General features: G+C 57.9%; 88 protein-coding genes (1 of these 88 running past the window's edge). 41 read left to right on the forward strand and 47 right to left on the reverse strand.

Translation table 11 applies throughout. The features are described from left to right. From emrB to hypA, 13 genes are all read right to left on the reverse strand, one after another. Positions 1–822: the 5' portion of a multidrug efflux MFS transporter permease subunit EmrB gene (emrB, locus tag WFO70_RS15670; protein WP_337017324.1), read on the reverse strand. 726 nt of this gene lie to the left of the window's left edge; only the first 822 of its 1,548 coding nucleotides appear in the window; the start codon lies at positions 820–822; its stop codon lies beyond the left edge, outside the window. A 16-nt stretch (positions 823–838) separates the two neighbouring features. Then, a complete protein-coding gene (gene emrA, locus WFO70_RS15675; protein ID WP_337017326.1) occupies positions 839–2,014 on the reverse strand; it encodes a multidrug efflux MFS transporter periplasmic adaptor subunit EmrA in 1,176 nt (391 codons plus the stop codon). 126 nt (positions 2,015–2,140) lie between these two features. Beyond that, on the reverse strand, positions 2,141–2,671 hold the full coding sequence (gene mprA / locus WFO70_RS15680) for a transcriptional repressor MprA (protein ID WP_032613564.1): 531 nt from the start codon (positions 2,669–2,671) through the stop codon (positions 2,141–2,143). Positions 2,672–2,982: 311 nt separating this feature from the next. Then, positions 2,983–4,167: an MFS transporter gene (locus WFO70_RS15685; RefSeq protein ID WP_337017328.1), complete on the reverse strand. Its 1,185-nt coding sequence runs from the start codon at positions 4,165–4,167 to the stop codon at positions 2,983–2,985. Positions 4,168–4,307: 140 nt separating this feature from the next. Further along, a complete protein-coding gene (gene proX, locus WFO70_RS15690) occupies positions 4,308–5,303 on the reverse strand; it encodes a glycine betaine/L-proline ABC transporter substrate-binding protein ProX (protein ID WP_337017330.1) in 996 nt (331 codons plus the stop codon). A 9-nt stretch (positions 5,304–5,312) separates the two neighbouring features. Continuing rightward, positions 5,313–6,386 carry a glycine betaine/L-proline ABC transporter permease ProW gene (gene proW, locus WFO70_RS15695; protein ID WP_337017332.1) on the reverse strand — a complete coding sequence of 358 codons (1,074 nt, stop codon included), beginning with the start codon at positions 6,384–6,386 and terminating at the stop codon, positions 5,313–5,315. Beyond that, positions 6,379–7,581, reverse strand: coding sequence for a glycine betaine/L-proline ABC transporter ATP-binding protein ProV (proV, locus tag WFO70_RS15700; protein ID WP_337017334.1), 1,203 nt, complete (start codon positions 7,579–7,581; stop codon positions 6,379–6,381). Before proV ends, proW begins: the two co-directional genes overlap by 8 nt. 317 nt (positions 7,582–7,898) lie before the next feature. Next, the gene (gene flhA / locus WFO70_RS15705; RefSeq protein ID WP_337017336.1) at positions 7,899–9,986 is read right to left on the reverse strand and encodes a formate hydrogenlyase transcriptional activator FlhA; all 2,088 of its coding nucleotides are present in this window, start codon (positions 9,984–9,986) and stop codon (positions 7,899–7,901) included. A gap of 30 nt (positions 9,987–10,016) precedes the next feature. Then, positions 10,017–11,027 (reverse strand): hydrogenase expression/formation protein HypE, encoded by a 1,011-nt coding sequence (hypE, locus tag WFO70_RS15710; protein WP_337017338.1) that lies wholly within the window; start codon positions 11,025–11,027, stop codon positions 10,017–10,019. Beyond that, complete coding sequence (gene hypD / locus WFO70_RS15715; RefSeq protein ID WP_337017340.1) at positions 11,024–12,145, reverse strand: hydrogenase formation protein HypD; 1,122 nt, start codon at positions 12,143–12,145, stop codon at positions 11,024–11,026. Before hypD ends, hypE begins: the two co-directional genes overlap by 4 nt. Next, complete coding sequence (locus WFO70_RS15720) at positions 12,145–12,423, reverse strand: HypC/HybG/HupF family hydrogenase formation chaperone (protein WP_337017342.1); 279 nt, start codon at positions 12,421–12,423, stop codon at positions 12,145–12,147. The genes hypD and WFO70_RS15720 overlap by 1 nt, the downstream gene beginning before the upstream one ends. After that, positions 12,414–13,286, reverse strand: a complete 873-nt coding sequence (hypB, locus tag WFO70_RS15725) for a hydrogenase nickel incorporation protein HypB (RefSeq protein WP_337017344.1) — start codon at positions 13,284–13,286, stop codon at positions 12,414–12,416. Before hypB ends, WFO70_RS15720 begins: the two co-directional genes overlap by 10 nt. A 3-nt stretch (positions 13,287–13,289) precedes the next feature. Continuing rightward, a complete protein-coding gene (gene hypA / locus WFO70_RS15730) occupies positions 13,290–13,640 on the reverse strand; it encodes a hydrogenase maturation nickel metallochaperone HypA (RefSeq protein WP_337017345.1) in 351 nt (116 codons plus the stop codon). A 234-nt stretch (positions 13,641–13,874) separates the two neighbouring features. Between hypA and WFO70_RS15735 the strand changes: the two genes are divergently transcribed. The 12 genes from WFO70_RS15735 to WFO70_RS15790 all read left to right on the forward strand — a co-directional run bounded on the left by WFO70_RS15735 (position 13,875) and on the right by WFO70_RS15790 (position 24,668). Beyond that, positions 13,875–14,333: a transcriptional regulator gene (locus tag WFO70_RS15735; protein ID WP_337017347.1), complete on the forward strand. Its 459-nt coding sequence runs from the start codon at positions 13,875–13,877 to the stop codon at positions 14,331–14,333. A gap of 76 nt (positions 14,334–14,409) precedes the next feature. Further along, positions 14,410–15,015, forward strand: a complete 606-nt coding sequence (locus WFO70_RS15740) for a 4Fe-4S dicluster domain-containing protein (protein WP_337017349.1) — start codon at positions 14,410–14,412, stop codon at positions 15,013–15,015. Further along, on the forward strand, positions 15,015–16,838 hold the full coding sequence (gene hycC / locus WFO70_RS15745) for a formate hydrogenlyase subunit 3 (protein WP_337017351.1): 1,824 nt from the start codon (positions 15,015–15,017) through the stop codon (positions 16,836–16,838). Before WFO70_RS15740 ends, hycC begins: the two co-directional genes overlap by 1 nt. 2 nt (positions 16,839–16,840) lie before the next feature. Then, positions 16,841–17,764: a respiratory chain complex I subunit 1 family protein gene (locus WFO70_RS15750; RefSeq protein WP_337017353.1), complete on the forward strand. Its 924-nt coding sequence runs from the start codon at positions 16,841–16,843 to the stop codon at positions 17,762–17,764. 15 nt (positions 17,765–17,779) lie between these two features. Beyond that, positions 17,780–19,489, forward strand: coding sequence for a formate hydrogenlyase subunit HycE (gene hycE / locus WFO70_RS15755; RefSeq protein WP_337017355.1), 1,710 nt, complete (start codon positions 17,780–17,782; stop codon positions 19,487–19,489). Between the two features lie 12 nt (positions 19,490–19,501). Next, positions 19,502–20,047 (forward strand): formate hydrogenlyase complex iron-sulfur subunit, encoded by a 546-nt coding sequence (locus WFO70_RS15760; protein ID WP_337017357.1) that lies wholly within the window; start codon positions 19,502–19,504, stop codon positions 20,045–20,047. Continuing rightward, the gene (gene nuoB, locus WFO70_RS15765; RefSeq protein ID WP_337017359.1) at positions 20,044–20,808 is read left to right on the forward strand and encodes an NADH-quinone oxidoreductase subunit B family protein; all 765 of its coding nucleotides are present in this window, start codon (positions 20,044–20,046) and stop codon (positions 20,806–20,808) included. The genes WFO70_RS15760 and nuoB overlap by 4 nt, the downstream gene beginning before the upstream one ends. Next, entirely contained in the window at positions 20,808–21,218 is a 411-nt protein-coding gene (locus WFO70_RS15770; protein WP_337017361.1) for a formate hydrogenlyase maturation HycH family protein, read from the forward strand. Before nuoB ends, WFO70_RS15770 begins: the two co-directional genes overlap by 1 nt. Further along, the gene (hycI, locus tag WFO70_RS15775) at positions 21,211–21,666 is read left to right on the forward strand and encodes a hydrogenase maturation peptidase HycI (protein WP_337017363.1); all 456 of its coding nucleotides are present in this window, start codon (positions 21,211–21,213) and stop codon (positions 21,664–21,666) included. Before WFO70_RS15770 ends, hycI begins: the two co-directional genes overlap by 8 nt. A 339-nt stretch (positions 21,667–22,005) precedes the next feature. Continuing rightward, positions 22,006–22,380, forward strand: a complete 375-nt coding sequence (locus WFO70_RS15780) for a cell envelope integrity TolA C-terminal domain-containing protein (protein ID WP_337017365.1) — start codon at positions 22,006–22,008, stop codon at positions 22,378–22,380. A gap of 348 nt (positions 22,381–22,728) precedes the next feature. Beyond that, the gene (locus WFO70_RS15785; protein ID WP_337017367.1) at positions 22,729–23,733 is read left to right on the forward strand and encodes a nucleotidyltransferase; all 1,005 of its coding nucleotides are present in this window, start codon (positions 22,729–22,731) and stop codon (positions 23,731–23,733) included. After that, positions 23,733–24,668 (forward strand): S-4TM family putative pore-forming effector, encoded by a 936-nt coding sequence (locus tag WFO70_RS15790; protein ID WP_337017369.1) that lies wholly within the window; start codon positions 23,733–23,735, stop codon positions 24,666–24,668. The genes WFO70_RS15785 and WFO70_RS15790 overlap by 1 nt, the downstream gene beginning before the upstream one ends. 391 nt (positions 24,669–25,059) lie before the next feature. Here WFO70_RS15790 and WFO70_RS15795 read toward each other — a convergent pair whose 3' ends face one another. Continuing rightward, on the reverse strand, positions 25,060–25,515 hold the full coding sequence (locus WFO70_RS15795) for a hypothetical protein (RefSeq protein ID WP_337017481.1): 456 nt from the start codon (positions 25,513–25,515) through the stop codon (positions 25,060–25,062). Positions 25,516–26,016: 501 nt separating this feature from the next. Between WFO70_RS15795 and hydN the strand changes: the two genes are divergently transcribed. The 6 genes from hydN to cspE all read left to right on the forward strand — a co-directional run bounded on the left by hydN (position 26,017) and on the right by cspE (position 34,993). Continuing rightward, positions 26,017–26,562, forward strand: a complete 546-nt coding sequence (gene hydN, locus WFO70_RS15800) for an electron transport protein HydN (protein ID WP_337017371.1) — start codon at positions 26,017–26,019, stop codon at positions 26,560–26,562. Between the two features lie 40 nt (positions 26,563–26,602). Further along, a complete protein-coding gene (gene fdhF / locus WFO70_RS15805) occupies positions 26,603–28,753 on the forward strand; it encodes a formate dehydrogenase subunit alpha (RefSeq protein ID WP_337017373.1) in 2,151 nt (716 codons plus the stop codon). A 3-nt stretch (positions 28,754–28,756) separates the two neighbouring features. After that, a complete protein-coding gene (hypF, locus tag WFO70_RS15810) occupies positions 28,757–30,994 on the forward strand; it encodes a carbamoyltransferase HypF (protein ID WP_337017375.1) in 2,238 nt (745 codons plus the stop codon). Positions 30,995–30,996: 2 nt separating this feature from the next. Then, positions 30,997–32,016, forward strand: a complete 1,020-nt coding sequence (locus WFO70_RS15815) for a HoxN/HupN/NixA family nickel/cobalt transporter (protein ID WP_337017377.1) — start codon at positions 30,997–30,999, stop codon at positions 32,014–32,016. Between the two features lie 161 nt (positions 32,017–32,177). Further along, the gene (gene fdhF / locus WFO70_RS15820) at positions 32,178–34,325 is read left to right on the forward strand and encodes a formate dehydrogenase subunit alpha (RefSeq protein ID WP_337017379.1); all 2,148 of its coding nucleotides are present in this window, start codon (positions 32,178–32,180) and stop codon (positions 34,323–34,325) included. Between the two features lie 455 nt (positions 34,326–34,780). Further along, on the forward strand, positions 34,781–34,993 hold the full coding sequence (gene cspE / locus WFO70_RS15825; protein WP_106994905.1) for a transcription antiterminator/RNA stability regulator CspE: 213 nt from the start codon (positions 34,781–34,783) through the stop codon (positions 34,991–34,993). A gap of 109 nt (positions 34,994–35,102) precedes the next feature. Here cspE and WFO70_RS15830 read toward each other — a convergent pair whose 3' ends face one another. From WFO70_RS15830 to WFO70_RS15860, 7 genes are all read right to left on the reverse strand, one after another. After that, entirely contained in the window at positions 35,103–36,569 is a 1,467-nt protein-coding gene (locus WFO70_RS15830) for a GGDEF domain-containing protein (RefSeq protein WP_337017382.1), read from the reverse strand. A 6-nt stretch (positions 36,570–36,575) separates the two neighbouring features. Then, positions 36,576–38,741 (reverse strand): sensor domain-containing phosphodiesterase, encoded by a 2,166-nt coding sequence (locus WFO70_RS15835; RefSeq protein WP_337017384.1) that lies wholly within the window; start codon positions 38,739–38,741, stop codon positions 36,576–36,578. 308 nt (positions 38,742–39,049) lie between these two features. Beyond that, positions 39,050–40,009 (reverse strand): class 1b ribonucleoside-diphosphate reductase subunit beta, encoded by a 960-nt coding sequence (gene nrdF, locus WFO70_RS15840; RefSeq protein ID WP_337017386.1) that lies wholly within the window; start codon positions 40,007–40,009, stop codon positions 39,050–39,052. A 9-nt stretch (positions 40,010–40,018) separates the two neighbouring features. Next, on the reverse strand, positions 40,019–42,163 hold the full coding sequence (gene nrdE, locus WFO70_RS15845; RefSeq protein WP_337017387.1) for a class 1b ribonucleoside-diphosphate reductase subunit alpha: 2,145 nt from the start codon (positions 42,161–42,163) through the stop codon (positions 40,019–40,021). Beyond that, positions 42,136–42,546 (reverse strand): class Ib ribonucleoside-diphosphate reductase assembly flavoprotein NrdI, encoded by a 411-nt coding sequence (gene nrdI / locus WFO70_RS15850; protein WP_337017389.1) that lies wholly within the window; start codon positions 42,544–42,546, stop codon positions 42,136–42,138. The genes nrdE and nrdI overlap by 28 nt, the downstream gene beginning before the upstream one ends. Then, positions 42,543–42,803 (reverse strand): glutaredoxin-like protein NrdH, encoded by a 261-nt coding sequence (nrdH, locus tag WFO70_RS15855; RefSeq protein ID WP_337017391.1) that lies wholly within the window; start codon positions 42,801–42,803, stop codon positions 42,543–42,545. Before nrdH ends, nrdI begins: the two co-directional genes overlap by 4 nt. Positions 42,804–43,029: 226 nt before the next feature. Beyond that, positions 43,030–43,356, reverse strand: a complete 327-nt coding sequence (locus WFO70_RS15860) for a DUF883 family protein (RefSeq protein ID WP_337017393.1) — start codon at positions 43,354–43,356, stop codon at positions 43,030–43,032. Between the two features lie 161 nt (positions 43,357–43,517). On the opposite strand from WFO70_RS15860, the gene WFO70_RS15865 reads away from it, so the two are divergent. Beyond that, positions 43,518–43,862: a DUF2002 family protein gene (locus WFO70_RS15865; RefSeq protein WP_337017395.1), complete on the forward strand. Its 345-nt coding sequence runs from the start codon at positions 43,518–43,520 to the stop codon at positions 43,860–43,862. Between the two features lie 32 nt (positions 43,863–43,894). Here the strand turns inward: WFO70_RS15865 and alaE are convergent, their stop codons facing one another. Further along, a complete protein-coding gene (gene alaE, locus WFO70_RS15870) occupies positions 43,895–44,344 on the reverse strand; it encodes an L-alanine exporter AlaE (RefSeq protein ID WP_337017397.1) in 450 nt (149 codons plus the stop codon). Positions 44,345–44,955: 611 nt separating this feature from the next. On the opposite strand from alaE, the gene stpA reads away from it, so the two are divergent. Next, positions 44,956–45,360 carry a DNA-binding protein StpA gene (gene stpA / locus WFO70_RS15875; protein WP_337017398.1) on the forward strand — a complete coding sequence of 135 codons (405 nt, stop codon included), beginning with the start codon at positions 44,956–44,958 and terminating at the stop codon, positions 45,358–45,360. A 43-nt stretch (positions 45,361–45,403) separates the two neighbouring features. Here stpA and WFO70_RS15880 read toward each other — a convergent pair whose 3' ends face one another. After that, a complete protein-coding gene (locus WFO70_RS15880; RefSeq protein WP_337017400.1) occupies positions 45,404–45,583 on the reverse strand; it encodes a hypothetical protein in 180 nt (59 codons plus the stop codon). 222 nt (positions 45,584–45,805) lie between these two features. Between WFO70_RS15880 and WFO70_RS15885 the strand changes: the two genes are divergently transcribed. Beyond that, positions 45,806–45,964 (forward strand): YqaE/Pmp3 family membrane protein, encoded by a 159-nt coding sequence (locus WFO70_RS15885; RefSeq protein ID WP_333855073.1) that lies wholly within the window; start codon positions 45,806–45,808, stop codon positions 45,962–45,964. Here WFO70_RS15885 and WFO70_RS15890 read toward each other — a convergent pair. Next, positions 45,961–46,890, reverse strand: coding sequence for a LysR substrate-binding domain-containing protein (locus WFO70_RS15890; protein WP_337017404.1), 930 nt, complete (start codon positions 46,888–46,890; stop codon positions 45,961–45,963). The genes WFO70_RS15885 and WFO70_RS15890 overlap by 4 nt on opposite strands. A 319-nt stretch (positions 46,891–47,209) precedes the next feature. Here WFO70_RS15890 and WFO70_RS15895 point away from each other — a divergent pair, with 319 nt between their 5' ends. The 6 genes from WFO70_RS15895 to WFO70_RS15920 all read left to right on the forward strand — a co-directional run bounded on the left by WFO70_RS15895 (position 47,210) and on the right by WFO70_RS15920 (position 54,822). Further along, the gene (locus tag WFO70_RS15895; RefSeq protein ID WP_337017406.1) at positions 47,210–47,815 is read left to right on the forward strand and encodes an ankyrin repeat domain-containing protein; all 606 of its coding nucleotides are present in this window, start codon (positions 47,210–47,212) and stop codon (positions 47,813–47,815) included. A gap of 105 nt (positions 47,816–47,920) precedes the next feature. Beyond that, positions 47,921–49,462 (forward strand): acyl-CoA synthetase FdrA, encoded by a 1,542-nt coding sequence (fdrA, locus tag WFO70_RS15900; RefSeq protein WP_337017408.1) that lies wholly within the window; start codon positions 47,921–47,923, stop codon positions 49,460–49,462. Then, on the forward strand, positions 49,462–50,877 hold the full coding sequence (locus WFO70_RS15905; protein ID WP_337017410.1) for a DUF1116 domain-containing protein: 1,416 nt from the start codon (positions 49,462–49,464) through the stop codon (positions 50,875–50,877). The genes fdrA and WFO70_RS15905 overlap by 1 nt, the downstream gene beginning before the upstream one ends. Before the next feature lie 11 nt (positions 50,878–50,888). After that, positions 50,889–52,442, forward strand: coding sequence for a xanthine permease (locus tag WFO70_RS15910; protein WP_337017412.1), 1,554 nt, complete (start codon positions 50,889–50,891; stop codon positions 52,440–52,442). Then, entirely contained in the window at positions 52,439–53,386 is a 948-nt protein-coding gene (locus WFO70_RS15915) for a carbamate kinase family protein (RefSeq protein WP_337017414.1), read from the forward strand. The genes WFO70_RS15910 and WFO70_RS15915 overlap by 4 nt, the downstream gene beginning before the upstream one ends. A gap of 47 nt (positions 53,387–53,433) precedes the next feature. Then, positions 53,434–54,822, forward strand: coding sequence for an amidohydrolase family protein (locus WFO70_RS15920; protein WP_337017416.1), 1,389 nt, complete (start codon positions 53,434–53,436; stop codon positions 54,820–54,822). 83 nt (positions 54,823–54,905) lie between these two features. Here the strand turns inward: WFO70_RS15920 and WFO70_RS15925 are convergent, their stop codons facing one another. Further along, complete coding sequence (locus WFO70_RS15925; protein ID WP_337017418.1) at positions 54,906–55,826, reverse strand: LysR substrate-binding domain-containing protein; 921 nt, start codon at positions 55,824–55,826, stop codon at positions 54,906–54,908. A gap of 282 nt (positions 55,827–56,108) precedes the next feature. Between WFO70_RS15925 and WFO70_RS15930 the strand changes: the two genes are divergently transcribed. Genes WFO70_RS15930 through WFO70_RS15945 form a run of 4 tightly spaced genes read left to right on the forward strand, consistent with a single transcriptional unit; the run spans position 56,109 to position 60,082 of the window. Then, entirely contained in the window at positions 56,109–57,440 is a 1,332-nt protein-coding gene (locus tag WFO70_RS15930; RefSeq protein ID WP_337017419.1) for an MFS transporter, read from the forward strand. A 36-nt stretch (positions 57,441–57,476) separates the two neighbouring features. Continuing rightward, entirely contained in the window at positions 57,477–58,226 is a 750-nt protein-coding gene (locus WFO70_RS15935) for an SDR family NAD(P)-dependent oxidoreductase (protein ID WP_337017421.1), read from the forward strand. 12 nt (positions 58,227–58,238) lie between these two features. Further along, complete coding sequence (locus WFO70_RS15940; protein ID WP_337017423.1) at positions 58,239–59,084, forward strand: transketolase; 846 nt, start codon at positions 58,239–58,241, stop codon at positions 59,082–59,084. Beyond that, positions 59,084–60,082: a transketolase family protein gene (locus WFO70_RS15945; protein ID WP_114385895.1), complete on the forward strand. Its 999-nt coding sequence runs from the start codon at positions 59,084–59,086 to the stop codon at positions 60,080–60,082. The genes WFO70_RS15940 and WFO70_RS15945 overlap by 1 nt, the downstream gene beginning before the upstream one ends. A gap of 37 nt (positions 60,083–60,119) precedes the next feature. Here WFO70_RS15945 and WFO70_RS15950 read toward each other — a convergent pair whose 3' ends face one another. Continuing rightward, the gene (locus WFO70_RS15950; protein ID WP_337017425.1) at positions 60,120–60,722 is read right to left on the reverse strand and encodes a short chain dehydrogenase; all 603 of its coding nucleotides are present in this window, start codon (positions 60,720–60,722) and stop codon (positions 60,120–60,122) included. Positions 60,723–60,820: 98 nt separating this feature from the next. Between WFO70_RS15950 and WFO70_RS15955 the strand changes: the two genes are divergently transcribed. Beyond that, on the forward strand, positions 60,821–61,702 hold the full coding sequence (locus WFO70_RS15955) for a LysR family transcriptional regulator (RefSeq protein ID WP_337017426.1): 882 nt from the start codon (positions 60,821–60,823) through the stop codon (positions 61,700–61,702). A 97-nt stretch (positions 61,703–61,799) separates the two neighbouring features. On the opposite strand, the gene WFO70_RS15960 is transcribed toward WFO70_RS15955, so the two are convergent. The 10 genes from WFO70_RS15960 to WFO70_RS16005 all read right to left on the reverse strand — a co-directional run bounded on the left by WFO70_RS15960 (position 61,800) and on the right by WFO70_RS16005 (position 76,172). After that, entirely contained in the window at positions 61,800–62,360 is a 561-nt protein-coding gene (locus WFO70_RS15960) for an Ail/Lom family outer membrane beta-barrel protein (protein WP_337017427.1), read from the reverse strand. 189 nt (positions 62,361–62,549) lie between these two features. Beyond that, entirely contained in the window at positions 62,550–62,885 is a 336-nt protein-coding gene (locus WFO70_RS15965; RefSeq protein WP_337017429.1) for a hypothetical protein, read from the reverse strand. Positions 62,886–63,040: 155 nt separating this feature from the next. Next, positions 63,041–63,682 (reverse strand): SMI1/KNR4 family protein, encoded by a 642-nt coding sequence (locus WFO70_RS15970; protein WP_337017431.1) that lies wholly within the window; start codon positions 63,680–63,682, stop codon positions 63,041–63,043. 2 nt (positions 63,683–63,684) lie between these two features. Next, complete coding sequence (locus tag WFO70_RS15975; RefSeq protein ID WP_337017432.1) at positions 63,685–64,017, reverse strand: immunity protein YezG family protein; 333 nt, start codon at positions 64,015–64,017, stop codon at positions 63,685–63,687. Positions 64,018–64,216: 199 nt separating this feature from the next. After that, complete coding sequence (locus WFO70_RS15980) at positions 64,217–64,447, reverse strand: hypothetical protein (protein WP_337017433.1); 231 nt, start codon at positions 64,445–64,447, stop codon at positions 64,217–64,219. 73 nt (positions 64,448–64,520) lie between these two features. Then, complete coding sequence (locus WFO70_RS15985) at positions 64,521–64,745, reverse strand: hypothetical protein (protein ID WP_032613411.1); 225 nt, start codon at positions 64,743–64,745, stop codon at positions 64,521–64,523. Continuing rightward, entirely contained in the window at positions 64,729–73,338 is an 8,610-nt protein-coding gene (locus WFO70_RS15990) for a two-partner secretion domain-containing protein (RefSeq protein ID WP_337017434.1), read from the reverse strand. The genes WFO70_RS15985 and WFO70_RS15990 overlap by 17 nt, the downstream gene beginning before the upstream one ends. Next, positions 73,331–73,879, reverse strand: a complete 549-nt coding sequence (locus WFO70_RS15995; RefSeq protein WP_337017436.1) for a toxin-activating lysine-acyltransferase — start codon at positions 73,877–73,879, stop codon at positions 73,331–73,333. Before WFO70_RS15995 ends, WFO70_RS15990 begins: the two co-directional genes overlap by 8 nt. After that, on the reverse strand, positions 73,879–75,501 hold the full coding sequence (locus WFO70_RS16000; protein WP_337017482.1) for a ShlB/FhaC/HecB family hemolysin secretion/activation protein: 1,623 nt from the start codon (positions 75,499–75,501) through the stop codon (positions 73,879–73,881). The genes WFO70_RS15995 and WFO70_RS16000 overlap by 1 nt, the downstream gene beginning before the upstream one ends. 278 nt (positions 75,502–75,779) lie before the next feature. Continuing rightward, on the reverse strand, positions 75,780–76,172 hold the full coding sequence (locus WFO70_RS16005) for a YdeI family stress tolerance OB fold protein (protein ID WP_337017438.1): 393 nt from the start codon (positions 76,170–76,172) through the stop codon (positions 75,780–75,782). A gap of 142 nt (positions 76,173–76,314) precedes the next feature. Between WFO70_RS16005 and WFO70_RS16010 the strand changes: the two genes are divergently transcribed. From WFO70_RS16010 to WFO70_RS16025, 4 genes are read left to right on the forward strand one after another with little or no spacing between them, the layout of a single operon-like run. Beyond that, positions 76,315–76,827 (forward strand): hypothetical protein, encoded by a 513-nt coding sequence (locus tag WFO70_RS16010; protein WP_337017440.1) that lies wholly within the window; start codon positions 76,315–76,317, stop codon positions 76,825–76,827. 9 nt (positions 76,828–76,836) lie between these two features. Then, a complete protein-coding gene (locus WFO70_RS16015; RefSeq protein ID WP_337017442.1) occupies positions 76,837–77,289 on the forward strand; it encodes a DUF421 domain-containing protein in 453 nt (150 codons plus the stop codon). Beyond that, positions 77,286–77,810 carry a 2-oxo-tetronate isomerase gene (locus WFO70_RS16020; RefSeq protein ID WP_337017444.1) on the forward strand — a complete coding sequence of 175 codons (525 nt, stop codon included), beginning with the start codon at positions 77,286–77,288 and terminating at the stop codon, positions 77,808–77,810. The genes WFO70_RS16015 and WFO70_RS16020 overlap by 4 nt, the downstream gene beginning before the upstream one ends. Before the next feature lie 9 nt (positions 77,811–77,819). Beyond that, complete coding sequence (locus WFO70_RS16025; protein ID WP_337017446.1) at positions 77,820–78,806, forward strand: SDR family oxidoreductase; 987 nt, start codon at positions 77,820–77,822, stop codon at positions 78,804–78,806. Positions 78,807–79,497: 691 nt separating this feature from the next. On the opposite strand, the gene cydB is transcribed toward WFO70_RS16025, so the two are convergent. The 6 genes from cydB to WFO70_RS16055 form a co-directional block, all read right to left on the reverse strand. Next, entirely contained in the window at positions 79,498–80,508 is a 1,011-nt protein-coding gene (gene cydB, locus WFO70_RS16030) for a cytochrome d ubiquinol oxidase subunit II (protein ID WP_337017448.1), read from the reverse strand. Next, the gene (locus WFO70_RS16035; RefSeq protein ID WP_337017450.1) at positions 80,508–81,911 is read right to left on the reverse strand and encodes a cytochrome ubiquinol oxidase subunit I; all 1,404 of its coding nucleotides are present in this window, start codon (positions 81,909–81,911) and stop codon (positions 80,508–80,510) included. Before WFO70_RS16035 ends, cydB begins: the two co-directional genes overlap by 1 nt. Before the next feature lie 75 nt (positions 81,912–81,986). Beyond that, positions 81,987–82,859 (reverse strand): manganese catalase family protein, encoded by an 873-nt coding sequence (locus WFO70_RS16040; RefSeq protein ID WP_337017452.1) that lies wholly within the window; start codon positions 82,857–82,859, stop codon positions 81,987–81,989. Positions 82,860–82,874: 15 nt separating this feature from the next. Next, on the reverse strand, positions 82,875–83,381 hold the full coding sequence (locus WFO70_RS16045) for a ferritin-like domain-containing protein (RefSeq protein WP_337017454.1): 507 nt from the start codon (positions 83,379–83,381) through the stop codon (positions 82,875–82,877). 31 nt (positions 83,382–83,412) lie between these two features. Then, a complete protein-coding gene (locus WFO70_RS16050) occupies positions 83,413–83,907 on the reverse strand; it encodes a YciE/YciF ferroxidase family protein (protein ID WP_337017456.1) in 495 nt (164 codons plus the stop codon). A 92-nt stretch (positions 83,908–83,999) separates the two neighbouring features. Further along, positions 84,000–84,185, reverse strand: a complete 186-nt coding sequence (locus tag WFO70_RS16055) for a general stress protein (RefSeq protein ID WP_103180815.1) — start codon at positions 84,183–84,185, stop codon at positions 84,000–84,002. 502 nt (positions 84,186–84,687) lie between these two features. Between WFO70_RS16055 and WFO70_RS16060 the strand changes: the two genes are divergently transcribed. After that, positions 84,688–84,873 (forward strand): hypothetical protein, encoded by a 186-nt coding sequence (locus tag WFO70_RS16060; RefSeq protein ID WP_337017458.1) that lies wholly within the window; start codon positions 84,688–84,690, stop codon positions 84,871–84,873. A 117-nt stretch (positions 84,874–84,990) separates the two neighbouring features. On the opposite strand, the gene WFO70_RS16065 is transcribed toward WFO70_RS16060, so the two are convergent. Continuing rightward, complete coding sequence (locus WFO70_RS16065; protein ID WP_337017459.1) at positions 84,991–85,884, reverse strand: PhzF family phenazine biosynthesis protein; 894 nt, start codon at positions 85,882–85,884, stop codon at positions 84,991–84,993. A 125-nt stretch (positions 85,885–86,009) separates the two neighbouring features. Here WFO70_RS16065 and WFO70_RS16070 point away from each other — a divergent pair, with 125 nt between their 5' ends. Beyond that, positions 86,010–86,396, forward strand: a complete 387-nt coding sequence (locus tag WFO70_RS16070; RefSeq protein WP_337017461.1) for a VOC family protein — start codon at positions 86,010–86,012, stop codon at positions 86,394–86,396. A gap of 39 nt (positions 86,397–86,435) precedes the next feature. On the opposite strand, the gene WFO70_RS16075 is transcribed toward WFO70_RS16070, so the two are convergent. The 4 genes from WFO70_RS16075 to WFO70_RS16090 all read right to left on the reverse strand — a co-directional run bounded on the left by WFO70_RS16075 (position 86,436) and on the right by WFO70_RS16090 (position 88,909). Then, entirely contained in the window at positions 86,436–87,059 is a 624-nt protein-coding gene (locus WFO70_RS16075; protein WP_337017463.1) for an NUDIX hydrolase, read from the reverse strand. Between the two features lie 75 nt (positions 87,060–87,134). Next, a complete protein-coding gene (locus WFO70_RS16080) occupies positions 87,135–87,821 on the reverse strand; it encodes an RluA family pseudouridine synthase (RefSeq protein ID WP_337017465.1) in 687 nt (228 codons plus the stop codon). Positions 87,822–87,984: 163 nt separating this feature from the next. Then, positions 87,985–88,470 carry a DMT family transporter gene (locus WFO70_RS16085; RefSeq protein WP_337017467.1) on the reverse strand — a complete coding sequence of 162 codons (486 nt, stop codon included), beginning with the start codon at positions 88,468–88,470 and terminating at the stop codon, positions 87,985–87,987. Between the two features lie 4 nt (positions 88,471–88,474). Further along, positions 88,475–88,909 (reverse strand): DMT family transporter, encoded by a 435-nt coding sequence (locus WFO70_RS16090; RefSeq protein ID WP_337017469.1) that lies wholly within the window; start codon positions 88,907–88,909, stop codon positions 88,475–88,477. 100 nt (positions 88,910–89,009) lie between these two features. On the opposite strand from WFO70_RS16090, the gene WFO70_RS16095 reads away from it, so the two are divergent. From WFO70_RS16095 to WFO70_RS16105, 3 genes are read left to right on the forward strand one after another with little or no spacing between them, the layout of a single operon-like run. Beyond that, positions 89,010–89,966: a LysR family transcriptional regulator gene (locus WFO70_RS16095; RefSeq protein ID WP_337017471.1), complete on the forward strand. Its 957-nt coding sequence runs from the start codon at positions 89,010–89,012 to the stop codon at positions 89,964–89,966. Between the two features lie 3 nt (positions 89,967–89,969). Continuing rightward, positions 89,970–90,758: a phosphotransferase gene (locus tag WFO70_RS16100; RefSeq protein WP_337017472.1), complete on the forward strand. Its 789-nt coding sequence runs from the start codon at positions 89,970–89,972 to the stop codon at positions 90,756–90,758. Between the two features lie 21 nt (positions 90,759–90,779). After that, entirely contained in the window at positions 90,780–91,364 is a 585-nt protein-coding gene (locus WFO70_RS16105) for a hypothetical protein (RefSeq protein WP_337017474.1), read from the forward strand. The last annotated feature ends 141 nt before the right edge of the window (positions 91,365–91,505 follow it).

Below are 91,505 nucleotides of genomic sequence, written 5' to 3' on the forward strand. Positions count from 1 at the left end.
GGTGAAGTTGCGCGACTTAAACAGCGACAGATCGACTATCGGGTTGTCATCCGTCAGCTCCCAGACAATCAGGAAGCTCAACGCCACTACCGCCACCACCGTCAGCACGATGATCTCCTGCGAGGCGAACCAGTCCAGCTCCTTACCGCGGTCGAGCATGATCTGCAGACTGCCGATGCCCAGCACCAGCAGCGCCAGCCCCACGCCATCAATACGCCGTTGTTCGGTGCGGGTTTCACGACCGCGCAGCGACTGCAGGGTCAGCAAAACCACCAGCGCGCCAATCGGCACGTTGATAAAGAAGATCCAGCCCCAGTGATAGTTATCGCTGATATAGCCGCCCAGAATCGGGCCGCAGATCGGCGCGACGATCACCGTCATCGACCACAGCGCCAGCGCGACAGAGCGTTTGGCGGGTGGGTAGTTGTTGAGGAGCAGACTCTGCGACAGCGGGATCAGCGGCCCGGCGACAATCCCCTGGATCACGCGGAAGAAGATCAGCATGGTCAGGCTGTTTGACATCCCACACGCCCAGGAGGCAATCACAAAGGCGATGGTGGACCAGAGGAAGAGTTTCACTTCCCCGACGCGCTTTGCCAGCCAGCCGGTGATCGGGATGGAGATGGCATTCGCCACCCCGAACGAGGTGATGACCCATGTCCCCTGGCTCAGGGATGAGCCAAGGTTCCCGGCGATGGTCGGGATCGCCACGTTCGCGATGGTGGAGTCCAGCACCTGCATGAATGTCGCCAGCGACAGCGCAATGGTCATGATGACCAGCTGCGCGCCTTCCAACGGTTTTTGCGGTTTTTGCTGCTGCATAACGCTCACCTTCGGATTAACCGGCGTTCGCCTTCACGATCTCATCGATCAGCTTATTCACGGGCTCAAGGCTGATCTCACGGGCATTACTTTCGTAGGCCGGGTTAGAACGCGCCTGGTTCGCCAGCATCTGACCGTCGCGGTTGGCGGTATCGACCGTCACCAGCGTGGAAAGGCCAATACGCAACGGATGATCCACCAGCTGTTTCTCATCCAGTTCGATACGCACCGGCAGACGCTGAACCACTTTGATCCAGTTCCCGGTGGCGTTCTGGGCAGGCAGCAGGGAGAAGGCACTACCGGTACCCATATCCAGGCCGACAACTTTCCCGGTGTATTTCACTTCATCACCGTAGATATCGCTGACCACCGTGGCGCTCTGGCCGATACGCATATGCGCCAGCTGCGTCTCTTTGAAGTTAGCATCCACCCACAGGTTGGTTGCTGGCACTACCGCCATCAGCGGGGTAGAGGAGCTGATCTGCGCACCAGGCTGCACCGAACGACGGGACACATAGCCGGTCATCGGGCTGACAATCTTGGTTCGCTCAAGGGCCAGCCAGGCGTTGCGCACTTCCGTCGCCGCCTGTTTCACCGCTGGTTGTTGATCGAGAGTCGTGTCCAGCACCATCGCCTGGTTGGCGTTGTACTGCTGGATGGCAACATCGAGCTGGGCCTGCGCGCTGGCGACCGCATCACGGGCGTGTTGCAGCTCTTCACGGCCAATCAGGTTGGCGGTGCCGAGCGGAACACGGCGGTTAAAATCGCTCTGCGCCTGGGCGAGGGCGGTTTTCTGCACGGTGATGTTGGCCTGCAGTTGCTTGCTGTTGATCATCTGCTGACGGGTCTGACGCACGCTCGAGGCCAGCTCGGTCTGTGCTTTTTCAAACGCCTGCTGGGCGTCGGTGGGATCCAGCGTCACCAGCACGTCGCCTTTTTGCACAAAGTCGGTATTGTCAGCCCAGACTTTCGTCACGCTGCCCGACACCTGCGCCATAATCTGAACCTGGTTCCCTGCCACGTACGCGTCATCCGTCTCTTCACTATGACGCAGTACTAAAAACCAATAGATCCCATATGCCACGGCAATAATAATAAAGAGCAAGGTCAGCAGCAGAAGGGCGCGCTTGCGTTTGCCTTTCTTCTTGTTGACCGGTTGCTGCGGGGTTGTGTTCTCCGCATTTGCGCTCATGATTTTCTCCACGATCTTATTATTTCACATCGGCTGCGCCGACCTGTTATCAGAAAGGCCAGCAGTATGCGTGCTGGCCTGTTCGGTTTTCTTATGAATCTGGATTTTCTGGAGCGTGTCGTCGCGTTAGCGCAGCGCCTCGAGAACGGCGCCGTCTTCATCCATCTGATCCAGACGGGTGAGAAGCTTACGGGTGATATGCTCGAGCTGCTCTTTCTCGGTACCACTTAAAGACGACCAGAGTTGATGCAGGCAGTTGTGCTGAGGTGGAAGCACCTCACGCAGGAATTCGTGACCTTTCTCGGTCAGTTGCAGGTGCAGACAGCGACGGTCGTTGTCGCTTTCACGGCGTTCAATCCAGCCGCGCTTTTCCAGCTCATCGGCAATACGGGTTGCATTGGTACGAGACGAACCCAGGGCGCAGCTCAGCTCAGACGGCTGAATGCTGTGGTTTTCCTGAGACTCCAGCGTAATCAACGCCATAAATAACGTCTCGTTAATCCCTTGAGCTTTCAGCATCTTATTGCGATTTTCCAGCAGCTTGCCCTGCATGTGCATGCAGAGACGGGTCAGCAGGATCTCCTGATACGGGAAATCTGCATAGCGACTGGCGCGAAATTTAAGCATTTGTTCAATGGGCGTAAACGAACTATCCATTTGGGCATAACCTCATTAATTACAGCCGATATAGTAACGACAGTGACAAATAATGTAAATGAATTATTTGTGCGGCTAAAATCCATCAGACAAATTTCACCGTCATCAAGAGCCGGGTAGATCCGTGACCCGGTAAGCACAGAAAAGAGGGGATTGCACTGGCAAAACGGGGATGGGTCTTCGGGCGTAAGCTATTCATGCGGTATTCTAATATCCTACCCACATAAAAATTTCCGGAATAAATGATTACGTCACCATAACAGACTGAGGGGCTCCTTAACACCCTGAGGAGCCCCAAACTTATGTAACCCTTATTGAATGGCATCCTGACGATGGTAGCCGCGCCACCAGACCAGCAGGTTAACCAGCGCCATGACCGTCCCGGCCGCACACACGCCCGTCCAGCCGCCATGTTGCCAGGCGTATGCCGAGATGAGTGACCCGGCGGCACCGCCGATAAAGTAGCTGGTCATGTACCCGGCCGTCAGGCGGTTACGCGCATCCGGCTTGACGCGGTAGATCACGGTCTGGTTGGTGATATGCACTCCCTGCACGGTGAGGTCGAGCACCAGGATGCCGACAATCAGCGCCAGCACTGAGACATGTCCGTACCAGATCGCCGCCCAGGAGAGCAGGAGCATTACCAGCCCGACGCTGGTGGTAAGATGCGATTTGCCCTTATCCGCCAGACCGCCCGCAGGACGCGCACCCAGCGCACCGGCCGCGCCCGCCAGGCCAAACAGGCCGATCATCCCTTCGGAATAGTTAAACGGCGGAGAGGCCAGCAGGAAGGCCATCGAGGTCCAGAGAATGCTGAAGTTAGCGAAGGTGAAACAGCCCAGCAGTGCCCGGGTACGCAGCAGTTTATCGCGCGTGAACAGGCTAAAGACCGAGCCCAGCAGCTGAGGGTAGTTGAGATGGGTTTCTGACTTCACCTTTGGCAGGCCGCGCCACAGGGCGAGGGCCATCACCACCATCAGCACCGACGCCACCCAGTAGACGGTGCGCCAGCCGCCGATACCCGCCAGCAGACCGGCGACGGTACGCGCCAGCAAAATCCCCAGCAGCAGGCCGCTCATAATGGTCCCGACCACCTTACCGCGTTTTTCCGGCGAGGCGAGGGTTGCCGCCAGCGGGACCAGGATCTGCGCCACCACCGAGAACAGGCCGGTCAGGGCGGTGCCGAGGATCATCATCGCCAGCGACTGACTGGAGGCGGTGATCAACATCCCCCCGGCGGCCAGCAGGGTCATGGAGACAATCATCGCCCGGCGTTCGAACATATCCCCCAGCGGCACGAGGAATAGCAGGCCCACGGCGTACCCCAGCTGAGCGGCGGTCACGATAAAGCCAGCCGAGCTTGCCGAGAGCGAAAAGTTGCGGGCGATGGTCTCCAGCAGCGGCTGGGCGTAGTAGTTACTGGCGACCGCCAGACCGGTTGCCACTGACATCAGCAGGATAAGTGCGGGGCTAAGCCCTTGATTAGTTTTTGTCATCAGGTTTTTGAAATCATTAGTTGAGTGATTATTTTTTCAGAAACCATAATAACGGATGACGAAGGGAGGCGGGGAGATGTTAAGTGCTGGATTGTGCGGTCTGAACCCTCTCCCAAAGGGAGAGGGAAGTCAGCGAGTACTTACTTCTGCGCGGCCAGCGCCTCATTCACCCACGCATCGAACTGCTGCTGGTGGGCTTTGATCCAGCCGTCCACGTGACCCTGGACATCGGCTTCAGAAGATTTGCCCGCGTGCATCATCGCGTTCTGGGCGTTGATATCCGCCAGCGGGAGCTTCATTACCGAGAACAGCTTCGCCGCCGCCGGGTTTTTCTCCGCCCAGGCTTTGTTGGCAACGATGTGCATGGTGTTCACCGGGAAGCCGTAGTTCATGCCGTTCGGCAGTTTGGTGTCGATGTCTTTCTGCTCGCCCGGCAGGGAGGAGAACGGCACCTGCAGCCAGACCACATCTTTACCCGGCTTCAGCACATCGCTCACCCAGTACGGCGTCCAGGTGTAATAGATCACCGGCTTGCCTTCCTTAAAGCGGGCGATGGTGTCGGCCATCATCGCCGAGTAGTTGCCGTGGCTGACGTCTACGGTTTTCGCCAGGTCGAAGGCTTTGTTCTGGTGGTTAATCACCGCTTCACAGCCCCAGCCCGGGGAGCAGCCCATCATGTCGGCTTTGCCATCCCCGTTGGTATCGAACAGTTTGGCGATCTTCGGATCCTTCAGCTGCTCGATGTTGGTGATGTGATACTGGTCGGCGGTTTTCTTGTCGATCAGATACCCCTGCGCCGCGCCGGTCACGAAGGTGCCTTCGCGGTAGAACTTCTTGTCGCCCCCGGCGGCGGCATACATGTCGTCATGCAGCGGCTGCCAGTTCACGGCGGTAAAAGTGGCATCGCCGGAGGCAATAGAGGTATAGCCCACGTTGTAATCCACTTCGCTGGGCTTGCTGACGGTATAGCCCAGCTTCTCCAGCGCCCGGCTGACCAGCCCGGTCTGGAACGACTCTTCGGAGATGGTGCTCTGTACCGGTTGCACGGTAATGCCTTTGCCCGGCAGATCGGCAGCAAATACGCTGGTGGAGGCAAGGGTGGCAAACGCTGTGGCAAAAATTACGCTATGTCGCATCGTTGTTCCTTATTTTACGAATGGGCGGGTGATTAACCCGACAGGGCCGGTGGTATACCAGCGACGGTTGCCGCGACTGCGTGAATCACGACCGACGGCCTGGGTCAGGCGGTCAAGAATAATGGCGAGGATCACGATCCCGACGCCGCCGACGGTGGCCAGCCCCATATCGAGACGACCAATGCCGCGCAGCACCATCTGGCCCAGACCACCCACGGCGATCATCGAGGCGATCACCACCATCGACAGGGCCAGCATCAGGGTCTGGTTCACGCCCGCCATAATGGTCGGCATCGCCAGCGGCAGCTGGACTTTGAACAGCATCTGGCGCGGGCTGGCACCAAACGAGCGCGAGGCTTCGATCAGGTCAGCAGGCACCTGGTTAATGCCCAGAATGGTCAGACGCACAATCGGCGGCAGGGCGAAGATAATGGTCACCACCACGCCCGGCACGTTGCCGATGCCGAACAGCATTACGATTGGCACCAGGTAGACAAACGCCGGGGTAGTCTGCATCGCATCCAGCAGCGGGCGGATAATTTTGGCCGCCCGCGGACTGCGCGCCAGCCAGATCCCCATCGGCAGGCCAATCACCACGCAGAAGAGCAGGGCGGTCAGCACCAGCGCCAGGGTGATCATCGCCTGCGACCAGGCTCCGATCGCGCCGATCAGGATCAGCGAGACAAGCGTCGCTACGCCCATCCCGGCGCTACCAAACTGCCACGCAATCAGCGAGAACAGCACGATAGCCATCGGGGCCGGCATCCCCAGCATCAGCTGCTGGAAGCCGTTGAGGATATAGTCCACCGGCACGCGAATGCCCTGGAACACCGGGCGGAAGTGCGTCACCACCCAGTCGATCCCTTCGGTGACCCAGCTGTCGAGCGGGATCAGGGTTTTATGGAACGGATCCATAATGTTGAAGTGTTCTGGCGCAGGCGCCGGGGCGCTGGTCAGCCAGTCTGCCGCGCCGCTGTCGGTTGGCGCGGGTGCTGCCGTTGTGGAAGAGCCCCACGCGTCAGCGGATTGTGCCGCGCTGTCGGCGGCCTCGGTGGTGCCCCACGGGTTAGATTGATCAGCCATTGTTTGCCCCCTCGCGATCTAAAGCCTGCAGCAACATGCGTTTTGAGATGATGCCGACGTACTGTTGTTCCTCTCCAACCACCGGCACCGCACAGGGTGCCTGGCCAACGTGGGAGAGCAACTCGCTGAGCGGCGTTTCGGCGTCCACGGCAAGCGGAGCGTCGATTAACGCCGCATCGATACCCAGATTTTCGCCAAGGGCGGTTTTCAGGGAGTCGATGGAAACAACGCCGACAAATTTATTGCCGCGTTCAACCAGATAACCGTATTCCCGGTCTTCGTCCTGCAACAGCTTCAGCGCCGAGCGCGGGCCGAAACCTGGCGTTTTACGGATAATGCCGTTCGGGGATCGGCGGGCAATATCTTTGGCGCTGAACACCTGGCTAATATCCACGCCGCGGAAGAAGGTGCGCACATAATCGTTGGCCGGATTATTGAGAATTTCATCCGGCGTCCCTACCTGCACCACTTCGCCATTTTGCATAATGGCAATACGATCGCCAATTCGCATGGCTTCATCAAGGTCATGGGAAATAAAGACAATAGTGCGCTGATGCCGCGACTGCAGTTTTACCAGCTCATCCTGCATCTCGGTACGAATTAAGGGATCGAGCGCCGAGAAGGCTTCGTCCATTAATAATATATCGGGGTTGATCGCTAATGCGCGGGCTAATCCGACGCGCTGACGCATCCCGCCGGAAAGTTCATCCGGGTACGCATGGGCGTAATTTTCCAGCCCCACCTGACGCAGCGCATCCAGCGCTTTTTCCTGGCGCTCACTGGCCGGTACGCCCGCTAATTCCATGCCAAACGCGGTATTGTCCAATACCGTCATGTGCGGCATCAGGGCGAACGACTGAAACACCATCGCGATCTTTTTTCTGCGCACCTCGCGGAGTTCGGCGTCCGATATTCTGGCGATATCCACACCGTCAATCAGCACCTGCCCGCGGGTGGGTTCAATCAGGCGATTGAGAAGGCGAACCATAGTGGATTTACCCGAACCGGATAACCCCATGATGACAAAAATCTCGCCTTCTTCAATGGCCAGACTGGCGTCTTTAACGCCAAGCGACAGCCCGGTTTTTTCCAGAATTTGTTCTTTTGACAGACCTTTTTCAATATATTTGAATGCGCGCTGCGGGTGCTCGCCAAATACCTTATAAAGATTCTTAACTTCTAATTTAATTGCCATGCAATAAAGAATGTCCCGTTATTTATTTATGTCGATATCATTACCAGTGAATATAATTAACCGGCCATACCCTAACATACTCAGAATCTGAGACAACCCTGTATTGGCTTGTGGCATGATTTTTGCCGCGCGCGAAACGGCGCAATTTCCCATGAGATAAGGGCTGAGCGCCGTCTGAATTTTTCTTGAGAAATGTCTTAATGTGGCGAAATTTGCGGAGGGAAAACAAAAATGGCGGCGAATATGACAGGGAAATAGCACCCCAAAATCCTGAGCATTATATTCCGCTCATCCGGGTGATATTTCCCTCCTGCATCTTACAAAATGGCGTTCTTATCGATCCCCAGGCGCTTCATGCGCGACAGGAGCGTGGTGCGCTTCAGCCCCAGTCGTTTGGCTGCCCCTTTTGGCCCGGCGATCACCCCGTTGGTCTCTTTCAGCACCCGCATAATGTGTTGATATTCCTCCTCGCCTTCGCGGATCGGACTGACTGCCGCCTCCGGTGCCGCGGCGCTGACAAAGCGCGGGTAGTCGATATCCGGCAGCGACAGTTGCAGGACGTTGCCGCGGGTGAGGAGCACCGCGCGCTCAATCACGTTTTCCAGCTCGCGCACGTTGCCCGGCCACTCCATCTTGCTGAGCTGACGCAGCGTATCTGCCGGGATGCTGTCGATATTGCGCCCCAGACGGTGGGCGATCTTGAAGGTGAACGACTTCACCAGCAGGGGGATATCTTCCGGACGTTCCCGCAGCGGTGGCAGGAAGATCGGGAACACGTTGAGCCGGTAGTAAAGGTCGCTGCGAAACTCACGATCGGCGACCATTTGCGTTAAGTCGCGGTTAGTGGCGGCAATAAGACGCACGTCGGTGTGAATGGTGCGGTTGCTGCCGAGACGCTCAAACTCCTGCTCCTGGAGCACGCGCAGCAGCTTCGGCTGCAGCTCAATGGGCATGTCGCCCACTTCATCGAGGAACAGCGTGCTTTTGTCCGCCAGTTCAAAGCGGCCAATATGCTGGGCGCTGGCGCCGGTAAAGGCTCCGCGCTCGTGACCGAAGAGATCGCTTTCCAGCAGCCCGGCGGGCATTGCCGCACAGTTCATCTTCACCATCCGGCGCTCGCTGCGGCCGCTCAGGTTATGAATGGCGCGGGCAATCAGCTCTTTACCGGTGCCGGTCTCCCCCAGGATCAGCACCGTGCTGTTGCTGTGGGCCACCATCTCCACCTGCTTCATCACCGTCATCATCGGCGAGCTGCGGCCAATGATTTCGCCAAAATCGGTGGCGACGTTGTTGATCTGCTCGGTCAGGGCGAGGTTCTCGTCGATCAGCCGCTCCTTGAGGTGGCTGATCTCGCGGTAGGAGAGGGCGTTATCCACGGCAATGGCGATACGTTCGGCGATCTGGTTCAGCAGCTCCAGGTTTGAAGGGGTAAAGACCTGGGCCTTGCACTGGGCCAGCTTCAGGGTGCCGAGGATCCGATCGCGGAAAATTAAGGGGAACAGGCACAGGGTCTGATCCTGTTCACCCCACATATCAAACAGCATACGTTCGTAGGGGGCGTGCTGATCGCGGCTGTGCAGGTTCAGCATCAGCATCTTTTTGCTATGCATCACTTTTTCAGACAGCGTGCCTTTCTCGTCCACCTCGCTCTGATCGTACAGCGGCGCGTTTTTATCCAGGTAGTGGGTGGAGTAGACGAGGAGTTTGCCCTTGCGCTCGCTGCGCAACACCATGCTGATGGAGTCGATGCTGAAGTTGCGATGGATCTCCCGGGAGACCTCCGTCACCAGCTCATCGAGGTCGAGCTTAGACAGCACCGCGTTAGTGATGGCGACCAGCAGGCGAAAGTCGTTACGTTCCCGGCACAGCACCTCATAGCTGTCGCTGTTATTCTGCCGAGCCATGATCTGCTCCACCGCCAGACCGGCCGCCTGGGTCAGGGTTTGCACTTGGGTAAAGTCGCTGTCGCTCCAGGGGCGATCGCTGTCGCGCAGAAACTCGCAGCCACCGAAGATCCGTCCGTCGGCCGCCAGCGGCGTCAGGCAGTAGTGGGCAAAAGAGGGATAGAGATCCAGCCCGGCCAGCGCGGGCCAGGTCTCTTTAAAGGTCTCCGCCGGACAGTGCAGCACGTCCGGACGCGACAGCATACGGCGGAAAGGTCCGTTCGCCAGCAGCGGCTCATCTTCACAGCGGATATCCCGATCCTGCGTGTCGGTGCCGTACAGACAGACACGACGCTGCTCTGACTGCCAGAGCAGAATAGTGGCGCGATCGGCCAGATTCATCTGCCGGGCATGCCAGGTCAGCGACCGCGCCAGGGCGCAGAGATCGGGCTGTTGCAGCAGGGTGCGGGTAATATCGAACAGTCCTTGATCGAGGGGATCGTTCGTGGGTGTATACGACATGCGTGATATCCAGAAAATGAGAGTCTGCTGTCAGCAAATACGCGGCAGCGGTTCGGCATGCGGCAGGTTAAGGGTGCGCTTCACGCCGTAAAGTCCGGTGAGTCGGACGCCTTTACGCTCGACCACTTCACCGATGATGGCGGCATCCTGGCCCAGAGGATGTTGACGTACTAAGCCTAGCACGCGCTCCGCTTCCTGGCGGCTAACGACAATAACCAGCTTGCCTTCGTTGGCAAAGTTGAGCGGATCCAGCCCCAGCAGCTCGCAGGCACCGCGCACGGCGGGCTTCACGGGGAGCGCCCCCTCCTGTAATTCAATGCCAAAGCCGCTGCTGGCGGCAAATTCATGGGCGACGGCATTGACGCCGCCGCGGGTGGCATCGCGCAGGGCTTTGATGCCTGGCTCCGCCCGCAGGGCCTGAATCAGCGGCGTCAGGACGGCGCAGTCGCTCTGCAGATCGCCATCAAGGCCTAAACCTTCGCGCAGGTTGAGGATGGTCGCACCGTGATCGCCCAGGGTGCCGCTGACCAGCAGCACATCGCCGACCGCAATCTGGCGCATGCCCCAGTTTACCCCCTCGGGAATCGAACCGATACCGGCGGTGTTGATAAACACCTTATCCGCCGCGCCGCGCGGCACCACTTTGGTATCGCCGGTGACGATGCTAATACCCGCCGCCGCGGCCATGGCGGCCATGCTGGTCACGATGCGTTCCAGCGTTGCCATCTCCAGCCCCTCCTCAAGGATAAAGCCGCAGGAGAGCCAGCGCGGGATCGCCCCGCTGACCGCCACGTCGTTAGCCGTGCCGCAGATCGCCAGCTTGCCGATATCGCCCCCGGGGAAGAACAGCGGGTCAATCACGTAGCTGTCGGTGGAAAAGGCCAGCCTGTCGCCCTGGGCGGTGAGTTCGTGCAGGGGAATGCGGGCCTGATCTTCCTGCTCGTTCAGCAGCGGATTGGCGAAGGCGCGCATAAAAAGCGCGCCGATCAGCTGCTGCATGGCCTGGCCGCCGCTCCCGTGGGCGAGGGTTATCTGTTTCAACTTTCACACTCCTGAGAACGGTACTGATACCAGGCGCTACACGCCCCTTCCGATGACACCATCAGAGCGCCAAAGGCGCTTTGCGGCGTGCACTTGTTACCAAACAGCGGACACTGGGCCGGTTTACAGCGCCCGGTCAGAACCGCGCCGCAGCGTGCCTCAGGATCGTCGCAGATGTCTTGCGCACGGGTGCTGAAGTGGCGCTCGGCGTCAAACTGGCGATAGGCCCCGGTAAGATGCACCCCGGAGTGGTCGATGACCCCCAGCCCGCGCCATTCGCTTTCACCTTCGATGCTAAACACCTCGGCCATGGCGGCCTGCGCCACGGGATTACCCGCTTCCGGCACGATGCGACGGTACTGATTTTCCACCTGGCTGACGCCAGCGATTTTCTGCTCCACCAGCATCAACACCCCCTGCAGCAGATCCACCGGTTCAAAACCGGCCACCGCCAGCGGGCGCTGATGCTCACCGGCAATAAAATCGTAGGCGTGGGTGCCAATCACCATGCTGACGTGCCCCGGCGCGAGAAAGGCGTCGATGCCGTTTTCCGGCTGTTCGAGCAGGCTTTTCAGCACCGGGATCAGGGTGATGTGCTGGCAGAAAAAGAAGAAGTTCTCCACGTTAGCGGCCTTCGCCTGGCGCAGGGTCAGGGCGGTGGCGGGCATGGTGGTTTCGAACCCCAGGCCGAAGAAGACCACTTTACGGTCCGGGTTGTGCTGCGCCAGCTTCAGCGCGTCGGCGGGGGAGTAGATAATCCGCACATCCGCGCCGCGCATCCGGGCATCCAGCAGGGAGCCGTTTTTACCCGGCACCCGCATCGCATCCCCGAAGGTACAGAAGATCACCTCCGGGTGGCTGGCGATCTCAATGCAGGTGTCGATCCGCCCCATCGGCAGGACGCACACCGGGCAGCCGGGGCCGTGAATAAACTCGATGTTCTCCGGCAGAAGCTGGTCGAGGCCGAACTTAAAGATGGCATGGGTGTGTCCGCCGCAGACCTCCATAATCCGCAGCGGGCGCTGGGGGGTATAAGGTAAGGCTGCGGCGCGGGTTTTCAGCGTCTCGATCAGCTGCATCACCTTCTGCGGGTCGCGGTATTCGTCAACAAAGCGCATCAGCGGGACTCCTCGCCAAACAGCAGCGGGCCCACGTCCGGCTCAACGTCAAACATATTCTGTAGCGCGGCGAGGGTGTCCAGGGCCTCCTCTTCATTAATCACGCTCATGGCGAAGCCGACATGGACTAACACCCACTGGCCGAGACGGCTGTTGCCGTTTTCGTCGTGGGCACCAACCAGGGTCAGATCCACATCGCGCAGCACGCCGCAGACCTCAACTTTGGCCTGCATCCCCTCCACGATGGCACTGATTTTACCGGGAACGCCTATGCACATCGCTGCGCCTCCAGCCAGTCAAGCCAGGCGTCCATTCCGTCGCCGCGCGTGGCGGAGACCAGCAGGATCGCGATATCCGGGTTCACTTCCCGGGCGGCGGCGAGGCATTTCTCCACGTCAAAATTCAGGTACGGCAGCAGATCGACCTTGTTGAGCAGCATGAGGGAGGCCGCGGCGAACATATGCGGATATTTCAGCGGTTTGTCTTCGCCCTCGGTGACGGAGAGCACCGCCACCTTGTGACGTTCGCCGAGATCGAAGCTCGCCGGGCAGACCAGGTTGCCAACGTTCTCGATAAACATGATCCCGCCCTCACTCAGCGGCAGGCGCTGCATCGCGTCATGGATCATCTGCGCGTCCAGATGACAGCCTTTACCGGTATTGACCTGGATCGCCGGGGTGCCGGTGGCGCGGATCCGCTCGGCGTCATTCACGGTCTGCTGATCGCCCTCGATCACCGCGCAGGCGACGCGCTGCTGTAAGCGCTTTAAGGTCTCGGTCAGCAGGGTGGTTTTACCGGAGCCGGGGCTGGAGACCAGATTCAGCGCCAGCTGGTTCCGGGCGCTGAACCGCTGGCGGTTACGTTCGGCGAGCTGATTATTTTTGCTCAGCACGTCGAGCTCAATCTCGACCATTTTGCGCTGGCTCATTCCCGGCGCGTGCGTGCCTGCGGCCCCCTGGCCGTAATCAAGCTGGCCCGGCTGCTGTTCGGTGGGCGCAAACTCCCTGCCGCCAATGCGCGTGACCTGAAACGTCTGGCGCGGAGCCGGAGAGAAAGGGGCGCTGCGAAAAGCGGAATGGGCATTCCGCTCGTCACCTTCTATATAGAGGTTGCCGTGGGCGCAACCGCAGGTGGTACACATGATTTACTCCTGTTCAATTTCCAGACGCGTGATGTGCAGTCCGTCGTCGGCGACGATATTCAGACTCGCGCCGCCGCACTGTGGGCAGCGGCGAACGCGGTGGGTGAGCAGCTGGACATACTGCTGGCAGTCCTGACACCAGCATTCCGCCTGCTGCTCTTCGAGATGCAGCCCGCAGCCTTCCGCCAGGGTGCCGCGGCACACCAGCTCAAAGCAAAATTCCAGCGCGCTGCTTTCCACGCAGGAAAAAGCGCCGACGCGCAGCCAGACATCCGTCACCCGCTTCGCGTGATGCTGATGGGCCTGTTGTTCGATCAATTCCAGCGCCTGCTGGCAGAGGGTGATTTCGTGCATTGTGCTATTCCCGGTGAATTCATGTGGGTTAAAGCAATATTGATGCCAGCTTTTAGCGAGGAGCAGGGGCGGGGTAACACGCAACCCTGACAAAGATGACGAAATGACATGTCATTTTTTGTGATCTGGCAGGCGTTAAAAAATAATGCTGTACAAAATCAACTAGTTAAAAAATGGCATGAAATGTGCTTAGTGATGCCAACTCTTTACATATGACGCATCAGGTACATCACCATGACACTTAACGAATTGAGCGAAAAAGCCAATTTTATTGCCGGGCAGCAGCGTGTGCTCCGTTCCCACTGGAACCACTACGGCAATTCCCTGGTTCAGGCCATCACCCTCTCTAAAGCCAGTCTGCACCTGAGCGTGGGCTGCAACAACGACAGCGGGCTCGGCTTCTGGCTGTTCGACCACTTCCTGATCCGCGTGACACCTGAGCAGGCGTTCAACGGGCATATTTTCAATTACACCATTGAAGCGCGGGACGACGAGGCGAGCGTGTTGATTGGTCGCGCCCGTCTGGGGGATGACGGAATGCTGGACGGCACCATCCACATCGACCAGCGCGAGGCGGTGTTCAACCATTTCCTCGGCAAAATCAACGGCGTGTATAACGCGCTGTATGAAGCCACCGAACGTGGCGAATCGCTGACCCTGGCGACGCTCGCGCAGAATCACGCTGCCGTCTGAATTCGATGTCGTCAGGTGTCGAAAATGACACTTCCGCCATTTTTCGTCAAAAATGACTATCACCAGAGGAAACCAGGTGAATCGTTTTGTAATTGCTGATCCCACGCTCTGTATCGGGTGCCATACCTGTGAGGCCGCCTGCTCAGAAAACCATCGCCTGCATGGCCTGCAAAGCCAGCCGCGACTGAAAGTGATGCGCAACAGCCAGGACTCTGCGCCGCAGCTGTGCCATCACTGCGAAGATGCCCCCTGCGCCCAGGTGTGCCCGGTCAATGCCATTACCCGCATTGACGGCGCTATCCAGCTCAATGAAAGCCTGTGCGTCAGCTGCAAGCTGTGCGGGATTGCCTGCCCGTTTGGGGCCGTTGAGTTTGCCGGCAGCCGCCCGCGGGCCATTCCTGCCAACTGTAATACCAGCAAGGCCCCGATGGCCGCCCCGGCACCCGCCCGCGTCAGCCCGTTCCTCGACTGGGTACCCGGCGTCCGCGCCATCGCGGTGAAGTGCGATCTCTGCGCCTTCGACCCGGACGGCCCGGCGTGCGTGCGCACCTGTCCGACCAAATCCCTGCGTCTGATTAATAACGCCGACATCGCACGCGCCAGCCGGAACAAGCGCGAACTCACCCTGCATACGGATCTGGGCGATCTGTCGCTGTTCCAGTCGCAACAAGGAGAGCTTTGATGAACGCCTTATCGTTAATTAACCAGGGGCTGGCGTGGTATGTCATCAGCGCGGTGCTGGCCCTTATTTTTTGCGCCCACCGGCCCCTCAGCGGCGCAATCGCCGGGATTGGCGGGGCGATAGCCAGCGCCATGACGGTGGGGGCAGGGGCGATGGCGCTGCTCTCCCCGCAACCCCTGCACGCGGAGATGGCCTGGCTGCACCTCGGCATGCAGATGACCGGTATCCGGGCGATTTGGCTGATCGCCATCGGCCTGCCCGCCTGCCTGATCAGCCTGTTTAACATCGCCTGGCACCGCCACCCGCAGGCGAAAGCCAACGGCCTGCTGACCAACCTGCTGATGGCCGCCGCCGTGGCCGCCATCATGGCCGATAACCTCGGCTGGCTGGTGGTGATGGCCGAAGTGATGGCCCTCTGCGCCGCGTTTCTCACCGGCTGCGCCCAGTCCGGCAAGCTGTGGTTTGTGCTGGGGCGTCTGGGGACCCTCCTGCTGGCTATCGCCTGCTGGCAGGCGTGGAGCTTCTACGGCACCCTCAACTTCGGGGCGATGAGCGCCCTGGCGACCGCCCAGGCGCCGGGGGCCAGCGTCTGGCTGCCGGGGCTGGCGGGCTTTGGCCTGCTGGCCGGGGTGATCCCGCTGCACGGCTGGGCTCCGCAGGCCCATGCTAATGCCAGCGCCCCCGCGGCGGCGCTGTTCTCCACGGTGGTGATGAAGGTCGGTCTCTACGGCATGCTCACCGTTGCGCTGAGCGGAGCGTTACCGCCCCTGTGGCTCGGAGTGCTGCTGCTGGTGATGGGGATGCTCACCGCCTTTATCGGCGGGCTGTACGCCCTGATGGAGCACAACATCCAGCGCCTGCTGGCGTACCACACCCTGGAAAACATCGGCATCATCCTGCTCGGCCTCGGGGCGGGCGTCACCGGTATTGCGCTGCACAGCAACCTGCTGATTGCGCTTGGCTTTACCGGCGGCCTCTACCACCTGATCAGCCACGGGCTGTTTAAAACCACGCTGTTCCTCGGCGCGGGCGCGGTGTGGTATCGCACCGGCCATCGCGACATCGAGAAGCTCGGCGGCATCGGCAAAAAAATGCCGCTGATCTCGCTGGCCATGCTGGTGGGGCTGATGGCGATGGCAGCCCTGCCGCCGCTGAACGGCTTTGCCGGAGAGTGGGTGATCTATCAGTCCTTCTTTAACCTCGGCACCCACGACGCCTTCGTTGCCCGTCTGCTGGGGCCGCTGCTGGCTACCGGCCTGGCGATCACCGGCGCGCTGGCGGTGATGTGTATGGCGAAAGTCTATGGCGTCACCTTCCTTGGCGCACCGCGCACGAAGGAGGCGGAAAACGCCTGCTGCGCGCCCTGGCTGATGAGCGCCAGCACCGTGCTGGCGGCGCTTTGCTGCGTGGCGGGCGGCGTGGCGGCCCCATGGTTACTGCCGATTGTCAGCGGTCTGTTCCCGGTCAGCGGCGGCGAGATGTCCACCGTGTCGCAACCGATGATCACCCTGCTGTTGATCGCCGGTCTGCTGCTGCCGTTCATCCTGATGGTGCTGCTCAAAGGCGACCGCCTGGCGAACCGCTCCCGCGGCTTTGCCTGGGTCTGCGGCTACGATCACGAAGCCGCGATGGTCATCACCGCTCACGGCTTTGCGATGCCGGTAAAAGAGTCCTTTGCCCCGGTGCTGAAGCTGCGTAAGTGGCTCAACCCGGTGCGCTTTATCCCCGGCTGGCAGTGCGACTGCACCGCCGTGTTGTTCCACCGTATCGCCCTGATTGAGCTGGCGGTGCTGGTGGTTGTTGTTATCTCCCGAGGAGCCTGAGCATGACCCTCATCTTTGCTGTGATTCAGGCGCTGGTGCTGTTTGCCGTTGCGCCGCTGCTGGCGGGCATTACCCGCGTGGCGCGTGCCCGCCTGCATACCCGTCGCGGGCCGGATATCTTCCAGGAGTACCGGGATCTGATCAAACTCCTGGGCCGTCAGAGCGTGGCCCCGGCGGCCTCCGGCTGGGTCTTCCGCCTGATGCCCTTTGTGATGGTGGCGGTGATGTTCGCCATTGCCACCGCGCTGCCGGTGATCACCGTGGCCTCGCCGCTGCCTGCGCTGGGAGATCTGATCACCCTGATCTACCTCTTCGCTATCGCCCGCTTCTTCTTCGCCATTGCCGGGCTTGATACCGGCAGCCCGTTCACCGGGATTGGCGCAAGCCGTGAAGCGATGCTCGGCGTGCTGGTGGAGCCGATCCTGCTGCTGGGGCTGTGGGTTGCCGCCCAGGTGGCAGGCAACACCCACATCAGCGCCGTGACCGCGACCATCTACCACTGGCCGGTGGCGCACTCCCTGACGCTGGTACTGGCGCTGTGCGCCTGCGCCTTCGCCACCTTTATTGAGATGGGCAAGCTGCCGTTTGACCTCGCCGAAGCCGAGCAGGAGCTGCAGGAAGGCCCGCTGTCGGAGTACAGCGGCGCGGGCTTCGCGCTCCTCAAGTGGGGCATCAGCCTGAAACAGCTGGTGGTGCTGCAGATGTTCGTCGGGGTGTTTATCCCCTGGGGACAGATGACGCAGTTCTCCGCCGGCGGCCTGCTGCTGGCGATCGTCATTGCGGTGGTGAAGCTGGTGGTGGGTGTGCTGGTGATCGCCCTGTTTGAGAACAGCATGGCGCGCCTGCGCTTTAACGCCACCTCACGGATTACCTGGACCGGTTTCGGTCTGGCATTTTTAGCTTTCGTCTCCTTGCTGGCGGCGTGACTGTAGAGAATAACCATGTCTGAAGAAAAAGTTGGTCAACACTATCTCGCCGCACTGCACCAGGCCTTCCCGGGCGTGGTGCTGGATGAAGCCTGGCAGACCAAAGATCAAATCACCGTGACGGTGAAAATTAACTACCTGCCGGAAGTGGTCGAGTTCCTGTACTACAAGCAGGGCGGCTGGCTGTCGGTGCTGTTTGGCAACGACGAACGCCAGCTCTGCGGCAGCTACGCCGTCTACTACGTGCTGTCGATGGAGCAGGGCACCCGCTGCTGGCTCACCGTGCGCGTGGAGGTCGATGCCGACAAGCCGGAGTTCCCGTCCGTCACCCCGCGCGTGCCCGCGGCAGTATGGGGCGAGCGCGAAGTGCGCGACATGTACGGCCTGATCCCGGTTGGCCTGCCGGACGAGCGTCGTCTGGTGCTGCCGGACGACTGGCCGGACGAACTCTATCCGCTGCGTAAAGACAGCATGGATTACCGCCAGCGCCCGGCCCCGACCACCGATAAAGAGACCTACGAGTTCATTAACGAACTCGGGGACAAGAAGAACAACGTGGTGCCGATTGGCCCGCTGCACGTCACCTCCGATGAACCGGGCCACTTCCGCCTGTTCGTTGACGGCGAGAACATCATCGACGCCGACTACCGCCTGTTCTACGTCCATCGCGGCATGGAGAAGCTGGCCGAAACCCGCATGGGCTACAACGAAGTGACCTTCCTGTCGGATCGCGTCTGCGGCATCTGCGGCTTTGCCCACAGCACGGCCTACACCACCTCGGTGGAGAACGCGATGGGGATCGTGGTGCCGGAACGCGCCCAGATGATCCGCGCCATCCTGCTGGAGGTGGAACGCCTGCACTCGCACCTGCTGAACCTCGGCCTGGCCTGCCACTTCGTTGGCTTCGACTCCGGTTTTATGCAGTTCTTCCGCGTGCGTGAGACCTCCATGAAGATGGCGGAGATCCTCACCGGGGCGCGTAAAACCTACGGCCTGAACCTGATCGGCGGCATCCGCCGCGACCTGCTGAAAGAGGACATGATCGCCACCCGCCTGCTGGCCCAGCAGATGCGCCGCGAGGTGCAGGATCTGGTGGACATCCTGCTGAGCACGCCGAACATCGACCAGCGCACCGTGGGCGTGGGGCGTCTCGACCCGCAGATCGCCCGCGACTTCAGCAATGTCGGCCCGATGGTGCGCGCCAGCGGCCACGCCCGCGACACCCGCGCCGATCACCCGTTTGTCGGTTACGGCCTGCTGCCAATGGAGGTCCACACCGAGCAGGGCTGCGACGTGATTTCCCGTCTGAAAGTGCGCATTAACGAGGTCTACACCGCCCTGAACATGATCGACTTCGGCCTCGACAACCTGCCGGGCGGCGAGCTGATGGTGGAAGGCTTTACCTATATCCCGAACCGCTTTGCGCTGGGCTTCAGCGAAGCGCCGCGCGGGGATGATATCCACTGGAGCATGACCGGCGACAACCAGAAGCTGTGGCGCTGGCGCTGCCGGGCGGCCACCTACGCCAACTGGCCGACCCTGCGCTACATGCTGCGCGGCAACACCGTCTCCGACGCGCCTTTGATTATCGGCAGCCTCGATCCGTGCTACTCCTGCACCGACCGCATGACGGTGGTGGATGTGCGCAAGAAGAAGAGCAAGGTGGTGCCGTACAAAGAGCTGGAACGCTACAGCATTGAACGCAAGAACTCGCCGCTGAAATAACCCGGAGCACCCATGTTTACCTTTATCAAAAAAGTGATCAAAACCGGCACGGTGACGGAGTCCTATCCTCTCCAGCCGATTGCGGTCGACAAAAATATGCGCGGCAAGCCGGAGCACGATCCTAAGCAGTGTATCGGCTGCGCGGCCTGCGTGAACGCCTGCCCGTCGAATGCCCTGACGGTGGAGACCGATCTGAAAAACGGCGAGCTGTTCTGGCAGTTCAACCTGGGGCGCTGCATTTTCTGCGGCCGCTGCGAAGAGGTCTGCCCGACCACCGCCATCAAGCTCTCCCAGGAGTATGAGCTGGCGGTGTGGAGCAAGGCCGATTTCCTCCAGCAGTCGCGCTTTGACATCTGCCACTGCCGGGTGTGCGAGCGCCCGTACGCGGTGCAGAAAGAGATCGACTACGTGATCGAACTGCTGCGCCACAACGGCGATAAACGCGCGGAGTCTCACCGGGAGAGTTTTGAGACCTGCCCGGACTGCAAGCGCCTGCAAGGGCTGACCCCTTCGGACAAAATCCATCTGACCCGTGAGATGAAGGAAGCGACACGATGAGCGAACTGTTAGGGCCACGTAACGAACAGGGGATCCCGGTCCCGGTGACGGTGGATGAGTCCATCGCCAGCATGAAGGCCTCGCTGCTGAAAAAAATCAAACGCTCGGCCTACGTCTACCGCGTCGACTGCGGCGGCTGCAACGGCTGCGAGATTGAGATCTTCGCTACCCTGTCGCCGATTTTTGATACCGAGCGCTTCGGCATCAAGGTGGTGCCATCCCCGCGCCACGCCGACATTCTGCTGTTTACCGGGGCAGTCACCCGCGCGATGCGCTCCCCGGCGCTGCGCGCGTGGGAATCCGCCCCGGATCCGAAAATCTGTATCTCCTACGGCGCGTGCGGTAACTCCGGCGGCATCTTCCACGACCTGTACTGCGTCTGGGGCGGCACCGACAAAATCGTCCCGGTGGATGTCTATATCCCCGGCTGCCCGCCGTCGCCTGCAGCCACCCTGTACGGCTTTGCCATGGCGCTGGGGCTGCTGGAGCAGAAGATCCACGCCCGCGAGCCGGGGACGCTGGACAACCAGCCCGCGGAACTGCTGCACCCGGAGATGGTTCAGCCCCTGCGGGTGCGCATCGACCGCGCCGCACGCCGTCTGGCGGGTTACCGCTATGGCCGCCAGATCGCCGACGACTTTATGCGTCATCTGCTGGAAGGCGACAAAAGCGTGGCGGCCTGGCTGGCGCGGGAGAACGACCCGCGTCTGAACGAGATCGTCGGCAACCTCCTTGAGGTGGTCGGGCAGGAGCGCATCTGATGAGCGAAACCGTGGTCTTCAGCCAGCTCAGCCGCAAGTTCATTGACGAGAATGACAACACCCCCGATGACGCCCAGCAGGTGATCTACTACGGGCTGGCCATCGGCCACCATCTGGGGGTTATCGACTGCCTGGAGGCGGCGTTGACCTGTCCGTGGGAGGCGTATCTGGACTGGATCGCCACCCTGGAAACCGGCAGCGAGGCGCGGCGCAAAATGGAGGGCGTGCCGCGCTACGGGGAGATCGTCATCGACGCGAATCATATTGTGATGTTGGCCAGCGCCTTTGATGCCGCGATGGCGCGGCAGACAGCGCAGCAGCAGACGTGGAGCCGGGCGATGCTCGGCATGCTCCACGCCATTCACCAGGAAAACGCCATCTATCTGATGGTTCGGAGGCAACGTGACTGATGTATTACTCTGCGTCGGCAACAGCATGATGGGCGACGACGGTGCCGGTCCGCTGCTGGCCGAGATGTGCCGCGAAGCGCCGCGCGGCGACTGGGTGGTGTTCGACGGCGGCAGCGCCCCGGAAAATGACGTAGTGGCGATCCGTGAGCTGCGCCCGGCGCGTCTGCTGATTGTTGATGCGACGGATATGGGGCTCAACCCCGGCGAAATCCGCCGCATCGACCCGGACGACATCGCCGAGATGTTTATGATGACGACGCACAATATGCCGCTGAACTACCTGGTGGATCAGCTGAAGGGGGATGTGGGGGAGGTGGTTTTCCTTGGCATCCAGCCGGATATTGTGGGGTTTTATTATCCGATGACGGAGAAGGTGAAAGCTGCCGTCGAGAGGGTTTATGAAAGTCTGCCAGACCGGGATGGGGTGCTGGTCTTTGGGGAGTTGTAGCGCGTAACCACGAAGTTACCTCTCTGGAAATGCCCGGTGGCGGCTAGCGCCTTACCGGGCCTACGAAATATGCGTCATTTGTTGATATCCTGGGTTTTGTAGGCCGTGCAAGGCATCAGCCGCCGCCCGGCAAATGCGAGCACAATATTTAAACCAGGTTGCTGATTGCGTGTATCTCTCTGGAATTGCCCGGTGGCGGCTTACGTCTTACCGGGCCTGTACCTGTGTTTTTTATTCGTTCTGATTTTCGTAAAGTGATAAACCGAAATTAATTTTAACGGGTATATGAGCACAGGAGTTTAAGGCGTGAGAACGCATGAAAGAGTAGGGAAGATGTTGATGCTTGCCGTTGTGGTCAGCCTGGCGGCAGGTTGTGCGCCGTTACAGCCTTCGGGATGCCATAAAACCACCGCTATGGGTAGTTGCAGTTCTGGCCGCTGGGACGATCAGGATGAATGGGGAGCGCAGGCGCGGGGGATTAAGGCGGCTATAGACGATCAAATTGCTGAGCCACAGCGCTGGAAGGGCAAAAAATGTCGGCTGCATATGGAATTTGCGCAGGATGGTAGGGCGTTGAAGGTATCAACCAGCAAGGGCAACAAAGAGTATTGTGAGGCGGTGAAAGTTGCGGCCCAAAAAGCGAAGTTCCCGGCGTTTAGTAATCCGGAGGTGTATCGGGATTTTGAAAAGTCCAGGTTTGATATGGAGGGGTAGGTGGGTAATTCTTGTTGGGCTACTTTGAGCCAGTAGCGGATATTGTTAAGTCCGCACTACATTAATTAGAGGGGAGAAGGTCAATGCTCATAGCTTGGTGAGTATGATTTTTAACGCATTATTAAGAATGTAAAATTTACAATCACTCTAATCCCGCACCATTCCTGCTTTCACATTTATACCTTGTCCTAAATCAATAGAAATGGAAACTTGGTTAATGAAAAGCACAACATAGTGCGTATAAAATGCATGACAGGCACCATATGTAGTGATTTGGGTTTTTTTGTACGCATTCCCTCCATATGATTTACTTTTATTTTACGTAGTACCAGAACAAGGAAAGAACACATGCCTTATCAGGTTAGTACTGCTTTCAATAGCCTCATGAACAACTTTGTCAATCTAGACGCAGATGAAACACGCAACGGAAGAAGAAGCCGTGATTGGTTAGTCGATGAGCAACTGACCAATTTTCCAGATAAAGATGATACATTCCCACTGTTAAGCAGTACGCCTAAAATGTGGTTTGGTTCATTCTCCAGAAGAACAAAAATTCGTGAACTTGATGACATCGATATGATGATTGTCATGCATGCTGAAGGCAGTACATACACTCAGAGCGGTAAAACCTTCTATATATCTCCGGGGACAAATTCCCGTTTCCAAAACTACCTGAACGAAACCGGTGAGTGGGTAAATTCACGCAGAATCGTCAACAAATTCGTTTCATCGCTAAAATCTGTCCCTCAATACTCAGCTGCTGAAAGTAAACGTCAAGGAGAGGCAGCCACTCTCAATCTGAAATCCTATACATGGAATTTTGATATTGTTCCAGCCTTCATCACAACACCAGACAGCTATGGAAACACTTTTTACCTGATCCCAGACGGCAGCGGTAACTGGAAGCAGACCGACCCGCGTATTGATAAAGACCGTGCGACTAGAGTGAACCAAAAGCATAGTGGTAAGGTGCTGAACGTAATTCGTTTAGTTAAATATTGGAAGCGTAAGCGCGGCGTACCTGCAATCGGTTCATATTTACTCGAAACTATTATGCTAAACCACTATGACGAACTTAATAAAGATTCAATGTCACAATATCTCGATGTCGAATTTGCAGATGCTTTGCAAGTATTAGCTACTGCAATCGTCGGTTATGTTGGCGATCAAAAAAACTTCCAAGGTGATATAAATCATTTAAGTTCAGAAGAGCAGAACAAAGTGCAAGAAATGGCACTTGAAGATGCCAACAATGCAAAAGAGGCTCTATCGATAGAATTTACTGATCCAGAAAAATCTGGAAAAATATGGCAGAAAGTGTTAGGTAAAGATTTCCCAGTAGGAAACGCATAATGAACGATTTCTATGAAAAGCAAAATGAGCCTCATATGCTCAAACTTCTTGCTGCGCAGCGCCAGATCTATTCTGATGTAAAAGCTGTTCTAATGAAGGCTTTTTTCGCGGGGGTTGTTGTACCATCAATACTATCATTAACTTTCTTTGTAATGAGTTTTTATCCAGGTTATACGGGACCTTGGATAAAAACACTTCTTACTATCTATGGATTAGTGTTTTTCATTATTAACCACTTCATAATGGAGCATGTAAGTAACTGTAAGAAAAAAGCAGCGCGTATTCAGGAGGAGTATGATACCAGTTTGTTTAAAATGGAATGGAATGAAATCGTTGCTGGTAAAAAAACACCTATTTCTGAAAGTATAGAGTATGCTCAGAAACACTTATCTACTGAAGGCGATCGTCGCCTCCGTAACTGGTACCTTAATGCTCCCGTGAGCGTTTCTGCTCCCTTAATGGTAATGCTTTGTCAAAGTAAGAATATGGGGTGGGATGCGGGTCTAAAAAAGAAAACCTCAACATTCCTGAGTATTATTTTAGCGCTGAACATAATTATGTTTGCGATAACATTTATTTTCACTAATCCAACATATCTACAATTTATTGCATTTGTGGCAATATTGCTTCCGACTTATCAATTTTATCATCGGTACGTTAGTGAGAATAAGAAATCTGTCGCCCGCGCAGACGAACTTCGCATATTTGTTGAGAGTACGCTAAGGCAAGTAGTAAACGAACGCGCTTACGACAAAAAAGCGCTAAATAGGCAGTCGCGTTTAGTTCAGGACCAAATTTTTAACTACAGGGCAACAGGGAATCCGGTACCTGATTTTATGCATAAACGAAATCGGACCAAAGACGAAGAACGATACGATCGGATTTTCGAAGAATATTCTTCACTATTAGAAGGCATTGCACCGCAATCTAAGTAGTTCTTTAACCAATTATTTATATTTTGATGGTTATAAAGTGTAGGAACATAGTTTTGAAACCTATCGTCAGAAAAGTGCTGGCTCAGGGCTGAAAACCCGGAAATTTCAAAAGTAGGTGAAACTAATATCGGTGTGTTTATACTTCCTATTGGTCTACTCACCGTGATTTGAAAAATACTTAATCAGTGGTGAGAGTGACTTTGAAAGTCCGCTCATCACTCTTAACAGACATTCGTTGTTTCTTATACGCAACACGCGATGTTTTCAGTTGATAAAAAATGGAATATCAGAACCTTCCATCCCTAACTCCTTCCCCAAACACATTCAGGGGCCCACCACAGCCCCTTATCAAACCTGAAATCAGTCAGCCTTCACCACATTCCAGCCGCACTCAATGCACCGTAATATACGGCTCCTTCACAAACTCGTTCAGCAGCCAGACCAAATCATGCAGCAGCCCCGCCAGTTCTTTCTCGACACTTGCGGGCAAGGTTCCACCCAGAATCGCCTGCACTAAAGCCAGCGCATAATCCACCTGGGGCGCAGTTTCCTGCCAGCAGTCCGGCATACAGGAGGTGAGTGTTTCCCCCTGGATTAGCTGGACGATAAGGTGCGGCGGGAGTTCGGCATCACAGCGTTCACGCAGCTGACGCAGCGCGTGCAGCAGACCTTCGCAGAGCGCAGTGCGGGATGCGCTGTCGTCAGTTTCGATCAGTACGCTCACCAGCGCGGCGCAGCGATCGGCGACCTCGAAGAGATCCGCAGCAGCAGAAAGCGGCGTAGTCAGGGAAGCGGGAATAACTTGTTCGTCAGATTGCGGGTAAGTCAGGGTTGGGATAGTAGTCATCATGACATCCTCTACGTGTAGTCCATTTAACCACCCAGTGAGTTCCTACGCTCGGGGGGTAGCGCTGACGGAGGTAGGAATACCGCCCACATAGAAAACGGCCAGCCTTTCGGCTGCTCCGCCAGCGCCACCGCGATTTTAACGGGATACGCACTGCCGCGACATATAAATATCGCTATGTAGAATACGGGTTCCTACACCCGATTGCGGATGTGCCGCAACGCAGTCACTTTACGAGCCTGATAACGGGAATAAAAGCCTTAACCCTGAATTACATAAGGTTACTTTGAAGTTTGCGAGGAGCTTTCCAGAAAGGCCATGCCGGGGGCGCTTCGCTTGCCCGGCCTGGAATGCTGACGGCATTCAGACGTGTCATTGTCATCGTCACTTATGACGATGACAGCTACATCTCCAAACAAAACCCTTTAATTTCATAATCTTAATATCTGGCCCAATTTATGCATACCTCCGGCAAGCTAATCATCATTCCCGGAGATAAGAATGAACCGTTTCATCATTGCCGATGCCAGCAAATGCATCGGCTGTCGTACCTGTGAAGTGGCCTGCGTGGTGTCGCACCACGACACCCAGGACTGCGCCTCGCTGACCCCGCAGAACTTCCTGCCGCGCATTCACGTCATTAAAGGCGTCAACGTCTCCACGGCCACCATGTGCCGCCAGTGTGAAGACGCCCCTTGCGCCACCGTCTGCCCGAACGGGGCCATCACCCGCGATAACGATTTTGTGCACGTTCACCAGGAACGCTGCATCGGCTGCAAAACCTGCGTGGTCGCCTGCCCGTATGGCGCGATGGAAGTGGTGCTGCGTCCGGTTGTGCGCAGCATCGGGGCCGGGCTGAAGGTTCAGTCGGAGAAAGCCGAGGCCAACAAGTGCGACCTCTGCTACCACCAGCCGGACGGCCCGGCCTGCATTCAGGCCTGTCCGACCAATGCCATCGTCTGCATCGACAGGCAGAAGCTTGAGCAGCTGAGTATGGAAAAACGCCGCCGCGCGGCGCTCGATAACATGTCTTCGCTGGCGCTGTAAGCGTCGGCTTTTCTTTTCACTTTTAGCAGGTCTGTTACTGATGAAAAAAATCACCAGCGTCTGCCCGTACTGTGGTGCGGGCTGTAAATTAAAACTCGTCGTCGACAACAATAAAATCGTGCGTGCGGAAGGGGCTCAGGGCGTCACCAACCAGAATCAGCTGTGCCTGAAGGGCTACTACGGCTGGGATTTTCTCAACGATACCCGGCTGCTGACGCCGCGCCTGACCCAGCCGATGATCCGCTATCAGAAGGGCGGCAAGTTTGTGCCGGTCTCCTGGGAGGAGGCCATCCGCTACACCGCCCGCCGCCTGAGTGACATCAAGGCTAACTACGGGCCGCGCGCCATCATGACCACCGGTTCATCTCGTGGAACGGGGAATGAAACCAACTACGTAATGCAGAAGTTTGCCCGTGGGGTGCTCAACACCAACAACGTCGACTGCTGCGCCCGGGTCTGTCACGGGCCGAGCGTGGCCGGGCTACAGGAGACGCTGGGCAACGGGGCGATGAGCAACTCCATCAGCGATATCGAAAACTCAAAATGCCTGCTGATCTTCGGCTACAACTGCGCCGACTCGCACCCGATCGTCGCCCGCCGGGTGATCAAAGCCAAACAGAACGGCGCAAGGGTGATCGTCTGCGATCCGCGCAAAATTGAGACCGCACGCATTGCCGACCGGCATTTGCAGATCAACAACGGCTGCAACATGGCGCTGGTGAACGCCTTTATTTACACCCTGCTGGACGAGAGCCTCTACAACGCCGACTACGTGGCCCGCTACACCGAAGGGCTGGACGCGCTGCGCGAAACGGTCAGCGGCTACGCCCCGGAAAACGTCGAGGGGATCACCGGGGTCAGCGCCCGACAGATCCGCGAGGCGATGCGCATCTACGCCGCCGCCCCGTCCGCCACCGTGATGTGGGGGATGGGCGTCACCCAGTTCGGCCAGGCGGTGGACGTGGTGAAAGGGCTCTCCACCCTGGCGCTGCTCACCGGCAACCTCGGGCGCGAACACTGCGGCGTCGGCCCGGTGCGCGGGCAGAACAACGTTCAGGGCGCGTGCGACATGGGGGTGATCCCCAACCAGTTCCCCGGCTATCAGGACGTGACCGATCCGCAGGTGCGCGAGAAGTTCGCCCGGGCGTGGGGCGTCGATCCTGCCCTGATGGATGACCAGGTCGGCGTGCGGATCACCGAAGTGCCGCACCTCGCGCTGGAGGGCAAGGTCAAAGCCTATTACATCATGGGGGAAGATCCGCTCCAGACTGAAGCCGATCTGGGCCTGGTGCGCAAAGGGTTTGAGGCCCTCGACTTCGTGGTGGTGCAGGACATCTTTATGACCAAAACCGCCGAGGCGGCGGACGTGCTGCTGCCCGCCACCTCCTGGGGCGAACACGGCGGGGTCTTTACCTGCGCCGACCGGGGTTTCCAGCGCTTTGAAAAAGCCGTTGAGCCGAAGGGCAACGTCAAGCGCGACTGGGAGATCATCAGCCTGATCGCCACCGCCATGGGCTATCCGATGGCCTACCGCGACAACCAGCAGATCTGGGACGAAATACGCGCGCTCTGTCCGCTGTTCTACGGTGTGACTTACGAAAAAATGGGCGAGATGGGGCATATCCAGTGGCCGTGCCCGACTCTCGATCATCCGGGCACCCCGTGGCTGTACGAGGGCAACCGCTTCGACACCCCGAGCGGCAAAGGCCAGCTCTTTGCCGCCCCGTGGCGCAAACCGGCGGAGATGCCGGACGCCGATTATCCGCTGGTGCTCTGTACCGTGCGCGAGGTGGGGCACTACTCCTGCCGCTCGATGACCGGCAACTGCGCGGCGCTGCAAACCCTGGCGGACGAGCCGGGCTTTGTACAGATCAACCCGCAGGATGCAGAGAAGCTCGGCATTCGCGACCGTCAACTGGTGTGGGTCAGCTCCCGCCGTGGGAAGGTGATCAGCCGCGCCGACGTGAACGACCGCATCAACCAGGGGGCGGTATACATGACCTATCAGTGGTGGATTGGAGCCTGCAACGAGCTGACCCAGGACAACCTCGACCCGGTCTCGAAAACACCGGAAACCAAATACTGCGCGGTGAAGATCGACACCATTGCCGATCAATCCTGGGCGGAAAATTATGCCCAGACCACCTACAGCGCGATGAAACAACGCCTGCGTGAGGCAGTAGAGAGTTAATTCATGAGTACAAACGGCACGCTGCTGCGCATCCGCGGCAAAGTCCAGGGGGTGGGGTTTCGCCCCTGGGTCTGGCAACTGGCCCGGCAGCTGGGGTTGAAGGGCGACGTCTGCAACGACGGGGCCGGGGTGGTGGTGCGCCTGGCCGGTGAGTCGCAGGCGTTCATTACCCGGCTGGCAGCCGGTGGCCCGCCGCTGGCGCACATTGACGACATCAGCGAGCAGCCGTGGCACTGGGCACCGCTGCCGGTGGATTTCACCATTCTGCCAAGCCGGCAGGGGGGGATGACCACCCAGGTGGTGCCGGATGCCGCCACCTGCCCGGCGTGTCTGGCCGAAATGAACGATCCGCAGGAGCGTCGCTACCGCTATCCCTTTATCAACTGCACCCACTGCGGGCCGCGCTTCACCATTATCCGGGCGATGCCTTACGACCGCCCGGCCACCACCATGGCGGAGTTTGCCCTGTGTCCGGCCTGCGAAGCGGAGTACCGCAACCCGGCCGACCGGCGCTTTCACGCCCAGCCGGTGGCCTGTCCGGAGTGCGGGCCGCAGCTGAGCTGGGTGTGCGGCGAAGCGCGCGCAGAGAAAGACCACGCCCTGCGGGCCGCGGAGGCGCTACTGAAGCAGGGCGGGATCGTGGCGATAAAGGGGCTCGGCGGCTTTCATCTGGCCTGCGATGCCGGTAATCAGCAGGCGGTTACCCGGCTGCGTGAGCGCAAGGGGCGTCCGGCGAAACCGCTGGCGGTGATGATCCCGTCACGATTAGCCGGGGCACTCCCCTTAGAGGCTCAGACGCTGCTGCGTTCCACGGCAGCGCCGATTGTGCTGGTGGATAAACGGTTGCTGACCTGCTGCGAAGCCATCGCCCCGGGGTTGAACGAGGTGGGAGTGATGCAGGCGGCGAACCCGCTCCAGCACCTGCTGATGCAGGATCTGGACTGCCCCCTGGTGATGACCTCCGGCAACCTGAACGGCTGCCCGCCTGCGCTGACCAACGACCAGGCTATGCGGGATCTGGACGGTATCGCCGACGGCTGGCTGCTGCATAACCGCGACATCGTCCAGCGTATGGACGACTCGGTGCTGCGCGCCAGCGGGGAGATGCTGCGCCGCTCCCGGGGCTATGTCCCGGATGCGCTGCCGCTGCCGCCCGGTTTTGACAACGTGCCTTCGCTGCTGTGTCTTGGCGCGGATCTGAAAAACACCTTCTGCCTGGTGCGCGGCGGGGAGGCGATCCTCAGTCAGCACCTGGGCGATCTCGGGGATGACGACGCGCTGGCCCAGTGGCAGCAGGCGCTCAATGCCCTTCAGGAACTCTGGCAGTTCAGCCCCGAGGGCGTGGTGACGGATGCCCATCCCGGCTATCAATCAACTCGCCTGGGGGAACAGATGCCCTGGCCGCACCATCGTGTTCTGCATCACCACGCCCACGCCGCGGCCTGTCTGGCGGAACACGGCTGGCCACGGGACGGCGGAGATGTTATCGCCCTGGTACTTGACGGTATCGGTCAGGGGGAAAACGGCGCGCTGTGGGGCGGGGAGTGCCTGAGGGTCAACTACCGCAGCTGCGACCGGCTCGGCGGCCTGCCCGCGGTGGCGCTGCCCGGCGGTGACCTGGCGGCGCGTCAGCCGTGGCGCAACCTGCTGGCCCAGTTCCAGGCCTTTGTGCCTGAGTGGCAGACCTTGCCTGAGGCCAGAGTACTGCTGGATCAACCCTGGCCGCCGCTGGCCCAGGCGATTGCCCGCGGGGTGAATTCTCCGCTGGCCTCGTCCGCCGGACGGCTGTTTGACGCGGTGGCCGCCGCAACCGGTTGTGCTCCGGCGCAGCTCAGTTATGAAGGGGAGGCCGCCTGTCGGCTGGAGGCTCTGGCGCTGCGCGGCGGGCCGGTCAGCCATCCGGTCACCGTGCAGGTCATCAACGGCGAGCTGGATATGGCCACCTTCTGGCAACAGTGGCTGGGCTGGCAGGCCTCTGCTGAGGCACGCGCCTGGGCGTTCCACGACGCGCTGGCCCAGGGTCTGGCGACGCTGGCGGCGCTGCACGCCAGGATGCGCAACCTCGACACCATCCTGTGCAGCGGCGGGGTGATGCATAACCGGCTCCTGCGGGAACGCCTGCAGTTCTGGCTGGGCGATTTTACCGTGCTGTTTCCCGGGCGACTGCCCGCCGGAGACGGCGCGATTGCATTTGGACAGGCAGTGATTGCTGCCGCGTCTCTTTCTTCAATCGGGATATAACGATGTTTATCAAATACTTCAACAACCACCCCAAAGCCATGGCGCTGATGCTGGCCCTGATCGCCACCAATATTCTTGCCTGGGGCACCGCGTTTTACCTCTTTCACAACACCCCGTCGCTGATGGCGGCCAGCCTGCTGGCCTGGTGCTACGGCCTGCGCCACGCGGTGGATGCCGACCACATCGCCGCCATTGATAACGTCACCCGCAAGATGATGCAGCAGGGCAAACGCCCGTGCGGGGTGGGGGCCTGGTTCTCGCTGGGCCACTCCTCCATTGTAGTGCTGGCCTCGATTGCCATCGCCGCCACCGCCACCGCGTTCAGCCGCAACATGGAGTGGTTCCACGAGACCGGCGGCACCATCGGCACGGCAGTGTCGGCCTTTTTCCTGCTGGCGATGGCGCTGGTCAACCTGGCGATCCTGCGCGACGTCTGGGGCAGCTTTAACAAAATGAAGCGCGGCGAGAAGGTGCCGGAAGAGGTCTCCTTTGCCCGCGGCGGGGTGATGAACTGGCTGTTCCGCTCGGCGTTCCGCCTGGTAACCCGCAGCTGGCATATGTATCTGGTGGGCTTCCTGTTTGGCCTCGGCTTTGATACCGCCACCGAGATCGGGGTGCTGGGGATCTCCGCGGCCGGGGCTTCCAGCGGCATGTCGGTATGGGCGATCATGGTCTTCCCGCTGCTGTTCACCAGCGGCATGGCGCTGATCGACACCCTCGACAACCTGATTATGGTGGGTGCCTACGGCTGGGCCTTCAACAAGCCGCAGCGCAAGCTCTACTACAACATGACCATCACCGGCACCTCGGTGGTGGTGGCGCTGTTTATCGGCGGGCTGGAAGCGCTGGGCCTGCTGGCGAATAAATTTAATCTGACCGGCGGGTTGTGGAACGGCGTGGCGGCCCTGAATGACAACCTCGGCAACGCCGGGTTTATCGTGGTCGGGCTGTTTATCCTCTGCTGGATCGCCTCCCTGATTAACTACCGCTTTAAAGGCTACGACGCGCTGGTGGTGCGCTAGCGTCATCCCTGTCCGTTCGTCATGACATTTATGACGAACGGCGGCCTCCCCGCAAAATCCCTCCCATATTTTCCCAGTAATTCAGATACTTAATTTCTGACTTCATGCTGGCACACTTAATGCATACCGCTGAGGACATATTACTAACGGAGTAACTACCGATGAAGAAAGTCGTCACGGTTTGCCCCTATTGCGCATCGGGTTGCAAAATCAACCTGGTGGTCGATAACGGCAAAGTCGTCAAGGCTGAAGCGGCACAGGGTAAGACCAATCAGGGCGATCTCTGCCTGAAAGGCTACTACGGCTGGGATTTTATCAATGACACGCAGATCCTGACCCCGCGCCTGAAATCCCCGATGATCCGTCGCGAGCGCGGCGGCAAGCTGGAGGCCGTCTCCTGGGACGAAGCGCTGGATTACGTTGCCACTAAACTCAACGCCATCAAAGCCGCTCACGGGCCGGATGCGATCATGACCACCGGGTCATCGCGCGGCACCGGGAATGAAACTAACTATGTGATGCAAAAATTTGCCCGCGCGGCAGTCGGTACCAACAATATCGACTGCTGCGCGCGCGTCTGACACGGCCCATCGGTTGCAGGTCTGCACCAGTCGGTCGGTAACGGCGCAATGAGTAACTCCATTGTTGGCATCGAGAATGCCGATATGGTGTTTATTTTCGGCTACAACCCGGCGGATTCGCACCCTATCGTGGCGAATCGCGTCATCAAAGCAAAACGCAATGGGGCGAAGATTATCGTCTGCGATCCGCGCAAAATCGAAACCGCGCGCATTGCCGATATGCACATCGCCCTGAAAAACGGCTCCAACATCGCGCTGCTGAATGCGATGGGGCACGTGATTATCGAAGAGCAGCTGTACGACCGCGCCTTTGTGGCGGCACGTACCGAGGGCTTCGAAGAGTATCGCAAAATTGTCGAAGGCTACACGCCGGAATCCGTTGAAGAGATCACCGGGGTGAGCGCCCAGGAGATCCGTCAGGCGGCAAGGATGTACGCCGCAGCGGAAAATGCGGCCATTCTCTGGGGCATGGGCGTGACCCAGTTCTACCAGGGGGTGGAAACCGTACGTTCCCTGACCAGCCTGGCGCTGCTGACCGGCAACCTCGGCAAACCGTACGCGGGGGTTAACCCGGTGCGCGGTCAGAACAACGTGCAGGGCGCGTGCGACATGGGTGCGCTGCCGGATACCTATCCGGGTTATCAGTACATCAACAACCCGGACAACCGGGCCAAGTTCGCCAAAGCCTGGGGCGTGGAATCTCTGCCTGCCCATACCGGCTACCGCATCAGCGAGCTGCCTCACCGGGCGGCCCACGGCGAAGTGCGTGCTGCGTATATCATGGGGGAAGATCCCCTCCAGACCGACGCCGAGCTGTCTGCGGTGCGTAAGGCCTTTGAGGAGCTGGAGCTGGTCATTGTGCAGGATATCTTTATGACCAAAACCGCGGCCGCCGCCGATGTGATCCTGCCGTCCACCTCCTGGGGTGAGCACGAAGGGGTCTACACCGCTGCCGACCGCGGATTCCAGCGCTTCTTTAAAGCCGTTGAGCCGAAGTGGGACCTGAAAACGGACTGGCAGATCATCAGTGAAATCGCCACCCGGATGGGCTATCCGATGCACTATGACAACACCCAGCAGATCTGGGATGAACTGCGTCATCTGTGCCCGGATTTCTACGGTGCCACCTACGAGAAGATGGGCGAGCTGGGCTATATCCAGTGGCCGTGCCGCGACGAGTCAGAGGCCGATCAGGGGATGGATTACCTGTTCGAGAAAGAGTTCTCCACCCCGAACGGGCTGGGGCAGCTCTATACCTGCGACTGGGTTGCGCCAATCGACAAGCTCACCGAAGAGTACCCGCTGGTGCTGTCGACGGTGCGTGAAGTCGGCCACTACTCGTGCCGCTCGATGACCGGTAACTGTGCGGCGCTGGCCGCGCTGGCGGATGAACCGGGCTATGCCCAGATCAACACCGCCGACGCGAAGCGTCTCGGTATCGAGGACGAAGCCCTGATCTGGGTTACCTCGCGCAAAGGCAAAGTCATTACCCGTGCGCAGGTCAGCGATCGCCCGAATATCGGTGCGGTGTACATGACCTACCAGTGGTGGATTGGGGCCTGTAACGAGCTGGTGACGGAGAACCTGAGCCCGATTACCAAAACGCCGGAGTATAAGTATTGCGCCGTGCGCGTGGAGCCGATTGTCGACCAACAGAGGGCGGAACAGTATGTGATTGATGAGTATCACAAGCTGAAAAAGCACCTGAAGGAGATGGCAAAAGGGTAACACCAGCCAGGCGTTTTGTAGTTTTGTAGGCCGGATAAGCGCAGCGCCACCCGGCATAAAAACGAGCACAGCAGCCCCCCTGGGGCTGCTTTTTTTTGTAGCACATTAAATTAAAAACCAGAGCCATCTTATTCTTTAATCGGGAATATATTCCCTCGTTCCGTAAAGCTGAAATATAAAGGGCAGAAGACCTGTCAGCCATTCAGCCATCCGGGTGTTTAAACGGGTAAAATAAATAATATAAACATTGCGCCGCTAATTTTTCTATGTCTTAATAGCGCCATCGGTTTGGAAAACAGACCTTACGAAAGCAGTTTTAGTAAAGCAGTCCTCAGTTCAAGTGTTATCCAAAGATACCCTTCTTCATGAGTCTCCTCCTAAGTGCCAGGTAAGTAACTCTCGCAATACAGGCCATCATCGCCGCGGTTAAGTGGCTCATCATTAAGGAATTATCTATGTCTAATAAAATGACTGGTTTAGTAAAATGGTTTAACGCAGATAAAGGTTTCGGCTTTATCACCCCTGATGACGGCAGCAAAGATGTCTTCGTACATTTCTCTGCTATCCAGAGCGACAGCTTTAAAACGCTGGAAGAAGGCCAGAAGGTCTCCTTCACCATTGAAAATGGCGCTAAAGGTCCTGCTGCCGGAAACGTCACCGTTCTGTAATCTGCGTTAATTATCAGTAGTTATTACGATAGCGATGAAGGTAATAGCCTGAGCAGTTAATCTCTGCTGATAATAAAATAAACCCGCCTTGAGCGGGTTTTTTATTTTCTTATTTCGCGGGCGACGGTGCCTGCTGTTTTTTCATTTTGTACATCTCCTTATCGGCCAGCAGAATGCTGGTTTTGAGGTCCCGGCTAAACTTGCTGATCCCATAAGAAATAGTACTGGTTATCGCTTCGCCATTCACCCCGATTGGCCGTCGGGCAATCTCTTCAGCAATCCTTTGCATTACACGCTGCGCAACGCTTTTGTGTTCAGTTTTGAGAATGATCAGAAACTCGTCACCGCCGTAACGAATAGCGATATCTTCTCTGCGGATCGTATGTTTAATCACGTCAGCGACCCTCTGGAGCACCTTGTCGCCCACCGCATGACCATACCTGTCGTTAACGATCTTAAATTTATTACAATCCACCAGGGCAAAAAAACTGCTTTCAAGCGTGGCGTGCTTGAGTTCAGATTCGATTTTTCGGCTGTACAGGCCCGTTAAGTGGTCAATTAACGTGTGCCGTGCAACACGCGTCAGATAGCGTGATGTCAGTTTCACGACCAGCACAAACAGCAGCAACGTGAAGGGCAGCAGCAGTTTGAACATCATGCTGTGATAAATACATTCGATAATGTTGATATGGGTTATCACTTTAAACTGCGATGACAGCGGGGATTCAACGTTGGTCTGGAAGTGGTCGTTGATATCGCAGCCATAAATGCACAGTTTGTTCGGGCTGTCCGTCTCATGCAGGGTTATCTTCACCCATTTATTATGGCGGGCTAAGGTATTCGCCAGGCCATGCAGCTCTTCAAGATTGTGATCGTAGAGCAGGTAAGCGACCGGCACATTGCTGCTGTTCAGGTCATAAATAAAGCTCACCACGCTGTAGGCGCTGTTTCGGGTGATCAAATCATGATAGATGGGTGTGGCGACTGTCCCTTTTTGCGTCAGTTTGTGGGTCAGTTTGCGCTTGTAGTAATCCGGCATGCTCGGAATATAAAATTGCAGATTATTGAACATCGTCGAATCTTCAATTGCAAAGCTGTCGGAATGGATGCTGCTGAAAAAGTAGAACATTTTCTGCCGCATGGAGATGATATAGCGAAAACCCTCTTTAGTGGAAAGATCGCTTTTCGCAATGTAGTTCCGCACAAACATGGCCGACGAGAGCAGACATCGCTCATTCAAACCAGGCGGCGTGTTCAGAAACAGACTGCCGTAATCCCCGGCGGCGAGGGCCGATTTCTGCCAGTGCCACTGACCATTATCATTTGCCAGCGCCGGGATTTCACACCCGCCGTTTTGCAGGGAGGTGGTATATTTGGTCGTAATGGCATCGGCTATATTTTCATTCTCATCAAAAATAGTCAGCAGCTTAGCCCGCACCTCATTTGTCAGCCTGATGGCTTCATTTTTCTGATGCAGGAAAATAAATGCCATCATGATGGTCAGAAACAGTGCGCAGACGGCGGCGGAGATCGCATAAACTTTGCTGGCGATTTTCTTTCTGGAAAAGAGATACATAACGTTTTATCCCCCGTAAACTTCGCTGGAATCTGCTTTGTCTTTCATAATGCATTCCAGCGGCAGCGGCTTCGCTATGTAATAGCCCTGCAGATAGTCCACGCCAAGCTGCAATAACAGCGCCTGGTGTGCCTCTGTCTCGACATACTCCGCAACGATGGACATGCCTTTTGCCCGGGCAATATCAATGATCGACTTTACAATCAGCTGATCCACTTTGTTACTGATGATCTCTTTAACGAACATGCCGTCAATTTTGACGATGTCGGCATCAAGGTTTTTTAGCCTTTCATAGTTCGCATAACCGGTGCCAAAGTCATCAATAGCAATTTCAAAGCCATGGTTACGTAAGGATTTAATATTGTTGAGGACATTTCTCTCATTTAAGAACAACTGCTCTTCCGTGACCTCAAAGACAATGTTGTCGGGCTTTTTATTCTTTTTCTCAAACATGAAAATAATGCGTTCCGCCGTATGTTCATCTGCCAGGGTTTCCGGCGTGATATTAAGGGAGAAACGAATCCCCTGGCATGTGGCCAGATTGTCATGATAAAAATCGATAAAGCTCTCCAGCACCTTGAAGTCGAGCAATCCGCACAGACCAAATTCCGTAATCGTCGGGATAAATTTATCCGGCGTCACGATTTTACCGTCGAGCTTCATCCGGCAGAGAATTTCATAATATTGTTTGTCGCTGTGACTATGCTCTATTTTTTGTGCATAGAGCACGATCTCATTACGGAGCAAGGCCTGCTTAAGCTGTTGCACCAACGCGATATCCAGGGTCATGTGTTGCTCGATGAAATCCTGGTTTTTATCAAGCGCACTAATGTGATCCGCGCCTTTGGTGGTCGCCAGATAATCAAGCTCGGAGACAGATTTACTTAAATCAGCGCTCGCGTTGTATGTCACCCACGCCAGGCCGAACGCAACCTCCACGTCACTCACCCGGGCATAGGTTTTGGCCTGATTCAGCTTCTTCAGCAGCTCCTGCAGGACGCTTCTGCCGCCTTTCTCCGGCAGAACAACCAGCAAATCGCCATAAGGAACGGAATAGACACCGCATTTTGCCGGGAGAAACTTTTTCAGTAGATAATAGACGGCGACTTTGGCATTCACCCGGAAGGTAAAGCCAAGATGCTTATCCAGGTTATCGGCAGAAAATATTTTGACGTAACAAAGCATCGCCGGGTAGGTCAGCTGCTGAAGATCTTTGTTCATCAGCAGCAGGTTCGGCAGCATGGTCAGCGGCTCCCGGAAGGCGGCGTTGGTTATTTTAACGTTGGCCTGCTTCAGGTTTCTCTTCATGGTGGCGAGGTAGGCATTGGCGATGGTGAAGACGATAAAAAAGGCGGAGAACGAGGTTAAAAGCTGACCTTTTTCGACAATCTTTATAAACTGCGGGTTGCCGGTAATGAGGATAAAGATGGCAAACGGCCAGGTCAGCGAGATAAACGCCGCACTAAAATTAATCACCCCATACACGAAGGCCAGAAACACCAGCGGAATGGCGTAGCTGGAGATCACCGGGTACTGGCTCACGTTGGTATAGATCAATATCAGCCCGGCAGTAATTATCATCCAGACAATTAAGCGGGCTCGGTTACGTATCTCGAGGATATTCTTTATGCAGAACTTGCGGACATAATTCCATGAGGTGAGGAAGCGTAATAAATAGTACAGGCCAGAGCTAAAGACCACGGCGGGCATCATCAGGCTTTGCAAATTCAGGATCAACAGGCGAATTTCACTGGCCGAAAAGTAATATTGAAAATCATCGGGAATGAAGGTTAGCGCGCCGACAATATACATTGCCGTCTGGGCGAGCAGGGGATAAATAAAGCCAAAACACCACAGCCGGACAAAGATACCTGTACTTTTGGTGATATCAATTCTGGCATAGCGTCCGAGCCTGTTATGTAAAATACACTGCACAATCGCCAGGGGGATCATCAAACTGAGCGTCACCGCCCAGGTTTGGCTGACGTTGAGATTCAGTTCGTGCTGGAAGGAGATATAGGTTGCCAGGGTTAACGCGGGTAATACGCTGGCACCATAAATGCCGACCAGGGCGATAAAAAGGCTGATGGGCAAATAGGCCACATAAATAGTCGTGTGGTCAATCGCCACGCGCGGAGAAAGCTCTCGCAGGAGCGGCAGAAACAGAAGCACGGTAATAAATGTGATCGCCGTGTGAAGTATTTTGCTGCTTTTATGTAAATTATAATGCGTTTTTATAGAATGAAGAGTGATCATCAAATGCTCGCCACAGAGTAAAGTTACCATCAAACAATGTGCAGGCATCCTTTCCAGCTTGATAACATGTATAAAATATGCACATTAATCTTAACGTAAATTTTTCTGTGTGATCATGATCACACGCAATTTTTGGCTTTTAGCGATCACATAAGGCAGTAGCCAATATAAAAAGAGTGGCTACTGCCTTAAAAAATATTAAAAATTCCTGGGTTGCCCAATCCTCAGAAATTCCAGTCCTCGTCCTCGGTCTCGACCGCTTTACCCATCACATACGACGACCCGGATCCCGAGAAGAAGTCGTGGTTTTCGTCGGCGTTCGGCGACAGCGCGGCGAGGATCGCCGGGTTGACCTCCGCCATTTCCGGCGGGAACAGCGCTTCGTAGCCGAGGTTCATCAGCGCCTTGTTGGCGTTGTAGCAGAGGAAGGCTTTCACATCCTCCTCCCAGCCGGTCCCTGCGTACAGCTCGTCGGTATAGGCCAGCTCGTTGTCATACAGATCCATCAGCAGATCCAGCGCAAAGCCTTGCAATGCCTCGCGCTCCGCGGCGCTCACTTTCTCCAGCCCTTTCTGAAACTTATAGCCGATGTAGTAGCCGTGCACCGCCTCGTCGCGGATGATCAGCCGGATCAGATCCGCAGTGTTGGTCAGCTTGCCCCGGCTCGACCAGTACATCGGCAGCCAGAAGCCGGAGTAGAACAGGAACGACTCCAGAAACACGCTGGCGATCTTCTTCTTCAGCGGCTCGTCGGCGCGATAGTGTTCCAGCACCCGCTGGGCTTTGCGCTGCAACGGGATGCTCTCTTCGCTCCAGCGGTAGGCCGCATCCACGTCTTTGGTCTGACAAAGCGTGGAGAAGATCGAGCTGTAGGAGCGGGCATGCACCGCCTCCATAAAGCTGATGTTCGACATCACCGCCTCCTCGTGCGGGGTCAGCGCATCGGCGATCAGCCCGGGGGCACCCACCGTGTTCTGCACCGTGTCGAGCAGCGTCAGGCCGGTGAAGACGCGAATGGTAAGCTGCTGCTCGGCGTGGCTGAGGGTGGCCCAGGCCTGCACATCATTCGACAGGGGCACCTTTTCCGGCAGCCAGAAGTTGCTGGTCAGGCGGTTCCACACCTCCAGATCCTTATCATCTTCAATCTTGTTCCAGTTAACGGCCTGAACCCGTGACAGTTTCATCCTCTCTCCTTACAGCGCGCAGGACACGCAGCCTTCTGTTTCGGTGCCTTCCAGCGCAAGCTGGCGCAGGCGAATGTAGTACAGGGTCTTGATCCCTTTCTTCCAGGCGTAGATCTGCGCTTTGTTGATATCGCGGGTGGTGGCGGTGTCCGGGAAGAACAGCGTCAGCGACAGCCCCTGGTCGACGTGCTTTGTCGCCTCGGCGTAGGTATCGATAATCTTTTCCGGGCCAATCTCATAGGCGTCCTGATACAGGGCCAGGTTGTCGTTGGTCATAAAGGGGGCAGGGTAGTAGACGCGCCCGGTTTTACCCTCTTTGCGGATCTCAATTTTCGAGACGATAGGGTGAATGCTCGAGGTGGCATGGTTGATATACGAGATCGACCCGGTGGGCGGCACCGCCTGCAAATTCTGGTTGTAGATGCCGTACTGCATCACGTCCTCCCGCAGCTGTTGCCACATCTCCCGCGTCGGCAGGGTCACGCCCGCCCGGGCAAACAGGGCGCGCACCTTCTCCGTTTTCGGCTGCCAGTCGTTCTCCAGATACTGATCAAAGTACGTCCCGCTGGCGTAGCGCGACTGGTCAAAGCCCGCGAAGCGCTGCCCCTTTTCCCGGGCCAGCATCATCGAGGTATGCAGGGCGTGCCAGGTGATGGTGTAGAAATAGAGGTTGGTGAAATCCAGCCCCTCCGGGCTGCCGTAGGCGATCCCCTCCCGCGCCAGATAGCCGTGGAGGTTCATCTGTCCGAGGCCGATGGCGTGGGAGGCGGCATTCCCGGCCTCCACCGACGGCACGCTGCGGATGTGGCTCATGTCCGACACCGCCGACAGGCCGCGTACCGCGGTCTCGACGGTGCGGCCAAAGTCCGGGGAGTCCATGGTGTGGGCAATGTTCAGCGAGCCCAGATTGCAGGAGATATCGTGCCCGACCCGGGTGTAGTCCAGATCCTCGTCATAGGTCGAGGGGCTGTTGACCTGCAAAATCTCCGAGCACAGGTTGCTCATGTTAATGCGCCCGGCAATGGGGTTGGCGCGGTTCACCGTGTCTTCGAACATGATGTACGGATAGCCGGACTCAAACTGGATCTCCGCCAGCCGCTGGAAGAACTCCCGGGCGTTGAGCCAGGATTTACGGACCCGCGGATCCGCCACTAGCGTGTCGTACAGCTCGCTCACCGCCACATCGCCAAAGGGTTTGCCGTAGAGGCGCTCCACGTCATAGGGGGAGAACAGCGCCATCTCAGCGTTCTCCTTCGCCAGCTGGAAGGTGATATCCGGGATCACTACCCCCAGCGACAGGGTTTTGATGCGAATTTTTTCGTCGGCGTTTTCCCGTTTGGTATCAAGGAACCGCAGGATATCCGGGTGATGGGCATGAAGATAGACCGCCCCGGCCCCCTGGCGCGCCCCCAGCTGATTGGCGTAGGAGAAGGCATCTTCCAGCATTTTCATCACCGGGATCACCCCGGAGGACTGGTTCTCAATCCGCTTGATCGGCGCGCCCGCTTCCCGCAGGTTCGAGAGTAAAAACGCCACTCCGCCGCCGCGTTTGGAGAGCTGTAACGCCGAGTTCACGGCGCGGCCAATTGACTCCATATTGTCTTCAATACGCAGCAGGAAGCAGGAGACCAGCTCCCCGCGCTGGGCCTTGCCGCAGTTGAGGAAGGTGGGCGTCGCGGGCTGGAAGCGTCCGGCGAGCATCTCGTCGGTGAGCTGGCGGGCGAGGGATTCATCCCCCTGGGCGAGGGTCAGGGCCACCATCACCACCCGATCCTCAAAGTGTTCGAGATACTGTTTGCCGTCGAAGGTTTTCAGCGTGTAGCTGGTGTAGAACTTCCATGCGCCGAGGAAGGTCTGGAAACGAAAACCGCTGGCGTGGGCGTGAGCAAACAGCGCCAGCACGAAGGCAGGATCGAAGCGTGCCAGCACCTTTGGATCGTAATAGCTCTCGCTGACCAGATAATCGAGACGCGCCTGCGGGCTGGCAAAGGTCATGCTGTTAGGGTCGACGTGGGCGTTAAAAAAGGCGTCCACCGCCTCACGATCTTTGCTGAACTGGATTTTCCCGTCGCGATCGTACAGGTTCAGCATGGCGTTCAACGCATGGAAATCGGTCGATCGCTGCATTACGCGCTCTGCGGTTGTCGTTGCCAAAATTCGTTCACTCCTTTACGCACGTTGTCGACGTCCTGCTCCGTCCCCATCAGCTCGAAGCGATACAGGTACGGCACGCCGCATTTTTGTGAGATGACATCCCCGGCGCGGCCAAACGCCTCGCCGAAGTTACGGTTGCCGGCGGCTATCACCCCACGGATAAGCCGCCGGTTATGCGGATCGTTGAGAAAGCGGATCGCCTGACGCGGTACCGCCCCGGCCGTTCCGCCCCCGCCGTAGCTGGGCACCACCAGAATAAAAGGCTCGTCTACCTGGATCCGCTCCCGCTCGTTCAGCGGGATGCGCACGGCGGGCAGCCCGACGCGCGTGATAAAGCGGTGCGTGTTCTCCGAGCTGCTGGAGAAGTAGACGAGCAGGCTCATGCCCGGGCGGCCTGGGCAGGCTGGGGCAGACGGTTAATCAGGTCCGGACGAAAACCGGACCAGCGTGTCTCCCCGGCGATCACCACCGGCAGCTGACGAAATCCCCCGGCGCGGAGGGTCTCAGCCGCGTCCGGCACCAGGTCAACATTCACCAGTTCAAAGGCGATGCCGCGGCTCTCCATCGCGCGTTTGGTGGCATGGCACTGCACACAGTCGTTTCGAGTGTAAATAATAATGCGCATGATTCGTATTTCCATCTAGAATAGGATTCCGACGCCAGTTAGGGCGTCACCAGGAGTCTGTCTTGCTAAAGGGAATACTAGATGTAGTTGTCGTAAGTTTCAACCATACAAGATATGGGAATTTCAGCGAGATTATCTGCCGGTGATGGGATTAGCGGGAGAGGGCGCTTGCGGACTTAAAAAAGAAAAACCCCCACACCGCAGGGCATGGGGGCAAAGGAGGATAGAGCCGGATCGGAGATTATTTACGCAGGGCGAGCAGTGCGCCGATAAAGATCCCCACCGCAGCGACGGTCCCTACCGCACACACTGGACGTTCACGGATAAAGGTGCTGGCGCAGCCGATGGCATCGCAGGCGGCCTGCTTGCCGGTGGAGCGACCCTGCAGACGGTCACGGGTTTCACGCAGCAGCGATTTAGCTTTACGTCGGGCGTCGTCCGCTTCGTCCTTCGCATCCGATCCCCAGGATTTCAATACGCTTTCCAGCGAATCCGCTAATTTCCTGACATCGTTATGGATATCCTGAACATCGTCGTCAACATCGTTTCGGTTTGAACGGTTAAACATATGCTTCTCCCTTGTATTTGCGGTAATTAACAGTTTAGACCACCTTTTTAATATCTGAAGCCGGTCACGGCTTATCAGGCCGTTTATGGATTTTTCTGAAAGCCCTGCTAATGCTCAATACGGTAAGGTTGCCCCGCAGGAAATGATAACGAGGAAAGAATATGTATTTACGACCCGATGAGGTTGCGCGCGAACTTGAAAAAGCGGGATTTACCGTGGATGTGGTAACCCCAAGAGCATACGGGTACCGTCGTGGCGATAATTATGTTTATGTGAACCGCGAAGCCCGTATGGGGCGCACGGCGCTGATCATTCACCCGACGCTGAAAGAGAGAAGTCTTTCCTTTGCGGAGCCTGCTTCAGAGATAAAAACCAGCGACCATTATCAGCAGTTCCCGCTCTATTTAGGGGGCAATAATCAGGAACATTATGGTATTCCGCATGGCTTCAGTTCCCGCATGGCGCTGGAACGCTTTCTGAAAGGCCTGTTTGGCGACGCGCAATAACAACGCGGCTGGCTTTCGCCAGTCGCTGTGGTTTACGCCTTGACCTGATGATACTGGCTGACTTTAAACAGACGTCGGCAGTAATCGAGGAAATAGCCGTAGACCGCACCCATCATCATCGACACCACGATATTGGAACTGACCGCCGCGGCGATCTGATGCCAGTCGGCACCTACCGTTAGCAGGATCGCGACATACACCGGTGACTGAAAAGTGACATAGGCCACCACGTCCGCCAGATTTTTCATCCAGCCTGTCGGCGAATAGCGACGGGCAAGACGCATCACCGCATCGCGATAGAAACCGTATGGCCATGCAATAAGGATATTCACCGGAACGGCCACCAGACGGGAAGAAAGCGACTGCTCGAAGCTCATTCCGGAGAGGAATATTTCAATCAGCATGTTCACCACCGAACAGTAGACCACCATGGCAAAGGTATCCGCTACCGCGTGACGCAGGCGAGACTGCCGAGAGAACATGTCCTGACTCCTTGAAGGTCGTATAACAGAGAGGCTAAAGCAGGTTGGGTTAGTGCTTTAGTTTGGATTATTTTTCGTGTATAGCGTATCTCTCTGCATTGAAACCTACAATTAGCGATAAATTTTTATTTAAAGGCGTTTTGTCCCTAAAATTCTCTAAACGAATCGGTTTTGCCAGCGCGGCGGCATTTTCTCTTCGGTTATTTGTTTTTTCATTTATAAACAAGATGTTGCGTTTTTATTTTTCAACGACTGGCATGTGCTGTGCCGGGAGGGAAAAGGTGCTGCATTTTACTTGCCGGTTATGCTGTCAATTTAAGGTTGGTCAGCGAGAAAATCTGAAAAGGCGGTATTGGTTTTATGCACCATAACTGAATGGGTATGCGTGATTCGTCAATTTCCCTTAAAACGTTCAGGAATTAAATAATCATTAAACTGTTTATCAGGATAAATCATACAAAAAGTGAAGCATCGCGCGTTATATTTTCTTTATTTCATTTAATTTGACATAAATTATATTTTCGTGCTCTGTTGTCTGGATGTTCATAAACAAATGAATTACCATGGCCGCTATTGCTTATTTTATCGACTTGAAAAGGTTTTCATTTAATATGACTTCGCAATTACAGATTCTTAATAATATTCGTACTCTTCGCGCCGCGGCGCGTGAATTCTCGCTTGAAGTGCTGGAAGACATGCTCGAAAAGCTGCGCATCGTCACGGAAGAAAAACGTAATGAACAGGCTGAAGTCGAACAGCAGCGTGCCGAGCAGAGTGAGAAAATTAACGCCCTGCTGGAGAAAATGAAAGCCGACGGTATTTCAGCAGAAGATCTGCTGGGTTCCAATCTGCTGAACACCCCGGCACAGCCGAAAAAACGCCAGGCGCGTGCGGCAAAATATCGCTTTACCGATGTCGACGGTCAGGAAAAAACCTGGACCGGTCAGGGTCGTACGCCGAAGCCAATTGCTATGGCTCTGGCAGAAGGTAAATCACTGGATGATTTCCTGATTTAATCCCTGTATATCGGGCGGAATAACCCCGCCCGGTAGCCGCTGCTTAGCAGACGCCAAAATCACCCTCTTCTTTATACAGCGTTACGTCCGCTGCTTTCAGGGTAAATTTCTCCCCCTGCTCGTTACTCGCCTGCACCACGACAACCTGATCTTCATGCACTTCGATCACTTTCAGTTTCGGGCCGCCCATGCGCGGTTGTACATAATCGCCTACAGAAAACATAGTTATCTCCTCGTGATGGTTTCGACCCTAACATTAGCCCAGGCGCAGGGCAGGGTACAGCGTCCCGGACGGAATACTCCTGAATTTCCAGCCTAAAGCTGCGTAAAGAGGGTAAAAGAGGGTAAAACTCCACGCCAACGGTGGCAGCTCTGCGTAGACTCGCTACGCTTAGAGGTAAAATCTCTTTTGTTACAATGACCTGACTGCTTGTATGGAGAATCTATGGGTTTCTGGCGTATCGTTATCACTATTCTGCTTCCCCCGCTTGGCGTGCTGATCGGCAAAGGGTTCGGCTGGGCGTTTATCCTCAACATCATCCTGACGCTGCTGGGCTATATTCCCGGCCTTATCCACGCGTTCTGGGTGCAGAGCCGCAGCTAATTTCGCCACAGTAAATCACTGTAGATCCCGGTCAGCACCCCGTCAGGGGCAAATTGCTGTTTGATCCAGCGGGTGACCTGACCGGTAGCCGCATGCTGCGTGGCGAGCAGCATGCGCGAGTCCTGGCGCGGGTTGTTAATGCGCCGCGTCACCAGTAATCCCGCCTCTACCGCCTCTCTCGCCATATGCTCCGGTAAAAACCCAATCCCTTCGCCCAGAATCTGACACTGGCACTTGGTATTAAAATCCGGGACCAGAATGGCCTCCTGGCCGTGCAGCAGCCAGCCCACCTTTTTGTTGATGGTATGCGCCGTGTCTTCGACCATGATATTGGGGTACAGCCGCAGCTGGCTCTCGGCCAGCGGCTCCGGTGCCAGCGCCAGCGGGTGCTCCGGGGCGATGGCGAACACCCAGCGGATGGCACCAATCTCGGTGTAATCGATCCCGCCGCCGTCGAGCAGGGTATCCGGCGCACCGATGGCGATATTGGCCTGGTTATTGATGATCGAATCCCAGACGCCGTTATACACCTCGGTGGTGACGGTGATCTGGCAGGTGGGGAACTGCTTTTTCAGCACCTGTAGCAGGCGGGCGGTATGGCGTGGGGTGTAGAGCAGCTGGTTGATACAGATCCGCACCCGGGTCTCAATCCCCTGCGAGATAGTGTCGATCCCGCGCTTGATGGCGTGGAAGTCATTCAGCAGGTCTATGGCTTTGCGGTAGAAGTAGAAGCCGGATTCGGTCAGCTCGATGCTGCGGGTGTTACGCACAAACAGCACCACGTCGAGGCCGGTCTCCATCCGCTTGATGGTGTAGCTGATGGCCGAGGTGGTCACCCCCAGCTCGGTGGCGGCTTTGCTGAAGCTGCCAAAACGCGCCGCAGTGGTAAAGGCCAGCAGGTTCTCTTCGGTAAAGATGGAATTCATATTATGGCTCCCGGCACCCATCAGTTTTGAACATATTTTAACAAAGTAGTTACAACGCATTTGACGCCGGTCACAGTTCTGCTAATTTGCTGCGGGCCGCGCGGCGCAAGGGCTGCGTAAACATAAGCAGAATGCAATTTAAGGGCTTAAAAAGCGGTAAAACATAAGGAAAAGGTTGCACAGACGCACGTTTTGACTCCACTGTTGAATTTACATCAATAATGAATTGGCTGTCGATGAATCCTTTTTAAGCGGATTCTTTTCTGACCAGGCCGTTGCTATGCTCAGTCCATCAGAAAGGAAAACCAGGAGTGTGGATATGTCCAGCAATGAGCTCGTTACTGAATTTCTGCTAGCCGCCGAACAGGGAAATGCCGACGCATTAAAAGCCTGTCTGGAGAAAGGGGTGGATATTAACGCCACCAACCGACAGAAAAGAACCGCCGTTATTATTGCCAGCCTGAATAAACATTATCCCTGCGTGGAATTGCTGATTGCCGCCGGGGCCAATATCGACCAGCAGGATCAGACCTGTTTCAACCCGTTCCTCATCAGCTGCCTGACCAACGATCTCACCCTGCTGCGCCTGGTGCTGCCAGCCAGGCCGGACCTCGACCGCCTGACCCGTTTTGGCGGCGTGGGCATCACCCCGGCCAGCGAAAAAGGCCATCTGGAGGTGGTGCAGGAGCTGCTGACCCACACCGACATCAACGTCAACCACACCAACTTCGTGGGCTGGACGCCGCTGCTGGAGGCCATCGTCCTCAATGACGGCGGTGCCCGCCAGCAGGCCATCGTCAAGCTGCTGCTCGACCACGGCGCCAACCCGCACATGACCGACAAATACGGCAAATCCCCCCTCGAACTGGCGCGGGAAAAAGGCTTCAGCGAGATCGCCGATCTGCTGATCGCCGCCGGCGCGTAATACCCCCGGCCAGCCGTTTCGCGCTGGCCTGCACGAAAACCAGCCTTTTCCATCATGCCTGCGGGCGTGATGTGGCCCCCTTTTGCCCGCATCCAGGAGGACGTTATGCCCAGCAAAATCGTTATAAAAAAGAATACTTATTTTGATTCCGTATCGCTGATGTCGGTTTCCACCAAAGCCAATAAACTGCCCGGCGTGGAGCAGGCCTTTGTCGCCATGGCTACCGAAATGAATAAAGGCGTCTTAAAAAATCTCGGCCTGTTGACCCCGGAATTAGAAGAGGCCAAAAACGGCGACCTGATGATCGTCATTAAAGGCGAGGCCGCCAACGACGAAACCCTGGCCGCCATCGAAGCCCTGTTCACCCGTAAAGAGAGCGCGGGCAGCCATGAAGCGCGCTACGCCACCCTCGCCAGCGCCAAAACCCACCGTCCTGACGCCAACCTGGCGGTGATTTCCGTCAACGGCACCTTTGCCGCCCGCGAGGCGCGTCAGGCGCTGGAGAACGATCTCAACGTGATGCTGTTCTCCGATAACGTCTCCCTCGACGACGAGCTGGCGCTCAAGCAGCTGGCCCACGAGAAAGGGCTGCTGATGATGGGGCCAGACTGCGGCACCGCCATCATTAACGGGGCCGGGCTGTGCTTTGCCAACGCGGTGCGCCGCGGGCCGATTGGTATCGTCGGCGCGTCCGGCACCGGCAGCCAGGAGCTGAGCGCGCGCATCCACGAGTTCGGCGGCGGGATCTCCCAGCTGATCGGCACCGGCGGGCGCGATCTGAGTGAAAAAATCGGCGGCCTGATGATGCTCGACGCCATCGCCATGCTGGAGGCGGACGACGCCACCCAGGTCATCGCCCTGATCTCCAAACCCCCAGCCCCTGCGGTGGCTGAAAAAGTGCTGGCCCGCGCCCGCGCCTGCCGCAAACCGGTGGTGGTCTGCTTCCTCGGTCGCAATCAACCTCCTGCCGATGAAGAGGGCCTGCAGTTTGCCCGCGGCACCAAAGAGGCGGCGCTGAAAGCGGTTCTGCTCACCGGCATCAAAAAAGAGTCGCTGGATCTGCACCCGCTCAACTGGCCGCTGATCGAAGAGGTACGCGCCCGCCTGACCCCGCAGCAGAAGTACATTCGCGGTCTGTTCTGCGGCGGCACCCTGTGCGACGAAGCCATGTTCGCCGCGCTGGAAAAGTACGACGACGTCTACAGCAACATTCAGCCGGATCCGGCTAAGCGCCTGAGTGATATCAACGTCAGCCAGGCCCACACCTTCCTCGACTTTGGCGACGACGACTTCACCAACGGCAAGCCGCACCCGATGATCGACCCGACCAACCGCATCAGCCGCCTGCTGCAGGAGGCGCGGGATCCGGAGGTGGGCGTCATCGTGATGGACTTCGTCCTCGGGTTCGGATCCCATGAAGATCCGGTGGGCGTGATGATCGAGGCGATCAAGGAGGCGCAGGCCATTGCGAAGGCGGATAACCGTCCTCTGGAAATTCTCGGCTACGTGCTCGGCACCGACCAGGATACCCCGTCCCTGACCCAGCAGTGCCAGCTTCTGACCGATGCGGGCGTGATCTGGGCCAGCAGCAGTACCAACACCGGATTACTGGCACGTGAATTTGTCTGCAAAGGGGAGAAAGCATAATGACCACCTTATTTAACCAGCCGCTGAACGTAATTAACGTCGGCATTGCGATGTTCAGCGACGACCTGAAAAAACAGCACGTCCCGGTTACCCACCTCGACTGGACCCCGCCGGGGCAGGGCAATATGCAGGTGGTGGAAGCTCTCGATCAGCTGGCGGCTAAACCCCTGGCGGAGAAAATCGCTGCTGCTAACAAGATTGCGCTGGAGCGCATTATCCAGTCCCACCCGGTGCTGGTGGGCTTCGATCAGGCCATCAACGTAGTGCCGGGCATGACCCGCGCCACCATCCTGCACGCCGGTCCGCCGGTGGCATGGGAAAACATGTGCGGCGCGATGAAGGGCGCGGTCACCGGGGCGTTGGTGTTTGAAGGGCTGGCGACAGACCTGGACGACGCGGCGCGGCTGGCGGCCTCAGGCGACATCACCTTCTCGCCGTGCCACGAGCACGACTGCGTGGGCTCGATGGCGGGCGTCACCTCGGCATCGATGTTTATGCACATCGTTGAGAACAAAACCTACGGCAACCGCGCGTTCACCAACCTCAGCGAGCAGATGGCGAAGATCCTGCGCATGGGGGCCAACGACCAGAGCGTCATTGACCGTCTGAACTGGATGCGCGACGTGCTCGGCCCGATGCTGCGCGACGCCATGAAGATCATCGGCGAAATCGACCTGCGCCTGATGCTGGCCCAGGCCCTGCACATGGGCGACGAGTGCCACAACCGCAACAACGCGGGCACCACGCTGCTGATCCAGGCCCTGACGCCGGGGCTGATCCAGGCGGGCTATCCGGTGGAACAGCAGCGCCAGGTGTTCGAGTTTGTCGCCAGCAGCGACTACTTCTCCGGCCCGACCTGGATGGCGATGTGCAAAGCCGCGCTGGACGCAGCCCACGACATCGAGTACAGCACCGTGGTCACCACCATGGCGCGCAACGGCTACGAGTTTGGCCTGCGCATCTCCGGCCTGCCGGGGCAGTGGTTCACCGGCCCGGCGCAGCAGGTGATTGGCCCGATGTTCGCGGGCTATAAGCCGGAAGACTCCGGGCTGGATATCGGCGACAGCGCCATCACCGAAACCTACGGCATCGGCGGTTTTGCCATGGCAACGGCCCCGGCGATTGTCGCCCTGGTAGGCGGCACGGTAGAAGAAGCCATCGACTTCTCCCGCCAGATGCGTGAGATCACCCTCGGCGAAAACCCCAACGTCACCATTCCGCTGCTGTCGTTTATGGGCATTCCCACCGCCATCGACATCACCAAAGTCGCGGGCAGCGGCATTCTGCCGGTGATCAACACCGCGATTGCCCACAAGGACGCCGGGATCGGCATGATTGGGGCGGGCATCGTTCACCCGCCGTTTAGCTGTTTTGAAAAGGCGCTGTTAACCTTCCGCGATCGCTACTTCCTATAAGGTAAGCATCCATGAAAAGCATGAAACTGGAGTGGAAAAGAGGTGACTGGGCGGCGTACTTCGGGTTAATGACCAACAACCTGACGAACCTGCTGACCATGATGGGGCTGCTCATTTTTGTCGTCGGCATCCCGAAAGAGATTGTTTATGGACGTATTGCGCCAGCCTTCGGGCTGGCGGTACTGGTGGCGAGCGTCTGCTACGCGTGGTTCGGCCTGCAGATGGCGCGCCAGACCGGGCGTAACGACGTGACCGCACTGCCGTCGGGGCCGAGCGCCCCGTCGATCTTTACCGTGACCTTCCTGGTGCTGATGCCGGTCTATCAGCAGACCGGCGACGCGGATTTCGCCATCCAGATCGGTCTGGTGTGGTGCTTCGTGGAGGCGATGATCCTCGCGGGCGGCTCCTTCCTCGGGGAAACTATCCGCAAGATGATCCCGCGTACCGTGCTGCTGTCGTGCCTCTCCGGTCTGGGTCTGCTGCTGCTGGCGATGAACCCGATGCTGCAGGCGTTCGAAGCGCCGACGGTGTCGTTCATCGTGCTGCTGCTGATCTTCATCAACTGGTTTGGCAAAAAGCCGATCTTCGCCCGCATCCCGACCGGTCTGCTGCTGCTGATCGCCGGTACCGCGCTGGCGTGGATCTCCGGCCTGCAAAGCCCGGAAGCGATCAAGGCCTCGATGTCCTCCTTCGGCTTTAACCCGCCGGAAGTGCATATCGACAGCTTTATGCAGGGGCTGCCGCACGCGCTGCCGTATCTGGCCTCTGCCGTGCCGCTGGGGCTGGCGAACTACATCTTTGACCTCGAGAACATCGAAAGCGCCCACGCGGCGGGAGATGAGTACCCGACCCGCAAGGTAATGCTGGCCAACGGTCTGGCATCGATGCTCGGCTGCCTGATGGGCAACCCGTTCCCGGTGACGGTCTACGTCGGCCACGCGGGCTGGAAAGCGATGGGGGCGAGCATCGGCTACACGCTGGCCTCCGGCGTGACCATGTTCATCGTGCCGCTGTTCGGGCTGGGGGCCTTTATGCTCGCCATCATCCCGATGACCGCCATCGTGCCGATTCTGGTGTTTATCGGCGTGGTCACCGCCAACCAGGTGGTGAGGGAGACGCCCAAAGTGGAGGTGCCCGTCATCTTTATCTGTCTGTTCCCGTGGATCGCCAACTGGGCGCTGACCATGATGAACAGCGTGATGGGGGCGGCGGGCACCAACGCGGCGAAGATCGGTACCGACGTGCTGCACAGCAAAGGGATCTACTACGAAGGGCTGATGCATCTCGGCAACGGCGCACCGCTCGCCAGCATGCTGTGGGGCTGTATCGCCATCTTCGCCATCATCAACAAACCGCTGCGCGGTGCGGTCGCCGCCGCGGTCGGTGCGCTGCTGGCTCTGTTCGGGGTGATCCACGCTCCGGTGGTCGGCTTCGCCGAGGGCAGCTCCCTGACCTTCGTCACCGCCTACCTGATGATGAGCGGCATGTTTGTGGTGAAACACTACCTCGATAGCCGTGAAGCGGCGAGCGTTGAACCTGCCCCTGTTGCGAAGGAAAACCTATGAAAGAGCTTATGGTCGTCGCCATCGGCGGCAACAGCATTATCAAAGACAACGCCAGCCAGTCGATTGAGCACCAGGCGCAGGCGGTGAAAGCGGTCGCGGAATCGGTGCTGGAGATGCTGGCCTCGGACTATGACATCGTCCTCACCCACGGCAACGGGCCGCAGGTGGGGCTGGATCTGCGCCGGGCGGAAATCGCCCACGAGCGGGAAGGGCTGCCCCTGACCCCGCTGGCGAACTGCGTGGCCGATACCCAGGGCGGGATCGGCTACCTGATCCAGCAGGCGCTCAACAACCGCCTCGCCGCCCGCGGCGAGCAAAAGGCGGTGACGGTGGTCACCCAGGTTGAGGTCGATAAAAACGACCCCGGCTTTACCCACCCGACTAAACCGATTGGCGCCTTCTTCAGCGAAGCCCAGCGGGATGAACTGCAACGCGCCCATCCCGACTGGCATTTCGTCGAGGATTCGGGTCGGGGATATCGCCGCGTGGTGGCCTCGCCCCAGCCGGTGCGCATCGTCGAAGCCGACGCCATCAAAGCCCTGACGCAAAAAGGCTTTGTGGTGATTGGCGCGGGCGGCGGCGGCATTCCGGTGGTGCGTACCGAACAGGGCGACTACCAGAGCGTGGATGCGGTGATCGACAAAGATCTCTCCACCGCGCTACTGGCCCGCGAGATCCACGCCAACGTGCTGGTGATCACCACCGGCGTCGAGAAGGTGTGCATCCACTTCGGCAAGCCCAACCAGCAGGCGCTGGAGACGGTGAGCGTGGCGCAGATGACGCGCTACATGGAAGAGGGCCACTTCCCGGCGGGCAGTATGCTGCCGAAAATCGTCGCCTCGCTGGAATTTCTGCACCACGGCGGCACGCGGGTGATCATCACCTCGCCGGACTGCCTGCCTGCGGCGCTGCGTGGCGAGACCGGGACCCATATCCTGGCTTAACCCCGGCGGGCTTTCCGCCCGCCGCGAGACAATAAAAGGACAAGACAATGAGTGAAAATAAAAGCCGCCGGGAGTTTCTCAGCCAGAGCGGCAAAATCGCCACCGCTGCCACCGCCTGCGCGCTGTTTGGCGCGACCGGATCCGTCGCGTATGCTGCTGACACCGCAAAACCGACCTGCGAGACGGGCAAACCGATGAACATCACCGCGACACATTACTATCTGGACAACGTGCTGCTGGAGGCCGGGTTTAATTTCGACGGCGACGTAGCCGCCAGCACCCGCACCGAGCTGAAAACGCTGGAGATTCACGACGGGAAAATCGTCGCCCTGCGCGACAATAAAAGCCACGCCGACGCCACGCTGCCGCACTACGATGGCGGCGGCAAGCTGCTGCTCCCGGCGATGCGCGACATGCACATCCATCTGGATAAGACCTTTTACGGCGGCCCGTGGCGCTCGCTCAACCGCCCGGCGGGCACCACCATTCAGGACATGATCCGCCTCGAGCAAAAACTGCTCCCGGAACTGCAACCTTATACCCAGGAGCGGGCGGAAAAGCTGATCGACCTGATCCAGTCGAAGGGCTCCACCATCGCCCGCAGCCACTGCAACATCGAGCCCACCTCCGGGCTGAAGAACCTCGAGAATTTGCAGGCGGTTTTATCGCGCCGTAAACCCGGCTTTGACTGTGAAATCGTCGCCTTCCCGCAGCACGGGCTGTTGCTCTCGAATTCAGAAAAGCTGATGCGCGAGGCGATGCAGGCCGGGGCGCACTACGTCGGCGGGCTGGACCCGACGAACGTCGATGGCGCGATGGAGAAGTCCCTCGACCTGATGTTCCAGATTGCGCTGGATTACGACAAAGGGGTCGATATTCACCTGCACGAAACCAGCCCGGCGGGCGTCGCGGCGGTGAACTACATGGTGCAAACCGTGGAGAAAACCCCCGAGCTGAAGGGCAAGCTGACCATCAGCCACGCCTTTGCCCTGGCGACGCTTAACGAGCAGCAGGTGGACGAGATCGCCACCCGCATGGCTGCGCAGCAGGTGACCATCGCCTCCACCGTGCCGATTGGCACCCTGCATATGCCGCTCAAGCAGCTGCGGGATAAAGGGGTGTTTGTGATGACGGGCACCGACAGCGTGATCGACCACTGGTCGCCGTACGGTCTGGGTGACATGCTGGAAAAAGCCAACCTCTATGCCCAGCTCTATATCCGCCCGAACGAGCAGACGCTCTCCCGCGCTTTAGGTATCGCCACCGGCGACGTGCTGCCGCTGAACGACAAAGGCGAACGCGTATGGCCGAAAGCCGGGGATGCCGCCAGCTTTGTGCTGGTGGACGCCTCCTGCTCCGCCGAAGCGGTAGCGCGCATCTCCCCGCGCACCGCGACCTTCCATAACGGCAACCTGGTGTGGGGTACGGTGGGCTGATGTTGTGCCGGGTGGCGGCTACGCCTTACCCGGCCTACGATTCGCGGCTTTTGTAGGCTGGGTAAGCGAAGCGCCACCCGGCATTACAGATGATAGCCCGACAGCCGCAACTCCCGGTCAATCCACTCGACAAACTGCTGGATCTTCCAGCTGCGCTCGTTCATGTGCGGCATCACCAGGTGATGGGCGTTAATGGCGATCCCCATGCTGTCCGGCAGGACCTGCACTAGCGAGCCATCGTTCAGGTGATCGGTGGCCATCATTTTGCTTTCAAGAATAAATCCCAGCCCCATGCGCGCCGCCTCAAAGCTCATATAAGAGCGATCGAAGCTCAGGCTGAAGTTGAGCCAGGGCCGGTCGATATTGTGCCAGGCGAACCACTTCTCCCAGTTCACCAGGGTGCTGGTGGATGAAATCAGCTCCTGCTGTAAGAGCGCCTGCGGAGACGGTACCGGATGCTCACGCAGGTAATCCGGCGAGGCCAGCACCACCAGTGCATCATTTTTAATGGTCATCACCCGGTAGGCGTCCCAGTCCGGGATGCCGTGGCGAATATCAATATCGATGTTATCCCTGGCGAACTGCAGGTTCTCATAAGAGCAGGTGAGGTTGAGGATGATATCGGGATATTCGGCGCGGAACTTGCCCAGGCGGCGCAGCAGCCAGGATAAACCGAAGGTCGGGGAGGAGTGCACGCGCAGCACCGCGTTCTCCTTCTCTTTGATCACCTGCTCGGTGGCGCGCCCGATGGCGCTCATTGCCGCCGAGACCTCCCGCAGATACTTCTCTCCGGTAGGCGTCAGGGTGACCCCCTTGCCGCTGCGGATAAACAGCTTTTTGCCCATCCAGGACTCCAGAGAGGCGATCTGATGGCTCACCGCCGAAGGGGTGACGTTCAGCTGCTCGGCCGCCAGGTGAATGCTCAGGGAGTTAGCGACCGCAATAAAAGACTGAATGTTTCGCAGCGAAGGGATGGATAGCGTCTGGCGATCCTGCGCGGGCATAACCGGTTCTCCTTGAGGATGTTGCGGTAAAAAAACATAACATCCAGGCCCTCCAGCGGCAATATTATTGCGGCTGAATGGATTAAACAGGATCGCCGCCACATTTTTCGAAAAACCGATATCCCCACAAACGAAGCCGTTATTTTTATGACACACTTCGCGAATCAAATTTATCTCAGCAATAAATGAGTTTTATTGAATGGTGTTTCAAACGTAAGCCGATATATTGAGTTTGAACGCGAAATTAAAACGACTCACGTTGTTCGAATAATGAGGTAAAACATGTCTCGTATAGAACAAGCTGTCCCCTACATAGCCACTAAAAAAACCAATTACCGCTTCGTGGTGCTGGCGTTAATATTTATTGTGTATGCCATTAATTATGCAGACAGAACCAATATTGGCGCGGTACTTCCTTTTATCATCGATGAATTTCATATCAATAATTTCGAGGCCGGCGCCATCGCCAGCATGTTTTTTTTAGGTTATGCCCTGAGCCAGATCCCGGCGGGCTTTTTTATTGCTAAAAAAGGCATTCGCGGCATGGTGGCACTGTCGATATTTGGCTTCTCTGCCTTCACCTGGCTGATGGGCACCGCCACCTCGGTGCTGGGGCTGAAGTTTATCCGCCTCGGGCTCGGCCTGACGGAGGGACCCTGCCCGGTGGGGCTGGCCTCCACCATCAATAACTGGTTCCCGCCGAAGGAGAAAGCCACCGCCACCGGCGTCTATATCGCCGCCACCATGTTTGCGCCAATCCTGGTGCCGCCGCTGGCGGTGTGGATCGCCATGACCTGGGGCTGGCGCTGGGTCTTCTTCTCCTTCGCCATTCCGGGGCTGGTGATTGCCGTGCTCTGGTATCTGCTGGTGCGTACCCGTCCTGCAGAGAGCCCGATGGTCTCTAAAGCCGAGCTGGAGACCATCGTCGGGGGACAAAACGCAGCGGAAACCCGCCGGGAAAACATCGTGATTGAACCGCGCTTTAACCGGCTCGACCGGCTGATTCGTGTGCGCGAGCTGGCCCCGATAGGCACGGTGAAAGGGCTCTTCACCTCGAAGAATATACTTGGCGACTGCGTGGCCTACTTCATGATGGTGAGCGTGCTCTACGGTCTGCTGACCTGGATCCCGCTCTACCTGGTCAAAGAGAAAGGCTTTACCTTCATGAGCATGGGGCTGGTGGCCAGCATGCCCTGCATCGGCGGCTTTATCGGGGCGATTTTCGGCGGCTATGTTTCGGACAAGCTGCTGGGGCGCCGCCGTAAGCCGACCATGATGTTTACCGCCATCAGCACCGTATTGATGATGGTCATCATGCTCAATATTCCGCAAAGCACCGTGGCGGTGTGCATGGGACTCTTCTTTGTTGGCCTGTGCCTGAATATCGGCTGGCCCGCTTTTACCGCCTACGGCATGGCGGTAGCGGACAGTAAAACCTATCCCATCGCCGCATCCATTATTAACAGCGGCGGTAATCTCGGCGGATTTGTTTCGCCAATGCTGGCGGGTTATCTGCTGGATAAAACAGGAAGTTTTAATTCCGTCTTTATTTATTTCGGTATTTGCGCAGCCATTGGATTATTAATGATTACCCTGCTGGAAGAGCCGAAATAATAAATTAAACACCTCTCAATATTATGGAGTAAATATATGCTACTGAAAGATAAAGTCGCCGTTATTACCGGCGCGGCTTCCGTACGCGGTTTGGGGTTCGCCACGGCAAAACTCTATGCCGAACAGGGCGCGAAGGTGGTCATTATTGATTTAGATGCAGAGGCCAGTAAGCAGGCGGCGGCAAGCCTGGGCGAAGGGCATCTGGGGCTGGCGGCGAACGTCAGCAACGAGTTGCAGGTTAACGCCGCTATCGAGCAGGTGCTGGGCAAATACGGGCGGATCGATATTCTGGTCAATAACGCCGGCATCACCCAGCCTATTAAGCTGATGGATATTAAGCGCGAAAACTATGACGCGGTGCTGGATGTCAGCCTGCGCGGCACGCTCTTAATGTCCCAGGCCGTCATTCCCACCATGCGCGCCCAGCAGTCCGGCAGCATCGTCTGCATCTCCTCGGTGTCGGCCCAGCGCGGCGGCGGCATCTTCGGCGGGCCGCATTACAGTGCCGCCAAAGCGGGCGTGCTGGGGCTGGCGAAGGCGATGGCCCGCGAACTGGGGCCGGACAACGTGCGGGTTAACTGCATCACCCCGGGGCTGATTCAGACCGACATCACCGCCGGCAAACTCTCGGACGAGATGAAAACCGCCATTCTGGCGGGCATTCCGCTTAACCGCCTCGGCGACGCGCAGGATATCGCCCGCGCCGCGCTGTTCCTCGGCAGCGATCTCTCCTCTTACTCCACCGGCATCACCCTCGATGTCAACGGCGGCATGCTGATCCACTAAGGAGACAGGATTATGACTGATACCACGATTCAACAGGTCGCCGCCGCCGCGTGGCGCATCCGCCGCTACGCCCTGCGGATGGGCGAAGTGCAGGGGCAGGGCTATATCGGCCAGGCGCTGGGCTACGCGGACGTGCTGGCCACCGCCTTTGCCCACGGCATGACCTTCAGGCCCGACGAGCCGGAGTGGGAAGGGCGCGACCGCTTTCTGCTCTCCCACGGCCACTACGCCATCGCCTGCTACGCGGCGCTGATCGAGGCGGGCATTATTCCCGAAGAGGAGCTGGAGACCTACGGCTCCGACGACAGCCGCCTGCCGATGTCCGGCATGGCCACCTATACGCCGGGCATGGAGATCTCCGGCGGCTCGCTGGGGCAGGGATTGAGCATCGGCGTGGGTATGGCTCTGGGGCTGAAGCACAAGGGGAGTGATGCCTGGGTGGTGAACTCCATGTCCGATGGCGAACTGGACGAGGGCTCCACCTGGGAAGCGGCGATGTCCGCCGCCCACCACGGCCTGTCGAACCTGATCGTGCTGGTGGATATCAACCGCCAACAGGCCGACGGCAACTCGCACAAAATCCTCGGCTTTGAGCCGCTGGAAGATAAGTGGACCTCGTTTGGCTGGTACGTGCAGCGGGTCAACGGCAACGACGTGCCGGCGCTGGTGGCGGCGTTTGATAACGCGAAGCGCTATCCGGAGAATCAGCCCCGCGTCATCCTCTGCGACACTCTGATGGGCAAAGGCGTACCTTTCCTTGAGCAGCGCGACAAGAACCATTTTATCCGCGTGGACGCTGACGAGTGGCAAAAAGCGCTCGCGGTGCTGGACGCGAACAAACCGGAAGGAGTGCAGTGATGAGCCAGACCACCGAGAAAAAACCGCGTTTAACCACCTCAGCGATGATCGCCTCTATTGCCGAAGAGGGGCAGGAGACCCGCGCCGCGCCCTTCGGCCACGCGCTGGTGAAGCTGGCAGAGCAGCGCCCGGAGATCGTCGGCATGACGGCGGATCTGTCGAAATACACCGACCTGCATATCTTTGCCCAGGCGCACCCGGAACGCTTCTTCCAGATGGGGATGGCGGAACAGCTGCTGATGGGCGCTGCCGGCGGGATGGCGAAAGAGGGCTTTATTCCCTTCGCCACCACCTACGCGGTGTTTGCCACCCGCCGCGCCTATGATTTTATTCATCAGGTGATTGCCGAAGAGCACCTGAACGTGAAGATCTGCGCGGCGCTGCCGGGATTGACCACCGGTTACGGCCCCAGCCATCAGGCGACGGAAGATCTCGCCATCATGCGCGGCATTCCGGGCATGACGATTATCGATCCCTGTGACGCGATAGACACCGAGCAGGCGGTGCCGGCCATGGCAGAGCACGATGGCCCGGTCTATATGCGCCTGCTGCGCGGCAAGGTGCCGGTGGTGCTGGACCAGTACAACTACCAGTTCAAAATCGGCAAAGCCGCGCTGCTGGAGGAGGGAAGCGACGTACTGATTATCGCCTCCGGCCTGATGACCATGCGGGCGCTGGAGGCGGCGAAGCAGCTGCGTAAAGACAACATCAGCGTGGCGGTGCTCCACTCGCCCACCATCAAGCCGCTAGACGAAGAGACCATACTGGCGCAGGCGGCGAAGCCGGGCAGGCTGGTGGTGGTGGCGGAAAACCACAGTAGCGTGGGTGGCCTGTGTGAGGCGGTGGCGTCACTGCTGATGCGTAACCGGGTGCACGTCGATTTTGATACCGTCGCCCTGCCGGATGCCTTCCTCGACGCCGGTGCGCTGCCGACCCTGCACGACCGCTACGGGATCTCCACCGCGGCGATGGTGGAAAAAATCCGCCGCAGGCTCTGACCCTGACCGGGGCGAGGCCGACTCGCCCCGGATATCCTCAGTAACCCACCTTATACACCCGCCCGCTCTGCACTCCCTCCACGCTGCGGCGATAGGCCAGGGCCACGGTTGCGGCGGGCACGCTTTCGAAGCCCGGGAAGAAACCGTCGTAGGCTTCGGCGGATTCGGTGAGCACCGTCGGGCTAATCAGGTTGATGCGGATCCCGCGCGGTAACTCGCAGGCGGCGGCGCGGACAAAGCCCTCCAGCGCAGCGTTTACCGTGGTGGCATTCACCCCCTGGGCAATGGGCTCGTGGGCCACAATCCCGCTGATCAGGGTTATCGATCCGCCTTCATTCAGGTAGTGCTGCCCGGTCAGCGCCAGCCGCACCTGACCCAGTAATTTGTCCTGTAACCCTTGGTTAAACTGGCTGTCGGTCATGGTAGAGAGCGGGCCAAAGTGCAGCCCGCCGCTGGCGGAAACAATCGCATCCACCGGGCCGATCTTCTCGAACAGCGCCTGCACGCTGGCCTGGGAGGTGATATCCACCTGATGATCGCCTTTCGTGCGACCTACGCGAATAACCTCATGACGACGACTCAACTCTTCTGTAACGGCCTGACCGACCGTACCGCTGGCACCAATAATGACGATTTTCATAGCCGACTCCTGTGTGTTGTGAGCCCTCATTGTTTAATAAATAAAAAGGCAGATAAACTGGGCTAAAGTTAGAACATTGCTAACCAGGGGTTTGTAATATGGATAAATTTCGCGGCATGGAGACTTTTATCGCGGTGGTGGAGAGCGGCAGCTTCACCGGGGCCGCCGCGCGGCTGGAGATGTCGGCGGTGATGGTCGGAAAGTACATCGCGCAACTGGAGGCCCGGCTCGGCACCCGGCTGCTGGAGCGCAATACCCGCCGTCAGAGTCTGACCGACGCCGGACGGGTCTGGTTTGACGAGGCAAAGCGGGTCCTCGAGCAGGTCGCCATCGCCGAAAGCTCGGTGGAGCGCCTGCGTACCGCCCCCGCGGGCACGCTGCGGGTGACCGCGCCCACCTCGTTCGGCGGGTGCGTGATTGCCCCGCTGACCGCCACCTTTTTGCAGCGTTTCCCGGAGGTACGCGTCGAGCTGGATCTCACTAACCGGATGGTCGATCTGGTGGAGGAGGGGGTGGATCTGGCAATCCGCATTGGCGACATCCACACCGAGGATCTGGTGGCGAAATACCTCTGCCCGTACCGGATGGTGATTTGCGCCGCGCCGGACTATTTAGCCCGTCACGGCACGCCGCAAACGCCGGACGATCTGGTGGATCATCTCTGTTTGTCCCACACGGTCTGGACCGCGCGCAACGAGTGGCGGCTGCCGGGCGTGGAAGGGGAGGTGCGCTGGAAGCGCGATGCGATTTTGCGCTGCAACGACGGGTACGGGCTGCGGATGGCGGCGATTGCCGGGGCGGGATTGCTGTTGCAACCGGAGGTGCTGGTGGCGGACGAGCTGGCGAGTGGTCGGCTTATACGCGTGTTAGAAGGTTACACACCACAACCCCGACCGGTGCATCTTTTGTGGCGTCAGGACTTACGGCCTTTGCCGAAATTAACCCAGTTTATCGCCCATATTATGCAAGCCGGGGAATAGTGCGGTCTGTAACGCCCGGCGGCGCTGCGCTTGCCGGGCCTACAAAACCCCGAACCGCACCGACCCGTAGGCCGGGTAAGGCATCAGGCCGCACCAATCAGAAACGATAACCTACGCCCACATTCCAGCCGTTGATCCCGTAATCATCACCCAGGTCTGCCGTGGTGCCTTCGTAACCGACGTGGATCGCCAGTTCAGGCGTGGCGTTGAACTGCAGGCCCGCCCCGTAGGCGAAGGAAGTGGATTTGTCATCGATGCCGTCGCGCTGGGTATAGTTGTCGCCGCCGTTCACCCAGGTCGTGTGGCCGTCAGCTTTCACGCGGGCCACACCGCCCAGCGCATACAGGGAAACGAACTCATTCAGGCGATAAGCCGGGCCTGCCATCAGGGAGTAGTATTTCACTTCGATATGGTTTTTAACGGAGTCAGAGAAGAGGTAATAATGCTCGTCCTGATCGCCGCTCATATAGGTAAATGAACCCACCAGGCTGACCGGGGAATCCCACTCATAGCGATACTGAACGTTCACGCCACGAATATTTTTAAAGTCTTCAACGTTACTCTGCGCATAACCCACAGAGACGGTCTGATTATCCGCCAGAGCCGCGCCGCTTGTCAGAGTTGCCGCAACCCATACCGCCAGAGCTATTTTTTTCATTTTCCGTAATCCATGTTGTCGTTTTTTATAGATGAAGCCAGATATATCCCCAAACCATGCTGGAGATACGCCACCGCAAATAAAGCGATAAAATTGTTGGTTTTTTTGCCAGGGGATGAAATAGGGAATAATCTTAAAGGCCGGAATAGTCCTGGAATTTGCCTCCCCTATATTGGTAGGGTCTGGCGCTTAGTTGTCATATTTAAAGTTAATAACGATCCTGAGCGTTTCAACATCGACCGTTATTTCACAGGCGTGCCAGAAAGAGGGCTGTTGTGATGAGATGTTATCAACAAAAAATCTCCTCAGCTCAACCAGAAGGTCCAGCAAATCAGCATTAGCTTGTGCGCCTGCAGTAAACCAGTTTGTCTCACCTGAGGTGCTGGAAACATAATCAAATTCACATTTGCAGTGATCATCTTCGGGCGACAGCTCAGCGCGCGCGATGATTTTTGCGGCGTTATCGGGTGCTGCGGCTATTAAGACCGAGCCAATATCATTATAAATAGCCTGGGAATCGCGCATATTTTTCTATCCCTTATTCCGTCATTGTTGAGCACTTAATTACATTTTCCCGTGGGCGCTTTAAGCGGCCCGCACTGGTCGAAGCCCAGCACCACGCATCCGCTCAGAAAAATAGTGATGCCGGGGATAAGATGTTTCATTTGTGACTCCCTGTATTAATCCTTGTCAATTAACCTTAGCTGGATGTTGCTGCCATCGGGTACATCTCTTATTTGCAATGCAATATTGGCTCTTGCTTTAATGGCCACTGTCGATTTTTCTAAATAAAGATTATCTGGCTCATACTCGCCACCTGCAACAAACGGCACTTTGGGAACTAAACGATAACCCACTGGTATTGGACCATGCTTCTTTTGCCATGCGTTTGCCAGGGGATAGCCTGTTAGGACATCATAATCTTCCATGATTATTTTACACCATTCGTTTATATCTCGCGCAAGATACTCAAAAGCGCCAGTCTCAGGATCGAAAGAGTATATTCCCTTTTGTTTTATACAAAATTGACCGCCAAAAACATCTTCAGCGAAGAAGAGGGCGTTACGAGCAAGATCATCGTAACACTCAATCCATAAGCTATTATCATTCCAGTCGATGAGGCCGATCTCTTCCCCGTCTGTCTGAAAAGGGAAAACATGTAGAGCTGACTCAAAGCCATAAAATCCGTTTCGTTTATTTAATAAATTAATTAAATCCTCAATCAAAGGATAATCATGAAAAGCTGCGGGTAGTTTTTGCCCCTTTCCTGAGGAAATATCACCACTGCAAACGGGTAAGAGTTTTTCCAAAAATATAGACATTTTTAGTTCTCATAATTAAAGTCAATGTTAATCCTGAGTGTTTCAACATTTACCGTTACCTCACAGCTTTGCCAGAAGGGCTTTTCGAGTGATTGAACGTTATCAACGAAAAAATTCCTCAGTTCGACCAAAAGATCTAAAAGTCTTGCACTGGCATCCGCTGTTTCAGTAACCCAATGTTGGTTACCCTGATTATCAACATAGTCATAAGTAAACTCACCACAGTCGCTTTCAGGTTCTAACTTTGCGTTCAGAATGATTTTGACCGCATCCTCAGGCGCGATCGAAAGCAATACCGCACCAATGTCATTATAAATATCCTGCGATTCACGCATCTTTCCTCCGGACAGAAAATTAGCTCATATGAGCTCTTTAGTGATGCTTAAATCTACACAGACGGGTTTCCAATGAAACACTAATTCCATCCCAGCGTATCGGGAAGGACTTGGACAAAGCCGGACTCATCCCCCGGTACGCTTTTGCAATCTCTGCAAAGGAAGCCATAACCCGCGCGTTGTCAGCCAAAATTTAGTATCAACGGATACCAAAAATCCAGAACACCATCCCTGCGGGCATTCCTAAGCCACTGATTTTTAATATGGTAATCATTTCCTCTTTTCCGAATGGAAAAGGCTTATCAAAATCCCAGATTAGCCAGCCTTTCACCAGACAAGAAAAAACACCAATTATCATCAATGCGATGCACATCAAAAAACATATGCCCAAAAGCGCCCACAGGGATTTTTTGGAATTATCGAGTCTCATTTTACTTTGCCATAAAGCCAACCTCCCGCCGGAAGGGCGGGAGGTGATTCACCTTGCAACCTGTCCTGGTCTTTTATCGGTGATAAAAAAACCAGATGATCAAACCCGCAGGCAGCCCCAGCCAGGTTAACTCAAGACATATCAACACATCCTTGAAAGAGAAGGGGAAATCCTCCTTCACATTCCATGCTAATCCCGCACCGACTAAACGGCCAAGGAGCGTCAGGATGAACACGGCCAGACCTATTGCGCAGCACAGGTAAACAAGGTTAATGAACGATTTAGTGCTGTTTTTCATTCTTACTACCGCTCTCTTTCAGCTTATCTGAAACCATACCCGACATCGCAGAGTCCCCTGCGTTACCCAGTATTGAAGGTAAAGGGTGTTGTGGTACAGGTTTGGTTATTGTCCAGACGCCTGTTGGAACCCACTCATACTGTTTTGATACCGGGTTGAATATTTTATCAAACGGCACTTTGATCATGTTCCCTGTAGCGAAACCTGCAGAAGCACCCGCCTTACTCAGTAACGCTGCGAGCATAGGATCGTCACCATTGATTTGAGCTTGATAGTAACCACCTGCTGCGTTCCATGTCACGGTTGGGTTATAACCTTTACCCGCGGTGATCGCCCCGATAACCCCGGATCCAATAAGATCGGCAAGTTTGACTTCACCCGTCGTCTTGTACTGAATACCCGCCCCTAAACCGACACCCACACCCACAGCGATAAGCTGCTCTTTGCTGTTGTTTACGGCATTGGTCAGAATCGCTCGTCCGCCCATGATGATCACCGGCCAGGAGGTAGGATCCATCACCACAGACAGTACACGATCGCCTGTTGTGATATTGTCCTGAAGGAATTTCAGGTCCGCGCCGTTCAGGTAATTCACCAGTGCCGCTGCCGTCGGATCTTTGAGTTTTTCATCCAGGCGGAACTGCCCCGGCTGAGGATCGTTGGCCACGTTGGTCGAGGCCTGGATCAGCTCCTGCCAGGTAACGCAGGTCACCCCTCCGCCGGTACAGGCATCCGCAAGCTCTTTGCTTTTCTTATTACTGATTGCCAGATACTTCTCAACCACTTTCATGCAGTCACCGCCGGAAGCTTTACACTCCAGTAACTCTTTATCCAGCTGACGTGCTTCTGCCGTACTCAGATAGTTATTCTCAACCGTCGTCTTACCCGCCTGCGCCCCGGCAACAGTGGAAGCTGAGCTGTCGCCCACCAGCCCGCCGGAAAGCCCTGCCGCCAGCGTCGCCAGGGCAGAAACCGTCTGCTTCTGCGTTTCGTCCAGCTCATCGGCAGATTTGCCGTACATCTCGGTGGCGATCATCCCTACCAGTTCGCCTGTGGCGGCACCGGCGGCACCCGCCAGCGCGTCCTGCCCCTGGGCGGCGGCCAGCGCGGCGTTGACCACCGCGTGGGCGGCAACCTTGCCCGCGTCGTTCAGGCCGCTGTAGTGACCAATCACCTCCGCCACGTACGGCGCGGCCCCCCCGGCGAGAGCGGCGCTGAGATCGCTCCCGGCCAGCCCCTGAACCGCCGCCGTCGCCGCCTGAATCGCCTGCTGATACTGCCCGCCGGTACCAAAGCCGGAGGCGCTGAGCGCGTCGTTGTAAGCCGTCTGGTAGATCTGGCCGTTGATGTCGCTAAGGGTCGCGGTTTTGCCCGGGTTGGCTTTTTCCCACGCGGCTTTCGCCTCCTGCAGATCCTGCGCGTTGACGTTTTTCAGCTTCTCTTTCGCCGCGTTGGTGGCGCGGATGCTGCCCTCGGTGCGGGCAATATCGGCCACCTGATTGCCAATCTCGCCGATCAGCTGCGCCTGCTGGAGTCGCTCCTGCTCTTTCTCTTTGTCGAAGATAGGGGAGAGCGTCTGGTTGGCGTGCTCCACGTCGCGGCTGAGCTGGTTGACATCCTGAACCTGACGATCCTGATCGCGGACGATCAGCGTACCGTCCGATACCGCGGCGTGGGTGGTGCTGCTGTCGTGCCCGTCGCGGTTCGCGCCCACCAGCAGGCCGTTAGCCATGTTGCCAGCGAACTGGCTGCCGATGCTGCCCCCGGTGCTCATGCCCACGCTCTGGTGTTCCACTTCGAAATCGGCACGGTTTTCAATATCGCTGAAGCCGATGGTGCCGGTATCAAGACGGTTTTTATCGGCGGTAGCCGTCGAGCCAATCACCGCCCCGTTGAGCTGAGTATGCTCGCCCACGGTCACGTCGTAGCCGCCTTTGCCGGCGAAGATCCCGGTCTGTTCCACCACCGAGTCGTAGTTGCTGTGCATCTTGTCGCGGCTGACGTTGACGCTGGCCGAGCCGGTCATGGAGCCGATGCTGAAGCTCCCGCCCGCGCTGGCGTTCTGCTGTTTCGAGTCGTAGCGATCGCTGTCCTGCTCGGAGGTGAGCGTCAGGTTGCGGCCAATGTCCGCTTTCACGGTCTCGCCGCTCACCTGGGCCCCGGTCAGGGTGGCGTCACGTCCGGTCAGGAGATTCACCTGGCGGCCCGCGTCCACGGTGGTCTCGCTGTGGGTGGTGCCGTTGCCGCTCTCGTTGCCTTTGCCCCGGTTGACGCTGGCGGAGATGTTGAGGCCAAAGCCGCCAGAGCCCACGCCGATGCCCACCCCGACGCTGCCGCCCTTGCTCTCGTTTTTGCCGTCCAGCAGCTGGGTGTTTTGCGCCGAGCGCAGGTAGAGATCGCGGTTGGCGGCAAGCGTGATATCGTTGCCCGCCTTCAGCTGGCTGCCTTCCACGGTCAGATCCCCGTCAGCGCCGCGCGCGCCGCTGCCGGTGGCGATCACGCTGAGATCCCGCCCGGCGTTGAGGGTGCTGCCCTGGGCGGTGTTCTGCTCGCTGTACTGGGTCGATTTCGACGACTGGCTGCCGTAAGAGAGGCTAATGCCTACGGTGTTGGTATTAGAGGCATCCGCACCCATGGCCTGATCCAACCGCCCGGCCTGTGCGGCCTGTACCCCGGAGAGCGCGGCCTTCACGCCCTGCAATGCCTGCAAACGGCTGCTGCCGGAGGATTTCGCCTGCTGGGAGGCCTCGACGGCGCTGTTCAGCGCGCTGCCGACGGTGCCGGAGAGCGCCAGGGTCAGCCCGGAGGTTTTCTGCTCCACCTCGTGGGTCTGCTGGCTGCGGTTGTTCACCGCCGTGATGTCGACGTTTTTACCGCTGAGGGCCATATCCTGACCGGCCACCAGATCCGAGCCGCTCACCGTCAGGCGATCCCCCGCACGCAGGGTCAAGTCGCCGTTGACGCTGCCCACCGTGCTGCCCGCCTGGGTGACGTCCGCGCCGGTGTCGGTAGTTTTGATGCTCTGGGTGCCGACGCTAAAGCCGATCCCGCCCGAGCTTAACAGCCCCGATTTTTTCTCCTGCTTCTGGTGCAGCTCGTTGTTGCGCTCGCCCTGGGTCTCCACGGTCAGGTTGTTGCCTGCCAGCAGAGAAACAGCATTGCTGCCCGCCACGTTGCTGCCGCGCACGGTAAGATCGTTTCCGGCGGTGAGGTTAACGGTGTCGCCGTTCAGCTCGCTGCTCTGCACCGTCTGACGGGCAATCTGGTCGCGGGTGGTGGTGGTGGTTTTCGACAGGAAGCCGTTACCGCCCACCACTTTATGCCGTTCGTCGAGATCCTGGGTGTTTTCACCTGCCGTCAGGGTCAGGTTATTCCCGGCGCTGACGTTAAGCGCCTCGCCAGCGGAGAGGGCGGCGGCGCGGGCGTTGAGATCGTTCCCGGCGGCCAGGGTGACGTCGCCTTTGCCGGTCACTTCGCTGCCAACGCTCTGGGTCTGTCCCTGCTTCAGGCTGTTATCGCCATCCCACACCAGGTTATCGCGGCTGGCGGTTTCTACGGTGTTCAGGGTCATATCCCGTCCGGCCACCAGCTGCGCTTTGCCGTTTTCGCCGCTGGCGATCACCTGCGCTCCGGTCAGGTTGATATCCCGTCCGGACTGTAGCGCCAGCCTGCCGTCGTCGCCCTGCACGTAAATGCCGGAGACGCTGTTGATGGTGGTGCGGGCGAAGCTGTTCTCGCCGTTGACGCTGTCGGCGCTGGTGGTGGTGCTGATGAGATTGATATCGCGTCCGGCGCTGGCCAGCACGCTGCTGTCGCCCACGATGGCACCGCCGAGGTTGTTAATATCGGTGCGGGCGTTCAGGTTGACGTCCACCCCCTGAAGGGTACCGGTCTGGTTGGTGATGTTGTCCGCATCCAGCTGCAGCACTTTACGCCCGGCAATCGTCCCGCGGTTAAACAGGTCGCCGTTGAGCTTGATGGAGACGTTGTTCCCGGCAATCAGCGCCCCGGAGCCGTCGATATCCCCCTGTTTCACTTTGGCGTAGACCTGCGGCACCAGCACGTTCTCGGTGGAGCCGTCCGGCATCTTCACCCGGGTGTTGACCAGCCAGACGATATCCCCGGTCAGCAGCGCCATCTGCTCCGGCGTCAGCGCCACGCCGATCTTCAGGTCGTACTGCTTGCCGAAGGTGATGCCGCGATCCATCAGGGCTTTGTACTGCTCTTCGTCGTTGTTGTAGCCGTCCAGATAGCGCTGGCCGGTGATGCCAATCACCTGCTCGCGGATCAGACGCTGCTCGTAGTAGCCATCCCCCAGCCGTTTCTGGGTGTTGTCGCCATCGGCGGTGAAGGCGTTCTGCATGTAGTCGCTGCCGAGCCACTGGCGCTCGTTGGTAAAGCGCGGATCGGTCTCCACCAGATACGGCACGTCCGCCGACGGGTTCACCTTGAACAGGCTATTGTCCGGCAGGGTGGTGTTAGGGCCGATAATGCGGATCGCGCCGTCGGCCGGGGTCACTTCAAACTGCTGCCCGGCAGGCGGGGTCACCGGCTCGCCCGGGGAGACGGTCTGCTGTGACGCAGGTTTCACCCCCGCGGCCTGACCAATGGTTACGTCCGTTCCCTGAAGCACCAGCGGAGTGATGCTGAGGTTGCTGCCTTCGACGTTGCCGCTGCTCACCAGCTGGCCCGGTTTCAGGGCGATATCCTGAATGGTGGTTGGCGGGGTGTACGCCGTGCGATCGCGCCCCTGTTCGTCGTCGCCTTTGTGGCGAATGCGGTAGTAGTGGGTGACGGTCCCCTCATCGGTGGTGAAGCGCTGGCCGGGCACGTCATCGTTCTGCACGCTGCCCATCTGGTCGATTGCCAGCGTGCCGCCCGCGATCACCTGACTCTTGTCGTTAAACAGTTTGTCGCCGGTCATCAGCAGGTTGCCGCCCGCGAGGATCTTCGCCGGGTCGCTCTCTTTGATGCGGGTTTCGTCAATCGTGCGGGTGTAGTCGTACTGATTAAAGTTGTCGTTATTGGAGCCGGTGTCTTCTGGCGTATTCAGGTTACGCAGCCCGTCAGAGGAGTTGCCGTCCACCCAGACGCCATCCTCTTTCGAACTCCAGCGGTTGGTGGAGCCCGTGTGCTGATAGTCGGTAAGATCTTCCTGCGACACCCGCACCACTTCGGTGGAGAAGTGGTCGTTGATATTGTTGATCTGCCCGGCGGCAATCGCCATATCCCCGGCGGATTCAATGGTCGAGCTGTGGTTGTTAATGGTGCCCGCGCGGCCAGTGACGGCGCCGTTGTCGTCCAGCGCGCCGCCGATGGTCATGCTGCCTGCGCTGTAGATCAGGCCGTGGTCGACGTTGTTGAGGGTCTGCACGCCAAGGTTCACGCGCTCGCGTCCGGCCAGCGTCGCCGCGGTGCCGTTTTCCGCAAGGTTGTTGAAGGTATCCACATTGACCCCCACCGCGTCGCCGTAGATGCGCCCGGTGCCGATGTTGGTCAGGGTATCCGCGTTGATTCGGGTGGTGATCCCGTCGATCAGGCCGGTATTGCGCACCGTGCCGGTGGCGGTCAGGGTGGTGCTACCGGCGTTGATTTCGCCGCTGGCAAGGTTAGTCAGGTTGGCGCTCTGCACGTCGAGGGCGCTGCCCGCCATCAGCTGGCCGCTGTTGGTCAGGTCCCCGTCGGTGGTGAAGGTGAGGTTGCCGTTGGCGATGGTGGTGCCGGTATTGTTCACGCCGCTGGCGCTGTGGAGATCCATATCCCCCAGCGACAATAACTGGCCGCTGGCATCAAGGGACGCCGCGTCCACGCTCAGGCTTTTACCCGCCTTGAGGGTGCCGCCCGCGTTGACCAGATCCAGCCTGTTGCCGCTGAGATCCAGGGTGTCGCCCGAGGCCAGCGCCCCGGCGCTGTTGTTCAGCGTGCCGCCGTTCTCAATGGTCAGGGTGTTGTTCGCCAGGATGCTGCCGCGCTGGTTATCCAGGGCACCGGTGTTCAGGGCCAGACTCTGGCCCTCCAGCCCCTGGTTTGCACCCAGGGTGTTTTGGTTGACGAAAGTAAGGGCATCGACCGTTACCGCTTTACCGCTGCGGATCAGTCCGGAGGAGTTATCCACCAGACCTCTGGCGCTGTCGAGCAGCAGATCGCCCACCGACTGGATCTGCCCCCCGCTGTTTTGCAGGTTCTGGCTGTGCAGGGCGGTATCGGCTTCGCCAATCACCCTTCCACCGTTGCGGTTATCAAGATTCGTGGCGGCAATATCCGCCCCAGCGCTGGCGGCCAGGGTGCCCGCCTGGTTATTGAGGCTCTCTGCCGAGAGGTTCAGGGCCCCCAGGCTGTTTAAGGTGCCTGCGCTGTTATCGAGAGTATCGGCGGTGAGGTTCACGCCGTCGCCCTGCAACACGCCGTTTTGGTTGGTCAGCTGCGTGGTGGTCAGGGAGAGGCTCTGTACCGCCGCCAGCTGACCGCCGGTGTTGTCCAGCGTGTCGCCGTTAAAGGCGAGGCTCTCTCCGGAGAAGGTGGTGCCCTGGCGGTTATCCAGCAGGCTGCCGCTCAGGGTCATGGCCCCGACCGATTTCAGCGCGCCGCCGTTATTGCTGAGGGTGTCGAACCCGGCGGTCAACGTCCGGTTCGCGCCAATCTGGCCGTCGCTGTTGTCGATAGCGCCCGCGTTGAGGCTAAAGTCGCCGTCGCTCGCCAGGAAGCCGCTCTGGTTGTTCAGCGCGCCGCTCTCCAGATTCAGGGAGCCCTGAGAGAGCAGGGAGCCGGAACGGTTATCAAACGCGCCGCCGTTCAGGGCGAGGGTCGCGCCGTCGGCGACAATCACCCCCTGCTGGTTGTCGAGGCTTCCGGCGCTGATGCGCTGGGTTTTCGCCGCCTCGATACGGCCTTTGGCGTTGTTTACCGCCTGCTGGGTAGCGATCTCGCCATCCCCCGCCGCGGCCGAGATCAGCCCCTGCTGGTTATTCAGGGCCCCGGCTTCCAGCCGGGTACTGCCCGCCACCGCCACGATCTGTCCGGCGGTGTTGTCGATTTTGTCAGCTTTCAGCTGCACGCCGTTGGCTGCGCCAATCTGCCCCTGCTGGTTATCGAGGGTGCCCGGCAGATTCACTGCGAAAGCGCTGCCGCCGCTGTGGACGATTTTGCCTTTCTGGTTGCTGAGGTCGTGGGCGCTGAGGTTAATGGTCTCCGCGCTCAGGGCTCCCCCGTTGTTATTGAGCATTTTACCGGTACGGACATTCAGTTCGCTGGCGTTGACCTTCGCGCTGGCGGTGTTCAGATCGCCCGCTCCGCCGTCAAGCAGAACCCGTTTCGCCTGAGTCTGGCTGCCGCTGACGTCCACCCCCTGGCCGCTGGCGCTGAGATTACCGCCCGCCAGGTTTTGCCCGTGGGCGCTCAGCTGGCCGCTGGTGCTGATGTCCAGATCCCCCGCGTCGGCGAGCTTGCCGTCGCTTTTCACCCCGGCGGCCAGCACGCTCTGCTGGCTCGCGGTGAGGCTTGCGGCACTCACCCGGACGTTGTTCGCGGCAGTGATCACCCCGCTGGTGTTAAGCTCGCTGGCGGTTTGCAGGCTGGCAGCGTCGCCCGCGCGTACGGTGCCGCTGTTCTCGATGCGCCCGTCGGCAGAGAGGGTCACGCTGCCCGCCTGAGCGCCAATGGCCCCGGCGTTACGCACCCCGACGCCAGTCTCGGTGCCGACCATGCGGATCTTGCCGGCGTACATGCCGCCGAGGCTGGCCACGTCCACCGCCAGCTGCGGGCGGGTGGCAGGATCGTCGCTGCCTTTTTCAATCACCTCGTGGGCGGCGTCCACCTTGTTGCGCCCGGTAGTGACCTTCAGATCGTTAGCCCACAGCCCGGCGTTAACCTTCACCGAGCGGGCAATAATGTCGGTGTAATCCGCGCCGGAGGTGTCCATCCCCGCACCCTCGACCACCACTTCGCCGCGCTCGACGTTAAACCCGGTCAGCGCGCCGTCCTTCATCTGCGGCTGGCCGGTGGTGAGGGTGGCGCGGTTGGCGTTGATAAAGCCGCAGCCGCTACAGGTGATGCCCGACGGGTTGGCGATCACCACCTGGGCTTTTTTACCCGCCACTTCGATCATGCCGTTGAGCTTGCTCGGGTCGCGGGAGCTGACCTCGTTGAGGATCACTTTGGCTTCGCCTTTCGCCAGCCACGGGTTGCCCGCCACCATGCCGCCGAGGTTGGTCTGCACGTTTTTGTGCGAGTTATTGAGGATCGCCCCTTTGCTGTCCACGTCGAACTGGGTGTAGTTGTTGCGTGACACCCCGGCAGCGGAGGGGGTCTGAATATTGACCTGCGGCGTACCGTTGGCGCTGTTAACCACCGTTGGCTGCTGGTTTTTTGGCGCACCGGCGTCGGCCACGATGGTGGCCTGCGCCGTCTGCACGGCCCCCATCGCCAGCCACAGACTAAAGCTGATGGCGCTCACCTTGCCGATAAGCTGGCTGTGGGTATGGCCGATGCCGGAAGAACGGGACGAACCGGCGCGGCCGGAGCGGGCGATATCCGCCACCACCATCAGCATGCCGCGCGCTTTGTTAAAGACAATTCGGTACAGGTTCTTATTCATGGTTCGTTCCTTTAAACGCTTCCGGCAGGCTCACGGTGAGCGGGTGATTCTGTTGCCACTCTCTGGCGTGTTGACGGCTGACGCGGCTGCCGTGGAACAGCATCACGCGCTTGCCACGTTCCGCGCCGCGGTGATACAGCGCGCGGCAGACGTGGTCGGGGAAGATATCGCGGCGCATCAGGTTATACATCGCGGGGGTATGGCCGAAGGGGGCGATCCAGTCGCAGAACCAGATCCGCTCCCCGCTATCCCAGTCCGCCTCTTGCATCTCGATGGCGGGGCGGGTGAGGTAGCGGGCTTCCGCCTCCTCGTTCATGCTCGCCCAGCTGAGGAAAAAGACTGGGCGGTCGTTTTCGCTCACCAGCACGTACTGCTGGCGCTTGATGATCGGCAGCAGCAGGGTGGGGAGGGCGTGCAGGGGGGCATCCCGGTGCATCGGGGAGTGCATCCACAGCCAGACGGTCGCTCCCAGCACTTCGGCCTCGCTCTCCTGGCCGCCGAGGATCAGCGGCGCTTTGATATCCAGATGTCCGACGCGCATCACCAGCTCCAGTTAAGGTTAAAGCCGAGGGTGAGATCGCTGGTTTCAAAGCCGTCCGGCTTCGAGAACGGCGTACCGGCGAACAGGTCGTAGCCGGTGTTAAAGGCGTTGCCGCGCAGGCCCGCCACGCCGCCCGCCAGGTGTTTACCCACCTGCAGATCCGAGCTGTAGCCGCCCACTTCGCCGTAGTCGGCACCCAGATAGAACTCCTGATTCGGCAGCGGCGTGCGCCAGGCCAGATCGTTACGCACGTACCAGCCGTGGCTGGCGCTCAGGGTGCGCTCGCCGTCAAAGCCGCGCACCGTCCAGCGGTTGCCGATGGCGAACTGATCCTGCGGGGTCAGCGGCGTGTTGCTGATCTGGCGCAGGTACTGGACGTTGTAGCGGAAGTTTTGCGTGCCGATGGCAAACGGCAGATCCAGTCCGGCGCTGAGCAGGGTAATTTTGCTGAGCGCGGTGGCATCGCCCCAGTACTCTTCCGGGGCAGGCTGCGCGCCAAACCAGCGGGTACCGCGCTGATAGCTGATGCCCGCATCCAGCGTCGCCTGGCCGATGTAGTGGCGATGATCCAGCCCGATGCGCCAGGCCGCGGTCTGACGGCGCTGGACGCCCACTTCCGTATCGTCGATATAGTTGCGGGTCTCGCGCGCCAGCACGTCATAGGAGAAGGTGGTTTTTTGCGAGCCGCTGCGGTGCAGCACGCGGCTGAGCTGAATGTCGAGGTTTTTGCTCTTACCGCTGTAGCGATAGTCCTCGTTCAGGCCGGCGACGGTCTGGTGGTAGTCATAGTCGCTGCCGGTGACGCCCAGCATCCAGTAGCCAAAGGGCACCGAGTAGTGAGCGGTGTAGTTTTTGCTGCCTTTGCCGCCCTTGTCGTCCAGATCGTGGCTGGCAGAGACATACAGCAGGTCGCTCAGGGAGAAGGGGTTATCCAGCGACAGGGTGACGCCGCCCTGGTAGCGTCCGGTGGTTTCGGTTCCGGCATCGTCCAGCGACAGGCCGATACGCCACATTTTGCTCTGCTTACGGGTGATCACCACGTCGCTCTCGCCGGGATTTTCCCCTGGCAGCAGCTCCATGTTGGCCTCGACCGTTGGCAGGCGCTGTAAGTTCTCCAGCCCCTGTTCAATATCGCGCAGATCCAGCAGGTTCCCCTCGTGGGCCGGGAAGGCGCTGTAGAGCTGAATATAGTCGTCGCTCTCTTCGGTCAGCTTCACGTGGCGGATGGTGCCCGGCACAATGGCGAGTTTCAGCGTCCCGCTCTTCAGATCCTGCGACGGGGCCAGCACCCGGGTGGTGATCCAGCCGTGGTCGACAATGCGGTTCTGCATCGTGCTCATCAGCAGGTTGATCCCTTTCCCGCCCAGACAGCGCCCCTGGGCCTGATTTGCTATCCGTTGCAGCGGCAGCCAGTGGGGCAGGGCTTCCTGACCGCTCAGCTCGACGCGGTTAATCGGGAAGCAGGGGGTTTCCGTCGGGAAGGCAATTTTGCCATAGCCGGAGGCGGGCTCAGAAAGACGCACATCCGGGACCGGCGGAGTTAATTGCTGCTCTAAGGCGCGCTGACGCTGCTGCTGAATAATAAATTGATTATCCGGCTCTGCGGCATGGGCTGGGAACATTAACGTCAGGCCAGTGGCTGACGCTATTATCAGGGCGAGATTGTGTCGGGCTTTCATCGGCGAATCCCTGCTGTGTAAGCAAAATGAATACAATGTGATTTTGTGTAAAATTGTTTAAGTATTGCGAGGGGAAGGAAAGGGGGATTAATCCTAAAGCCCGGAATAATCCGAGTTTTGGGCTCCTTAAATCTGGTAGGTTAAGGCCTGAGGAGAATATATCCTGGGAATTGCGTGGATATTGGGGAAATATCCACGCGAAACTTAAGTGAAATTAAGGGTTATTTCTGAATGCGGTCGACGCGCACTACCGGCGGAGTAGATTTTTTATCCAGACTGCCATTAATGCTGATCATCTGATCGGGTTTAACCGTGCGGCCGTCAAATACCGCTTGCGGAATGACGGTATCAATGGTGCCGGTTTTATCGCGGAATTTAAATTTATCGCCGCCGGAGCCGTCAATTAAATTACCGCGCAGGGAGATGGTAGCTCCATCGTGCATCTCTTTGGCCTGCTCCACGGTCATGGTTCTGGCATCTTCGGTGCCGCGATAACCCTCATCCAGCGAATGCGGTGGCGGCGGGGCAGCGTCTTTCTCCAGTCCACCTTTATCATCGGCATACGCCGTTGAGATTAAAAGACAACACAATAAGGGTGCGACGGTTAATTTCATACTGCCTCCTTGGTTTACCTTGCTTGACAGATTAAGCCTGGTTGCTATTTTTTATTTTGCAAACAGGAACAGTCTTAATCCATTTTATCTATAAAAATCATCTGGCTGTATAATGTTAATAAACGAAGCGGTGAGGTGATATATGGCGAACGTAAAAGAAAAATCCCCGCCTTTGCCCGGCGTAAAACAGAGTCATACCGCCCTGCAGTTTGAATACAACGCCCGCCGCTTCGGTTTCATTCTGTTATTGCTGATTATTGCCGCTGCGCTGTCAGGACTTTTTTCAGGCGGTTATTTTAGCGACGCGACAAAAAACAACGCCGGGAATAGCCTGGCGGTGGAATATCAACGCTTTGGCCGCCTGCTCTCACCCGTCGAGTTAAAAATAACCCTGCCAGGACAAAATCCTGCCCCCCTGACGCTGCGCATTGGCGGGGAATATATGGCGCGCACGCAGACCGATAATATCTGGCCGCAGCCCGACGAAATGCACAGCGAGGGCGGGGAGCTGGTGCTGGTTTATCAGGCGGCGAAGACCCATAACGATTTTACCGTCTGGCTCTATACCACGCCGGAGCAGCCAGGAAAATTCCTCACCAGGGTCAGCGTAAATAATCAGCCGGGTCTCTCTTTCTGGCAATTTATCTATCCTTAGGAGACCGGTATGGAAATGATACTCAGGGCGGTAGCGATCTATCTGATTCTGCTGGTGGTCTTTAAAATTGCCGGACGTCGGGCGCTGCTGCAAATGACCAGCTTTGATCTGATCCTGTTGTTGATTATTAGTGAGGCCACCCAGCAGGCGCTGCTGGGAGAGGATTTTTCGGTGACGGGCGCCATGCTGACCATTATTACGCTGGTAGTGATTGATATGCTTTTTGGTGTGGCAAAAAAATATATCTCCGGCGCGGAGTCAATGCTCGATGGCTCGCCGGTTATTCTGGTGGTCCACGGTGAATTACAGAATGACAAATTAAAAAAGGTGGATGTCTCCTGCGACGATATTCTGGTATCGGCCCGGCAGAATCACGGGATATATCAGCTGGAGAAAATTAAATACGCAATCCTTGAACGTAACGGGCATATTTCGATTATTCCCGAAGAGAGTGAATCATGAAAGAAAATATCTGGAACCAGGCAAAAACCACGAAGGAGCTCACCGCTCAGGTGTCGACGGTATTGATCGATCTGGGCTGGTTGCTTACCACGGCCGAGTCCTGCACCGGGGGCAACGTGGCTTCGGCGCTCTGTGCAGAAAAGGATACGGCCTCGTTCTTTGGCACCGGCGTGGTGACCTTTAACAACGAAGCCAAACACAAGGTGTTGGGGGTCAGCAAGGCCACTCTTGAGAAGTACACCGCCGTAAGTAGCCAGACGGTAGGGGAGATGGCCGAGGGGGCCCTCGCGCTTGCCGATGCGGATGTCAGCATCGCCATCAGCGGCTATGCCGGGCCGGACGGCGGCGAGGATGGTACCCCGGCGGGCACCGTCTGGTTTGGCTGGTGTTTCCGCGGCGAAGTGACGACCGCCGTACAGCACTTTACCGGCGAATGTGAAGATGTGATCGAGAAAGCGGTTCGCTATGCGCTTTCAGAACTGTTGCGGCAGATCCCGCACTGGAAAAAGCAGCTGCATTAAGGAGAGGTTATGAGTGTGGTGGTGATTACCGGCGCAACGGCTGGGGTAGGCAAGGCCACGGCGCTGCGTTTTGCAGCGGCGGGCTACGACGTGGGGCTGATTGCCCGCGATGACCACAGCCTGGAAGCCACGCGGGCGGAGGTGGCGAACTATGGCGTCAACTGCCATGCGGTGAGCCTGGACGTGGCGGATGCCGCGGCGCTGAGCCAGGCGGCGCAGACCCTGGCCGAACGGCTGGGCGCGATTGACGTGTGGATCAACAACGCCATGTGTACCACGCTGGCGCCGTTCTACAGCATAACCGACGATGAATTTCGCCGGGTGACGGAGGTGACCTATCTGGGCACCGTCAACGGTACGCGTGCCGCGCTGGAGCAGATGATCCCCCGCGACAGCGGGGTGATTATCCAGGTCGGCTCCGCGCTGGCCTATCGCTCTATTCCGCTCCAGTCGGCCTACTGCGGTGCCAAGGCGGCGATCCGCGGCTTTACCGATGCGCTGCGTACCGAGCTGATGCATGAGCGCAGCGGCGTCAGTCTGGCGATGGTGCAGATGCCGGGGCTCAACACCCCGCAGTTTGACTGGGCGAAGAATAAGTTCGCCTGGAGCATGCGCCCGGTCGCACCGGTGTTTCAGCCGGAGGTCGCCGCCGAGGCCATCTTCGGCGTGGCGCAAAGGCCGGTGCGCGAGCTGTGGGTGGGGCGCAGTACCATCGGGGCGATTGTCGGCCAGTTCCTGTTCCCCGGTTATCTCGACCGGATGATGGTGAAAAAAGCCTGGGAAGGGCAGATGGAGGAGAGGCTCAACCCGCCAGACCAGCGGGACAACCTGACCGAACCGGTGGGCGGCGAGCACCGGGTGCACGGGCGTTTTTCCCCGGAGGCCCACTCCCGCGCCCCGGCGATCACCTCCGGCGTACCGGGCAAAGCCCTGCTCGGCACCGCCGCGCTGGCCGGGCTGTTGTTAATTGGGAAATGCATTGGTCGACGGAAGTAGCTTGACCCTGCATGATGCGGCAACGCCCGGCGGCGCTGCGCTTGCCGGGCCTACGGATTGTGCATGTTGCGGGTTTTGTAGGCCGGGTAAGGCGTAGCCGCCACCCGGCGATGTTGCAGAATGCGGCCTGTTCCGCCTTACCCCTGCAAGGGCAGGATCCACACAAAAATATACGCACGGACGATCCCCTCTTTCTGAGGGAGAGGATGGAACATGCGACTGAGGTGGTAGTTCCGTTCACCTTACGTTCTGCACTTCTCTGTTAATCGCGTCACCCGTGAACGTGTGAAGGGGGCTCGCCGCCGCCCCCTTCACAATCCCGGCTCCCGGCAAAGAAAATCGCCGCTTCGCGGTGCCCTCAGCTTATTCCTTCAGGCTTTCGGGTCGGGCACCAGCCTGCATCCCTGCAGGCTATGCCCTCTCGGCGCGTCCCTGCGCCTCGCCCCGGCCTTCCAGAAACGCTTCGGCGATTTTCAGCCGGACCAGGGAGCCGCTGTAAGTCGTTTATTATTCTTTAATTATTTCATGGCGTTAAAGCAATAAAATTACTGGGGATTCTTCAGCCCACAGAGAGAGGGAGAAGTTCATATGCACCCTGCGGCGGCGCTGCGCTTGCCGGGCCTACGGGTTGTGCATGCAGTGGGTTTTGTAGGCCGGGTAAGGCGTAGCCGCCACCCGGCGATGTTGCAGCTTAATGGTAGCCTTCGGTGTCCGTCACCTTGCCGCGAAACACGTAGTAGCTCCAGGCGGTGTAGACCAGGATCAACGGGATGATCAGCAGCGTCCCCACCAGCATAAACAGCTGGCTGGAAGGCGGGGCGGCGGCTTCCCATATTGTGATGTCAGGCGGAATGATGTTGGGCCACAGGCTGATCCCCAGCCCGCTAAAGCCGAGGAAGATCAGCCCGAGGGTCAACAGGAAAGGCCTGGCGTGACTGTGCGGATTGCGGGTGAGCCGCCAGATCCAGACCCCAAACACCGCCACCAGCAGCGGCACCGGCAGGAAGTAGAAGAAGTTCGGCAACGAGAACCAGCGCTCGGAGACATATTGCCAGCCGAGCGGCGTCCAGATGCTCACTACCGCCACGACCACCAGCAGCGCCAGCAGCACCTTGCGGGTCAGATCCCGCATGTGATGCTGTAACGCTCCCTCGCTTTTCATGATCAGCCAGGTGGTGCCCAGCAGGGTATAAGCCACCATTAGCCCCAGCCCGCAGAAAAGGTTGAAGGGGGTCAGCCAGTCCAGCGCGGAACCGGCAAAGCGACGGCCCTCAACGTCGAAACCGTTGATCATCGCCCCGACCACAATGCCCTGGCTGAAGGTCGCCAGCAGCGATCCCCCGGCAAAGGAGTAGTCCCAGAAGGCACGGTGCGACGGCGTGGCCTTAAAGCGAAACTCAAAGGCTACGCCGCGGAAGATCAGGCCGATCAGCATGGCGGTCAGGGGGATCGTCAGGGCGTCGATGATCACCGCATAGGCCAGCGGGAAGGCACCGAACAATCCAGCGCCCCCCAGCACCAGCCAGGTTTCATTTCCGTCCCAGACCGGGGCGACGCTGTTAACCATCACGTCCCGCGCCTGCGGGTCACGCTCAAAGTAGAAGAGCATGCCAATACCCAAATCGAACCCATCCATAATGATGTACATCAGGGTGGCGAAGACGATGATGGCAAACCAGATCACTGAGATATCGACGCCCATTATGGTTTCTCCTCTTCCGGGACCGGTTCTGCCGCCGAGAGCGGACGTGCGGGCCTGCCGTCGGTATTGACCGAGAGAGTGTCGGTCGGCTGCGGCCCCTTCTTAATCAACCGCACCAGATAGACATACCCCACGCCAAACACCGAACAGTAGACGACGAAAAACGCCAGCAGGCTGATGCTCATTTGCAATGTGCTGTGCAGCGACACCGCATCGATGGTGCGCAGATAGCCATACACCACCCACGGCTGGCGACCCACCTCGGTGGTGATCCAGCCCGCGAGGATCGCCACCAGCCCGGCGGGCCCCATCAACAGGGCAAACCAGTGGAACGGGCGGGAGTGGTACAGACGGCGACGGCGGCGCAACCACAGGCTGGCGACCCCCATCAGGATCATCAGCAGCCCGAGGCCCACCATCACGCGGAACGACCAGAAGACGATCAGCGAGTTGGGCCGCTCATCTTTTGGGAAATCTTTCAGCGCCGGAACCTGTTTATCCAGACTGTGGGTGAGGATCAGGCTGCCGAGCGCCGGGATCTCCAGCCCGTATTTGGTGCGCTCCTCCTCCATATCCGGCACGCCAAACAGCAGCAGCGGCGTGGCTTCCCCCGGCGGATTTTCCCAGTGCCCCTCGATGGCGGCGATTTTCGCCGGCTGATGTTCGAGGGTGTTCAGACCGTGCATATCCCCGACGAAGGCCTGGATCGGCGCGACCAGCAGGGCCATCCACAGCGCCATTGAGAACATCTTGCGCACCGCGGGGGTGTCGTTGCCGCGCAGCAGATGCCAGGCACCGGAGGCACCCACAAACAGGGCGCTACTCAGGAAGGCGGCGATGGACATATGGATCAGGCGGTAGGGGAAGGAGGGGTTAAAGATGATGGCAAACCAGTCCTCGGGGATCACCTGCCCGTTCTCGATGCTGAAACCCTGCGGGGTGTGCATCCAGCTGTTGGAGGCGAGGATCCAGAAGGTGGACATCAGGGTGCCCAGCGCCACCATGCAGGTGGCAAAAAAGTGCAGCCCGGGCCCGACCTTGTTCCAGCCAAACAGCATCACGCCAAGGAAACCCGCTTCGAGGAAGAAGGCGGTGAGGACTTCATAGGTGAGCAGCGGGCCGGTAATGCTCCCGGCAAACTGGGAGAAGCCGCTCCAGTTGGTGCCGAACTGATAGGCCATCACCAGACCTGAGACCACGCCCATGCCAAAGTTTACAGCGAAGATTTTTAACCAGAAGTGATACAGCGAGCGCCAGACGTCATTCTTCGTTCGCAGCCACATGCCCTCAAGCACCACCAGATAGCTGGCGAGGCCGATGGTTAAGGCCGGGAAGATAATGTGAAACGACACTGTGAAGGCGAACTGTAGCCTGGCGAGATGAAACGCATCGAGTTCGAACATCGTACTCTACCCCTGTCAGCGAAATGCCCCGTAAGAAACGGGGCATCGTGGTACTGCATTGACTTCGGCGCGGGGTTACGGTTTTTTCTTACCGGCCCCCAGCTCCGCGCCCGTCAACGGATTGACATCTGGATCGGACTCGGTGCGTTTCGCCATCGCTTTCAGCAGAGCGGCCTGCTCTTTTGACAGCGTGACCTGAGCGCCACCGTCGCCACCGTCAACGGCAGGTTGTGGATCGGCGACGTACTCAAAGTTTTCGTCGCTGTTCCAGCTGCCGCGAAGATCGTCACCCGCAGACATATTGTAGTAGGTGGTTGAATATTGTTCGATAGGCGGCAGTTTTCCCGGTGGGAAATTATTGCGAATCGACTGCAGCGCCTTCTCAAATGAGAGCTGGTGCGCGACCTCACGGGTCATCAGAAACGCGAGGGTATCTTTTACCCCGACATCGTCGGTGACGTTGATCAGACGTTCATAGATGATTTTAGCGCGCGCTTCCGCCGCGATATTTGAACGCAGGTCGGCGGTAACTTCCCCAATGGTGTCGACATAGGCCGCCGTCCACGGCACGCCGCCGGAGTTAGTGAGCGCTGGCCCACCGCCGTACAGCAGGGAGGTGACATGGCTGTCGTTACCGTTTTGCGTCAGGGAGCGGTAGAGCTCCGCTTCCTGTTCGGTGCCTTCTGCCAGCTCGCCTTTGGCACCTTTATTCAGCATACCGACCAGCGTCCCGATAATTTCGAGGTGGCTCAGCTCTTCGGTAGCGATATCCATCAGCATCTCTCTGCGGCCCGGATCGTCATCACCCAGACCCTGAGTGAAGTAACGACAGGCGGCAGCCAGTTCGCCCTGAGGGCCACCAAACTGTTCGAGAAGCAGGTTCGCCAGGCCAGGATTCGGCTCGGCAACGCGGACGGTGTACTGCAACTGTTTTACGTGTCGAAACATAGGCTCACTCCTGGGTTATTTTTTCGCTTCAACGCCTTCAGCGTCAGAGCGCAGGAGGAATTGTTCCGTGGTATCAGGGATGTGCTGGATGAGCCAGTCGGCCATGCGCTGCTCTTCCGCAAGAATAGATTCGATGGCAGGAACGGAGGCCACATCTCCGGCTTTTTTTGCTGCAGCCAGCAGGGAGGTATAGCAGGCGATTTCGAACTGCTCGAAAACGTAGCCGCTAATGGAACCCTTCACGATCTCATCCGACGCGGCCATGCCACCCATCGACTGACCGAACGCCATCATTTTGCTCATGGAGTCTTTAAGCACCGAGCGGGAAATATTGTTCCGATCGAGTATCTCTTCCAGCAAGGTAATTTGGTGTTTCGTTTCAGAAATATGCTGTTCAATACGGGCGCGAACATCAGGATAATTATCGATGCGGCTGGCCATTGATTCGAGCATAGATTCGGCTTGCTTTTCCATGGCGTGAGCATCGCGTAGCCAGTCATGGTAGTGTTCTACGTGATTCATATTTTCTTCCTCGGGTTCGGTTAATTCAGATTTACTTTGCCGCTTTCTGATTAATATTACCGATGGCCAGATCGGTGAGTTTAAGATCGGTGGATTTCTCTTCTTCCAGCGTCTCGGCTAATAATTTTACTGCCTGGGTATAACCTAATTGCTCCGCCAGGGTGGCGAGCGTGCCATAGCTGGCAATTTCGTAGTGTTCGACTTTTTGCGCAGCCGCAATCAGTGCCGCATCACGCACTTCATTTTTCTCTGTGCTTTCAATCACTTCGTTGGCTTCTTCAATTAAGCCTTCCATCGCCACACACTTCATTCTTTTCAGTTTAACGTTGGGCGTTTTCTCGATAAGCTGATCGATACGTTCAATCTGGCCGTGGGTCTCTTCCAGGTGTGCTTTAAACGCAGCGCTCAGATCCGGGCTGGAGGCTTCGCGGGACAATTTAGCCAGGGCACGGGTCAACTGTTTCTCTGCACTGTAGGTGTCAGAGAGCAGGTGGATAAAGACATCCTCTATACTTTTCATATTCATATGCTTTTCTCCAGTGACAGGAAAATTCTGCGAGCCCGCGGACTCGCAGAGTACCGATTAAAGTGAAGAACAGGTTTTAATAATGAGATGAATTAAGAGTTGTCAGATTTACGTCCGCCACCATGGCTATGCTGACCCCCTTTTTTACCTGCTTCAGAAGCGCGCTGCGGATCGTTTTTGAAATTACCGCCGCTTTGCTGTCCACCTTTTTTGCCTGCTTCAGAGGCCTTTTCACGATCCTGTGCGAAATTACCTGAACCACCACGTTGCTCTGCCATATTATGTTTCCTCATATACATCGTTTATGTCAGTAAGATACGTTTTCTTCCGTATCCGTTGTCGTTCAGAATTAAATTTAGCCGCTAATTATCAGGAGTCAAACCGCATTTTCGACATTATTTCCTGTTCAGCTGACAAGTTGTCTGAATATATCGGTTCGCTTGTTGCGGAAATAATTTCCCTCAAGGTGATGTAATCAAACAACCTTCCGGGAGAACGGCTCCAGACGCTTTTGTCTGTTTCGTTGAAGCGCGCGAGTCCAGACGCGGCGGGGCTCTTTACTGAAGTTTACAATTGACCTAAGCGAGACATAGCCGAGAAAAAATAAAAATACGTGGGATTAGTCTTAATTGATTTTTTATATTATTCGCAGCGCGAGAGAGTGGCTAATAAATAATCTAGCGAAGCGGTTGGCTATATTATGCATGGGATTCAGTCATTCATCGGAATACTACTTCTTAATGAGTAAGCGAAGGGCAGGATTAAATACCCTGATAAAGTATGATGGCCTTTGCGGTGAAGTACGTGCTGGGGGTGATGAGCGCCATCACGCCCGAGGTGTTGCAACGGCCAGGCGTGAGTGCGTTCGCCATCATCACCGGCGGGCTATTCGCCGGGGTGTTTGTCGGCAAGTTTGTACGCTACGTGCGGGTGTATCTGGCGGCGGAGGTGCAGGAGGTGCGGTGAAGGGGGGCAGGCCACACCTATGCAACATCGCCGGGTGGCGGCTACGCCTTACCCGGCCTACGAGGTGCCCTCTGGTGAGTTTTTGTAACTTGCGAAGCCAGTTCCAGCGATAGAACCTTACAGCGTAAACGCCCCTTCAAAAGTAATGACGCAGCTGCCGCCCACCCGCACTACGGGTTGGCCTGACGAGGCGTCATACCCCGAATACAGCAAACTTGCCCGCCCCATATCCACGCCCTGACTCACCTGTAGCGACAGCGTGGTTTTATTCTGAAGCTGGGCCAGCAGGGCGGTGACGGCGGCGGTGGCGCTGCCGGTCGCCGGATCTTCCGTCATGCGTGGGGTCAACATCCGCGCCTGCAAATCCCCCACCTCACCGGCATCTTTATACCGGGTATAAGCATAAACAGAGACCGCGCCATCCAGCGGCAGCGTTGCGCGGAAGCCCTGCAAGTTCGGCACGCAGCGGCGAAGCGCATCCCGGGAGACGAGTTCCACCACCAGAAACGGCAGGCCAACCGAGGCGACAAGGGGGTTATGCGTGTCGGTGCGGATATCCTCCGCCGTCAGCGACAGGCAGGCGGCGACCATTTCCGGGCTGACTTCAGCGCGGCAGGATAAGGCTTCCGGCGTGACCAGTTCGGCCCCGGTCACCGTGCCGTTGTCCTTTAACAGCCTGACGGGAACCAGGCCGGCGATCTCCTCGAACAGCAGCGTTTCGGGCAGCGTGGTCCCGTTCATCGCGGCATAGCGTGCCAGCACAAACGCCGTGCCGACGTTGGGGTGGCCTGCGAATGGAATCTCACGCGAGGGGGTAAAAATCCGCACCCGCGCGGTATGGGCCGCATCGTCCGGCGGAAGGACAAAGGTGGTCTCACTGTAGCCAAACTCAACGGCAATCCGCTGCATTTGCTCCGGGCTCAGATCCTCCGCGTCTAACACGACGGCGACGGGATTGCCCAGGAAGGGTTGATCCGTAAAAACATCGGCCACCACATAGCGTCTTTTCATTTACTGTCCTGAATGAAGTGATTGAAAGTACACCGGTAACGTTACTCCTTCGGCACGGACGGGAAAATGAAAAACGTAACGGCAGGTAGACTGACTCATCACCATCTTCCCCAGGAGAGCAACACATGTTCACCCATATGCGCATTGCCAGACCCGTTACCGACCTCGAACGATCGTTTCAGATGTACAGCCAGGGATTAGGCCTGCAAAAGATTGCCGACTTCCAGGATCATCAGGGCTTCAGCGGCATTATGTCAGGGCTGGCGAATTTGCCCTGGCATCTCGAGTTCACGGTTTGTCACCATCATCCCGTCCAGCCTTTACATACCTCAGAGGACCTGTTCGTTCTCTATTATCCCGATAAAGCGGAGTGGGAGCAGACCTGCGCCCGGATGATCGACGCGGGTTTCCGCAGGGTGGAGTCATTTAACCCCTACTGGGATGTCAACGGACGTACCTTTGTGGATCACGACGGTTACCGGGTGGTTTTGCAGAATCGGGCGTGGGGCTGAAGGCACGTAAAGGAGCGGATGCCGCTCCTTTATCGTCACTCAGTCAAAAAAGGTCGGGCGATCGGACGTGGCGATTGCCATGCTGACCTCCAGCTCTTCGGCGACAATCCGCGTCAGCGACAACGGCGGGAGTTCATTGATATCGAAGAAACCGAGGCTGGTGGTTTCGTGGTTGATGGCCAGGCTGCCGCCGGTCTCTTCACAGAGAAAGATAAGCTTATAAACATGCCACGGCAGGGGCGGATGACCGTGAAGATTGCGGTCCCAGACGCCGAGCAGTTTGGTGGCTTTGACCTGCAGCCCCGTCTCTTCGGCAACTTCACGGCAGACGGCGTTAGAGGGCGTGTCGCCCACGTCTGCCCAGCCGCCGGGTAAACTCCATAATCCATCTTCCGCTTCCCGGACCATCAGCAGCTTGCCGTCACGCAGAATAAAGGCACGCACGTCCGTTTTCGGCGTGGCGTAACCGGATTCGGTCACATGATGGAGGGTCTGAGAGTCAATATCGAAGCGCGACGCCATCAGCTCCGTGGCGATTTGACGAAGAGATTCATAACGCTCCGTATCAAACACGTCTTTTGAAAAGGTCAGTCCGGTCTGGGCAATCGCATTCAGTTTCTGAAACAGGGTGTTGATATCGTTCTCGTTCTGCGCGTATGGCATTGTTTTCACCTGGTCAGGTAGACAAGGTCTATCACCCTATCAGGTAAACCCCGTTTAAAAAAATCAAATACCTGTTCAGAACGGGCTGGCGTTGAGGGCGACAATCGGCTCGCCGCTGACAGGATGGGCAAAATGCAGCTCGCTGGCGTGCAGCATCAGCCGCGGCGTCCGCCCGGTGCCCGGCGGCAGGAGCCCACCATACAGATCGCAGCCCAGAATCGGATGGCCCAGCTGCTGGCAGTGAATGCGCAGCTGGTGGGTGCGCCCGGTCTCCGGGGTGAGCTGTACCCGCGTCACCGGCACTTCTCCTGGGTGATAAAAGCGCTCCACCACCCGATAGCGGGAGCGGGCGGGCTTACCGTTGATCGCGCAAATCGACATCAGCGGGAACAGCGCCGGATCTTTCGCAATGGGTGCGTCTATCACCCCTTCGTCATCGGCCAGATGGCCGTAGAGCAGGGCGGTATAGATCTTGGTCACGCTGCGCTGACTGAACTGCTGACAGAGGGCGGCATTGATCGCCTTGTTGCGGGCAATCACCATCAGCCCGGAGGTGCCGAAATCAAGGCGATGCACCAGGGTGCAGCCGGGAAAAGTCTGCACCAGCCGGTAGTGCACGGAATCAAGATTCTGCGGATTCTTCCCTGACAGGCTGAGCAGCCCGCTGGGTTTATTGATCAGCACCAGATGATCGTCCTGCCACAGCGTCTCTATCGGGGCGTGGCACGGCGGGGCAATAAAGGTATCGATAATGACAGACATCTGGCTGACCGGCGGAAAAAGAGAGGGGGATCATAACCAATTTGCAACGGGCTGGCGAATCGGCATTTGCCGGGTGGCGGCTGTGCCTTACCCGGCCTACGAACTTTGCTGCACGGGCCTACCGGTTTTGTAGGCCGGGTAAGCGCAGCGCCACCCGGCGATATTACTCGTTGATGGCAGCCTGAGCAGGCTTATCCTCTGTTTCCGGCGTTCTGCTGCTGGAGTAGATAAAGAACAGGGCGATCCCCAGGCAGACGATAGCGCCCAGTCGGCTCATGGAAAACGGAATCGCCGCATTGCCCAGCCAGCCGAAATTGTCGATCAGCATGCTCATGGTCAGTTGTCCGAAAATCACCGCCACCGTGGCGACCGCCGTACCGATACGTTGCACGGCCAGCACCATGACCACGATATAGGGCACGCCAAACATTGCCCCCAGCAGCTGCCATTTCGGTACGTCCAGCAGGGTCACGGCCTGTTTCGGTTCAAAGAAGAAGATCAGCAGGGCGGTGATCAGCGCCCCGACGGAAAAGGTCAGGAATGCGCTTTTAAAAACGCCTACCTTGCTGCCCAGCTGGCCGTTGATAGCGGCCTGAATGCTCAGCGTGGCACCGCCGATCATCGCCAGAAGAATCATGATAACTGTCATAGTGTTAACCCTGTGCAACCAGCACCAGCGCGGCGATGATGAACCCCAGCGCGATGATGCGTTTACTGTTAATTTTGCGGTGTGGCGTGCCCAGCAGGCCGTAGTGGTCGATGATCAGGCTCTTAAAAACCTGGCCCGCAAGGATGCCAATCATGGTCATGGCGATGCCGATGGCCGGAGTCGCAATCGTCAGAATAATGACGTAGATCGGGCCGAGCACCCCGCCCAGCAGCTGCCATGAGGGTTGGGCAAAAAACGACGGGCTGTTGCGCGGGCTGAAAAACAGCATCAGTAAAAACGTCAGGGCGGCACCCACGCCGAACACGCTGAACGTTGCCCACAGATCCCCCACCTCACCGCCAAGCGGCCCCAGCAATCCTGCCTCGACGGACAGCCCCATGCCGCCCGCGATCACCAATAAAATCAAGATAAGTTGCATACCACGCCGTCTCTCCGTTGTTGAGGCCGGGAAGCGTACGCCTGTTTATCCGTGAGAAAAATGCCATAATGCAATAAACACCTGTGCAGGAATTGCATTAATGTACGACGTCGCCAACATCAATATTCGCTGGCTGCAGATCTTTACTGCGGTCTATGAAACCCAGAATTTTTCGGTAGTGGCGCGGCGGGAGGGCGTGTCGGCATCGCAGGTCTCCCGGGTGATTCATCAGCTGGAGGACGCCCTCGGCCAGCAGCTGTTCTACCGCAACACCCGGGCGATTATCCCCACCGAGAGCGGGCATCTGTTTATCCGCTTTGCCCGCCTGATGCTCGGCAATCTTGACGAGGCGCGCCGGGAGCTGGACGAGCGCAAGCGCGAACCTTCCGGCGTCATCCGCATCAACACCCCGGTTTTTTTCGGCCAGCGGCATATCGCCCCCGGGCTGCCCGGCCTGACGGCACGCTATCCCCGGCTCAGCATCGAGCTGACGCTGACCGATGATTACATCGATCCCCATCGGGATGCCGCCGACGTGATCTTTCGCATCGGCGCGCTGACCGACTCCTCGTTTCACGCCCGGGTGCTGGGCCAGCAGTTTTATCACCTCGCCGCCGCTCCGGCGTACCTGCGCAAATACGGCACGCCGGAAACGCCGGACGACATCATGCGGCATAAATGCCTGGTCTATCGCGGCTCGTCCGGCCCCAACCGCTGGCTGCTGCGTCGGCCCGGCGAGGCGTGGACCCACTATCCCGTCACGCCGCTGCTCTCGTCCAATAACGCCGAAACATTGCTTATCGCCGCGCTGGGCGGGATGGGGATGGTACTGTTCCCGGACTGGCTGATCGGCGACCGGATCCAGAGCGGTGAGCTGGTGAAACTGCTCCCGGCCTGGGAGACCTCCATCAATACCGAACCCCTCACCATTGCGGCCATCTACCCCAACACGCGCCACCCGCCGCTGAACGTGCGGGCGGTGATCGATTACTACGTCGAGGCCTTTGGCACGCCGCTGTACTGGCAAGCAGCAGTGAATGAGCCATTAAAGGAATAAAGCATGTCTGAGCAGAATTTATCCAGGATGGGGGCCGCGAACGTCACGCTCATCAGCGATGAAGCGGGGCAGCGGGTCATCGAGAAATATCCTGTCAGTGAGGTGGAGTTTGCGTTTTATCACACCGCTGCGCCGCGGCTGCGTCAGGCGGATATTGTTACTCCCGCACTGCGGTCTGCCGATGCTTCCCGACGGATGTTAAGGCTGGAGTATATTCCTTACCCGGTGGATCAGGCTGCGGTGGCAGGCGACGAGGTGCTGTCGATGCTGGCTCGCCTGCATCGTTTTCCGCCGGATCCTGCATGGATTTACCATCCTCACGGCTGGTCAGCCGCCGCGCTTGAAGCATCGCTGGCGCTATTGGCCCTGCCGGACCGTGCCGCGCAGCAGATGCGCTGTTTTCATCAGCACAGCGAGGCGCTGTTTCGGCATCCGGGCTTGATTTCCGGCGACAGTAATGCGGGAAACTGGGGCAGAAGAGAGACCGGCGAGTGGGTGCTTTTTGACTGGGAGCGGTTTGGTACGGGAAGCCCGGCTATCGACCTTGCCCCCCTAATAAAGGGGATGGGCAACATTCAGGCATTCAATGCTATAGCCGATCGTTATAGTCTGATTGCCTGTCAGTCCGGCGTTCGTGATCTGGCCAAAGAGATCGCCATTGCGAAAGCCTGGATCGTAACGGAGGTGGTTTTACTCCTCCATACGCGGCAGAAAAGCGATTATCAAACTTATCTCAACTGGTACAGAGAACATCTTCCTGGCTGGTTAGAGAGCACCGTCAACCTACTCTGAATACCTGCATGGGGAAGAGGAATGCGTCAACTGTCTGTCCTGCTCTGTCTGCTGTTACTCACCGGCTGCGTCGTCAGTTCGCCGCAAAAAGCGCAGTTTAACGCCGAGTATCCGAACCGTCAGGATATTCGCAGCCACACGGTGTACCGCTTTATGAACAAGCCGCTTCAGCCGGGCGGGGGAAAATACTACGGTGCAAACGATCTGGCCGAGACGATGTATGTCAGAGCCGACAACGCGGCGATGGTGGAGTTACGCTTCAACTATCCGGGCCGATCGCTGCAGGTGAAATCGCTGGATGCGCAAAACCGCACGCTGCGGGAGGAGACCTACGTGCTGCTGGATGAGTCGGCGGCAAAACCTTCAGATCCTGAAAGCCGGTACTTCTTCCTGACTAAAGAGGGCGTGCTGCTAACGAAGTTGAAAAATTGCACCCCGGATATGAGCGTCGGCTGTCGCTGGCAGGACCGGACCCTGTTTATTACCCGCAATGGCGATATGGCGGTGCAGCTAGCCAACGGTTCAGCGGGAATGGCGTTTCTGGTGATCCCGTTTTATGGCTCGGAGAAGTATCTGGAGATATTCCCGAAGGTTTCGGGTACGTAGCGCTTGTGCAACAACGCCGGGTGGCGGCTACGCCTTACCCGTATATGGACACCTCCCGTTATGCAAGCCATTCTGCATTTGTGTAACGGGAGTAAGATGCTTTCGTATATCCGGCCTCTCTTCCGGCACCGTCGTGCCCGG

The organism is Leclercia sp. AS011, from assembly GCF_037152535.1.
GTDB lineage: Bacteria > Pseudomonadota > Gammaproteobacteria > Enterobacterales > Enterobacteriaceae > Enterobacter.

What these genes read in the sequence shown, in the direction of transcription:
- emrA (WP_337017326.1), bottom strand. Translation starts at nt 2,014, where the DNA reads ATGAGCGCAAATGCGGAGAACACAACCCCGCAGCAACCGGTCAACAAG.
- mprA (WP_032613564.1), bottom strand. Translation starts at nt 2,671, where the DNA reads ATGGATAGTTCGTTTACGCCCATTGAACAAATGCTTAAATTTCGCGCC.
- WFO70_RS15685 (WP_337017328.1), bottom strand. Translation starts at nt 4,167, where the DNA reads ATGACAAAAACTAATCAAGGGCTTAGCCCCGCACTTATCCTGCTGATG.
- proX (WP_337017330.1), bottom strand. Translation starts at nt 5,303, where the DNA reads ATGCGACATAGCGTAATTTTTGCCACAGCGTTTGCCACCCTTGCCTCC.
- proW (WP_337017332.1), bottom strand. Translation starts at nt 6,386, where the DNA reads ATGGCTGATCAATCTAACCCGTGGGGCACCACCGAGGCCGCCGACAGC.
- proV (WP_337017334.1), bottom strand. Translation starts at nt 7,581, where the DNA reads ATGGCAATTAAATTAGAAGTTAAGAATCTTTATAAGGTATTTGGCGAG.
- flhA (WP_337017336.1), bottom strand. Translation starts at nt 9,986, where the DNA reads ATGTCGTATACACCCACGAACGATCCCCTCGATCAAGGACTGTTCGAT.
- hypD (WP_337017340.1), bottom strand. Translation starts at nt 12,145, where the DNA reads ATGCGCTTTGTTGACGAATACCGCGACCCGCAGAAGGTGATGCAGCTG.
- WFO70_RS15720 (WP_337017342.1), bottom strand. Translation starts at nt 12,423, where the DNA reads ATGTGCATAGGCGTTCCCGGTAAAATCAGTGCCATCGTGGAGGGGATG.
- hypB (WP_337017344.1), bottom strand. Translation starts at nt 13,286, where the DNA reads ATGTGTACCACCTGCGGTTGCGCCCACGGCAACCTCTATATAGAAGGT.
- hypA (WP_337017345.1), bottom strand. Translation starts at nt 13,640, where the DNA reads ATGCACGAAATCACCCTCTGCCAGCAGGCGCTGGAATTGATCGAACAA.
- WFO70_RS15735 (WP_337017347.1), top strand. Translation starts at nt 13,875, where the DNA reads ATGACACTTAACGAATTGAGCGAAAAAGCCAATTTTATTGCCGGGCAG.
- hycC (WP_337017351.1), top strand. Translation starts at nt 15,015, where the DNA reads ATGAACGCCTTATCGTTAATTAACCAGGGGCTGGCGTGGTATGTCATC.
- WFO70_RS15750 (WP_337017353.1), top strand. Translation starts at nt 16,841, where the DNA reads ATGACCCTCATCTTTGCTGTGATTCAGGCGCTGGTGCTGTTTGCCGTT.
- hycE (WP_337017355.1), top strand. Translation starts at nt 17,780, where the DNA reads ATGTCTGAAGAAAAAGTTGGTCAACACTATCTCGCCGCACTGCACCAG.
- WFO70_RS15760 (WP_337017357.1), top strand. Translation starts at nt 19,502, where the DNA reads ATGTTTACCTTTATCAAAAAAGTGATCAAAACCGGCACGGTGACGGAG.
- nuoB (WP_337017359.1), top strand. Translation starts at nt 20,044, where the DNA reads ATGAGCGAACTGTTAGGGCCACGTAACGAACAGGGGATCCCGGTCCCG.
- WFO70_RS15770 (WP_337017361.1), top strand. Translation starts at nt 20,808, where the DNA reads ATGAGCGAAACCGTGGTCTTCAGCCAGCTCAGCCGCAAGTTCATTGAC.
- WFO70_RS15780 (WP_337017365.1), top strand. Translation starts at nt 22,006, where the DNA reads ATGCTTGCCGTTGTGGTCAGCCTGGCGGCAGGTTGTGCGCCGTTACAG.
- WFO70_RS15785 (WP_337017367.1), top strand. Translation starts at nt 22,729, where the DNA reads ATGCCTTATCAGGTTAGTACTGCTTTCAATAGCCTCATGAACAACTTT.
- WFO70_RS15790 (WP_337017369.1), top strand. Translation starts at nt 23,733, where the DNA reads ATGAACGATTTCTATGAAAAGCAAAATGAGCCTCATATGCTCAAACTT.
- WFO70_RS15795 (WP_337017481.1), bottom strand. Translation starts at nt 25,515, where the DNA reads ATGACTACTATCCCAACCCTGACTTACCCGCAATCTGACGAACAAGTT.
- hydN (WP_337017371.1), top strand. Translation starts at nt 26,017, where the DNA reads ATGAACCGTTTCATCATTGCCGATGCCAGCAAATGCATCGGCTGTCGT.
- fdhF (WP_337017373.1), top strand. Translation starts at nt 26,603, where the DNA reads ATGAAAAAAATCACCAGCGTCTGCCCGTACTGTGGTGCGGGCTGTAAA.
- hypF (WP_337017375.1), top strand. Translation starts at nt 28,757, where the DNA reads ATGAGTACAAACGGCACGCTGCTGCGCATCCGCGGCAAAGTCCAGGGG.
- WFO70_RS15815 (WP_337017377.1), top strand. Translation starts at nt 30,997, where the DNA reads ATGTTTATCAAATACTTCAACAACCACCCCAAAGCCATGGCGCTGATG.
- cspE (WP_106994905.1), top strand. Translation starts at nt 34,781, where the DNA reads ATGTCTAATAAAATGACTGGTTTAGTAAAATGGTTTAACGCAGATAAA.
- WFO70_RS15830 (WP_337017382.1), bottom strand. Translation starts at nt 36,569, where the DNA reads ATGTATCTCTTTTCCAGAAAGAAAATCGCCAGCAAAGTTTATGCGATC.
- nrdF (WP_337017386.1), bottom strand. Translation starts at nt 40,009, where the DNA reads ATGAAACTGTCACGGGTTCAGGCCGTTAACTGGAACAAGATTGAAGAT.
- nrdI (WP_337017389.1), bottom strand. Translation starts at nt 42,546, where the DNA reads ATGAGCCTGCTCGTCTACTTCTCCAGCAGCTCGGAGAACACGCACCGC.
- nrdH (WP_337017391.1), bottom strand. Translation starts at nt 42,803, where the DNA reads ATGGAAATACGAATCATGCGCATTATTATTTACACTCGAAACGACTGT.
- WFO70_RS15860 (WP_337017393.1), bottom strand. Translation starts at nt 43,356, where the DNA reads ATGTTTAACCGTTCAAACCGAAACGATGTTGACGACGATGTTCAGGAT.
- WFO70_RS15865 (WP_337017395.1), top strand. Translation starts at nt 43,518, where the DNA reads ATGTATTTACGACCCGATGAGGTTGCGCGCGAACTTGAAAAAGCGGGA.
- alaE (WP_337017397.1), bottom strand. Translation starts at nt 44,344, where the DNA reads ATGTTCTCTCGGCAGTCTCGCCTGCGTCACGCGGTAGCGGATACCTTT.
- stpA (WP_337017398.1), top strand. Translation starts at nt 44,956, where the DNA reads ATGACTTCGCAATTACAGATTCTTAATAATATTCGTACTCTTCGCGCC.
- WFO70_RS15880 (WP_337017400.1), bottom strand. Translation starts at nt 45,583, where the DNA reads ATGTTTTCTGTAGGCGATTATGTACAACCGCGCATGGGCGGCCCGAAA.
- WFO70_RS15885 (WP_333855073.1), top strand. Translation starts at nt 45,806, where the DNA reads ATGGGTTTCTGGCGTATCGTTATCACTATTCTGCTTCCCCCGCTTGGC.
- WFO70_RS15890 (WP_337017404.1), bottom strand. Translation starts at nt 46,890, where the DNA reads ATGAATTCCATCTTTACCGAAGAGAACCTGCTGGCCTTTACCACTGCG.
- WFO70_RS15895 (WP_337017406.1), top strand. Translation starts at nt 47,210, where the DNA reads ATGTCCAGCAATGAGCTCGTTACTGAATTTCTGCTAGCCGCCGAACAG.
- fdrA (WP_337017408.1), top strand. Translation starts at nt 47,921, where the DNA reads ATGCCCAGCAAAATCGTTATAAAAAAGAATACTTATTTTGATTCCGTA.
- WFO70_RS15905 (WP_337017410.1), top strand. Translation starts at nt 49,462, where the DNA reads ATGACCACCTTATTTAACCAGCCGCTGAACGTAATTAACGTCGGCATT.
- WFO70_RS15910 (WP_337017412.1), top strand. Translation starts at nt 50,889, where the DNA reads ATGAAAAGCATGAAACTGGAGTGGAAAAGAGGTGACTGGGCGGCGTAC.
- WFO70_RS15915 (WP_337017414.1), top strand. Translation starts at nt 52,439, where the DNA reads ATGAAAGAGCTTATGGTCGTCGCCATCGGCGGCAACAGCATTATCAAA.
- WFO70_RS15920 (WP_337017416.1), top strand. Translation starts at nt 53,434, where the DNA reads ATGAGTGAAAATAAAAGCCGCCGGGAGTTTCTCAGCCAGAGCGGCAAA.
- WFO70_RS15925 (WP_337017418.1), bottom strand. Translation starts at nt 55,826, where the DNA reads ATGCCCGCGCAGGATCGCCAGACGCTATCCATCCCTTCGCTGCGAAAC.
- WFO70_RS15930 (WP_337017419.1), top strand. Translation starts at nt 56,109, where the DNA reads ATGTCTCGTATAGAACAAGCTGTCCCCTACATAGCCACTAAAAAAACC.
- WFO70_RS15935 (WP_337017421.1), top strand. Translation starts at nt 57,477, where the DNA reads ATGCTACTGAAAGATAAAGTCGCCGTTATTACCGGCGCGGCTTCCGTA.
- WFO70_RS15940 (WP_337017423.1), top strand. Translation starts at nt 58,239, where the DNA reads ATGACTGATACCACGATTCAACAGGTCGCCGCCGCCGCGTGGCGCATC.
- WFO70_RS15945 (WP_114385895.1), top strand. Translation starts at nt 59,084, where the DNA reads ATGAGCCAGACCACCGAGAAAAAACCGCGTTTAACCACCTCAGCGATG.
- WFO70_RS15950 (WP_337017425.1), bottom strand. Translation starts at nt 60,722, where the DNA reads ATGAAAATCGTCATTATTGGTGCCAGCGGTACGGTCGGTCAGGCCGTT.
- WFO70_RS15955 (WP_337017426.1), top strand. Translation starts at nt 60,821, where the DNA reads ATGGATAAATTTCGCGGCATGGAGACTTTTATCGCGGTGGTGGAGAGC.
- WFO70_RS15960 (WP_337017427.1), bottom strand. Translation starts at nt 62,360, where the DNA reads ATGAAAAAAATAGCTCTGGCGGTATGGGTTGCGGCAACTCTGACAAGC.
- WFO70_RS15965 (WP_337017429.1), bottom strand. Translation starts at nt 62,885, where the DNA reads ATGCGCGATTCCCAGGCTATTTATAATGATATTGGCTCGGTCTTAATA.
- WFO70_RS15970 (WP_337017431.1), bottom strand. Translation starts at nt 63,682, where the DNA reads ATGTCTATATTTTTGGAAAAACTCTTACCCGTTTGCAGTGGTGATATT.
- WFO70_RS15975 (WP_337017432.1), bottom strand. Translation starts at nt 64,017, where the DNA reads ATGCGTGAATCGCAGGATATTTATAATGACATTGGTGCGGTATTGCTT.
- WFO70_RS15980 (WP_337017433.1), bottom strand. Translation starts at nt 64,447, where the DNA reads ATGAGACTCGATAATTCCAAAAAATCCCTGTGGGCGCTTTTGGGCATA.
- WFO70_RS15985 (WP_032613411.1), bottom strand. Translation starts at nt 64,745, where the DNA reads ATGAAAAACAGCACTAAATCGTTCATTAACCTTGTTTACCTGTGCTGC.
- WFO70_RS15990 (WP_337017434.1), bottom strand. Translation starts at nt 73,338, where the DNA reads ATGAATAAGAACCTGTACCGAATTGTCTTTAACAAAGCGCGCGGCATG.
- WFO70_RS15995 (WP_337017436.1), bottom strand. Translation starts at nt 73,879, where the DNA reads ATGCGCGTCGGACATCTGGATATCAAAGCGCCGCTGATCCTCGGCGGC.
- WFO70_RS16000 (WP_337017482.1), bottom strand. Translation starts at nt 75,501, where the DNA reads ATGTTCCCAGCCCATGCCGCAGAGCCGGATAATCAATTTATTATTCAG.
- WFO70_RS16005 (WP_337017438.1), bottom strand. Translation starts at nt 76,172, where the DNA reads ATGAAATTAACCGTCGCACCCTTATTGTGTTGTCTTTTAATCTCAACG.
- WFO70_RS16010 (WP_337017440.1), top strand. Translation starts at nt 76,315, where the DNA reads ATGGCGAACGTAAAAGAAAAATCCCCGCCTTTGCCCGGCGTAAAACAG.
- WFO70_RS16015 (WP_337017442.1), top strand. Translation starts at nt 76,837, where the DNA reads ATGGAAATGATACTCAGGGCGGTAGCGATCTATCTGATTCTGCTGGTG.
- WFO70_RS16020 (WP_337017444.1), top strand. Translation starts at nt 77,286, where the DNA reads ATGAAAGAAAATATCTGGAACCAGGCAAAAACCACGAAGGAGCTCACC.
- WFO70_RS16025 (WP_337017446.1), top strand. Translation starts at nt 77,820, where the DNA reads ATGAGTGTGGTGGTGATTACCGGCGCAACGGCTGGGGTAGGCAAGGCC.
- cydB (WP_337017448.1), bottom strand. Translation starts at nt 80,508, where the DNA reads ATGGGCGTCGATATCTCAGTGATCTGGTTTGCCATCATCGTCTTCGCC.
- WFO70_RS16035 (WP_337017450.1), bottom strand. Translation starts at nt 81,911, where the DNA reads ATGTTCGAACTCGATGCGTTTCATCTCGCCAGGCTACAGTTCGCCTTC.
- WFO70_RS16040 (WP_337017452.1), bottom strand. Translation starts at nt 82,859, where the DNA reads ATGTTTCGACACGTAAAACAGTTGCAGTACACCGTCCGCGTTGCCGAG.
- WFO70_RS16045 (WP_337017454.1), bottom strand. Translation starts at nt 83,381, where the DNA reads ATGAATCACGTAGAACACTACCATGACTGGCTACGCGATGCTCACGCC.
- WFO70_RS16050 (WP_337017456.1), bottom strand. Translation starts at nt 83,907, where the DNA reads ATGAATATGAAAAGTATAGAGGATGTCTTTATCCACCTGCTCTCTGAC.
- WFO70_RS16055 (WP_103180815.1), bottom strand. Translation starts at nt 84,185, where the DNA reads ATGGCAGAGCAACGTGGTGGTTCAGGTAATTTCGCACAGGATCGTGAA.
- WFO70_RS16060 (WP_337017458.1), top strand. Translation starts at nt 84,688, where the DNA reads ATGATGGCCTTTGCGGTGAAGTACGTGCTGGGGGTGATGAGCGCCATC.
- WFO70_RS16065 (WP_337017459.1), bottom strand. Translation starts at nt 85,884, where the DNA reads ATGAAAAGACGCTATGTGGTGGCCGATGTTTTTACGGATCAACCCTTC.
- WFO70_RS16070 (WP_337017461.1), top strand. Translation starts at nt 86,010, where the DNA reads ATGTTCACCCATATGCGCATTGCCAGACCCGTTACCGACCTCGAACGA.
- WFO70_RS16075 (WP_337017463.1), bottom strand. Translation starts at nt 87,059, where the DNA reads ATGCCATACGCGCAGAACGAGAACGATATCAACACCCTGTTTCAGAAA.
- WFO70_RS16080 (WP_337017465.1), bottom strand. Translation starts at nt 87,821, where the DNA reads ATGTCTGTCATTATCGATACCTTTATTGCCCCGCCGTGCCACGCCCCG.
- WFO70_RS16085 (WP_337017467.1), bottom strand. Translation starts at nt 88,470, where the DNA reads ATGACAGTTATCATGATTCTTCTGGCGATGATCGGCGGTGCCACGCTG.
- WFO70_RS16090 (WP_337017469.1), bottom strand. Translation starts at nt 88,909, where the DNA reads ATGCAACTTATCTTGATTTTATTGGTGATCGCGGGCGGCATGGGGCTG.
- WFO70_RS16095 (WP_337017471.1), top strand. Translation starts at nt 89,010, where the DNA reads ATGTACGACGTCGCCAACATCAATATTCGCTGGCTGCAGATCTTTACT.
- WFO70_RS16100 (WP_337017472.1), top strand. Translation starts at nt 89,970, where the DNA reads ATGTCTGAGCAGAATTTATCCAGGATGGGGGCCGCGAACGTCACGCTC.
- WFO70_RS16105 (WP_337017474.1), top strand. Translation starts at nt 90,780, where the DNA reads ATGCGTCAACTGTCTGTCCTGCTCTGTCTGCTGTTACTCACCGGCTGC.